The sequence below is a fragment of the Kitasatospora sp. NPDC048722 genome (genome assembly GCF_040650235.1).
In the GTDB taxonomy this organism is placed as follows: domain Bacteria; phylum Actinomycetota; class Actinomycetes; order Streptomycetales; family Streptomycetaceae; genus Kitasatospora.
In genome coordinates this window covers 1-109,950 of the sequence record NZ_JBEZGX010000027.1, presented here as the reverse complement: position 1 = coordinate 109,950, position 109,950 = coordinate 1, and the positions used below count along the sequence as shown (strand labels likewise).

Sequence of the window (109,950 nt, the reverse complement as noted above, 5' to 3'; positions counted from 1 at the left end):
GGTCCGTGCGGACGCGTCCGCACGGACCCCTCTCGTTTCTTCCGGGACCGCCGAGGGGGCGCGCGCCATGACCGACCAGGACTTCCACCCGGGTCTCACGCCCGGCCATCTCGGTGCGCCGGTGCTGGAGCCGGAGGGCCGTCCGCCGGGAGCGCCCCGTCCGCGCCCCGATGCGCCGGATCCCCACCGATGGCGTAACGGACTGGCCTGTGGGCTCACCGCGCTCGCCCTGGTGGCCGTCTTCGGCGGGGCCGGGCTCGCCGGGTGGACCTGGGTGCAGGGCCAGCGCAAGCCGCCGGCCGCCGCCGACTACGCGGGGCAGGGCACCGGGGACGTCCAGGTCTCGGTGCCGGAGGGCGCGGGCCTGTCGCAGATCGCGTCGGCACTGGTGCGCAACGGCGTCGTGGCCAGCTCGCTGGCCTTCACCCGGGCGGCCAAGGGCAGCGCGGCGGCGGCCGGGCGGATCCAGCCCGGCACCTACACGCTGAAGCAGAAGATGTCGGCCGCGGCGGCGCTGGCGATCCTGATCGACCCGGCCAACGCCAACGGTCTCACCATTCCCGAGGGCTGGCGCGGCTACCAGATCTTCACGGCGATCGACAAGAAGCTGAACCTCCCGGCCGGCACCACCCAGCGCACCGCGCAGGAGCAGGGTGCCGAGCTGGGCCTGCCGGACTTCGCCAACGGCAGCCCGGAGGGCTACCTCTTCCCCGCGACGTACAGCGTCACGGACGGAACCACCCCCGTCGACCTGTTGAAGCAGATGGTCGACCGGGCCGGCAAGGAGTACTCCCGGGACGACGCCAACGTCGTCGCCCAGACGCTCGGCCAGAGCCTGTACGGCCTGGTCACGGTGGCGAGCATGGTCCAGGGCGAGGCCGACAACTCCGAGGACATGAGCAAGGTCGCGCGGGTGATCTACAACCGGCTGGCCAAGAACATGCCGCTCCAGCTCGACTCGACGATCAACTACGCGCTCGGCCGGTCCACCCTGAACACCACGGTGACCGACACCCGGCTGGACTCGCCCTACAACACCTACCTGCACGCCGGGCTGCCGCCGTCGCCGATCTCCAACCCCGGGCGCCAGGCCATCATGGCCGCGCTGGACCCGGCGCCGGGCGACTGGCTGTACTTCGTCACCGTGAAGCCTGGCGACACCCGCTTCACCGACAACTTCGACGTCCAGCAGCGCAACGTGGCGGACTTCAACGCCTACCGGGCGGCGCAGTCGAGCGCCTCGGCCGCGGCTTCCGGCACGCCCTCCCCGGCGGCGGCCTCCCAGCCGGGCGGAGCCCCGGCAGGTCAGGGCGGGCACTGACGGAGGTTTCGCCTTTACGGCGGTATGTCTGCGGTACGGTAACGTCTCCTCCCAGGCGTTGCGCTAGCACGCCGGTTCGAGAATCAGCCGGGACGCCGTCCCGCGCGGCCGGTCCGATCCGCCGGTCGTCTCCGTCGGGTAAGGGGATCAATGACCGATCTGGGTCGGGGCTACGGCCCCCAGGGCGCCGAGCCGTGGCACCCCGGTGATCCCGCCTACGGCGGACAGCAGGACGGCCAGTGGCAGCAGACGGCCCAGCAGCACATGGGCCAGCAGGGCTACCCGCAGCAGGAGCAGTACCAGCAGCAGATGGCCCAGCAGCACATGGGTCAGCAGGGCATGGGCCAGCAGGGCTTCCAGGACCCCCAGGGCTTCCAGCAGCAGGGGTACGCCCAGGGCTACCCGGGCGGCCAGGAGCAGTACCAGCAGCAGGGCCAGTACCCCCAGCAGGGCCAGTACCCCCAGCAGAGCCAGTACCCCCAGCAGGGGCAGTACCAGCAGCAGATGGGTCAGCAGGGCTTCCCGCAGCAGGGGCAGTACCCGCAGCAGCAGGGCCAGCACCCCCAGCAGGGGCAGTACCCCCAGCAGGGCCAGCACCCCCAGCAGGGGCAGTACCAGCAGCAGATGCAGCAGGCCCCGATGCAGCAGCAGATGCCCGCGCAGCAGATGCAGCCCCAGGCTCCGCAGCAGGCGGCGCAGCCCGTACCGCGGCAGGCCGAGCCCGTCTCCGGGCCCGGGCCGGACGGGATCGACTGGGAGGCCGAGGCCGCCGCACTGGAGGCCGGCGCCGCTCCGGTGGCGGGGCACGAGCCCGCCGAGGAGGAGTGGGACGACCACTTCGAGGAGGGCCACTCCGACGGCGGTCACCACGGGGACGGCGAGTACCTCGAGGAGGACGGCGAGATCGGGCAGGCCGGCTTCCTCGGCGAGGAGGACGTCTCCCGCGAGGCCCAGAAGAAGCGCAAGGAGAAGGGCAAGAAGTCGGGCCGCCGCAACAGCGGTGCCTGCCTGGTGGTCGCGCTGGTGCTGGTCGGCGCCATGGCCGGGGCCGGCTGGTGGGGTTACGGCTTCTACAAGGACCACTTCGGCCCGCCGCCGGACTTCACGGGCGACGGCACCGGGTCCGTCCAGGTCGAGGTGAAGCCCGGCGCGGTCGGTGCGCAGGTCGGCCTCGCGCTGAAGAACGCCGGTGTGGTCAAGAGCGTCGACGCGTACAGCAAGGCCTGTGACGCCGAGCCGAAGTGCACGACCGTTCAGCCGGGCTTCTACACGCTGAAGAAGGAGATGCCGGCCGCCGCCGCGCTCAAGGAACTCCTCGCGCAGGCGGGCGGCGCGGCGATCGTGTTCCCGGAGGGCAAGAACTCCTCCGAGATCTACACCATGATCGACAGCAAGCTGAAGCTGGCGCCGGGCACCACGGCGAACGTCGCCAAGGCCCAGGTCAACACCCTCGGGCTGCCCGCGTACGCGCAGGGCAACGTCGAGGGCTTCCTCTGGCCGACGCGCTACAACATCGCCGACGGCATGAAGCCCGAGGACCTGCTCAAGCAGATGGTGAAGACCGCCACCGACAAGTACGCCAACCTGGACGGCCAGGCCGCCTCGGTGGGGCTGAAGACCGGGTACGAGGTGATCATCGAGGCGAGCATCCTGCAGCGCGAGGGCAACAACCCGGCGGACTTCGCCAAGATGGCCAAGACCATCCAGAACCGCCTGGCCAACGAGCCCGAGACCCACCACCGCCTCGGCATGGACACCACGCTGCAGTACTCGCTGGGCCGCAAGGACCTCAGCAAGGCGGACATGGACAACGCGTCCAACAAGTACAACACCTACCTCAACGCCGGTCTGCCGCCGACGCCGATCTCCAACCCCGGCGACGACGCGATCAACGCGGTGCTGCACCCGGCGGACGGCAAGTGGCTGTACTTCATCGCGATGTCCTCGACCGAGACCCGCTTCGCCGAGACGGCCAAGGAGCACTACGCCAACGTGAAGGAGTACTGCCAGTCGGCCGGCCAGAACTTCGACGAGGCCCGCGGCCACTGCACCACCAAGTAGTCCGCACCGGTAACCCGCCCACGGAGAAGTTGCGTTGACCACCAAGCACCGGGCCGCCGTCCTCGGCTCGCCGATCGCCCACTCGCTCTCGCCGGACCTGCACCGGGCCGCCTTCGCGGCGCTCGGGCTGGACGGCTGGCGCTACGACCGGTTCGAGCTGGACGAGGCCGCCCTGCCCGGCTTCGTCGCCGGGCTGGACGAGGCGGAGTGGGCCGGCCTGTCGCTGACCATGCCGCTGAAGCGGGCGATCATCCCGCTGCTCGACGAGGTCAGCGCGACGGCGCGCTCGGTGGACGCGGTGAACACGGTGGTTTTCACCGCCGACGGGCGGCGCACCGGCGACAACACCGACGTCCCCGGCCTGGTGAACGCGCTGCGCGAGCGCGGCATCACCGAGGTGCCGGGCGCGGCCGTGCTCGGAGCGGGCGCCACGGCGTCCTCCGCGCTGGCCGCGCTGGCGCAGATCTGCACCGGCGAGGTGACGGTCTACGTGCGCAGCGCCGAGCGGGCCCGGGAGATGGCCGAGCTCGGCGAGCGGCTCGGCGTCGTCGTGCGGGCGGCCGACTGGGAGCGCGGCGCCGAGGCGCTGGCGCAGCCGCTCACCGTCTCCACGACGCCGGTCGGCGCGACGGACGGGTTCGCCGAGGCGCTGCCCGCCGAGCCGGGAGCGCTGTTCGACGTGCTCTACCACCCCTGGCCGACGGCGCTGGCGGCCGCGTGCGCCGGGCGAGGGGCCACCGTCCTGGGCGGGCTCGACCTGCTGGTGCACCAGGCGGTGCTGCAGAGCGAGGCGTTCACGGGGCGGACGCCCGGCCCGCTCGCGGCCATGCGCGAGGCGGGGGAGAAGGCGCTCGCCGGGCGCTGAGACGGCGGGTTCCCGGCCGCCGTCCGGCTCGTCCCGGCTCGTGGCGCCTCGTCCCGGTTGGTCCCGTCCGTCCCGCTGACCGGCCGGTCGCCGTCCGTCACGCGGACTGCGCCGCCGGGTGACCTCGGGACATGAAAGGATTCGGTCACAAGGCACGCCCGGGGCGGCCCGTGGGCCGGCCCGCTGATGAAGGAGCTCCGTTGGGTACGTTGCGCTGGCTGACGGCGGGGGAGTCGCACGGCCCCGCACTGGTCGCGACGCTGGAGGGCCTGCCCGCTGGTGTACCGGTCACCACTGCCGTGGTGGCCGACGCGCTGGCGCGCCGCCGGCTCGGTTACGGTCGCGGCGCGCGGATGAAGTTCGAGCAGGACGAGGTGACGTTCCTCGGCGGTGTCCGGCACGGTCTGACCATGGGCAGTCCGGTGGCGGTCATGGTCGGCAACACGGAGTGGCCGAAGTGGGAGCAGGTCATGTCGGCCGATCCGGTCGATCCCGAGGTGCTGGCTGGTCTGGCCCGCAACGAGGCGCTGACCCGTCCGCGTCCGGGCCACGCCGACCTGGCGGGCATGCAGAAGTACTCGATCGAGGAGGCCCGCCCGATCCTGGAGCGGGCGAGCGCCCGTGAGACGGCGGCCCGGGTCGCGCTGGGTGCCGTCGCCCGCGCGTACCTGAAGGAGACCTGCGGGATCGAGATCGTCAGCCACGTGGTGGAGCTGGCCGCGGCGAAGGCGCCGGCCGGCGTGCTGCCGCTGCCGTCGGACGAGGCGCGGCTGGACGCGGATCCGGTGCGCTGCCTGGATGCGGACGCGTCGAAGGCGATGGTCGCGGAGATCGACCAGGCGCACAAGGACGGTGACACGCTCGGCGGTGTGGTCGAGGTGCTGGCGTACGGGGTGCCGGTGGGCCTGGGTTCGCACGTGCACTGGGACCGGCGTCTGGACGCGCGGCTGGCGGCTGCGCTGATGGGGATCCAGGCGATCAAGGGTGTCGAGGTCGGGGACGGTTTCGAGCTGGCGCGGGTGCCGGGTTCGAAGGCGCACGACGAGATCGTGCCGACCGCCGAGGGCGTGAAGCGCACCTCCGGCCGTTCCGGCGGCACGGAGGGCGGGCTGTCGACGGGTGAGCTGCTGCGGGTGCGTGCGGCGATGAAGCCGATCGCGACGGTGCCGCGGGCGCTGCAGACGCTGGACGTGCGTACCGGTGAGCCGGCCAAGGCGCACCACCAGCGCTCGGACGTCTGCGCGGTGCCCGCCGCGGGGATCGTGGCGGAGGCGATGGTGGCGCTGGTGCTGGCCGACGCGGTCAGCGAGAAGTTCGGCGGCGACCACGTCTCGGAGACGCGTCGCAACGTCCAGGGCTACCTCGACCACCTGATCGTCCGATGAACCGGCCCGTGGTCGTGCTGGTCGGCCCGCCCGGCAGTGGCAAGTCCACGGTCGGACGGGCCCTGGCCGAGCGCCTGGGCGTCGGCTTCCGCGACACCGACGCCGACATCGAGGCGCTGGCCGGCAAGCCGATCCCCGAGATCTTCATCGACGAGGGCGAGCCGCACTTCCGCGAGCTGGAGGGCCGCGCGGTGCGCGCGGCCGCCGAGGGCCACGACGGGGTGCTCGCGCTCGGCGGCGGCGCGGTGATGGCCGAGGCCACCCGCGCGCTGCTGCGCGAGCTGCCCGTGGTGTTCCTGGAGGTCCCGCTGGGCGACGCCGTCAAGCGGGTCGGGCTGGACGCCCCGCGGCCGCTGCTGGCCGTCAATCCGCGGGCCCGCTGGCGCGAGCTGATGGACGCCCGCCGCCCCCTCTACCTGGAGGTGGCCACCGCCGTCGTCGACACCGCGGGCCGCACCCCCGAGCAGGTCGCGGACGCCGTACTGGAAGCACTGGAGCTGAAGACCACCCATGACTGACACCGTCAGGATTCACGTCGGCGGCAGTGCCGGCCACGACCCGTACGACGTGCTGATCGGGCACCAGCTGCTCGGCGAGCTGGCGCCGCTGATCGGGGCCCGGGCCAAGCGGGTCGCGCTCATCCACCCCGAGGCGCTGGCCGCCACCGCCGACGCCATCCGCGAGGACCTGGCCGCCGAGGGCTACGAGGCGATCGCGCTCCAGGTGCCCAACGCCGAGGAGGCGAAGAGCGCCGAGGTCGCCGCGTACTGCTGGTCGGTGCTCGGGCAGACCGGGTTCACCCGCAGCGACGTCGTCGTCGGCCTCGGCGGCGGCGCCACCACCGACCTGGCCGGGTTCGTCGCCGCGACCTGGCTGCGGGGCGTGCGCTGGGTGTCGATGCCGACCACGCTGCTCGGCATGGTCGACGCGGCCGTCGGCGGCAAGACCGGCATCAACATCGCCGAGGGCAAGAACATGGTCGGCGCCTTCCACCCGCCGGTGGGCGTCCTGGCCGACCTCGACACGCTGGAGACCGTGCCCAGGCACGACTACGTCTCCGGCCTCGCCGAGGTCATCAAGTGCGGCTTCATCGCCGACCCGGCGATCCTCGATCTGATCGAGGCCGACCCGGAGGGCGCCAAGACGCCGGCCGGACCGCACACCGTCGAGCTGATCCGGCGCGCCATCCAGGTCAAGGCCGACGTGGTCTCCGGCGACCTCAAGGAGTCCGGCCGGCGGGAGATCCTCAACTACGGCCACACCCTCGGCCACGCCATCGAGCGCAACGAGCGCTACAAGTGGCGGCACGGCGCCGCGATCTCCATCGGCATGGTCTACGCCGCCGAACTCGGCCGCCTGGCCGGGCGGCTGGACGACGAGACGGCCGACCGGCACCGCGCCGTGCTGGCTTCGGTGGGCCTGCCGCTGACCTACCGGGCGGACGCCTGGCCGAAGCTGCTGGACGCCATGAAGATCGACAAGAAGTCGCGCGGCGACCTGATCCGCTTCATCGTCCTGGACGGCCTCGGCAAGACCTCCGTCCTGGAGGGCCCCGACCCGTCCCTGCTCGTCGCCGCCTACGCGGAGGTCTCGGCGTGAGCAGGGTCATGGTGCTCAACGGCCCCAACCTCGGGCGCCTCGGCAGCCGTGAGCCGGACGTCTACGGCGCCACCTCGTACGCCGGGCTGGTCGAGCGGTGCACGGCGCTCGGCGCGGAGCTCGGCTTCGAGGTCGAGGTCCACGAGACCAACTCCGAGCAGCAGATGGTCGAGTGGCTGCACGAGGCGGCCGACGGCAAGGTGCCCGTGGTGATCAACCCGGGCGCGTTCACGCACTACTCGTACGCCATGCGGGACGCGGCCGCGCAGCGCACCGCGCCGCTCGTCGAGGTGCACATCTCCAACCCGTACGCGCGCGAGACCTTCCGGCACACCTCGGTCATCGCAGCCGTCGCCTCCGGCACCATCGCCGGGTTCGGGCTCGGCTCGTACGAACTGGCCCTGCGCGCCCTGGCGGAGCAGCTCACGACGCGCTGACGGACGGTCAGCGGAGCGGTCCGGCGTGGTGCGTTCCGGCCGGTCGGAGGGCTGGGAGGGGCGGTGGCCCGGCGGCGGACTGTGCCCGTCGCCGGGCCGCCGTGTAGTGTCCCCGCTGGGAGAAGTCGGGAGGTGACCGTGACGCAGTACGCCGGGGGTGGACAGGTGCCCCCTCGTCCCGTCGCTCCGCCGGTCCGGCCGGCCGCCGGGGCCGTGACGGCCGTTTCGTCCCCCGGGCCGGTGCCGTTCGGCGGGCGCGTTCCGCCGCCGGTTCCCCCTGCGCCGGTGCCCGCTGCCCCGGCTCCGGTTCCGGCTCCCGCGCCCACCGCGCCGATGCCGGCCGGGGCCACCGGGCACTTCGTCCTGCCCTCCGGCGCGCCCGTCCAGCTCCCGGCCCACCCGCCGCAGCGGCACGCGCCCGCCGGGCCGATCGCCGTCCTTCTGATCGGGCCCGCCGGCGCCGGCAAGACCACCGTCGCCCGGTACTGGGCCGAGCGGCGGCACACCCCGACCGCGCACATCAGCCTGGACGACGTCCGGGAGTGGGTGCAGTCCGGCTTCGCCAACCCGCAGTCCGGCTGGAACAACGCCTCCGAGGCCCAGTACCGGCTCGCCCGCCGCACCTGTGGCTTCGCCTGCCGCAACTACCTCGCCAACGGCATCTCCTGCATCATCGACGACGCGGTCTTCCCCGACCGCCCGGCCATCGGCCTCGGAGGCTGGAAGCGGCACATCGGCCCCGGCATGCTGCCCGTCGTGCTGCTGCCCAGCCTCGACTCGGTGCTCGGCCGCAACGCCCGGCGCAGCGGCAACCGGCGGCTCGGCGACGAGGAGGTCGCCCGCATCCACGGACGGATGGCCGGCTGGTACAACTCCGGGCTGCCGATCATCGACAACTCGCACCTGGACGTGGCCGCGACGGCCGCCGAGCTGGACCGGGTGATCCTGGCCCGGCTCACGGGGATGCCGGTCCGCTGAGCCGGCCGGGCCGCCGACCCGCGGGAGCGTGGGGATGTCGGGCGCGGCTGCGATGATGGACGGGTCGAGTTGATCCGTCCCAGGGGAGCCGAGCCCGTGCCGGAAGGCCACATCATCCACCGCCTCGCGGCCGAGAACACCACGGCCTTCGGCGGCCGTCCCGTCCGGGTGTCCAGCCCGCAGGGCCGCTTCGCCGACGACGCCAAGCTGATCGACGGGCAGGTCCTGGTCGGGGCGGAGGCCATCGGCAAGCACCTCTTCCTCGGCTTCGAGGAGGGCGCGTGGGTCCACGTCCACCTCGGCCTCTACGGCGGTTTCGCCTTCGGGGCCGGGCCCGCCCCGGAGCCCGTCGGCCTGATCCGGCTGCGCCTGGAGAACGACGACGCCCACGCCGACCTGCGCGGCCCCAACACCTGCGCGCTGGTCACCGGCGCCGAGAAGGCGGCCGTCGCCGCGCGCCTGGGCCCGGACCCGCTGCGCGCCGACGCAGACCCGGACGCCGCCTGGCGCCGGATATCGGCCAGCCGGACGACGGTCGCGGCCCTGCTGATGGACCAGAAGGTGCTGGCCGGGGTGGGCAACGTCTACCGCGCCGAGGTGCTCTTCCGGCACGGCATCGCCCCGCACCGGGCCGGGCGGGACCTCACCCGGGCCGAATGGGACGCGATCTGGGCGGACCTCGTCGGGCTGATGCGCGAGGGCGTCGGCGCGGGCCGCATCGACACCGTCCGGCCCGAGCACACCCCGGAGGCGATGGGCCGACCGCCGCGCGTGGACGACCACGGCGGCGAGGTCTACGTCTACCGCCGCGCCGCGATGCCCTGCCTGGTCTGCGGCACGGACGTGCGGACGGAGTCGCACGCGGCGCGCAACCTGTTCTGGTGCCCGACCTGCCAGGCGACCTGAGTCGGATTCAGGTGGCGGGGGCCGGCACGCCGTAGGCTGGGCCCGGGCCGGCGGAGGGAGCGGACGGGTGGACGGCTTCGAGGTGTCCAACAGGGTTTCGGGCACGGTGCACGGGAACGTGATCCAGGGCGGAAACGTCACGGTCCACCTGGAGCCGCAGCGCCCGATCCCGCATCAGGTGCGACCGCCCCGCAGGACCTTCGTCAACCGCGAGCGCGAACTCGCCGCTCTCACGGGTGCGCTGGGCCGGGCCGGCCGGGCCGGGCCGGCGATCGTCGTCCTCACCGGTCTGGCCGGCGTCGGCAAGACCGAGCTGGTGGCGAAGTTCGCCACCGAACAGGCGGCGCACTTCCCGGGCGGTGTCCTGTACGCCGACCTCAAGGCCTACCGGCACGGGTCCGCCGTGGACCTCCCCGGGGTGCTGGAGGGCTTCCTGCGGGCCCTCGGGGTCCGTTCGCCGGACGTGGAGGCGGAGCGGTTCGGGGAGTTCCGGACGGCCACCGCCGGGCAGCGCTGCCTGGTCTTCCTCGACAACGTCGAGCACGCCGCCGAGGTCCGCGCTCTGCTGCCGACGAGCGGGCTGCTGGTGGCGGCGGGCCGGCAGCGCCTGGACGCGCTGCGGATGGACGGTGCCGAGGTGCTGCAGCTGGACCGGCTGAACGAGGTGGCCGCCGCCGCCCTGGTGCGCGGCTGGCTGAGTGCCGGGCGCGGCACCGACGGCGAAGTCGCGGCACTGGTGGAGCGGTGTGCGGGCCTGCCACTCGCCCTCAACGCGGTCGGGAGCCAGCTGCTGGGCCGCAGCCGCCTCTCGGTGGGCCAGGTGGTGGCCGAACTAGCGGACTGGGACAGCAAGTTGGCCATTCTGAACAACGACGAGGGGAACCTCCGCCGGACCTACGACCCGGTCTACGAGCGGCTCTCGACGCCGGCCCAGGCGCTCTACCACCTGATCGGCGTGCATCCCGGCCCCTTCGTGTCGGCCGAACTGGCCGGGGCGACCGGCATCGACGACGCGGAGGAGGCCCTGGACGAGCTGTGCGGCGCGCACCTGCTGGACGTCGTGGTCGACGACGGCCCGGAGGAGCTCTTCCAGGCCCACGACGTCGTCCGGACGCACGCCCACGCCTGTGCGCGCGAACTGCCCGGCCGGGCCGAGCTCCTGGCCCGGGTCGTCGCGTACTTCAGGGGGCGGGCGTCGGTGGCGGACCGCGCGATGGGGGCGCGGCTGCGGGTGCAGGAGCCGAGCGGCGACGACCTGCCGGGCTTCGGCTCGTACGGGGCGGCCCTGGAGTGGTTCCAGGCCGAACGGGCCGACCTGCGCGCGGTGGTGGAAGCGGCGGCCGGGCAGGGGTGGCACGGCGAGGTGTGGCGGCTCTGCGAGTCGCTGTGGCCGCTGTACCACGGCCGCAAGCACTACGAGGACCTGATCGCCACCCACCGGCTCGGCGTCGAGTCGGCGCAGTGGGACAACCAGCCCGACGCCGTCGTGCGGATGCGCAACCAGCTCGCCCGCGCCTACTACGAGCGGCGGGAGTTCCCGCTCGCGGCCGAGCAGTTGGCGCTCGCCGCGGAGCAGGTGCCACTGGTGACCGACCGGAGGCTCGCCGGCGTGCTGCACGAGACGGACGGGCTGCTCTGCCTGGCCGACGGGCGGACGGCACGGGCGGTGGAGCGCTTCTCCCTGGCGCTGGAGGAGAACCGGGGCGACGTGCACGGTGAGATCGTCCAGAGCTACAACGTCGCGCAGGCGCTGATCGCGGACGGCCGGGCGGAGGAGGCGCTGACCGTCCTCGACGAGGCTCGCGCGAGGGCCGTCGAGACCGAGGACACCGACATGCTGATGAAGCTGCCGCTGGTGCGCGCCCGGGCGCACCGCGCGTTGGGGCGGCCGGACCTCGCGGTCGCGGACGCCGCCGACTGCGCGCGGCGGGCGGCCGGGCTGAGCCAGTACGCCAAGGAGGCGCAGGCGCACACGCTGCTCGTCGAGCTCGCGGAGGAACTGGGCGACGAGGCGCTCGCGGAGCGCAGCCGGGAGCGTTTGCAGGAACTGAGGGCGCGCTAGGACGTCCTCCTACGGCCCGGTGGTGAACGAGACCCGGGTGCGGTGTTCGCCGGTGCGGATGGTGAGTCCGTGCGCGGGGAGGCCGGCCGGGTCGCCGCCGGTGGTGAGCCAGTGGGCCACGGCGGAGCCGAGGAGCAGCGGGTCGAGGTGGGGTTCGGCGCTGCCCCAGGTCCGTTCGGCGCGGGCTTCCAGGAGCAGGCCGGTGCGCAGCCGGACGAGGTGGCGGGCCGGGCCCAGGGCGGCCACCGCGACGGCGAGGCCGGGGAGTGCGGCGGCGGTGTCGGCGAGCCAGCGTCCGGCGGGGAGTTCGGCGCGCGTCTCCGTCCGGGCGAGGACCTCGGCGGTGTAGCGCAGGGCGTCGCCCGGGTGTTCGTCGGTGAGGGCGTGGAAGCCGCGCGGGGTGTGGTCGTCGGGGTCGAAGGGGTAGCGCCGCAGGCTGACCTCGGTGCCCTCGCTCGCGCCCTCGACGTCGTAGGCGGTCGGGCCTTCGGGGGTGCCGGGGAGGGGGACCGGCTTGGGGTAGGGCGGCAGGAGGGGTTCGTCGTCCGGTTCGTCCAGCCCGTCCAGGAAGGAGTAGAGCAGTGGGCGCAGCACCTCGGCGGACCGGCCGCGGTGGGCGAGGGAGCGGTCGGTGATCGGGCGCAGGGCGGCCGGGTCCTGCTTCTGCAGGGCCTGTTCGAGCTGGGCGGCGAGGTCGCCGTCGGGGTCGAGCGCGGGGGCGGCCTGGCCGAAGGCGTGGGTGGGGGAGTGCGGGTCGAGTTCGGCGGCGCCGGTGGCGACGAGCAGGGTGGGGCGTTCCAGGGCGGCGCCGTAGACGGACACCGAGCCGTGGTCGCCGATCAGGCAGTCGGCGGCGACGAGGGCGGCCTGCCAGCCCTGGTGGGGCGGGACGAGGCGCAGGCCCATCCGAAGGGCGTCGTCGAGCAGGGCCTCGGGGTCGTGCCGGTTCCAGATGTTGGGGTGGAGGACGACGGCGACCGCGTACTCGTCGGCGGGGAGCCGGCGGACGAGGCGCCGGGGCAGGTCGGGGCGGCGGCCGAATAACGAGTGCCCGCTCCAGGTGGAGTTGACGACGACGAGCCGCCGGCCGTCGACGGCGCCGAGGGCGGCCCGGTAGGCGTCGCGCAGGCGCAGGCTGCGGAGCATGCGGTCGAAGCACGGGTCGCCGACGACCTGGGCGACGTCCAGCGCCTCGGGGCAGAAGCCCCGCAGCCGGTCGAGCTGTTCCGGGTGGGAGAGGCCGAGGACGTCGACGAAGACCCGGCCGCGGTGGGTGAGTTCGTTGCGGGAGAGGCCGGCGGCGCTGACGGTGTCGCCGGTGGACTCGGTCACCAGGCGGTTGTAGCCGGCGCCGTGCGGGAGGACGACGAGCCGGGCGTCGAGGCGGTGCATCGAGGAGTGGACGGCGCAGGCGACGGCCAGGTCGAAGCGGCGCCGGACGGCGTCCTCCCAGTCCAGCAGGGTGATGCCGGGCAGGCCGCGCAGGTAGTCGTCGAGGCCGTCGGCGAAGGCGGAGCCGGGGTTGACGGTGGCGTAGCGCTCGATGCCGTCACGGTTCAGGAGCGTGAGGACGTCGAGGACCCGGGTGGCGGAGGTGAGGGTGCGGGCGACCGCCAGCACGCGCGCCCTGACCGGCCGGGTGTTCCAGCGGTCGGCGGGCCAGGCGTGGGGATGGGTCGGCACGCCATGATCGTACTCACCGGGCCCGCTCCCCGTGGTGATTCCGGGGTGCCGGTCAGCCCGCCGCGGCGGCGGGCTCCTCGTGGTCGGCCGCGGCGCACTCGTCGAGCAGGGGGCGCATGCTCTCGTCGACGAGCCGGTAGCGCACGACGCGTCCGTCCTTGTCCCCGGCGACCACGCCGGCCGTCCGCAGCAGCCGCAGGGCCTGTGAGACGGCCGGGTCGCGCATGCCGGTGGCGACGGCGAGGTCGGTGACGGCGAGCGGTCCGGCGCGGTGCAGGGCGAGCAGGATCGCGAGCCGGCCGGGGTCGGAGAGCAGGGAGAACCGCTCGGACCACGAGCGGACGTGCGCGGCGTCACCGATCGCGGCGATGGCCTCGCAGACCCGGTGTCCGTCGATGGTGCGGTGGCCCGCGCGGTCGGCCGGTACGAGATGCATGCAGACATTCTGGCAGCTCACGACCTGTGATCCTGGACACCTGCGCAGGTACGCAGCCTTGCAAGGGTCAGCCCGGGACCCCTACGGTGTTCCCCGCCGTGGTGCTCGGGAAGACCGGTGACGGACCCTCAGGGGTCCCAGTCCGGAGCGGCCCTCGCCACTGTGATCGGGGGAGTCCGCCCGTACCCAGACGCCACTGGGCGCTTCGCGCGCCTGGGAAGGCGGGTACGGGAGCCCCGTCAGCCAGGAGACCGGCCACGGCATCTCACGAACGTCTTTCCACGAGGTGCTGGAGCGTGATCCGACGATGACCCTGCCCGAAACCGCCGCCCCCGAGGCCGCGCCCGCCGTGCTGCCCACCTTCCGGTGGAAGAGAGAGGACACCGTCCGCACCGCCGGACTGATGGGGGTGATCCTGGCCATGCACGTGGTGGCGTTCGGGACCCTCGTCTTCCTGGTGGCGCCGCACAACTACGCCGTCGGCACCCAGGTCTTCGGGGTGGGCCTCGGCATCACGGCGTACACGCTCGGCATGCGGCACGCGTTCGACGCCGACCACATCGCGGTGATCGACAACACCACCCGCAAGCTGATGGCCGACGGCAAGCGGCCGGTCTCGGTGGGCTTCTGGTTCGCCCTCGGGCACTCGTCGATGGTGGTCGTCATGGCCGCCCTGGTCGCGGGCGGCGCGCAGCTGGCGAACACTCTGATGGACGACGAGTCGACCACCCACCAGTGGCTCGGCATGATCGGCACCACCACCTCCGGTGTGTTCCTCTACCTGATCGGCGCCCTCAACCTGGCGGCGCTGCTCGGCATCCTGAAGGTGTTCCGGGCGATGCGCGCCGGGCAGTACGACGAGGCCGAGCTGGAGCAGCACCTCAACGCGCGCGGGTTCATGGCCCGGGTGCTGAACCGGGCGACCCGCTCGATCACCCGGCCCGGCCAGATGTTCCCGGTGGGCATGGTGCTCGGCCTCGGCTTCGACACCGCGACCGAGGTGACCCTGATGGTGATGGCCGGCTCGGGTGCGGCGGCCGGCCTGCCCTGGTACGCGATCGTCTGCCTGCCGCTGCTGTTCGCGGCGGGGATGAGCCTGTTCGACACGCTGGACGGGACGTTCATGAACTTCGCGTACCAGTGGGCGTTCTCCAACCCGGTGCGCAAGGTGTACTACAACCTGACGATCACCGGGCTGTCGATCGCGGTGGCGTTCATCATCGGCACGATCGAGCTGGTCGGCGTGCTGCACGAGAAGCTGGACCTGACCGATCCGGTCACCGGCTGGATCGCGGACATCTCGCTCGACAACGTCGGTTACGCGATCGCCGGGCTGTTCGTCGTGGTCTGGGCCGCGGCGATCGCCTACTGGAAGCTGGCCGGAGTCGAGAAGCGCTGGGGCGCCGAACGCACCTGAGCACGCCTGCCGCACGCCTGGCGCGACGGCGCCTCCCCAGGGCGGGGAGGCGCCGTCGCGCGCGTTCCGACTCGGTCGTTCCGGGTCAGCTGTGCTGGTGGCCGTAGCGCCGGCGGAAGCGCTCGACGCGGCCCGCGGTGTCGAGCACGCGGGACTGGCCGGTGTAGAAGGGGTGGCTCGCCGAGGAGATCTCGACGTCGATGACCGGGTAGGTGTTGCCGTCCTCCCACTCGACCGTGCGGTCGCTGGTGACCGTCGAGCGCGTGAGGAAGGAGAGGCCGCCGACCTTGTCGCGGAAGACGACGGGTCGGTAGGCGGGGTGGATTCCGGGCTTCACGGGGGTGCCTCCTCGGTGGGGGGTGCGGCGTTCTTCGTGCGGTGGTCTCCGGTCAGCGCTCTTCGCGGAAGTCGACGTGCTCGCGCGCGACCGGGTCGTACTTGCGCAGCACCGTCCGGTCCGGGTCGTTCCGGCGGTTCTTGCGGGTCACGTACGTGTAGCCGGTGCCGGCGGTGGAGCGGAGCTTGATGACGGGGCGCAGTTCGCTGCGGGCCATGTGGTCCTCCCGAGGGTCGGTGGTGCGGCGGTTCGGGGCCGGGTTGGAACCGTACACCGAAATGGATGTCATTTTCATGTGGTTTAACGTGACCTCCGTCCCGCCCATTCCCGGACCGTTCCTGGAGCCCCCCATGTCCGCCCACTGCCAGCTCACCGGCCGCCGGCCCGGCTTCGGCAACGCGATCTCGCACTCGCACCGCCGCACCCCGCGGCGCTTCGACCCCAACGTCCAGCGCAAGCGCTACTGGCTTCCGGGTGAGGGCCGGTACGTCCGGCTCGCGCTCAGCGCCAAGGGGATCCGCACGATCGACGCGATCGGGGTCGAGGCCGCCGTCGCCCGGATCCGGGCCCGGGGGGAGAGGGTCTGATGGCCAAGCGGAGCAAGATCGCCAAGAACGAGCGGCGGCGTGAGACCGTCGCCCGCCACGCCGGGCGCCGTGCCGAGCTCAAGCGGATCGTCGCCCAGCCCGGCACCGCCCCCGCCGAGCGCGCCGCCGCCCGGGCCGAACTCGCCCGCCAGCCGCGCGACGCCAGCGCCACCCGCGTCCGCAACCGCGACACCGTCGACGGCCGCCCGCGCGGTTACGTCGGCGCCTTCGGCCTCTCCCGGATCAACCTGCGCACCCTCGCCCACGCGGGCCACCTGCCCGGCGTCCGCAAGGCCGGCTGGTGAGCGGCGCGGACGGGACCAGGCTGCCCGTCGTGGTCGTCGCCGGCCTGCACGCCGACCACCGCCGGAGTGCCGTCGAGGAGTTGGTGCGCGGCGCGGTCGACGCCGTGGTCCTCCACCACGACCTGCGGGACGCCTCCCGCGGTGTCGTCCACCGCCGACTGCGCGACGCGGGCGGCGAGTTCGACCCGGCCGACGTGCGGCTGCTCAACGACTGCCCGTGCTGCGCCCTGCGGGAGGACCTGCTGCCCCGGCTGCTGCGGATCGCGGACGAAGGGCGGCACGGGCTCGCGGTGGTCGAACTGTGGGGCGGCAGCGATCCGCACCCGGCCGTCGAGGTCATCGCCGGCGGCGAGGTCGGCGGCCGGCCCCTGGAGGAGGCCGTCGAGCTCGCGGGCGTCGTCACCGCCGTCGACCCCGACCGGCTCACGGGCGAACTCTCCGTCCCCGACGACCTCGTGGAGCACGGCGAGCACACCGCACCGGAGGACCCCCGCACCCGCGCGGAGGCCCTCGCCCACCAGATCGAGTACGCGACCACCCTCGCCGTCCCACGCGCGACCGCGCACACGGGCCTGGACGTGGACGGGATCACCCACCTCCTCGACTCCTGCCTGCTCACCGACGCCGAACTCGCCACCGGCGAATCCGGCTGGAAGGCACTGCCCGACGCCTTCCACGACCTGCTCGACCCCGTCGCCCGAGGATCATCACTGTGCGTAAACGACTCAACCCGCCGAGGCCCAAGCCCAACGCGCTGGTCACAGCCGGTATCGAGGACGCCGACTACAAGGACACCGATCTCCTGCGGAAGTTCCTCTCCGACCGCGGCAAGATCCGCATCCGCCGGCTCGGCCGACTGACCGTCCGCCGGCAGCGGGCGATGGCCCGGGCGATCAGGAACGCCCGCGAGATGGCCCTGCCCCCGCACGCCACCCGATAGGAGACCCCGATGGCCGTACCCAAGCGCAAGACGTCCCGCAGCAACACGCGGCACCGCCGGGCCCGGTGGAAGGCGAGCGCGCCGAAGCTCGTCCCGATCACGGTGAACGGGCGGGAGCTGCTCGTCCCGCAGCACCTCGTGCCCGCCTACCGGAGGGGGCTCGTCGATCCGGAAGGGGGGTGACGGCGCCGCCGGGGGCGTGGGTGGGTAAGGGTCGCGCCCCCGTCGGGGGTTCTCGGCGGGCGGATCGGGGGCGGGGTTCGTAGGCTCGACGCATGTCTGATGCGTACGCGGGTCGGCAGGAGCGGCTGCGGGAGCACTGCAGTGCGGCCGGGGCCGATGCGGCGCTGATCACCCGGCCGGCCAACGTGCGGTACCTGACCGGCTGCGCCCCCTGCGGCGCGACCCTGCTGCTCACCAGGGAACGGGCGCTGCTGACGCTGCCGGACGACCTGCCGCCGGACGACACCGGGGAGCACCTGATCGCCGCCGACGTCACGCAGGTCCCCGTGCCGGCCGGGGCGGACACCGCGCTGGCGGCCGCGGCCGAGGCCTCGCGGCTGCGGGTGCAGGCCATGGCGGTGGAGGAGCACGACCTCACCGTCCTGCGCCACCGCGCGGTGGCGAGCCTGGCCGAGGGGGTCCGGCTGGCCGAGCTGGGGCAGGTCGTCGAACGGCTGCGGGTGATCAAGGACGAGCACGAGATCGCCGATCTGCGGATCGCCGCCGAGATCGCCGACCAGGCGCTCGGCGAGCTGCTGGAGTCGATCCTGGTCGGCCGCACCGAGCGGCACCTGGCGATGGAGCTGGAGCGCCGGATGATCGACCACGGTGCCGACCGGGCGGCCTTCCCGGTCTCGGTCGGCACCGGCAGCCACTCCGGCCAGCCCGCCCACCAGCCGACCGACCGCCGGGTCGAGGAGGGCGACTTCCTGACCGTGGTGCTCGGCGCCCAGTACCGCGGGTACGGCGTGTCGACCGCCCGGACCTTCGTGATCGGCGCCGCCCCCGCGCCCTGGCAGGTGGAGCTGCACCGGCTGGTGTTCCGGGCGCAGCGGGCCGGGCGGGAGGCGCTCGGACCCGGCGTCGAGCAGTGCGTACCCGACCGGGCGGCGCGGCAGATCCTGGACGCGGCCGGCTACTCCGAGGCCTCCCCGCACCCGGTGGGCCACGGCATCGGGCTGGAGATGCGGGAGGCGCCGCGCCTGGGCCCGGCGGACATGGGTAAACTGGACAGCCGCGTACCGGTCACCGTCGGTCCGGGGGTACACATCCCGGGCAAGGGCGGGGTCCGGATCGAGGACACGCTCGTCGTGCGCCCCCTCGAAGAGGGCGGGCCCGAGCTGCTCACCATCACCACCAAGGAGCTCCTCGCCCTGTGACGGCGGCCCCGGGCCGCCGGTGGCAGGACGCGACCCTTGGTTCCTTGACAGCTATATCCAGGAGTAAGTGCGCCCGTGGCTTCCACGAACGATCTCAAGAACGGCATGGTCCTCAAGCTGGAGGGCGGCAAGCTCTGGTCCGTCGTCGAGTTCCAGCACGTCAAGCCCGGCAAGGGCCCGGCCTTCGTGCGTACGAAGCTCAAGGAGGTCCTGACGGGCAAGGTCGTCGACAAGACCTTCAACGCCGGCACCAAGGTCGAGACCGCCAACGTCGACAAGCGCGGCATGCAGTTCTCGTACAAGGACGGCGAGAACTTCGTGTTCATGGACATGGACACCTACGACCAGCTCACCATCGAGCCGGCCGTCGTCGGTGACGCCGCCAACTACCTGCTGGAGGGCTTCGAGGCCCTGGTCGCCACCAACGAGGGCTCGGTGCTCTACATCGAGCTCCCGACCTCCGTCGAGCTGGTCATCGCGCACACCGAGCCGGGCGTCCAGGGCGACCGCTCCACCGGTGGCACCAAGCCGGCCACCCTGGAGACCGGTGCCGAGATCCAGGTCCCGCTCTTCGTCGTCACCGGCGAGAAGGTCAAGGTCGACACCCGCGACGGCAGCTACCTCGGCCGGGTGAAGTAAGTCCGTGTCGGCCGCACGCAGCAAGGCCCGCACGCGGGCCTTCCAGATCCTCTTCGAGGCCGACCACCGCGGGGTCGACCCGCAGCAGGTCCTCGCCGACTGGGTGGCCCGCGCCCGCGAGCCCAAGCCCGACGAGGGCACCCCCCAGGTCGCCGAGTACACGATGGAGCTGATCGAGGGTTACGTCCGGCACGCCCGCCGGATCGACGACCTGATCTCCCAGTACGCGGTGGGCTGGACGATCGACCGGATGCCGATCGTGGACCGCAACGTCCTGCGGCTCGGCGCCTACGAGCTGATCTGGGAGGACGGCGTCCCGGACGCCGTCGTCCTGGACGAGGCGGTCGAGATCGCCAAGGAGTTCTCCACGGACGACTCCCCGTCCTTCGTCAACGGCCTGCTCGCCCGCTTCCTGGAGCTGAAGCCGAGCATCCGCCGCTAGGCACGGACGGGCCCCGCCCCGCGAACGGCCGCCGGACCCGCACGAGGGTCCGGCGGCCGTCGCGCGTTTCACCCGGGTGGCGTATGTTGGGATCCTACTGGCCGGTAACTTATCGGTCGGCACCAGGAGAGATCCCCAGGTATCCCCACGCACGTCCGCAGTGAAGGGCAGGCCACCCCCATGACCACGGCGATCCGCAGCGAGTTCGACCAGGGCATCGCGCTGAGCAGACACCCCGAGGAGCCCGGCCGTTACGACGGCGAGCTCGGCGCGGGCTGGCAGATCGGCGGCGGCGTCAACGGCGGGCTGCTGCTCGCCGTCGCCGGGCACGCGCTGTCGCTGGAGCACGGCGACCACCCCGACCCGGTGTCGATCAGCGGTTACTACCTGTCCGCGTCGGTGCCGGGCCCGGCCACCGTCCGCACCGAGGTGCTGCGCTCGGGTCGCGGCCTGTCCACCGGCACCGCCTCGCTCAGTCAGGACGGCGTCGAGCGGCTGCGCGTCGTCGCCAGCCACGGTGACCTCTCGACGGCCGTCGGCGAGGTGCGCACCAGCGCGCGGCCGCCGCAGCTGCCGCCTCCGGACCAGTGTGTCGGCGTCGAACACGCGCCCAGGGAACTCATCGCCCAGGCCGCCCTGTTGGAGCGCTTCGACCTGCGGCTCGACCCGGCCACGATCGGCTGGGCGCTCGGACAGCCGTCCGGCACGGGGCGGATCCAGGGCTGGTTCCGGCTCGCCGACGGCCGCGAGCCCGACCCGCTGCTGCTCCTGCTGGTCGCCGACGCGCTGCCGCCGGTCACCTTCGACCTGGGGATGCCGGGATGGGCGCCGACCGTCGAACTGACCGTCCACCTGCGGGCCAGGCCGGTGCCCGGCTGGCTGCGGGTCACCCACGCGACCCGCAACCTGGCCGGCGGCTACTTCGAGGAGGACGCCGAGGTCTGGGACGAGGCCGGCCGCCTCGTCGCGCAGTCCCGCCAGCTCGCCCGGGTTCCGCGCCCGGCGTGAGGCGCGACGGCGCGAGAACCGGCGCATTACCGGTGGTTACATTCCTGTGACACGCCGTACGTGTGCGGCGCTCGGGACTGGGGAGTAACACGGTCAGCGGCGGCCCCCGCCGCCGACCGTGACCCTACTGAGCCAGGAGCCACACGTGAGCGGGCGTAGCGAGCGAGCCATCAGGAGGCGCGTGTGGGCGAATGCCCCTGCCGAGCGCAGCGAGGTGGGAGCATGAGTCGAAACGGCCGCGCGCGACGCCGCATCTCCGACTGCACCGCCGGCGGCTTCCGCCCGGATGCCCGTGCCGCGCACCAGCGCGGCGACGCGGAGGGTGCCGACCAGGCCTTCGTCATCGGCGTGCTGACCAGCGCCGCGGACTTCGAACGGGCCCGCGCCTGGCGGGTGACCGACGCCCCCGACTACGAGCGCTACCTGGCCGACACGGCCGACCTGCTCGCCGAGGCGCTGCGGCGCTTCGACACCGTCCGGGCGCGGATGTTCCACCCGCAGGACTTCGCCGAGTTCTGCGTCCTGCACGGGCTGGACCCGGCCGAGCCGGCCGCCCGCGACCGCTACCTGGTCAACCCCGCGCTGCAGACCCAGCTGCTCGCCTACCAGGGCGAGGAGCTCGCCGGGGACTTCGTGCCGCGCCTGGTCCGCGCCAGGGAGAACGGACTGACGCTCCGCCACGCCGACCTGATCCTCGACGGCGGGCTCTACGGCGCCACCGGCGAGGTGGACGAGGACCACGGCCGCTGGGTGCGCACCGCCCACCAGCGCGGCTCCGAGGTGCTGCGCCGGATGCTGGTCGGCGCGGGCGCCGGGGTGTACGAGCTGCGGGTGCGGGTGGACGCGCCGGGCGGGAGGCTGAGCGCCGCGGCCCGCGTCCTCCAGTGGGAGGACGGCGTGGTGCGGATCAACGACGAGGACCTGGAGCTGGTCTGCGCGGTGCTGTGCGCCGGGCTGGCCCTGGAGCTGCCGGGCGTGGCCGTGCTGCACGGCTCGCAGGGGTCGGCGGAGGCCTGCGGGGAGTACCGGCCGGCCGCGTGGGCCTGGTCGAGCGGCGGGCCGGACTGGGCGCCGGCGGCCCGGCCGGTGCGCCTGGACGGAGTGGCGGCGCAGCCCGGTTACAGCCTGGGCACGGTCTGCTGAGGCGCTGCCGGGGCGCTGAGGGGACGCTGCTGAGGCACGGCGGAAGGCACGGGAAGGCACGGGAGGGGAACCGCCGGAGGCACTGGCCCCGGCATCTGGAAACACCACGGCGCGGCCCCCGGGGTCCGGAGTGCCGCGCCGTGACGTTTCTGCTTGCCCGAAAGGGCGGTACGAGCCTCGTTTCCGCTGGCGGGAGCCGGTGCGGGGAGCGTCAGCTCGCCTCGTCCTCGCGCACCGCGCGGCGCGCGTCGGGGTTGAGCACGCCCCACGAGATCAGCTGCTCGGTGAGGATCGACGGCGACTGGTCGTAGATGACGGCCAGGGTGCGCAGGTCGTCCTGGCGGATCGACAGCACCTTGCCGTTGTAGTCGCCGCGCTGGCTCTGGATGGTCGCCGCGTAGCGCTGCAGCGGGCCGGCCTTCTCGGACGGGACCTGGGTCAGTCTCTCCAGGTCGAGCACCAGGCGCGGCGGCGGCTCGGCCGCGCCGCCCGGGGTGCCGCCGGGCAGCAGCTCCTGCACCGGGACGCCGTAGAACTCGGCCAGCTCGGCCAGCCGCTGCACGGTGACCGCACGGTCGCCGCGCTCGTACGAGCCGACGACGACTGCCTTCCAGCGCCCCTGGGACTTCTCCTCGACACCGTGCAGGGAGAGACCCTGCTGAGTGCGGATCGCTCGGAGCTTGCCTCCGAGTTGCTTCGCGTAGTCGCTGGACATTGATCTCCCCGGACGAGATTGCTTCGCGTTCAGTGGTGGGTCACGGGCGATTGCCGACGTCGTTACCGGTGGGTTCGACGTCCGTCTCGTAACTCACTGTGAGGTTACGTAGAGTAAGGTGTTGCGTCAAGCCGAATGGGGCAGTCGTGCGAATGGCCTGCGTCCGGGGCGCGTCGGGCGCGTTAACCCGGTGAAGCGGAACGGTGCCGGTCCGTTTGCCCGCTTGCGCGCTGATAGGATTGCCCGAAGCCCGCGCCCGGTCGGCGGGGGCCATCCCAGACATCCTTTAAGGCCCGTCCCGTGAGGCGGGGAAGGAGGTCCGCTTCGGCATGACCACACACCAGGATCCGTCACCCCGAGCTCCGCACCAGGTGCTGGACGGCGCGGACATCGCCCGGGTCGTCACCCGGATAGCGCACGAGATCGTCGAGCGCGCCAAGGGCGCGGAGGACGTCGTGCTGCTCGGCATCCACACCCGCGGCGTCCACCTCGCCCGCCGGCTGCGCGACCGGCTGGCCCAGATCACCGGCCGCGAGATCCCGCTCGGCACCCTGGACATCACGATGTACCGGGACGACCTGCGGCTCAAGCCCGCCCGCGCCCTGGAGCACACCGAGATCCCGGTCGGCGGCATCGACGGCAAGCTCGTGATCCTCGTCGACGACGTGCTGTTCTCCGGCCGCACCATCCGCGCCGCACTCGACGCGCTCGGCGACATCGGCCGCCCGCGCGCCGTCCAACTGGCCGTCCTGGTCGACCGCGGCCACCGCGAGCTTCCGATCCGCGCCGACTACGTGGGCAAGAACCTGCCCACCTCGCTGCGCGAGGCCGTGCAGGTGCGCCTGGCCGACACCGACGGCGTGGACGCCGTCCTGGTCGGCGACCGCGACCACAACCAGCGCTCGTCGCAGGCCCTGACCGAACCGCACCTTCCGGAGTAGCCGCGTGATGCGCCACCTCGTCTCCGCCGCCGATCTCACCCGCGACGACGCGCTGCTGATCCTGGACACCGCCGAGGAGCTGGCCCAGCTCTCCGGCCGGGCCGTGAAGAAGCTGCCCACGCTGCGCGGCCGGACCGTCGTCAACCTCTTCTTCGAGGACTCGACCCGCACCAAGACCTCCTTCGAGGTCGCCGAGAAGCGACTCTCGGCGGACGTCATCAACTTCTCCGCCAAGGGCTCGTCCGTCTCCAAGGGCGAGAGCCTCAAGGACACCGCGCTGACCCTGCAGGCCATGGGCGCCGACGCGGTCGTCATCCGCCACCACGCCTCCGGCGCGCCGGCCCGCCTGGCGCAGTCCGACTGGCTGCACGGCAGCGTCATCAACGCCGGTGACGGCACCCACGAGCACCCCACCCAGGCGCTGCTCGACGCCTTCACCATGCGCCGCCACCTCAACCCGGGCACCGGCAAGGACCTGGCGGGGCGGCGGGTGACGATCGTCGGCGACGTCCTGCACAGCCGGGTCGCCCGCTCCAACGTCCACCTGCTGACCACCCTCGGCGCCCAGGTCACCTTCGTCGCCCCGCCGACGCTGCTGCCCATCGGCATCGAGAACTGGCCCTGCGAGATCAGCTACGACCTGGAGAGCGTGCTCCCCAAGACGGACGCGCTGATGATGCTCCGGGTGCAGCGCGAGCGCATGAACGCCGCGTTCTTCCCGACCGAGCGGGAGTACAGCCGCCGCTACGGCATGAACGGCCTGCGGATGACCCAGCTGCCCGAGCACGCGATCGTCATGCACCCCGGCCCGATGGTCCGCGGCATGGAGATCACCGCCGAGGTCGCCGACTCGCCGCGCTGCACCGTGGTCGAGCAGGTCGCCAACGGCGTGTCGGTCCGCATGGCCGTGCTGTACCTGCTCCTCGGCGGGGCCGTCTTCGCCGACGGCCCGAACGACGCCGCCCGCACCGAATCCGTGGAGACCGCCAAGTGACCACCTACCTGATCCGCAACGCCCAGATCGCCGGCGGCGCCCCGCAGGACCTCCACCTCGCCGACGGCGTGATCAAGGAGATCGGCACCGGCCTGGCCGTCGAGGCCGACATCGAGATCGACGCGACCGGCCTGATCGTGCTGCCCGGCCTGGTCGACCTGCACACCCACCTGCGCGAGCCCGGCCGCGAGGACGCCGAGACCGTCCTCACCGGTACCCAGGCCGCCGCGATGGGCGGTTTCACCGCCGTGCACGCGATGGCCAACACCACCCCGGTGGCCGACACCGCAGGCGTCGTCGAGCAGGTCTGGCGGCTCGGCCAGGAGGCCGGCTACTGCGACGTGCAGCCGGTCGGCGCCGTCACCGTCGGCCTGGAGGGCAAGAAGCTCGCCGAGCTCGGCGCCATGCACGAGTCCGCCGCCGGCGTCCGGGTCTTCTCCGACGACGGCAAGTGCGTCGACGACGCCGTGCTGATGCGCCGCGCGCTGGAGTACGTCAAGGCCTTCGACGGCGTCGTCGCCCAGCACGCCCAGGAGCCGCGGCTCACCGAGGGCGCCCAGATGAACGAGGGCCAGGTTTCCGGCGAGCTCGGGCTCGGCGGCTGGCCGGCCGTCGCCGAGGAGTCGATCATCGCCCGCGACGTGCTGCTCGCCGCGCACGTCGGCTCCCGGCTGCACGTCTGCCACGTCTCCACGGCCGGCTCGGTCGAGATCATCCGCTGGGCCAAGGCCAAGGGCTGGGACGTCACCGCCGAGGTCACCCCGCACCACCTGCTGCTCACCGACGAGCTGGTCCGCTCCTACGACCCGGTCTACAAGGTGAACCCGCCGCTGCGCACCGCCGCGGACGTCCAGGCGCTGCGCAAGGCGCTCGCCGACGGCACCATCGACGCCGTCGCCACCGACCACGCGCCGCACCCGGCCGAGGACAAGGACTGCGAGTGGGCCGTCGCCGCGATGGGCATGGTCGGCCTGGAGACCGCACTGTCGGTGGTGCAGCAGACCATGGTCGACACCGGCCTGCTGAACTGGGAGGGCGTCGCCGACCGCATGTCCCACCGCCCGGCCCGGATCGGCCGTCTCGCCGGGCACGGCCGGCCCGTCTCGGTCGGTGAGCCGGCCAACCTGGTGCTGTTCGATCCCGCGTACCGTGGTGCCGTGAACCCGGACAGCTTCGCCACCCGCAGCCGCAACACCCCCTACAAGGGCCTCGACCTGCCCGGACGGGTGCACGCCACCTTCCTGCGCGGCCGGGCCACCGTCCTGGCCGGGGAGCTCGTCGAGCAGGGCGTCGACGCGTGAGTTTCCACCGCACGCTCGCCCCACTCACCCCGCTGGCCCAGGAACAGGCCAAGGTCCACGACTGGCCCGGGTACATCGGCTGGGCCGTCGGCCTGCTGATCGTGATCGGGCTCGTCTACTGGCTGATGCGTCAGGGCTGGAACTGGCGGCGCACCCTGCAGTCCGGCATCCCGCCGCTGCCCGCCGTGCCGGCCGGCGCCGGCCGGACCATCCTGGAGACCAGCGGCCGGTACCACGGCACCACCACCGCCGGGAACTGGCTCGACCGGGTCGTCGCGCACGGCCTGGGCACCCGCAGCCGCGCCGACCTCACCCTCGGCGAGGACGGCCTGCTGGTGCGCCGCCCCGGCGACGTCGACCTCTGGATCCCGGCCGGGCACCTGACCGGTGCCCGCACGGACTCCGGAATCGCCGGCAAGGTCGTCCCGGCCGGGATCCTCGTCGTCACCTGGACGCACGAGGGCACCGAGCTGGACTCCGGCTTCCGGGCCGACCACCCCGACGAGCACGCCGCCTGGGTCGAGGCGGTCGCTCACCTCGCAACACGTACGAAGACGAAGACGGAAGAGGCCGCGCAATGACCGCACCTGCCCCCACCACGCAGCGCCAACGGCGGGAACGCGTCCCGGCCGTGCTCGTCCTGGAGGACGGCCGGACCTTCCGCGGCCAGGCCTACGGCGCCGTCGGCGAGACCTTCGGCGAGGCGGTCTTCAACACCGGCATGTCCGGCTACCAGGAGACCCTCACCGACCCGTCGTACCACCGCCAGGTGGTCGTGATGACGGCCCCCCAGATCGGCAACACCGGCTGGAACGACGAGGACGACGAGTCCAAGCGGATCTGGGTCGCCGGGTACGTCGTGCGCGACCCCGCCCGGGTCGCCTCCAACTGGCGCTCGCGCCGCTCGCTGGACGACGAGCTCGTCCGCCAGGGCGTCGTCGGCATCAGCGGCATCGACACCCGCGCGCTCACCCGGCACCTGCGCGACCGCGGCGCGATGCGCTGCGGCATCTTCTCCGGCCCGGCGCTCGCCGACCCGGCCGCCCTGCTCGCCCGGGTGCAGCAGTCGCCCGAGATGAAGGGCGCCGACCTGTGCGCCGAGGTCGCCACCACCGAGCCGTACATCGTCCCGGCCATCGGTGAGAAGAAGTTCACCGTCGCCGCGCTGGACCTCGGCATCAAGGCGATGACCCCGCAGCGGATGGCCGAGCGCGGCATCGAGGTCCACGTGCTGCCGGCCAACGCCACCCTGGAGGACGTCTACGCCGTCAGCCCGGACGGCGTCTTCTTCTCCAACGGCCCGGGCGACCCGGCGACCGCCGACCACCAGGTCGCCGTCGCGCAGGGCGTGCTGGAGCGGAGGACCCCGTTCTTCGGGATCTGCTTCGGCAACCAGATCCTGGGCCGCGCCCTCGGCTTCGGCACCTACAAGCTCAAGTACGGCCACCGCGGCATCAACCAGCCGGTGCAGGACCGCACCACCGGCAAGGTCGAGGTGACCGCCCACAACCACGGCTTCGCCGTGAACGCGCCGCTGGACAAGGTGAGCGACACCCCCTACGGGCGGGTCGAGGTCTCCCACGTCTGCCTCAACGACGACGTGGTCGAGGGCCTGCAGGCGCTCGACGTGCCCGCCTTCAGCGTGCAGTACCACCCCGAAGCGGCCGCCGGCCCGCACGACGCCGCCTACCTGTTCGACCGCTTCGTGAAGCTCATGGAGGGCCAGCGTGCCTAAGCGCACTGACATCAAGTCCGTCCTGGTGATCGGGTCCGGCCCGATCGTGATCGGCCAGGCCGCCGAGTTCGACTACTCGGGCACGCAGGCCTGCCGCGTCCTCAAGGCCGAGGGCCTGCGGGTCGTGCTGGTCAACTCCAACCCGGCCACCATCATGACCGACCCGGAGATCGCCGACGCCACCTACGTCGAGCCGATCACCCCGGAGTTCGTCGAGAAGATCATCGCCAAGGAGCGCCCCGACGCGCTGCTGCCGACCCTCGGCGGGCAGACCGCGCTCAACACCGCGATCTCGCTGCACGCGGCCGGCACGCTGGAGAAGTACGGCGTCGAGCTGATCGGCGCCGACGTCGAGGCGATCAACAAGGGTGAGGACCGCGACCTCTTCAAGGGCGTCGTCGAGGCCGTCAACGCCAAGATCGGCCACGGCGAGTCCGCCCGCTCGGTCATCTGCCACACCATGGACGAGGTGCTGGCCGGCGTCGACACCCTCGGCGGCTACCCCGTCGTCGTGCGCCCCTCCTTCACCATGGGCGGCGCCGGCTCCGGCTTCGCCCACAACGAGGAGGACCTGCGCCGCATCGCCGGTCAGGGCCTGACCCTCTCGCCGACCACCGAGGTGCTCCTGGAGGAGTCCATCCTCGGCTGGAAGGAGTACGAGCTGGAGCTGATGCGCGACAAGCACGACAACGTCGTGGTCGTCTGCTCCATCGAGAACTTCGACCCGATGGGCGTGCACACCGGTGACTCGATCACCGTCGCCCCGGCGATGACGCTCACCGACCGCGAGTACCAGATCCTGCGCGACGTCGGCATCGCCGTCATCCGTGAGGTCGGCGTCGACACCGGCGGCTGCAACATCCAGTTCGCGGTCAACCCCGAGGACGGCCGGGTCATCGTCATCGAGATGAACCCGCGCGTGTCGCGCTCCTCGGCGCTCGCCTCCAAGGCCACCGGCTTCCCGATCGCCAAGATCGCCGCCAAGCTGGCCGTCGGCTACACGCTCGACGAGATCCCCAACGACATCACGGAGGAGACCCCGGCCTCCTTCGAGCCGACCCTCGACTACGTCGTCGTCAAGGTGCCGCGCTTCGCGTTCGAGAAGTTCCCGAGCGCCGACGCCACCCTCACCACGACCATGAAGTCCGTCGGCGAGGCCATGGCCCTCGGCCGCAACTTCCCCGAGGCGCTGCAGAAGGCGCTGCGCTCGCTGGAGAAGAAGGGCTCCCAGTTCACCTGGACCGGCCCCGTGGGCGACAAGGCCGAGCTGCTGGCCAAGGCCGTCGTGCCGACCGACGGCCGGATCAACACCGTGATGGACGCCATCCGGGCCGGCGCCACCCCGGAGGAGGTGTTCGAGGCCACCAGGATCGACCCGTGGTTCGTCGACCAGCTCTTCCTGCTCGACGAGATCGCCGGCGAGCTCGCCGACGCCGCCGAGCTCACCCCGGACCTGCTGCGCCACGCCAAGCGGCACGGCTTCTCCGACCAGCAGATCGGCGAGATCCGCGGCCTGAAGCCGGACGTCGTCCGCGAGGTGCGCCACGCGCTCGGCATCCGCCCGGTGTTCAAGACCGTCGACACCTGCGCCGCCGAGTTCGCCGCCAAGACCCCGTACTTCTACTCGTCCTACGACGAGGAGAGCGAGGTCGCCCCGCGCACCAAGCCCGCGGTGATCATCCTCGGCTCCGGCCCGAACCGCATCGGCCAGGGCATCGAGTTCGACTACTCCTGCGTCCACGCCTCCTTCGCGCTGGCCGAGGCCGGGTACGAGACCGTCATGGTCAACTGCAACCCGGAGACCGTCTCCACCGACTACGACACCTCCGACCGGCTCTACTTCGAGCCGCTCACCCTGGAGGACGTCCTGGAGATCGTCCACGCCGAGCAGCAGGCCGGGCCGCTCGCGGGTGTCATCGTCCAGCTCGGCGGCCAGACCCCGCTCGGCCTCGCCCAGGGGCTCAAGGACAACGGCGTGCCGATCGTCGGCACCCAGCCCGAGGCGATCGACCTCGCCGAGGAGCGCGGCGCCTTCGGCCGCGTCCTGCGCGACGCCGGCCTGCCGGCGCCCAAGCACGGCACCGCCTTCTCCTTCGAGGAGGCCAAGGCGATCGCCGACGAGATCGGCTACCCGGTCCTCGCCCGCCCGTCCTACGTGCTCGGCGGCCGCGGCATGGAGATCGTCTACGACGAGGCCTCCCTCGCCTCCTACCTGGAGCGGCACGCCGGCCTGATCTCCGAGCACCCGGTGCTGATCGACCGCTTCCTCGACGACGCGGTGGAGATCGACGTCGACGCGATCTACGACGGCACCGAGCTCTACCTCGGCGGCGTCATGGAGCACATCGAGGAGGCCGGCATCCACTCCGGCGACTCCGCCTGCGCGCTGCCCCCGATCACCCTCGGCGGCTACGACATCAAGCGCCTGCGCACCTCCACCGAGGCCATCGCGCGCGGCGTCGGCGTCCGCGGCCTGATCAACATCCAGTTCGCGATGGCCGGCGACATCCTCTACGTCCTGGAGGCCAACCCGCGCGCCTCCCGGACCGTCCCGTTCACCTCCAAGGCCACCGCGGTGCCGCTGGCCAAGGCGGCCGCCCGGGTCTCGCTCGGCACCACCATCGCCGAGCTGCGCGCCGAGGGCATGCTCCCGGCCGAGGGCGACGGCGGCACGCTGCCCGCCGACGCGCCGATCGCGGTCAAGGAGGCCGTGATGCCGTGGAGCCGCTTCCGCGACGTGCACGGCCGCGGGGTGGACACCGTCCTCGGCCCGGAGATGCGCTCGACCGGTGAGGTCATGGGCATCGACAAGGTCTTCGGCACGGCCTACGCCAAGGCCCAGGCCGGCGCCTACGGCGCGCTGCCGACCAAGGGCAAGGTCTTCGTCTCCGTCGCCAACCGCGACAAGCGCAACCTCGTCTTCCCGGCGCGCGCCCTGGTCAGCCTCGGCTTCGAGGTGCTCGCCACGGCCGGCACCGCCGAGGTGCTCCAGCGCGGCGGCATCCCGTCCACGCTGGTGCGCAAGCACAGCGAGGGCGAGGGCCCGAACGGCGAGAAGACCATCGTCCAGCTGATCCACGACGGCGAGGTCGACCTCATCATCAACACGCCGTACGGCACCGGCGGGCGCCTCGACGGCTACGAGATCCGCACGGCGGCCGTCGCCCGCGCCGTGCCCTGCCTGACCACCGTCCAGGCGATGGGCGCGGCCGTCCAGGGCATCGACCGGCTGCTGCGCGACGAGGTCGGGGTGATGTCGCTCCAGGAGCACGCCGAGCTGATCAACGCCGGCCGCAAGTAGCACCACCGCAGTGGGGGGCACCGGAGCTGGTCGGGTGCCCCCCACTTCCATGCCCAAGTTCGCCGCGGGACCCGGGAGTTGACCCCCTTGTACAAGCTTCTGTTCGACCTCGTCTTCAAGAAGATGGACCCGGAGAAGGCCCACCACCTCGCCTTCTTCTGGATCCGCCTCGCCTCCTCCGTGCCGGGCCTGCGCACCCTCGTCCGGCTGGTGCTCGCCCCGCAGGACCGGGCGCTGCGCACCCGCGCCCTCGGCCTCGACCTGCCCGGCCCGTTCGGGCTCGCGGCCGGCTTCGACAAGAACGGCGTCGGCATCGACGGCCTCGCGATGCTCGGCTTCGACTACGTCGAGATCGGCACCATCACCGGCGAGGCCCAGCCCGGCAACCCGGCGCCGCGGCTGTTCCGCCTGGTCGAGGACCGGGCGCTGATCAACCGGATGGGCTTCAACAACCAGGGCTCGGCCCGGGTCGCCGCCCGCCTCGCGGCCCGCCCGCACACCAGCTCCACCCCGGTGATCGGCGTCAACATCGGCAAGACCAAGGTGGTCGAGGAGGCCGACGCCGTCGCCGACTACGTCAAGTCGACCGAGCGGCTGGCCCGTTACGCCGACTACCTGGTCGTCAACGTCAGCTCGCCGAACACCCCCGGGCTGCGCGACCTGCAGGCCGTCGACCACCTGCGCCCGCTGCTCTCCGCCGTCCGCGAGGCCGCCGACCGCACCACCGCGCACCACGTGCCGCTGCTGGTGAAGATCGCCCCGGACCTCGCCGACGAGGACGTCGACGCCGTCGCCGACCTCGCCCTGGAGCTGGGTCTGGACGGCATCATCGCCACCAACACCACGATCGGCCGCGAGGGCCTGCGGGCCGACGCCGCGCGGGTCGAGGAGATCGGGATGGGCGGCCTGTCCGGCGCCCCGCTCAAGGCCCGCGCGCTGGAGGTCCTCCAGCGGCTGCGCACCCGCACCGGCGGCCGGCTGACGCTCGTGTCGGTCGGCGGCGTGGAGAGCGCCGAGGACGCCTGGCAGCGGATCATCCACGGCGCCGACCTCGTCCAGGGCTACAGCGCCTTCATCTACGAGGGCCCGTTCTGGTGCCGCCGCATCCACAAGGGCCTCTCCGCCCGGGTCCGGGACGCGGGCTTCCGCAACCTGGCCGCGGCGGTCGGCAGCGCCGTCCGCCCCTCGTGACCACCCGTACCGCCACTGGAAACCCCGGAGACGACATGACCCTCGCCCCGTTCGGCGCCCGGCTGCGCCAGGCCATGGACACCCGCGGCCAGCTCTGCGTCGGCATCGACCCGCACGCCTCCCTGCTCGCCGCCTGGGGACTCGGCGACGACGTCGCCGGCCTGGAGACCTTCAGCCGAACCGTGGTCGAGGCGCTGGCCGACCGGGTCGCCGTGCTCAAGCCGCAGGCCGCCTTCTTCGAGCGCTTCGGCAGCAAGGGCGTCGCCGTGCTGGAGAAGACCGTCGAGGAGGCCCGCGCGGCCGGTGCGCTGGTCCTGATGGACGCCAAGCGCGGCGACATCGGCTCCACCATGGCCGCCTACGCCGAGGCCTTCCTCGCGCCCGGCAGCCCGCTGTTCTCCGACGCCCTCACCGTCAGCCCCTACCTCGGTTTCGGCTCGCTGCGCCCGGCGCTCGACCTCGCGCGCGAGCACGGCTGCGGGGCGTTCGCGCTGGCGCTCACCTCCAACCCGGAGGGCGGCGAGGTGCAGCGCGCCGTCGGCGCCGGCGGCGAGCCGGTCGCGGCCTCGGTGCTGCGCCAGCTGGCGGCCGAGAACGCCGGGGCCGAGCCGCTCGGCTCGTTCGGCGCGGTGGTCGGCGCGACGCTCGCCGACGCGGGCGTGGACCTCGCGATCAACGGCCCGCTGCTGGCCCCCGGCATCGGCGCCCAGGGGGCGACGATGGCGGACCTGCCGCGGGTGTTCGGCGCCTCGGTGCGCAACGTCGTGCCGAGCGTCAGCCGGGACGTCCTCAAGCACGGCCCGTCGGTGCCGGCGCTGCGCGAGGCGGCCGAGCGGTTCGTGGGGGAGTACGCGGACGCGGTGAAGTAGCGCGGCGCGAAGTGCCGCCCGGGGCCGGGCGGTAGCCGGCCGGTGACCCTGCGCAGTGTGCGCAGGACCGGGCGGTGTCGCTCCGCCGGGCCTCCGGTTGACGTGAGCGCCGTCACATCGGCGGTGCCAAAGTCTCGCAATCGCGGTCATTTTGCCCCGGAAAGTCCTGGTCGGCCTTGGCTGACCAGGACTTTTCGTGTTCTTTTCCTGACGCGGCGCCGCAATCCGGGTAGTGTCCGGCGATAGGTCATCGAAGAGCCGCGATTCTCGTAGCTCCCGCAGGTCAGGGCCCTGGGGTTCCACTTGCGGAGGTGTCCTGGAGAACCAAACCAGTCATAGCTCAATCCCTTCCTTCCACACCCTGAGGTGAACGGCGTGGCTCTTCCGCCCCTTACCCCTGAACAGCGCACCGCCGCGCTCGCCAAGGCCGCCGAGGCTCGCCGGGAGCGCGCCGAGGTCAAGAACCGGCTCAAGCACTCCGGCGCCTCCCTGCACGAGGTGATCAAGGCCGGCAAGGCCGACAACGACGTCATCGGCAAGATGAAGGTCTCGGCCCTGCTGGAGTCGCTCCCGGGCGTCGGCAAGGTCCGGGCCAAGCAGATCATGGAGCGCCTCGGCATCAGCGAGAGCCGTCGTGTCCGCGGTCTCGGCACGAACCAGATCGCCTCCCTGGAGCGGGAGTTCGGCGGCGGTGCCGCCTGACCGTGCCCCCGTGGTCCCGGGATCGTCCGCGATCCGGGATAATCGGTGCATGAGTGAGCGTCCGCGGCTGACCGTGCTCTCCGGCCCTTCGGGGGTCGGCAAGAGCACGGTCGTCGCTCATATGAGGAAGCAGCACCCCGAGGTCTGGCTCTCGGTGTCGGCGACGACCCGCCACCCGAGGCCCGGCGAGCAGAACGGGGTCCAGTATCACTTCGTCGACAACGACGAGTTCGACAAGCTGATCGCCAACGGCGAGCTCCTGGAGTGGGCCGTCTTCGCCGGCAACCGCTACGGCACCCCGCGTGCCGCGGTGCAGGAGAAGCTGGAGCGCGGCGAGCCCGTCCTGCTGGAGATCGACCTCCAGGGCGCCCGCCAGGTGCGCGAGTCGATGCCCGAGGCGCAGCTGGTGTTCCTGGCTCCGCCGAGCTGGGACGAGCTGGTGCGTCGGCTGACCGGCCGGGGCACCGAGCCGCAGGACGTCATCGAGAAGCGGCTGGCTGCCGCCAAGGTCGAGCTCGCGGCGGAGCCGGAGTTCGACACGACTCTTGTCAACACCTCCGTCGAGCAGGTAGCGGCCGAACTGCTAGCCTTGCTCGGTGTAGGCTGACCTGTCTGTCTTTTCCATCCTTTCGGAAGGTTTTCGCGTGTCCTCTTCCATGACCGCGCCCGAGGGCATCATCAACCCGCCGATCGACGAGCTGCTCGAGGCCACCGACTCCAAGTACAGCCTGGTGATCTACGCCGCCAAGCGTGCGCGCCAGATCAACGCGTACTACTCCCAGCTCGGCGAGGGCCTGCTGGAGTACGTCGGCCCGCTGGTCGACACCCACGTCCACGAGAAGCCGCTGTCGATCGCGCTGCGCGAGATCAACGCCGGCATGCTGACCGCCGAGGCGGTCGAGGGCGCCTGAGCCGGTCGACCTCGTAACTCTCCGGAAGGGCCTGGCGGAATCGTTTCCGCCGGGCCCTTCGGCGTTGGGGCCCGGACGGGGCCACGGTGCGGGTGATCGTCGCGGGGCCGTAGGGTGTGCACGTCCCTGGAGTGGAGGAGAGCGGGATCATGAGCGCGACTTCGGACCGGACCGGCGCGGACGCCCCGCGCGTCGTCCTCGGCGTCAGCGGCGGCATCGCGGCGTACAAGGCCTGCGAGCTGCTCCGCCGGTTCACCGAGTCCGGCCACCAGGTCACCGTGGTGCCCACCGCCGCCGCGCTGCACTTCGTCGGCGAGGCCACCTGGGCCGCCCTGTCCGGCCGCCCGGCGGCCACCGAGACCTGGGAGAACGTCCACGAGGTGCCGCACGTGCGGATCGGCCAGCAGGCCGACCTCGTCGTCGTCGCCCCCGCCACCGCGGACCTGATCGCCAAGGCCGCCCACGGCCTGGCCGACGACCTGCTCACCAACACCCTGCTCACCGCGCGCTGTCCGGTCGTGATCGCGCCCGCGATGCACACCGAGATGTGGGAGCACCCGGCCACCCGGGAGAACGTCGCCACGCTGCGCCGCCGCGGCGTCATCGTGCTGGAGCCGGCCGTCGGGCGGCTCACCGGCAAGGACACCGGCAAGGGGCGGCTGCCCGAGCCGAGCGCGGTCTTCGAGGCCTGCCGGGCCGTGCTGCGCCGCGGCGGTGCCGTGCCGACCGACCTGGCCGGGCGCCACGTGGTGGTCTCGGCCGGTGGCACCCGGGAGCCGCTGGACCCGGTGCGCTACCTCGGGAACCGCTCCTCCGGCAAGCAGGGCTACGCGCTCGCCGTGACGGCGGCGGCCCGTGGGGCGCGGGTGACACTGGTCTCGGCCAACGCGGAACTGCCCGATCCGGCGGGGGTGGACGTGGTGCACGTCTCGACCGCGCTGGAGCTGCGCGAGGCCGCGCTGAAGGCGGCGGAGGACGCGGACGCCGTGGTCATGGCCGCGGCGGTGGCCGACTTCCGGCCCGCCGAGTACGTCACCGGCAAGATCAAGAAGGTCGAGGGGGTCGAGCCGGCGCCGGTCGCGCTGGTCCGCAACCCGGACGTCCTGGCCGAGCTGTCGGCCCACCGGCCCCGTTCGGGCCAACTGGTCGTGGGTTTCGCGGCGGAGACCGACGACGTGCTCGCGTACGGCCGCGCCAAGCTCGCCCGCAAGGGTTGCGACCTGCTCGTCGTCAACGAGGTCGGCAACGGCAAGGCCTTCGGGACGGACGTCAACGAGGCCGTGGTGCTGGGCTCCGACGGCAGTGAGACGGCCGTTCCGGTGGGCCCCAAGGAGGTGCTCGCGGACGTGGTCTGGGACCTGGTCGTGGAGCGGCTGGAAACGGTCGGCAACCGGACAGAAGGCGCTTGAGTCCGGTCGGAGAGCCACTTGATAACGGTCTCGTTTTCCGGAAGCGGGTGACGTTCGACGGAACCTGACCGTTAGACTCCAGGAATCAAGTCTTTCCGGATGTCCCCGGTTCGCCGGGGGCCTTCAGTCAGCAGCCGCTGCAACCCCAGGGAGCGCTGTGTCTCGCCGCCTGTTCACCTCGGAGTCCGTGACCGAGGGACACCCCGACAAGATCGCTGACCAGATCAGCGACACCATCCTCGACGCGCTCCTGCGGGAGGACCCGACCTCCCGGGTCGCCGTGGAGACGCTCATCACCACCGGCCAGGTGCACGTGGCCGGCGAGGTGACGACGAAGGCGTACGCGCCGATCGCCCAGCTCGTCCGGGACAAGATCCTGGAGATCGGTTACGACAGCTCCAAGAAGGGCTTCGACGGCGCTTCCTGCGGCGTGTCGGTGTCCATCGGTGCTCAGTCGCCCGACATCGCGCAGGGTGTCGACACCGCGTACGAGGCTCGGGTCGAGGGCGACGAGGATGACCTCGACAAGCAGGGTGCCGGCGACCAGGGCCTGATGTTCGGCTACGCCTCGGACGAGACCCCCGAGCTCATGCCGCTGCCGATCACCCTGGCGCACCGCCTGTCGCGCCGCCTGACCGAGGTGCGCAAGAACGGGACCATCCCGTACCTGCGCCCGGACGGCAAGACCCAGGTCACCATCGAGTACGACGGCGACAAGGCCGTCCGCCTCGACACCGTGGTCGTCTCGACGCAGCACGCCTCGGACATCGACCTGGAGTCGCTGCTCACCCCGGACATCCGCGAGTTCGTCGTGGAGCCGGAGCTCAAGGCGCTCGCCGAGCAGGGCATCAAGCTCGTGACCGACGGCTACCGGCTGCTGGTCAACCCGACCGGGCGCTTCGAGATCGGCGGCCCGATGGGCGACGCCGGCCTGACCGGCCGCAAGATCATCATCGACACGTACGGCGGCATGGCCCGCCACGGCGGCGGCGCCTTCTCGGGCAAGGACCCGTCCAAGGTGGACCGCTCGGCCGCGTACGCGATGCGCTGGGTCGCCAAGAACATCGTCGCCGCCGGCCTCGCCCGCCGCGCCGAGGTCCAGGTCGCCTACGCGATCGGCAAGGCCGAGCCCGTCGGCCTGTTCGTCGAGACCTTCGGCACCGAGACCGTCGCGGTCCTCGACATCCAGAAGGCCGTCAGCGAGGTCTTCGACCTGCGCCCCGCCGCGATCATCCGCGACCTCGACCTGCTGCGCCCGATCTACTCCCAGACCGCCGCCTACGGCCACTTCGGCCGTGAGCTGCCGGACTTCACCTGGGAGCGCACCGACCGCGTGGACCAGCTGAAGGCCGCCATCGCCGGCTGATCCCTCCGGGTTCCCGGAAGCGGCGCCCACTCCCCGACGGGGGTGGGCGCCGCTTCTGTGCGTCCTGTCGGTGTGACCTGGTAGTACTTGGGAGCGATGAGCAGCACAACAGGGGAGAACGGGGGCGCCGAGCCGGAGCAGCTGGCCTTCATCCGGGAGACGGTCCGGAAGGCCAAGCCGCGGACGTGGCGCGGCGCGAAGCGGGCCGAGCACCTGCCGGTGGCCCGGGTCGTGGTCGACAAGGGCGTGCTGACCATCGACAAGTTCTTCGACTACGAGGTCCCGGCCGCGATGGCCGAGGAGGCCCGGCCCGGCGTCCGGGTGCGGGTCCGGTTCGGCGCGCGCGTCGTCAAGGGGCAGCGCGAGGGCGGGGAGCTGCACGACGGGTTCATCGTGGCCCGGCTGGAGAAGAGCGACTTCCCCGGCCCGCTCGCGCCGCTCGCCCAGGTGCTCTCGCCCGAGCCCGTCCTCACCCCGCAGCTCCTGCGCCTGTGCCGGACCGTCGCCGACCGGTACGCGGGCACGCTGGCGGACGTCCTCCAGCTGGCGATCCCGCCCCGGCACGCCAAGGCCGAGGCGGAGGCCTCCCCGCCGCCGCGCCCGCGCCCGGCGGCGCCCGCCCCCGGCGGCTGGCAGCGCTACCCGGCCGGGCCCGACTTCCTCGCCGCGCTGGCCGGCGGCGGCGCGCCGCGGGCCGTCTGGTCGGCGCTGCCCGGGCCCGGCTGGCCGTACGAGATCGCCCGGGCCGTCGCGGCGACGCTGGCGGGCGGGCGCGGCGCGCTGGTCGTCCTGCCGGACGGCCGTTCGGTGGCGCGGGTGGACCGGGCGCTCACCGAGCTGCTCGGCGAGGGCATGCACGTCGCCCTGGAGGCGGAGGCCGGGCCGCGCGAGCGCTACCGGCGCTGGCTCGCGGTGAGCCGCGGCTCGGTGCACGCCGTCATCGGCACCCGCGCCACGATGTTCGCGCCGGTGCGCGACCTGGGGCTGGTCGTGGTCTGGTCGGACGGCGACAGCAGCCACAGCGATCCGCGCGCCCCGCACCCGCATGTCCGCGAGGTCGCGCTGCTGCGCGCCGCCGAGGAGGGCGCGGCCGTGCTGCTCGGCGGGCACGCCGTGACCGTCGAGGGTGCGCAGCTGGTCAGCACCGGCTGGGCGCGGCCGCTCGTCGCCGACCGGGAGACCGTCCGGCAGGTCGCGCCGCGCGTGCGGACCGTCACCGACCAGGACCAGCACCGGGACGCCGCCGCGCAGGCCGCCCGGCTGCCGTCGGTGGCCTGGGAGGCCGCGCGCGAGGCGCTCGCCGCCGGGCACCCGGTGCTCATCCAGGTGCCCCGGCGCGGCTACGTGCCCCGGCTCGCCTGCGGGCGCTGCCGGACGCCCGCTCGCTGCCGGCGGTGCGAGGGGCCGCTGGAGGCGCCCTCGGCGGACGCCGCGCTGTGCTGCACGTGGTGCGGCGAGCCGGAGAACGACTGGCACTGCACCGAGTGCGGCTCCTTCCGGCTGCGGGCCCAGGTGGTCGGCGCGCGGCGGACGGCCGAGGAGCTCGGGAAGGCCTTCCCGCGCATTCCGGTGCGGACCTCCGGGCGGGACGCGGTGCTCGCCACCGTGCCCGACGAGGCCTCGCTGGTGATCTCCACGCCCGGCGCCGAACCGGTGGTCGAGGACGGCCCCGGCTACGGCGCCGCGCTCCTGCTGGACGGCTGGGCGCTGCTGAGCCGCCCCGACCTGCGGGCCGGTGAGGAGACGCTGCGGCTGTGGCTGGCGGCCGCCGCGCTCGTCCGGCCGTCGACGGAGGGCGGGACGGTCGTCGTCGTCGCCGAGCCGTCCGCGCGGCCGGTGCAGGCCCTGGTGCGGTGGGACCCGCTCGGGCACGCCGGGCTGGAGCGGGACGAGCGGGCCCAGCTGCACTTCCCGCCGGTCTCGCGGATGGCCTCCGTCGCGGGGAGCCCGGCTGCGGTCGCCGACCTGCTCGGGCTGATCCGGCTGCCGGAGGGCGCGGACGTCCTCGGGCCGGTGCCCGTGCCGGCGCTGCGCGGCGAGGAGCAGGAGCGCGCGCTGCTGCGCGTGCCGCCCGGGCAGGGGGCGGCGTTGGCGGCGGCACTGAAGGCGGCGCAGATCGCGCGGATCGCGCTGCGGACGCCGGAAGCGGTCCGGGTGCGGGTGGATCCGACGGACATCGGCTGACGGGCGGGTGGCGGCGGTCCTCGCTCGGGCGCCGGGGGCTCGTCCCGGCTCCGTCTCGTGCGGGGGCGGGGTGAGTGGGCCACCCCGCCCCGGAGCCCCTCGGGAGGGGAGGGGTCAGCCGCGCAGGGGGATGCCGGTGCGGTCGATCGGGGAGCGCTCGGCGGGGGAACGGTCGGGGACGCCGCGGTCGATGGGCGTCCGGTCGATGGCGGTGCGGTCCACGCCGGGGCGGTCCGTGCCGGCATGCTCCAGTGCACTGCGGTCCAGGCCGCCCTGGCGGGCCGCCGGGACGGTCGCGGCCAGGCCGCTGCGCTCGGCCGGGGCGGGCAGCTCCTCGGAGCGGTCCGGGCGGCTCGGTCCGGGGACGGCGCCGCTCGCGGCCAGCAGTTCGCTGGTCGGCCGGCGCATACCGTACCGCCGGTGCACCGCCTGCTTGGTGACGCCGAGGGCCGATCCGACCGAGTCCCAGGAGAAGCCCAGTGCCCGGTCGAACTCGACCGCCGCCGCCACCAGCGTCTCCACGCTCTCCCGCAGCTCCTGCGCCAGGCGCACGGTCGGCGCGGGCGCCCGGCCGTACACCACGAACCCGGCCGAGGTGCTGGGGCGGCGCGGGCGGTAGACGTTGCCCAGCTGGGCGGTGAGGGTCCGCAGCGCGTCGACCTGGCGCCTCACCCGCTCGATGTCCCGCACCAGCAGGTGCAGGCTCGCCCGCGCCCGGGCGTCGTGGTTGATCTGCTCGGCCATGGCCTACGTGCCACCTTCCGTACGGTCAGCTCGGCCGGAGCGCCGTGTCCCGCGCGCCCCGGCCCCGGTCAATCTCACTTGACCAACGCCGAAGCGGGGGCCGGGGTAACGCCGCTGAGCGGACTCGGGATATGCCAGTAACGGGTGTGGGTGGCACGGGACGGGGCCGGTGGGCGGTGCGGGAGCGTCCGGTGCGGGGTGTGAGGCCTGCGGGGTGCGTCGGACGGGGTGGCGGAGGGCGGTCGGCCGGGCCGCACGGAGGGGTTGCATAGACTTGCCGGTGAACCAGTCGTTGCCCCCAGCCCCGCGCCCCTACGGACAGGAGCCCGCGCCCCGTGGCGATCCAGCCGATCCGTCTCTTCGGAGATCCCGTCCTGCGCGCCACCGCCCAGCCGGTGACCACCTTCGACAAGGAGCTGCGCAAGCTCGTCGGGGACCTCACCGACACCATGCTCGACGCCCCCGGCGCCGGCCTCGCCGCGCCCCAACTCGGCGTCTCCCTGCGGGTGTTCACCTATCACGTGGACGGCATCACCGGACACCTGATCAACCCGGACCTGTCGCTGAGCGAGGACGAGCAGGACGGCCCCGAGGGCTGCCTCTCCCTGCCGGGCCTGCGTTACGACACCAAGCGCGCCCACGGCGTCGTCGCCAAGGGCTTCAACATGTACGGCGATCCGGTCACCCTGGAGGGCACCCAGCTGCTCGCCCGCTGCATCCAGCACGAGACCGACCACCTCGACGGGATCATCTTCATCGACCGGCTCGACACCGAGCAGCGCAAGGCCGCACTCAGGGCGATCCGGGAGGCGGAGTGGGGCACCGGGCCGGCACCGGTCGTCAAGGTCTCCCCGCACAGCACCTTCGGCGCGGCGCGCTGAGCTCCCCACTGGCCTGAACTCCTTTTTCAGAAAGGCACTTGATGCGTCTCGTCTTCGCCGGCACCCCCGAGGTCGCCGTTCCCGCCCTGGACGCCCTGCTCGCCTCCGACCGGCACGAGGTCGTCGCGGTGGTCACCCGCCCCGACGCCCCCGCCGGGCGCGGCCGCAAGCTGGTCGCCAGCCCCGTCGCCCAGCGCGCCGAGGAGGCCGGGATCGAGGTCCTCAAGCCGGCGAAGCCCAGCGACCCGGACTTCGTCGCCCGGCTCACCGAACTCGCGCCCGACTGCTGCCCGGTGGTCGCCTACGGCGCCCTGCTGCGCCCCGGCACCCTGGAGATCCCCGAGCACGGGTGGGTCAACCTGCACTTCTCGCTGCTGCCCGCGTGGCGCGGCGCCGCCCCGGTCCAGCACGCGGTGCTCGCCGGAGACGAGGTGACCGGCGCGTCCACCTTCCTGATCGAGCAGGGCCTCGACTCCGGCCCGGTCTTCGGCGTGATCACCGAGGAGGTCCGCCCGACCGACACCAGCGGCGAGCTCCTGACCCGGCTGTCGCTGTCCGGGGCGCGCCTGCTCGTCGCCACCATGGACGGCATCGCGGACGGCTCCCTGCACGCCGTGCCGCAGCCGGCCGAGGGCGTCACGCTCGCCCCGAAGATCTCCGTCGAGGACGCCCGCATCGACTGGACCCACCCCGCCCTGCGCATCGACCGCGTCGTGCGCGGCTGCGCCCCGGCGCCCGGCGCGTGGACGGAGTTCCGCGGCGAGCGGCTCAAGGTGACCGGGCCGGTCAAGCTCCTGCCCGCCGAGACCGGGCTCGCTCCGGGCGAGGTCGCGATGGTGGGCAAGAACAGCGTCCGGGTCGGCACCGGCAGCCACGACATCGAGCTCGGCGAGGTCCGTCCGCAGGGAAAGAAGGAGATGCGGGCCGCGGACTGGGCGCGCGGGGCGCGCCTGGAGGCCGGGGAGCGCTTCGGCGGCTGAGAGGCCGGGGTACCCGGTTTGGCGTTACTGTTCGACTGTTCGTCCGACAACCACCGCAGCTGATAACCACCGCAGCACTTTGAGGCACCAGTGACCACACCCAGCGCCCAGCGCGCGCCCCGTCCGCACCGCCGGCCCAAGAAGGACCCGGCCCGGATCGTCGCCTTCCGCGCCCTGCGCGCCGTCGACGAGCGCGACGCCTACGCCAACCTGATCCTGCCGTCGCTGCTCCGCGAGGCCGAGCAGAAGGGCATGGAGCGGCGCGACGCCGCCCTCGCCACCGAGCTCGTCTACGGCACCCTGCGCCTCCAGGGCACCTACGACGCGATCATCGCCGCCTGCATCGACCGGCCGCTGAGCAAGGTCGACCCGCCGGTGCTCGACGTGATCTCGCTCGGCGCCCACCAGCTGCTCGCCACCCGCATCCCGAGCCACGCGGCCGTCTCGGCCACCGTCGAGCTCGCGCGCGTCGTGCTCGGCGACGGCAAGGCGAAGTTCGTCAACGCCGTCCTGCGCCGGATCAGCGCCCGCGACCTCGACGCCTGGATCGAGCAGGTCGCCCCGCCGTACGACCAGGACGCCGAGGACCACCTCGCCGTCGTCCACTCGCACCCGCGCTGGGTCGTCTCCGCGCTCTGGGACTCCCTCGGCCGCTGGCAGCCGGACGCCTCCGGGCGCGCGGCGATGGAGGACCTGCTGCGTGCCGACAACGAGCGGCCGGAGGTCACGCTCGTCGCCCGGCCCGGACGGGTCGCCGTCGGCGAACTCGCCGACGCCCTGCCGGAGGCCGAGCCCGGCCGCTGGTCCCCGTTCGCGCTGCGGCTCGCCGAGGGCGGCGACCCGGGCTCGCTGGACGCCGTCCGGGAGAACCGGGCCGGCGTGCAGGACGAGGGCAGCCAGCTGGTCGCCCTCGCCCTCGCCGCCGCTCCGCTGGAGGGCCCCGACCGGCTGTGGCTCGACGGCTGCGCCGGCCCCGGCGGCAAGGCCGCGCTGCTCGGCGCCCTCGCCGCCGAGCGCGGCGCGGCCCTCGTCGCCAGCGAGAAGCAACCGCACCGGGCCCGGCTGGTGGCGCGGGCGCTGGAGGGCAATCCCGGCCCGTACACGGTGATCGCGGCGGACGGGACGCGGCCGGCCTGGCGCTCCGGCGCCTTCGACCGCGTCCTCGTGGACGTGCCCTGCTCCGGGCTCGGCGCGCTGCGCCGCCGGCCGGAGGCGCGCTGGCGGCGGCGACCCGCGGACGTCGCCGCGTTCGGTCCGCTCCAGCGGGACCTGCTGCGCTCCGCCATCGAGGCCACCCGGGTGGGCGGCGTCGTCGGGTACGCGACGTGCTCGCCGCACCTCGCCGAGACGCGGGCCGTCGTCGACGACGTGCTGCGCGCGGAGGGCGGCCGCGTCGAGTGGATCGACGCCCGGCCGCTGCTGCCCGGTGTGCCCGCGCTCGGGGAGGGGCCGGACGTGCAGCTCTGGCCGCACCTGCACGGGACGGACGCGATGTACCTGGCGCTGCTGCGGCGGACGGCCTGACTCCGTCTCTTCCGCGGGGAGCCTCCGGCGCCGCACGACCGCTTCGGCGGGCGTGCGGCGCTCGCGTTTCCTCGGCCGGTGGGTCCTGTTCGTGGCCGTCTGCTCAGGGGGTCCGGCGGGTGTGGAGCGGCGGGAGCGGCTGCGGCTGCGGGAGGCTCGTGAGGAGGGCGTGCGCCTGGGCCCGGAGGCGGTCGATCGGCGGGTCCTCGCAGATCACCTCCAGCCCGAGGGCGGTCGAGTGGCCCCGGTGGTAGTACGACTGGTAGGCGAGGTAGGGGCGGTGGCCGTCCGCCGGGTCGAGTCCGACCGTGAAGGTCGCGAACAGGGTGTGCCCGTCGCCGGGCCGGGTGTCCCCGTTGCGCGAGAGGTGCCACTCCAACTCGTACGGCTCGGGCTCGGCCGGCAGGTCCAGCAGTGCCTGGGCGAGGCGGCGGACGTCGTCGGGGCCGTCGAAGGGGATCGTTTCCGAGTGGACGGGCGCGGCGGCGAACAGCTCCCACGCCGACCCGTTGCGGATGACGCTCAGGTGCCAGTCGCCCCGAGGGTCGTGCCACTGGCAGTCGAGGATCGGGCTCGGATTCGCGTCCAAGGTGGTCAACCTCCCTATGGCGCTTGGTCGTTCGAGTTCTCCATGGTGGCACACCGGCGGGGTCCGCGGCATGGCGGGCGGGTCGCGACCGTCGGTCGTCAGCCAGTTGTGCCGCTGTCGGCGGGCGCGGGGTGCCAGGGGCGGTCGGGGCGCGTGGGGAGGGCGGCGGCGGTGAGGCGGATGGCGTACACCTCGCGGTCGGTGGCCGGGTGGGGGACCGGGCCGAGGTACTCGTGGCCGGTCAGGTGGCACCAGGCCGGGAGGTCGAGCGGGGCCGCCGGGTCCGTGGTGTGGATGTGGACCACCGTGCCGGCCGGGTGGCCCGAGATCCGGCCGCGCAGGCGCAGCAGCAGCTGTACGCAGAGCAGGCCGGTGCCGTCGATGCTCAGGTCGGGGGCGGGGTGCCGGGCGGTGGTCATCGGGCGGTCTCCGGAGGGCTGGGGGCGGCTGGCGGGCCGGGCTGGTCGGCGGGGTGTGCGCCGGCAGATCGGCATGTGGGCGAACGCGGCGCCGACGGAGGTGTCTCGCGCTGGTCCGGGCCGGTGGTGCGTGTCCAGCCTAGGTCGTCGCGCGGGGACGGCCGGGGGTGGGGGTGTGCGGCGAGGAGCGCAGGAACGGCGATGCCGGGGCGCTGTGGTGGGCGCCCCGGCATCGGTGGGTCAAGAGCGAGGAAAGCGAACGGGCTAGGGTCAGGGAAGTGAGAAGGAAGCCCGTTCATGGCCTCGCCGGGGATCACCGTAGCAGTCAGGCGGGGATCAGGTCGCGCAGGTTTTCCGGGGTGATGACGACCGAGTCCGGGTGCAGGCCCTCGGGGCGTTCCAGTCCGACGTAGGTGACCGGGCCGGGTGGGGGCGTTGCGCCGGCAGCGGTGTTCCACAGGGTCGTGGTGGCGGCGCCCATGAGGTCGGCGAGGTAGCGGACGGTGAGGTGGTCGCGCTCGACGATGCCCCGCAGCAGGGTGGCGACGGAGACCCGGTTGCCCTCGACCCGGTTGGCCTCCGGGTCGCCCTGGAGGTACAGGTGCAGCCACTTGGCGTGCCAGCGGCCGTCCGGGGTGCGGACGAAGGCGAGGGGGAGGGCGACCTTGCCGGGGCCGCGCAGGTCGGACTTCATGCGGACGGTGCGCGGTTCGAAGGGGAGGCCCTGCTGCTCGGCCTCGCGCAGCATGTAGCCGAAGAACGACTCCTCGACCTGCTCGAAGCCCTCGCCGGAGAAGACGTTCACCTGCGGCACGATGTAGCTGCCGCGGACCGCGCCCAGGCGCAGGTTGATGAACTCGCAGGCGCCGTCGGGGGCGTCCGTGATGTCGCCGGAGTGCTCGCCCTCGACCTGGCTGAGCTGGGTGTAGGAGAGCCAGGTGACCGTCTCGTAGGTGTCGTCCAGGAGGAGCGCGGAGAGGTCGAAGTCGGTGGTGCGGCCGGTCTGCTTCCAGTAGACGAAGAAGCGCAGCAGCTCGCCGTCGACCGGGGAGAGGGAGCCGCGCGGGAGCACGCCGATGCCGGCGGCGGTCGCCTTGCCGCTGAGCGGGAGGGCGACGTCGAGGACGGCCGGGTCGATCAGCAGGTGCTCGGGGGTGGGCAGGCGGCGGCGCAGCTCGGCGTCGAGGAGGTCGATCAGGTGCTTGCGCTCGGCGGCGGGCAGGGGCGGGCGGGTGTCGCCGGTGACCCACGCGCGGCCGAGGCGGTTGGCGAAGACGCGGCGGGCGGGGGGCGCGGGGTCGGTGCTCCCGCGGGCGGGGTCGTCGTCGGTGCGGTTGTGGAGGTGCTCACGGACGGAGAGCAGGACGCGGCCGGCGGTGTTCGGGGCGCCCCGTTCGGCGGCGGACACGACGGTGTCGAGCTCGTCCTGGGTGCGGCACGCGCACAGCAGCCGGTCCAGGGCGCGGAACAGCTTGCCGGGGGCGGACGCGAGCACCCGCACGGCCCCGGTCACGTCGTCCGCGCGGAGGAGCTCCTCGACGCGGCTCTCGAAGGAGCGGGCCTCCTGCTCGCCGCGGGCGACGGCGAACGCGTCGGCGGCGTGCGGGAGTCGCGGGTACTCGTGGGGGTGGAGGCGTTCGCCGAGGCGCTTGAACTGCTCGCGGTGGGCGGTGATGTCGGCGAGCTTGGCCGGGCTCGCGGCGATGACCGCGTCGAGGCCCGTGAGCAGGGTGCGGCGGACGCGCCGGGAGAACGAGCGGAAGCGGGTGGGCTCGGCGAGCGTCACGTCGCCGTCGGAGAGTGCGCAGGCCAGGCGCAGCACGTCGGTGGCCGTGTCGAGGAGGAGGTCCGCGCCGGCGTCGAGGCGGGCGAGGTTGACGACGGCGAGGTTCTCGCGGACCGGGATCGCCTCGGGCTGGGGGCCGTTGACGCAGTGCGCGGCGAGCGCGCGCAGGTCGGCCAGGGCCTCCTCGCCGAGCGGGGTGGTGCTGCCGGCCAGGGCCAGGTAGAGCGCGGTGACCTCGTCGTCCAGGGGCCCGCCCGGGTGCAGGACGGTCATGCGGTCGCCCGCGGCGGCGATCAGCTCGTCGTGGGCGGCGAGCAACTCGGCGTACGTGTGCCGGTAGTTGCCGTAGGTGGGGAGGGTCAGCAGGTCGACCACGCCGGAGTCCAGCCGGGCGATCGTGTTCTCGCGCGTGGCGTCGTCGGCGAGCGCCTCGGCTATGCACTGCGTCCAGAACGCGAAGGTGTCCGGGACGTTGGCGGGGAAGTCGATGAAGTAGGCGTTGTGCGCGACGTGGTCGCCGACCATCGCGCGGACCGTGTCCAGCGTGCGGGTGGCCGTGTCGACGACGGTGGCCGCGGGCAGTTCGGACAGGTGCTGCAACAGGCCCGCGGACAGCTTGAAGCCCACGGACATCAGCGCGGCGTCGAACTGCCGCGCCGCATCGGCCCCTTGGCCGTCGGTGGGGACGGGGGTGCCGGTGGGGACGGGGATCCGGTGCGTGTGCCGGACCACGAGGGGTTCGAGGTGCTGCGCCATTCGGGCATGATCCCAGAGCCGCGTCGGGCGGCGCATTCGGGTTTCCGCGGTGGACGTGCTCCCCGGGCGGATGTCCTTCATCGGGGGCGTCCGGGCGCCGCTACCGCAGGGAGCCCGTGAGGGGGCCGAGGAGGGTGGCGAGGGTGGTGAGGTCGCCGGCGGGCCACTGGGCGAAGACGTCGGCGGCGACCTGGCGGGCGGTGGTCCGCATCTCGGCGAGGCGTTCGCGGCCGGTCGGGGTGAGGGCGGCGTAGGCGACGCGGGCGTCGCGCGGGGCGGGCTCGCGGGTGACCAGGCCGATGCGTTCGAGCGGGGCGAGGCCGCGGGTGACGCCGGAGGCGGTCAGGCCGAGGGCCTCGGCGAGGTCGACGCGGCGCATGCGGCCGCCGGGGGCGTCGCCGAGGCGTAGGAGCATCGTGAAGTCGGAGAGGCTCACGCCGTGCAGGCCGCTGAGGCTCGCGTCGAAGCGCTTGACCAGCGTGGCCTGCGCGCGGACCAGGCGCAGGGCCGTGTCCAGGGGATCGGTGGTCGGTGCGTCGGGCTGTGGGGATGTCATTGCCACCTCCTTGAGCGCTCAAGTATATACCGGTGCTGAGCGGTCAAGGAGGTGGCGGAGGGGAGGGGGCTAGCTGGTGGCGGCGGCGCGGCGCCGGCGCTTGCCGAGGGGAGCCTGGGAGAGGTCCTCAGCCTGGGCGCGGAGGTTCTTGAAGCCGTAGCCGTGCTCGCTGAGCCAGGCCTCGGCGGCCTGTTCGGCGCGCTCGGTCGCGGCGAGGATGTCCTCTTCCTCCTCGCCGGAGTCCAGGAAGCGGAAGGTGAAGGCCGCCCGTGCGGTGAGGTCGTAGGCGAGGTGGCCCTCGCGGGTGAAGGCCGCCTGCAGGATGTCGTGCTCGGCGGCGTCGGCGAGGAGCTCGGCGCGCTGTTCGGGGCTCAGGCCGTCGAAGACGCCGCGCACCATGATGCGGAAGGTTCGAGTGGTCATCCTCCGACGATAGGCAGGACGGGCGGTCGGTGGCCACGGGATTCCGGTGGCCGCCGACCGCGGCGCACCGGGCCCGTCACGGTATCGGCAGCTCGCTGTGGTGGACGTGGTAGCCGCCCTCGACGACGGGGTTGAACGGGGCCGGGGCCATGCACGTGCCGGTTGTGCCGGGCCGGGGGCGGCCCTCGGAATCCAGGTCCGTGTTGACCACGCCCCACGAGAAGCCGCGCCGGTGGACTGCCTGGGACGGCCCGGGCGTCGACGGTGAACCGGATCTCGTCGTCGGGCGCGTAGTCGAACACGATGCGGCCGGATCCGCTGACGCTCGCCGGACGGGCGTGCGAGGCCGCGTCGACGCCCTGGGCGGGGACCGCGGCGGTCACGGTGGTGACGGCGAGCGCCGCGGCGGCTGCGGCGGTCGCGGTGCGGACGCGGGGGCGGAGGCGGGTGCGGGACATGGCGGGCTCCTCTCCTGCGGCGGCCCCTGCGGCCGCCGTTTCGATGCCCCAAGCCTGGCCGCCGCACCCCCTTCGAGGCATGTGCCGATCGGCAGGGATTCGGTCAGAGACTCCGTCACCAACCCTGCCGTTCGGCAGGGTTGGAGCCACGCGGCCGGCCCCTCAGGTCCGCGGGGGCAGCGGGGTGCAGACCCAGCCGGTGGCGATCGCGGCCGGCTCGGCACCGAGCGCCGCCAGCGTGAAGTCAGTGGTCAGCGCGCCGACGTCGGCGGCCTGCCGGACGAGGTAGTGGCTGCCGCCCGGGACCTCGTAGCGGGCGAGGTCCGGCACCACCTCGCGGGCCCGCAGGGCGTACTCCAGGGACCCGACCGCACTCGCCTCGCTGTGGTCGCGGGTGCCGTGGACGATCAGCACGCGCCGACCGGCGAGCTGGGCGATCCCGTCCCCGCTGGGCAGCCAGGGTGCGATGCCGGCCACGCCGGTGACGTTCGGGTGCCCGGCGCACCACAACGCGGCGCGCCCGCCCAGCGAGTTGCCGATCAGGACCACCGGGACCGGCCCGTACCGGCGTTCGAGCTCGTCGAGCGCCCAGCGGGTGTCCACGGCGGTGTCGGCGTCCGCGCCGTTCCAGCCGCTGTGGCGGTAGCGCAGCAGGTGCACGGCGACGCCGTGGGCGCGTCCGCGCTCGGCGAGTCCGGCGGCCAGGTCGCGCAGGCCGAGTTCGGCGATCCGCAGCGGACCGCCGTGCCCGCGGACGAACCCGCCCGGCAGCAGCAGCGCGACCCCGCGCACCGGGCCTCCGGGCGCGTCCCCGGCACCGCCCGCGGAACCCGCGGACCCGATCGCGGACCCGGTGGAGTCCTCGCCCCGCCATGACGTCAACCGTGCGGCACGAAGCCCCCGCTGCTTACGGAAAACGCGCATCCCTCCTGGTGCCTGTCGGCGGATTCTACGGTTCCGCGACCGGGTCGTGGTGGGTGAGCAGCGACCACAGCACCCAGCCGGTGACCCGGGTGCGGACGACCATGACCTGGGCCCAGCGGGCGCCGAGCGGCGACGTCCAGGTGTCCACGACCTCGACGCGGTCCCCGTGGCGGGCGAGGCCGAGCACGGTGTCGCCGCCGGAGTGGTCGAGCCGGACGTTCGCGGCGTTCGCGGAGACCTCCCACCACCCGCTCCCGACCTCGGGCGGGTGCGGGCCGTCGGCGACGGCGGCGGGGACGAGCAGGATCGTCAGGGAGAGGACGGCCGCCGTGGCCCGGCCGATCAGGGCCACGGGAGCCCCGGCGCGGCGTTGTGCGCGGGCGGAGGGGAACATGTGAAGAAGGAGGGGGGCATGTACAGCAGAACGAGCCGACCCTTCGCGTGCACACTGATTCGGCGCGACGCTCACCCGGTTGGCGGAACGGTCGGGGTGTGGCATCGAGCCCGTGCGGCGGACAAGCCGCCTGCTTCGTCACGCAGTCGGTCAGTCGGTCAGTCGGTCAGTCGCCCAGTCGGTCAGTCCGGTCAGTCGGTCGCGAGGACGCGACGGAGGGCGGCGCGCCCGGCCGGGCCCCACGTCGCCTTGCCGCCGGGGAGGCCGCGTTCGCCGGCGCGGCCGATGTCGACGAGGGAGAGGCCTCGCAGGAGCGCCCAGCCGCGGGCCCGACGGAGCGTCGCCGGGTCGGCGTCGGGGTAGCCGCGGAGGAAGTCGGCGAGCGCGCCGTCGGGCAGGAGGAGCCAGGCGGCGGAGAGGTCGGTGGCCGGGTCGCCCGCGCACAGGTCGCCGAAGTCGATCACCCCGGCGAGCGTGCCGTCGGCGGTGACCGCGTTCGCCGGGTGGAGGTCGCCGTGCAGCCACACCGCGGGGCCGTGCCAGACCGGGGCCGCGAGGGCGTCCTCCCAGGCGGCCCGGACCTCGGTGGTGGCCAGGCCGGTCGGGGCGACGGCGCGGAAGCGCTCCTCGAACTGCCCCTCCACCACGGCGAGGTCGACTCCCCGCAGGAGATTGGCCGGGGCGTCGGCGGGCGCGGGCCGGTGCAGCGCCCGGAGGAAGGCGGCCAGCCGCGCGGCGGCGTCGGCCGGGCGCTCGATCGGGGCGCGGTCGAGCGGTTCGCCGGGAACCCACTCGACGACTGTCCACGGGTGCGGGAAGCGTCCGGAGGGCTCTCCGGCCCGCACCGGGCGGGGCACGGGCAGCGGCAGCCGGTCGGTCAGTGCGGGCAGCCACCGCCACTCCTTGCGCAGCAGCGCGGGAGCGTCCGGGGTGCGTGGCATCCGCACGGCCAACTTGTCCCCGAGGCGCCACACTTGGTTGCTCCAGCCGCCCGGGACGCGCCGCAGCGGCAACTCGGCGAGGTCCGGGTGCTGGGCGCGGAGGAGGGCGCGCAGCAGCGGCTCGTCGATGGGGTGGCCGTCCATGGGCGGTCCTCGCTTCGCTGTCGGCCGGGGTGCGGCGATCGTCCAGTATGGCGCCGGGCGCCCGGGGCGTGGCGCCGAGGTGGCCGCGGGGGAGAGGGGGCGGGCCGCCCCGGGGCGTCAGCGGTCCGTCGGTTCCCGGAGGTCGAGTCGGAACAGGTGGGCGCTGTGCGTCGGCGCGTAGCCGAGTGCGTCGTTGACGCGACGCATGGACGGGTTGGCGTCGGCGGTGTCGGCGAGCAGGCCGGTGAGGCCGGGGTGGCGCTCGCGGACCTGCCGGACGGCCGCGGCCTTCATCCACAACGCCAGCCCGCGGCCCCGGTGTTCGGGCAGGATGCCGGTGCCGTAGTGCTGCGCGTCGCCGGTGCCGTCGGTGGGGACGACGAGTTCGGTGAACCCGGCGACCGAGCCGTCCGCCGTGTCGACCGCGACGACGGTGTGGAGGTGCTCTCCCCGCTCCGCTACGGCCGCGGCGACCTCGCGCACCCGTGTCACGTCCCACTCGACCGTGCCGAAGTCGACGCCGTTCATCGGCATGTCGTCCATGGCGCGGCGGGAGCGGGCGAACGTGGCGGCGAGGCCGTCAGGGACCGTGCCGTCCCAGGACGTCAGCCGGTACCCGGGGTGCGGGCGGTCGACGATCGCGGCGAGGGCGGCGTCGTCGGTGTCGGCGAGGGCCAGGCGCGCGTAGGTGAGGGTCAGGGCGCGCCGGAAACCGCGGGCGCGCAGGAACGCCTCACCCGGGGAGTCGGCGTCGGCCTGGGCGATGACGCTGCGCCGGCTGTCGGCGCGCGCCGCGGTGACGGCCGCGTCGAGGAGCGCGGAGCCGGTGCCCCGGCGGCGCTCCACGGGGTGGACGTGCAGTTGGAGCTCGGCGAGGTGGCGCTGACCGTCCCGGGCCGGGAGGCGCAGGAAGGCCGAGCCCACGGGTGTGTCCCCGGCGTCCGATGCCAGCCAGGCGAGGCGGCGGGCGGACGGGCCGGTGGCGGGATCGATCAGGGCGGTGATGCGGACGGGCACGGTGGATCGGCTCCTGGGAGGGGCGGCGGCCGGGTGACGGTAGCCGGGCCGGGGGCGGGCGGCAACGGGATTTCGTCCGTCGAGAGGGGGAGGCTCCGCGGTGGGGCCGTGCCCGAATCGGTCGGGAACGTGCGGAATCGACGGGGCGGCGATCCGGCGGAGATCCGTTCCCGGTCCGAAAACCCCTGCGCCGAGGTCGTTCGTCGGGATACGGTCCGCCGGTGAACGATGGCAGGGGTGTGGCAGGTCAGGTGGGGGCGGCGCTCGTGTTGGCGCTGGCCGTCGTGGCGGTGGTGGTGTTCGTGCAGGGGCGGGAGGAGACCGCGGTGCCGACCGCCAAGCCCGCCGCGTGCGCGCCGCCGAAGGACACGGACGCACCCGGGTATCCGGCGCTGTGCGCCGCGCTCAACCGCCCGGACCTGCCCGTACTGGTCGGGGCGCCCGGCGAGCACGCCCTGGGTGCGAACTCGGCGGGCTTCGTGAGTTCGTCCGCCGAGGACGGGAAGGGACACGACCCGGCGGCCGAGGTGCAGTTGGACTCCTACGTCGTGCGCGTCACCGACAACGGCGACCTCTCGCTGCGCACCTTCACCGACCTCCTGGCCCCGACGGCGTCGCCCGGCGTGGTCCTCGGCCATCCGGCGGTGGCGTTCGCGGACCACACGACGTCGATCGTCTTCAACGGCAGGACCACCACCACGGGCACCGGCGGCATCGCGCGGCACCTCGTCGTCGCCAAGGGCCCTCAGGCGGAGGCCGGTTCGTACGAGGTCGCGGTCTGGCGGCAGGGCGACGGGGCCGTGGACGACGCGGCGGTGCTGCGGGTGGCCGAGGCGGTGCTGCCCGCGCTCCAGGGGTGGGTACCGGCGCAGCCGTAGCGGCGTTCAGCTCAGGAGCCACGCGCGGGTCAGGGCGAGAACCTCCTCGCGACTGCGCGGGCCGTCGTCGGCGGCGACGAAGTGGTTGCCGATGCGGGTGGAGAGGCTGATCAGGCAGCGCATCTCGACCTCGCCCTCGTCGGGGCAGAACTCCCGGTACAGCGTGCGCATGTAGGCCATGCGCCGGTTGTCGACGCGCCGGAGGCGCTCGGCGACGGACGGGTCGCGACGGGCCCAGTCGCGGACAGCGAGTTCGGTGGAGATGTCGGTCAGCGCGTCGCCGGGGGCGGAGGCGATCGCGTGGAGGCGGGTGAGCTTGGCCCGGGCGTCACCGCCGCCGCGCTCGATCTCGTCGATCACGTTGCCGGCGACGGCGTGCTCCCAGGTGTCGAGCATCTCGGCGAGGAGGGCGTCCCGGTTGCGGAAGTAGCCGTAGAAGCCGCCCTTGGTGACGCCCAGTGACTGTGCGAGGACCTCGACGCGCACGGCGTCGGGCCCGCCCGCGGCGAGCGCCCGGAGGCCTTCGACGATCCACGCCTCGCGCGGTGTGCGGGGGTTGGCCACGGGGGTGTCTCCGTTCGCGCGACGTCCTGCGACCCCGGTCTATACGTTGCCGTATAAACGGGTCTAGCCTGCTTGTATACGGCATCGTATAGACAGGGCGTCCGGACCGGGCGCCCGGACAAGGGGCCGGCACGTGAGACTCCCCAGTACCGCGCACACCTCGCGCCCGTGGCGGATCCACGAGATCGCCCGGGACTTCCGGGTCGAGGACGTGTGGGCGCTGCCCACGCCGGGCGGACCCGACGACCTCCCGTACCTGGTGGGACAGTTCACCGACGGGGAGGGGCCCGGGAAGGCCGGCTCCTCGCTCGTGTACCGCGCGCTCTTCGCGATCCGGTCGCAGCTCGGGCGCCTGCTGCGCCTGGACGACGCGGATGGTGGCGTGGGCGCACGGGTGCCGTCGCTGCGCGACCGGCTGCCGGCGGACCTGCTCGCGGCGCCGCGCGGGCCGGATTCGGACTCGCTGCCGTTCCGGTCCGTCTACCTGCTGCCCGACGAGTGGGCGGCCGAACTGGCGAACCGGACGGTGCACGCCGTGCTGCACCTCGGCTGGGTCCCGGACGGCACGGGCGGGTACCGAGGGCAGATGGCCGTGCTGGTGAAGCCCAACGGCCTGCTCGGCGCCGCGTACATGCTGGGCATCAAGCCGTTCCGGTACGTCGCGGTGTACCCGGCGCTCCTGCGGTCGATCGGGCGCAGGTGGGAGGAGACGGCGGGGCAGCGGCGGTAGCGGGCGTGCTGCGCAGGGAGTCAGGCCGGGCGACCTCCCGCGCAGCACGCGGTCCGCGCGCTACTTGGCGGCGGCCTGCACCTTGTCGAGCTGCTTCTTGACCAGCGCCTGCTCCGGCAGGCCGGGGTCGGCGAGCGCGGAGTCGGAGACCAGGGTCAGCACGTCCCCGGTGTGCGTGACGACGTAGCCGCGCGCCTCGCAGAGCACCTTGGCGCAGTCGTCGGCGGTGAACGTGGCGTTGAGGGCGAGCGTCGCCTCGCCGACCGCCGGGGCGGTGGCCTTGGCGAAGGTGACCTTCACCGGGGCCCCGCCCGCGCCGGTCGCGGTGAACGACGCGCACCCGGCGACCGCGCTGTCGGCGGCGGTCAGCGCCTTCGCGGCCTGGCCGGCGCCGAGCTGGGTGAGCTGGACGAAGGTGAACTCGCGGCCGTTGGGCCCGTAGTACACGCCGGTGGCGGACGGCGCCGGGGTGGCCGCGCTGCCGTTGTCGACGAGGTCGAGCAGCGGCTGGCAGGCGGGCTTCCCGGCGGTGAGCCGGTGGTCGGGCCGGGTCGGGCCGAGGGACGAGCGCTGAGCGTCGGCCTTGAGGTCGGCGGTGGTGAGCAGGGACTTGACGAGCTGGTCCTGCGTCAGGGCCTTGGCAGCGGTCGGTGCCTTGGTGCCGGTGGCGGCGGTGGTCGACGCCGCGGAGGCGGACGTGGCCGCCGTGGTGGCGGTGGTGCCGCCGGACTTGTCGTCGTTGGGCCCGCAGGCTGCGGCGAGCAGGGCGAGCGGGACGAGGACGCCGGCGGCGACGGACGTGCGCAGAGAACGCATGGCAGGTATTCCCCCGAATACGCGTGTGCAGGGCGTGGCCAGTCGGCCGACTGACAGTCGATCAAGCTAGCGCATGCCGCCGACGGTGCCGACGGCGGCGGCGGGAGTTCCGCGGAGCGCCCGTCGTCACGCAGAGCGACGGCCGCGGCCACCACGTCCGTCGTCACGCCGGGTGACGACAGCGGCCCCGGAGCGCTGATCTGACCCCGCAGACCGGTTGTGTCAGGCTGGTGGGGGAGCACCGCCGAAACCGGGAGGCTCGTGATGGCCGAGATCAGGGTCAACGGGATCTCGCTGCACTACGAGGCCCGTGGCGAGGGGCCGGGCGTCGTCCTGGTGCACGGCTCCTGGAGCGACGGCGACACGTGGGCGCACGTCGTCCCCGGCCTGGTCGGGTCGACCACCGTCGTCACCTACGACCGCCGGGGCCACAGCCGCAGCGAGGACCTGCTCACCCAGGGCTCGGTGCACGAGGACGCGGCCGACCTGGCCGGCCTGATCCAGGGCCTCGGCCTCGCCCCGGCGTTCGTCGCCGGGGACTCCTACGGTGCGCTGGTCACCCTGCGGCTGGCCGCCGCCCGCCCCGACCTCCTGCGCGGCATCGCCGTCCACGAGCCGCCCGGCACCGGCATCCTGCTCGCCGACCCGGACCTGCGCCCGATCGGGACGGCCTTCGCGGACCGGATCGCCGCCGTCCGCGAGCTGCTGGAGCAGGCCGAGTCGGCCGCGGCGGCCGAGCTGTACGTCGACACCCTCGCCTTCGGCCCCGGCGCCTGGTCGCAGCTGCCGGCGCCCGTGCGGCACACCTACGTCCGCAACGCGCCCACCTACCTGGACGAGCTGCGCGACCCGGACGCCCTGGACCTCGACCTCACCGGCCTCGCCCGCTACGGCGACCCGGCGCTGCTCACGCAGAGCGACGACAGTGCGCCGATGTTCGGAGAGGTACTGGACCTGATCGACCTCACCCTGTCGAAGGCGGAGCGCCACCTGTACAAGGGCGCCGGTCACGCTCCGCACCTGTCGCAGCCGGAGGAGTGGGTGCGGGTGGTGCTTCCGCGGGCGCTGCTGTGACACACCTGTTGCGGGACGGGTGAGGTCCTACGGGCGTGCCCCCGCCAGCTCCTCGCCGCGCGGCGTCCGCCGGTACAGCACCTCCCGGCCGCTGCGCACCCGGCTCACCAGTCCCGACCGGTGCAGCACGCCCAGGTGGTAGGAGACCGTGCCCGCGCTCAGGTGGTGCCGGTCCGCCAGCATCGCCGTCGTGGCCGGGCCGACCAGGGCCGTGAGCAGGTCCGCCCGGGTCGGGCCGAGCAGTTGGGCCAGGGCCCGGCTGGGCTCCAGGCGGGCCACCCGGCGGTCCGCGACCGGGTACATCAGCGTCGGCGCGCGGTGGACGCCGTCGATCGGATCCAGGATGACGTGGATCTCGCGGGTCACCAGCGTCGGCATCAGCAGTACCATCCGGGCCGGCAGCGCCACCGTGAACCGGCTCTCCAGCTCGATCCGCCCCTGCGCCCAGGAGAGCTGCGGCGCGAGGGAGTTGATCAGGGCTCCGGTGCCGTACCGGGCGAGGAAGCGGCCCCGCCGGTCGATCTCGGCGTCGATGACCGCGCGGGCGTCCGGCCAGTACGGCGCGATCGCGAGCTCCCAGTAGCGGCCCAGTTCGTCCGCCGCCCGGTGCGCGAAGTACTTCGCGCCGCGGTCGATCGCCCGCTCGACGACCTCCGGCAGCGGACGGCCCATCAGGCCGGCCTCCGGGCGGCCGTACCGGACGGTCAGCAGCTCGCCGAGGACCCGCTCCGGTGGCGTGGCGCGGACGGCCGCCAGCTGCTCCGCGACCTCGGGTGCCGGGCCGCTCGGGTGCGGCGACAGGAAGTCGGGCAGGTAGCCGCCGTCCGTGTCCAGGGCCAGCCCGGCGAGCAGGTCCAGCCGCTCCCGGCGCAGCACCCGCCGGGTGCGGCTCACCCAGGAGTACGGGCCGGTGCGGGACGTCAGCCCGGACGACATCAGCGTGTTGACCGCCTCGTGCAGCGGCGAGACGACGAACCGCGAGCGGGCCAGGCCGGTCGAGTCGATGGTGAGCGTGATCATCGGTGTCCTTCCCCCGTCGGACGGTTCCGCCGGCTCCGGGCGGTCCCGGACGGCGACGGCGCGGACCCTGCCGGCTGGATCGGATCGGAGCGGACCGGATCGGAGCAAACCGGAGCAGGCCGGAGCAGACCGGATCGGACCGCTCAGCGCCCCGTCCCGGGTGCCGACGTTTCGAACCTGCTCGAATCCTTGCAGGAATAGTCGCGCCGCGGTGCCCCCGCGGCACAAGCTCTTCCTCGACCGCGTCGGCGCGGACCGCCCGGACCACTGGCGGCGCGAGCCGGCACGCGGGCCATCCGGCACGGGGAAGGACGAACGAACATGACGAGAACGCGCGGCCGCGTCGCCGCCCTGCTGGGCGCCGTCGCGGTGGTCGCCGGGACGACGCTGGGCTCCCCGGCGGTCGCCGCCGCGGGTGGAGCGGGCGGCGGGCTCACCGGGCAGGCGCCCTGCGCGGGCATCCCCGGCTTCACCTGCGGCACGCTCACCGTCCCGCTCGACCACGGCGGCGACACCCCGGGCACCCTCGACCTCCAGGTCGCCGTCGGCGGCAACACCGACGCGCCCAAGGGCGATCTGCTGTTCCTCACCGGCGGTCCCGGCCAGCCCGGCGTCCCGCTGGTCAACCGCATCGCGGGCCGGCTGGCGCCGGTGCTCAAGGACTACCGCCTGGTGATGTTCGACCAGCGCGGCACCGGCGGCAACGCCCTCCAGTGCCCGGAGCTCCAGGAGCAGATGGGCGCCTCCGACCTCGCCCCGCCCACCCCGAAGGCCGTCACCGACTGCGCGGCCGCGCTCGGCCCGAACCGGCGGTTCTACGGCACCGCCGACACCGTCGCCGACATCGACCAGCTGCGCCGCGCCCTCGGCGACAGGCGCCTCACGCTGGACGGTGTCTCGTACGGCACGTTCACCGCCGAGCGGTACGCGATGGCGCACCCCGCGCACGTCGCCCGGCTGGTGCTGGACTCCGTGGTGCCGCAGCAGGGCTACGACCCGCTCGACCCCGTTCCGCTGAAGGCCACCGCCCGGGTGCTCACCGCCGCCTGCGCGGCCACCGGGTGCACCACCGACCCGGCCGCCGACCTCGCGGAGACGGTCCGCCGCTACCACGACGGGCCCGACGTGCTCGACGCGATCACCAGCTTCGAGTTCGTCGACCCGGACTACCACGGGGTCCCGGAGGCGCTGCACGAGGCCGCGGCCGGGCGGCCCGCAAGGCTCCAGCGTTACATCGACGGCGCGCACCAGGGCAACGCGGCGCCCGCCGAGTTCCTCAGCCAGGGCCTGCACGCGAGCACCCTGTGCGCCGACGGGCACTTCCCGTGGGGCACCTCCGACACCCCGGTCGAGGGGCGGGCGGCCGCACTGGCCGAGGCGGGGGACGAACTCACCCCCGAGGAGACCTGGCCGTTCGACCCGGCCACCGCGACCGGGACGGGCACCCTGCTCACCTGCCTGGACTGGCCGCAGGAGGAGGTGCCGGCGACGCCGTCGGAGCACCACCGGCTGCCGAACGTGCCGGTGCTGCTGCTCGGCGGTGACCGTGACCTGTCCACGCCGCTCGCCTGGACGTACCAGGAGGCGGCGATGGCGCACGACCCGCGCGTCGTCGTCGTCCCCGGGGCGGCGCACGGGGTCCAGACCCGGGCGACCAGCGAGATCGGGCGGCAGGCGGTGTACGACTTCCTGCTCGGCGGCTGAGCCGCGGGGCAGGGGATCCCGGACCGTTCCGCGCGGGGGGCGGAACGGTCCGGGCCGGCCGTCGTGGCCTTACGCGCCCCAGCCGTCGTCGGGCGTGGCGCGGTCGGGCTCGGGGCAGTCGGGGTGGTCGTAGCCCCACAGGCCGACCTTGTTCAACAGCCAGTCGTCGGAGGGCGGTTCGCCGGAGCGGTCGGAGCCTTCGCCTTCCGCGAGGACGAACGCGACCCTGATGTCCTCGGCCGGCGCCACCTCCAGGGTGCGCTGGCCCGGGATGTTCTCGTACGTCACCGTCTCCCACCTGCAGCCGGCCGCGGTGAGCGCGGCGACCAGCGCGGATTCCGTGACGTACGTGTCGACGGTGCGCAACCCGCCCTTGGGCAGCGGGAGTTCGAGCTCGCCGTGCCAGGCCGGGAGCGAGAGCGAGCGCAGCCGGCGGCAGCTGCAGAACACCGTCCACGCGTCGCCCCAGCCGAAGGCGTGCGGCCAGCGCGTGTCCTTGTGGATCCGCCCGCAGTCGTACGGATCGCCGTAGCGGGCGGCGAGTTCGGGCAGTGGGGCGTCGTAGCGCAGCGGGCCGAGGCCGCCGGTGGCGGCCAGCTCGGTGAGGCCGGTGAGGAACTCCGTCACGCCAGGCACCCGCGGACCGCCTGGATCAGCCGGGTGGCGCGGGCGTCGCCGTGGCCGATCATCCGGTTCGCCACGTACGCGAAGCCGATGCCGAACTCGTCGTCGCCGAAGGCGAACTGGCCGCCGGCGCCGTCGTTGCCGAAGCTCCGCGGGCCGTACAGCGGGCGGAACGCCGGGGAGTCCAGGAGGACGCCCGAGCCCCAGCGGGCGCCCATGTCGAAGCCCAGGAAGCCCGCGCCGGAGGAGACTTCGCGTACCGCGTCGGTCACGGTGTCGCGCGACAGCAGGCGCTCGCCGCCCTCGAGGCCGGTGACGGCCGCCGCGTACAGGGCCGCGAGGCCGGTCGCGGAGGCGACCGCGCCCGCGCCCGGGAGCTCGATCGCGTGCAGGGCCGGGTCGTTCCAGCCGTGCGGCGCGTCGAGGCCGGGGAAGACGAGGGCGCCGTTCATCGTCACGATCCGGGTGAGCAGGTGCTCCGGACCGGGCATCGGCCGTCGGCCGTCGGCCTCCACCAGACGCGCCAGGTGCGGGAGTTGCTCCTCCGGAAGGCCGATCCAGACCGGCAGGCCGCCGAGCGGCCCGGCGATCTCCTCGCGCAGGAAGGCGCCCGGGGTGAGGCCGGTGATCCGGCGGATCACCTCGCCGACCGCGAAGCCGAGCACGTGGCCGTGGTACTCGTACGCGGTACCCGGCTCCCACAGCGGCGGCTGCTCCTCGATCGCCCGGACGACCGGCTCCCACGCGGCGATCTCCTCGAACGGGAGCACGGCGTCGAGCGCGGGCAGGCCGGCCCGGTGGCCGAGGACCATGCGGGTGGTGATGTCCTGCTTGCCCTTCCGCGCGAACTCCGGCCAGTAGCGGGCGATCGGGGCGTCGAGGTCGAGCCGGCCGCGCTGCGCGAGGAGGTGCGCGGCGATGCTCACGGCACCCTTGGCGACGGAGAAGACCGGGACGACCGTGTCCCGCGTCCAGGCCCGGCCGGTGCGCTCGTCGGCGGTGCCGCCCCACAGCTCGACGACCTTGCGCCCGCCCGAGTAGACCGTGACGGCGGCGCCGAGCTCGGGGAACTCGGCGAAGTTGCGGGCGAACTCGTCCGCGACGGGGCCGAAGCGCTCGTCGGCCCAACCCTCGTACTGCTGCATGGTGCCCCTCGTCGTACGGCCAAGATCGTCTACGGATCCACCGTACGGGAGGCGGCGTGCGGGTGCGACGGGTTTGTCGGGAGTGGGGCGGACGGGGCTCGGTGGGTGGTGCGGGCGCCGCTGGGCGTGCGGCGCTGGGCGTGCGGCGCTAGGCGTGCGGCGCTGGGCGTGCGGCGCTAGGCGGTGCGGCCGGTGACGTAGAACGGTTTCATGTCGACGACCGTCGAGGTCGCTACGTGCCCCAGCCCCTCGTGGGCGGCGTTGGTGAGCAGGCCGGGGTCGGCCTCGGCGTGCTCGGCGAACAGGCCGCCGAGGTTGCGCGCGCGGGCGTACTCGGCCTTCGCGTGGACCGAGCGCGGGGTGTCGAGGGAGACGTAGACGCCGCTGGTGGGGCTGTGGAGGAAGTCGGCGTCGGCGGTGGTGTCCGTGTACAGCTCGAAGCCGTTGCGCCCCCGGCCGCGTTCGAGGTCCAGGAAGTTGCGCAGCACGTCGGCGAAGTGGCTCACTCCGGGCCGGAAGGACCCGACGACCTCGCCCGGGCCGGCGTCGTACGGGCCCTTCAGGGGCGAGACGCGGTCGATCCGGGCCCGGCGGGCGTTGCGCGTGGTGGTGGCGTAGCCGAGGTGGATGCGGGTGGACTGCACGCGGGCCTCGTCGACGAGGTACGTGACGGCTCCGTCGATGCTGTCCGCCAGGGGGCCCGCCGGGTCGTGGTGCAGCGCCGTGTGGTGTCCGAGGCCGGGGGACCAGGGGCTGCCGAAGGCGTCGAAGGACATCACGTCGAAGCGCTCGGCGCCCTCCTCGACCAGGACGGGGACGTTCACCGCCTTGAGCTGGGCGACGGCGGCGGGCACCGCGACGGCGATCGTCGCGGGCAGGCCGGCCGCGGACAGGGCCGACCTGGTCTCGCCGACGAGCGCGGCGTAGTCGGTGGCTTCCTTGCCGAGGCCGGGCCAGCGCCAGTCGAGGTGGAGCGTGGAGAACATGGGGAACTGTTCCAGGAGTTCGACCACGGACCGGGCGAACCGCTTCCGCGCGGCGGGGTCGGGCACGAGGTGACGGAACGCCTGGCTCAGCTCCCAGCCGCCGACGTGCAGGCCGACGGTGAGGGCCGGGTCGCGGTCCTTGAGGCGCCGTGCGGCACCCAGCAGTCCCTGCGCCTTCCGTTCGTCGAAGAGGTCCCGGTAGTCGTTGGAGACCCAGCCCCCGAAGCCGTACCCGTGATAGGCGGCGACCGCGCTCCACGGGTCGACGAAGACCACCGCGCCGCGCTCGGCGTCGGGGATCCCGAAGTCCAGCGCTGCCTGGGCGGTGGCGGCGGCCAGCCCGCCCTGGTCGCCGACGAGGCCGACGAGGCCGAGGACGATCTCGTCGAACGCGCCGGGTGCGGCGTCGAGCCGCGTGAGGTCGGCGCCCGGACCGCCGTCCTGGACTCCACGGCCGTCCGGGTCGTCGGGGGCTTCGTTCAGGCGGGCGTCGTAGGCCCACGAGGTGTCCAGGAACCCGGACACGGTCTGGGCGCCGTTGCGGCGGTAGGAGTTGAACACCGGCCTGGCCACCCGGCAGGGGGTGTGGGACAGCCGGCTGTCCGCCGTCGCCGGGTCGAAGCCGTTCCGCGCGTAGGTCCGCTCGGCCGCGCCGACGGCCCGTCCGTCGAGACCGGGGTCGAACGGGTGCACCAGCTCGCTCATGACGTGTTCTCCCTCCGGGGGGCGGCCGTCGCGGACGATGCCCGCACCGGCGCCGGGCGTGACCGTACCCGTGCAGACTATGGGGGAACCGGGCGGAGCGAGGGACTTCCGCCGAACCGGTTGACGGGCCGCCGACACCATGGACCCGGACGTACCCGGTCGTGCGGGCGGCTCCGGGGCCGGTGTCGCCGTGGCGGCTACGGCGGCGGCGCCAGGATGGCGGTGATCACCCGGTCCAGTGAACGCTCGAAGGCGGTGGACGGGTCCGGGGGCGGGCCGGGAGCGGTGAAGGCCTGGGCCAGGTGCGGGTACTCGCCGCTCATCGCCGCCTGGGCGAGGTAACCGGCCAGCTCCGCCTGCCACTTGGCCCCGGCCGCAGCCGTCCGCTCGTACTGGGCGAACTGGCAGACGAACCCGTTGAACAGTGCCATCGCCTCCATCCGCGCACCGCCGCCGAGGCCCGTCGGGGCGGTGACGGCGAGGAAGTGGTCGGTGTAGCGCAGTGCGTTCGGGCCGATGCCGGGGCGGGCGAGGACGAGGCCGGGCAGCCACGGGTGGCGGCGGAAGATCGCGAGCTGCTGCCGGGCGAGGGCGATCAGGTCCGTCCGGCAGTCACCGCCGGGCGCGGGCGGGAGCTCGTACTCGCCGGCGGTGGCGTCGAGCATCAGGTCGAGGAGGTGCTCCTTCTTCGGCACGTAGTTGTAGAGGGACATCGTGCCCGCGCCGAGGGCGGCGGCGACGCGGCGCATCGAGACGGCGTCCAGGCCTTCGGCGTCCGCGATGGCGATCGCGGCGGCGGCGATGGACGCGCGGCTGTGGGCGGGCCGGGGGCCCCGGCCGGTGCGCTCGGGGCGCAGCCAGATCAGCTCGGGCGCGTCGGGGGGCGTCGGCGTCGCGGATTCGGGCGCGGGTCCGCCCGCGTTCCGGGGCGCGTTCTCGGTCCCGGTCGGCTGCTGCCCGGGTTCGTCTGGGCTGGTGGGGCGCTTGCTGGACGGCACTGGAAGATCACCTCGCCCATCCATCTTAGATACGTACGGCGTACGTAGTACGATGGGCCCGCACGTGCTTCTACGTACGCTGTACCTAGAGAAGGATGGAGACAGCCGTGTCCGACCGCTCCGACCGCCGCGGGCTCGCCATCGAGATGGCGGGCGTCGTGAAACGCTTCGGCGCCACCGAGGCCCTGCGCGGCCTCGACCTCACCGTCCCCGCGGCCACCGTCTGCGGCCTCCTCGGCCCCAACGGCGCCGGCAAGACCACCGCCGTCCGCGTCCTCGCCACCCTCGTCGCCCCCGACCGCGGCACCGCCCGGGTCGCCGGGTTCGACGTCGCCCGCGAGTCCGAGGCCGTCCGGCGCGCGATCGGCCTGGCCGGGCAGCACGCCGCCGTCGACGAGGGCATCACCGGGCGCGACAACCTGCACCTGTTCGGCCGGCTGCACCACCTCGGCGGCCGCCGGGCGCGCGCCCGGGCCGACGAACTGCTCGACCGTTTCGGCCTCGCCGAAGCCGGCGACCGGCTCGTCCGCACCTACTCCGGCGGCATGCGCCGGCGCCTCGACCTGATCGCCAGCCTCGTCACCAGTCCGCCGGTGCTCTTCCTCGACGAGCCCACCACGGGGCTCGACCCGCGCAGCCGCCAGGAGATCTGGGACACCGTCAAGGAGCTGGCCGACGACGGCACCACCGTGCTGCTCACCACCCAGTACCTGGAGGAGGCCGACCGGCTCGCCGACGAGATCGTCGTCGTCGACCACGGCGCCGCGATCGCCACCGGCCCGCCGGCCCGGCTCAAGGCGAAGATCGGCAGCCGGGTGTCCGTCACCATCGCGGATGCGTCCCAACTGGGCTCCGCCGCCGTCCTGCTGTCCCGGCTGTCCGGCGGGGACGCGCAGGTGGACGTCGCCGAGCGCCTGGTCACGGTGGTGACACCGCCGGGCGTCGACGTCCTGCTCCCGTCGTTGGTGCGGGAGTTGGACGGGCAGGGCGTCGTCGCGCAGGACGTCGCGGTCCGGGCGCCCTCGCTGGACGACGTGTTCCTCGCGCTCACCGAAACCCGCACCACCGACCTGAGGAGGGTCGGCTGATGGCCGCCACGTACGCGGGTCCGGTGGCCGCCGGACCGTCCCGGCTGGTCGCCGACACCGGGACGTCGATGCTCCGCATCCTGCTCAACTACCGGCACTCGCCGGGCTTGTTGGCCGCCTCGCTGGGCGTGCCGGTGATCATGGTGGTGGTCTTCGGCTACGTCTTCGGCAGTGCCGTGCAGGTGCCGGGCGGGGGCGACTACCGGGAGTTCCTGATGCCCGGCCTGTTCGCCATGGTCGCCACCAACGGCATCATGCCCACCATGGTCGGCGCCGCCCGTGACGTCGGGCGCGGGGTCACCGACCGGCTGCGCTCGATGCCCGTCTCGCGCACCGGGCTCCTGCTCGGCCAGACCCTCGCCGACCTGCTGGTCAGTACCGTCGTGCTCGCGCTGCTGGCGGCCGTCGGGCTGGCCGCGGGCTGGCGCGTCCGGCACGGATTCGCCGACGCGGCGGGGGCGTTCGGACTGCTGCTGCTCTTCCGCTTCGTCATGACGTGGGTGGGGACGTGCCTCGGGCTCGCTGTCGGCAAGGAGGAGGCAGCCGGTCAACTCTCGGTCGCCGTCTTCCCGTTGGCGATGATCACCAACGCGTACGTGCCGACCGGCGGCATGCCGGGATGGCTGCGGGCCGTCGCCGACTGGAACCCGATCAGCGCGGTGGTCGAGGCGAGCCGGAGCCTGTTCGGCAACCCCTCCGCGCCCGGCGACGCCTGGCCGATGCAGCACGCCGTGCTCGCCACGCTGGTGTGGAGCGCGGCCCTGCTCGTGCTCTGCATGCCGCTCGCCGTACGGAAGTTCGCCACCCACGGGCGCTGAGGCGACGCGGGCTCCGAGGGCGTGAACACGGGTAGGTGCTGACCCGCCGGTCCGGTGAAGGTGCTGGACACCCGTGCCGGTGCGGCCGAAGGTGGACGCCATGGAGTACACCCACCTCGGCCGCACCGGCCTGACCGTCTCCCGCCTCTGCCTGGGCACCATGAACTTCGGCCCGCACACCGAGGAGTCCGACGCCCACCGCATCATGGACGCCGCCCACGACCGGGGCATCAACTTCTTCGACACCGCCAACGCCTACGGCCGCGACGCCGAGGGCAACCTCAAGGGCCGCACCGAGGAGATCATCGGTCGCTGGTTCGCCCGGGGCGGCGGGCGCCGGGAGCGGACCGTCCTCGCCACCAAGGCCTACGCCGCGATGGGGGACTGGCCCAACGAGGGCAAGCTCTCCGCGCTCGCCGTCCGGCGGGCCGTCGAGGCGAGCCTGCGGCGCCTGAACACCGACCACATCGACCTCTACCAGATGCACCACATCGACCGGGACACGCCCTGGGAGGAGATCTGGCAGGCGATGGAGGTCCTGGTCGCCCAGGGCAAGATCATCTATGTCGGCTCCAGCAACTTCGCCGGCTGGCACGTCGCCCAGGCCCAGGAAGCCGCCCGCAGCCGCCACTTCCTCGGCCTGGTCAGCGAGCAGTCCCTCTACAACCTGCTCGACCGCACCGTCGAACTGGAGGTCGTGCCGGCCCTCCAGCACTACGGCCTCGGCCTCCTGCCGTGGTCCCCGCTGCGCAGCGGGCTGCTCGGCGGGGCGCTGCGCAAGGAACGCGAGGGCACCCGCGTACGGGCCGCGCTCGCGCACGCCGACGACCTCCTGGCCACCCACCGCGACCGCATCCAGGCCTACGAGGACCTCGCCGACGAACTCGGCGTCGACCCCGCGGAGCTCGCCCTCGCCTGGCTCCTCGGCCGCCCCGCCGTCACCGCCCCGATCATCGGCCCGCGCACCCCGGAGCACCTCGACTCGGCGATCCGGGCCCTGGACGTCGAGCTCGACCGCAAGACCCTCGACCGCCTCGACGACCTCTTCCCGGGCCACCGCCCGGCCCCGGAGGACTACGCCTGGTAGGACGGCCACCCCCGGGCCTCGTTCCGGCCGGGCCTCGTTCCGGCCGGTTCTTGTTCCGGCTGGGGCGGGGCCCGGGGGCGGGGCCCGGGGGCGGGCTGCTCGGTCGCGTGGGGCGGCGGGGCGTGAGAGCGTCGGGGGATGGGTGACGAGGCGGTCGTGCACGATGTGCCGTACTACGCGCAGTGGGAGTCGGCGGAGCTCGTGCGGGAGATCGTCGGCGGGGCGCTGGACGCCGCCGACGATCCGCGGTGGGGGCAGTCCGGGGCGGCCACGCCGGAGGAGTACGAGTGGTGGTCGTGGCGCCTGTGCGGGGTGGCCTGCCTGCGGATGGCACTCGACTTCTGGTGGGGCCTCGCGCCGCCGGCGCTCGTGCTCGCCCGGGAGTGCGAGGCGGCGGGCGCGTACGTCCGGGAGGACGACGGCCTGCGTGGGCTGATCCACGTACCGTTCGCCACCCACGTCCGGGAACGGTGGGGACTGGCCGCCGAGGCGCGGGAATTGGCGCCCGGGGAGATCGCGGCCGAGGTGGCCGGCGGGAGGCTGCCGATGCTGTCGGTGCACCCGTCGATCCGCGAGCCGGAGGGACCGGACCCGGTCCGCCGGGGCGGGCACCTGGTGCTCGCGGTGGGCGCCACGAGCACGGCGCTGGTGATCCACAACCCGTCCGGGTTCCCGGGCGGGTCGCAGTCCTTCGCGCACGTGCCGTGGCGGGACTTCGGACGCTTCTTCGCCGGGCGGGGGATCGTGCTCGGCCCGCCGGGCGTGTCCGGCCCGCGCGGTGAGTCCGGCCCGCGCGGTGAGTCCGGCTCGTCCGGTGAGTCCGGCCCGCGCGGTGAGTCCGGGAGCGTCAGGGTCTGATGCTCGGCAGGCCGAGCAGGTCGACCGGCAGTTCGCCGCGACACAGCGCCGAGATCGGCTTCAACGCGGCTGCCAGCCGATCGAGTTCGCTGCGCGGGTAGTCCTCCCAGACCCGGGCGGCGGCCAGGTCGGTCGCGGCCTCCAGGGACTGGTGCCGGATCCGGCCGAGCTCGGTGACCGCGCCCTCCGCCGTCAGCCAGCCCCGCTCGACCAGCCGCTCCGCGGCGGCCTCCCACTCCTCGTCCGTCCACCCGCGCCGCGGCTGGAGGTCCTCGCGCCGCACGTCCAGCGCGCAGCGGATGACGAGCGCCTCGCAGCCGTCCAGCCCGGCCGTGACCAGCGCGGCGACGTGGCCGTCCCCGCGGTGCTCGCGCATGACGGTCGCGGCCTGCCACAGTCGCCCGTAGAGGTCGGACGGCCGGGGCAGCGCGGCGTTCGCGGCGGCCAGGACGCGTCCGGCGCAGTCCAGCCGTGCCGCCGCCCGCTCCAAGGCGTCGGCGGCCAGCTCGACCTGGGCCGGGTCGACGTGCTCCAGCACCCGGGCCAGCGCCGCGGACGACCCCTCGGCCCGGGCGGCCAGGGCCTTCTCCGGGCTGGCGTGCGTCCACACCTCGGGCACCGCGCGCTCGACGACCGCCGGCGCGAAGCTGAAGAACGCGGCGATCACGGGCGGCGCGTCCACCGCGCCCAGCGGTGCCGACCGGCTGGCGAAGTAGCCGCGCCACCCGCCCCGCAGTCCGGCCGCCTCGAAGGCCGCCCGGCCCTCCGGCGAGAAGTACGTGAGGGAGTGCACCGGTTCGAAGAGCCACCAGAGAGAACGGGCGGGGTGGACGAGATCGGCCATGGAGAGACCCTCCTTGAACGGGGGTGGGGCGGGTCGGGGCGTCGCCCCAGTGCTGATGACCACGGCGGCGGCCGCGGTAACCCCGCCCCGGGTGTGATGACGGTCACGCGGGCGGCCACGAGCTGCGCGGGCCGGTGCCGGCGCGGGAGATGATGGGGTGGGGCGCCCGCTCACGGTGGCGCCCGAGCCCTCGTGTGAAGGTATTGGTAATGGCGCAGATCAACCCCAGCATCCTGTCCGCGGACTTCGCCCGTCTCGGCGAGGAGGCCGAGGCCGTCCGGGGCTCGGACTGGCTGCACGTCGACGTCATGGACAACCACTTCGTGCCCAACCTCACCCTGGGCGTCCCCGTCGTCGAGTCGCTCGCGCGCGCAACCGACATCCCGCTCGACTGCCACCTCATGATCGAGGACCCGGACCGCTGGGCCCCGCAGTACGTCGAGGCCGGCGCCGGCTCGGTCACCTTCCACGCCGAGGCCGCCGCCGCGCCCGTCCGCCTCGCCCGCGAGATCCGCGCCAAGGGCGCCCGCGCCTCGATGGCCCTCAAGCCCGCCACCCCGATCGAGCCCTACGAGGACCTGCTGCCCGAGCTCGACATGCTGCTGATCATGACCGTCGAGCCCGGCTTCGGCGGCCAGGCCTTCCTGGACATCATGCTGCCGAAGATCCGCCGCACCCGGGAGCTGATCGCCAAGCACGGCCTGGAACTGTGGCTCCAGGTCGACGGCGGCGTCTCCGCGAGCACCATCGAGCGCTGCGCCGAGGCCGGCGCGGACGTCTTCGTGGCCGGCTCGGCCGTCTACGGCGCGCAGGACCCGGCCGAGGCCGTCCGCAAGTTGCGCGACCTGGCGTCCGCCGCCACCACCGACGCCTGGTGGGCGTGCGCGCACTGAGTCCGCGTCGCGGGCGCGGGTCCCCGGCGCGCTGAGGGACGATCACTGACGAACGTCTCTCATCGGCCCGACCCCACGGTGGTGGACCCGCACATGAGCAACCTCGACCTCAAGCCCGACCCGACCACCTGCGGCCGGGAGGCCAGCGGCGGCCCGGTGAAGGAACTCCTCACCGGGCGCCGGGTCCCCCTCGGCGAAAGCACCGTGGTGCGGCGCCTGCTCCCCAACCTGGGCCGCCGGATGGTCGGCGCCTGGTGCTTCGTCGACCACTACGGCCCCGACGACATCGCCGACGAGCCCGGCATGCAGGTGCCGCCCCACCCGCACATGGGTCTGCAGACGGTCAGCTGGCTCCACCAGGGCGAGGTGCTGCACCGCGACAGCCTCGGCAGCCTGCAGACCGTCCGCCCGTACGAGCTGGGCCTGATGACCTCCGGCCGGGCCATCTCCCACTCCGAGGAGTCCCCCCGCCCGCACGCCCGCTACCTGCACGGCGCGCAGCTGTGGGTGGCCCTCCCCGACGCCCACCGGCACACCGCCCCGGCCTTCGAGCACCACCCCGACCTGCCGGTCGTCAGGGCCCCGGGCCTGGACGCCACCGTCATCCTCGGCACCCTGGACACCGCCACCTCGCCCGGTACCACCTACACCCCGCTCGTCGGCGCCGACCTCGCCCTCACCGCCGGCGCGGACCTCGGGCTGCCGTTGGTCCCGGACTTCGAGTACGCCGTCCTCGCCGTGTCCGGCAGCGTCGACGTCGACGGCGTCCGCGTCGAACCCGGCTCGATGCTCTACCTCGGCTGCGGCCGCGCCGAACTCCCGCTGCTCGCCCGCACCGACGCCGCCGTCCTGCTGCTGGGCGGCGAGCCGTTCGACGAGAAGATCGTCATGTGGTGGAACTTCATCGGGCGCTCCACCGAGGACATCGCCCGGGCCCGCGCCGACTGGATGACCACCACCCGCTTCGGCGCCGTCCAGGGCTACGCCGGCGACCGCCTGCCGGCCCCGGAACTGCCTGCCACCCCGCTGAAGCCCCGTGGGCGGGAATGCTGAGGAGAACGTCAACCGCGTAGCAGCAGGTTCGGACTCACAGGTGCGAGTACCGGCGGCTCGACGTTCCCTTCGTAGCCGAAGTGCAGTTCCTGCCGGGCTCGGGTTGCCAACACGTAGTAGGTCATGCGCAGTGCTGCGGAGCTGGGGTCGGTGGCGTTGTCGGTGTGGGTGTCGGGGACGACGACGATATCGAAACCGAGGCCCTTGGCGCTGGCGCGGTTGACGATGACGATGCCTGGGCGGGTGAGGTCGACCGTGCGGTAACGACCCTTGGAGGCCTGGGAGGTGTAGAGCTGGGGGTGAAGTCGGGGGGCTTTGCGTTCCAGTCGGGTCAGCAGGTCGGACTGGGCCCGGGTGGAGCCGAGGATGACGCCGATGCTGTGCCTCGGGTGGCGTGTGGCGAGGGCGATGAGCAGATCGGCTACGGCATCGGGACGGCTGAGGCGGTGCAGGCGGGAACTCGGGCCGGGGCGGTCGGGAAGTGGCGGTGCGGTGGTGCCGGTGTGGAAGTGGGCGGCGAGCTCGGCGATCTGGCGGGTGTTGCGGTGGTTTCCTGCGAGTTCGTGGCGAGCGCAGCCGCCGAGGCTGCTGGAGATCTCGGAGATCGTGGAGTTGGCGGCGTTGAGGCGCTGGCACTCGTCGGCGTACACCGTTGTACGGCTGCCGAGAACGCGGCAGAGCCGGTAGAACCCGATCGGGAGGTCCTGCCCCTCGTCGATGACGAGGGCGGGAGCGGGCCTGTGGTCGGTGACGGCGGCACGCTCATAGAAGCTGGCCCAGTCGAACCAGCCGTCGTCGGTCCGTGGTGCGTTGCCGCCGAACCAGTGGGTGAGCCAGGCGTGGACCGTGGCAACGCGGACACCGTGCTCCTCGGCGCCGAGAGCGGAAACGACCGGGGCGAGTGTTTGGCGCAGCAAGTTGGAACGGGTGAGGAGCACGGTCGGTGTGCCGGTGAGTGCGAGTATGAGGGCGCGCTGGGCTGCGAGCAGGCTCTTTCCGCTGCCGGGCGGGCCGCTTACCAGATGGTTGCCCTCGAACGGCAGGGTGTCCAGCGAGGCCCGCTGGGCAGGGCTGAGATCGAGATAGGTGAGTGTCATGGCAGGGCGCTTACTCCAGTGCGGCGGCCGCGGTGGTGCGTGCGGCGGAGACGACGGATTCGAAGTAGCCGGGAACCTGTTCGCCCCCGACGAGGAGCGCTCGGTCGAGGAGGGTGTTGCCGCTCTCGCAGCTGGTCTCCGGGAGCAGGGAACAGGCGTGGCAGGCAGCTCGGTTGAGGTTGCCGAAGCCCTGGCCGGTGTGTTCGGCGCACAACGGGTCCGCGGAGCACCAGGCGGCGGCCTCGATCATACGTAGCAGGGTCTCGGCGAGGTGCGGTGCCTCCCCTTGCTGGACGAGCCCGCCGAGGGTGCCCTCGGCGTCGCCTGCTCCGGTGTAGATGAGGATCCCGTGCTGGTCGTGCTCGGGCCGTGCGTACACGCGTTCACGCAGGCTTGCCGTCGTGTACCCGGACTCGAAGGCTAGCTGGCGGACGAGCAGGTGGGCGAGCGTGTGCAGGAGCACGAAGCGGGGTGACAAGTCGGTTCCGGTCAGTCCGGCCAGCTGGTCCTTGCGGAAGGATCTGTCCAGGTCCGCACTCATCCCGGCGACTCGTCGGCGGACCTCTTCGGTCTGCTCCCACTCCGTGAGGCAGGTCTTGTCGAGGGTGAGGAAGACGCCTTCACCGAAGACCTCGACGGCAGGCAGCCATTTGAGCCGTCGCGCGGTGTCGGCGGGTACGAAGGCCGCATCCGGTGACACCCGGCTGAATCCGGAGAGGGCGCGGACCTCGCGCAACCGGTCCGCGAGCACGACTCGCCCGATCCGCTGGTGGAGTTCGGCCCAGGGCGCGCCCGTCTCGTGGGCGAGGCCGAGGGTGGTGTCGCGGATCGTGAAGTCGCGGCTGGCAGGGCGCGCCGAAGAAGTGAACGCGGCCCATTCCTCCCGGCTGAGGTCTGGGCGCGCAGAGGTGCCGGAACCTGCACCGGACAGAGGTGGGGCGGTGCCCATCTCCTCTGCCAGGAGGGCGTCCAGGAATGCGTCGTCGGCGCCGGTGTCATCCTTGATCATCTCGCGGAATACTCCGGCCTTCGACCCCTCGGAAGCCCGGCACAGCGGGATCCACAGATCGTTCGCCAGCACCTTGGCGGTGAGGTCCTGGTCGGTCACAGCCGAGGTGTCGCCCTCCGGAATGTCGAGGGCTGAGTGCGTGACGGGGTAGTAGAGGTTGCCTGCCGTGCGCTGCACGATCTGCACGGGCTTCACGCAGGAGGTGGCCTCGCCGATCCGCTGCCACGGGTTGCGCCCCGAACAGCGCAGGCCGTGGGTGCCGAGGACGTCCAGGAGGTCCCGGGAAGCGCCACAATCCTTCGCCCGGCACTCGACCGAGAGCGCCTCCAGACCGGCCGCCCGCTCGGAGACCCGGAACCGCAGCTGCTCGCGGGAGGCGCAGGCCTGACGCCTGGCGGCGTCGAGCCGTGAGTGGGCCCAGAACCACCAGTCGACGTCTCCCAGATGACCCGCGGCGCAGATCTGCACGAAACGCATCGGTGTGAGCTGCCGCACCGGCGAACACGAGGGACAGCGTGGTGGGACGCCATGCTTCTCGTTGGCGATGCGCCAGCGCACCATGCGTCGGCACGACCCGCAGAACAGCCAGGTCGGGAAGCGAATGTAGGGCGCGCCCGCCGCGTCCTGCCGGTCGTAGCGGTCGTCCGCCGCGGCCGGGGCGGCGAAGAAGCCGGTCACGCCGAGCTTGGCGGCGAGCCGCGGAGACTCGACGGGTTGCCGGTGCCGAGGCCAGTCCCCGATGCCGGTGGCGACGAACGACTCGCCCTGGATGTCCAGGATGGCGCCGACCCCGAACGGAAGTACGGTCTGTGCCTGACGGACCCTCAGTCGTCGGCTCACTGCTCGCTTCCCTTCACTGTCACCTGGCACTCACGGTCGACGTTGCGCATCGAGTTCGGGGTCTCCCAGAGGCCGCCGTGCTGCTCGAAGCCCTTCAACAGGTTCAACTGGCCCTTGCCCTGGCTGCGGTAGTGGAGTTCCTTGCCGGCCGCGCGCGCCTCAAGAGCTGCGTTCTCCCAGTCGGTGAGCAACTGGGCGAGTTCGGCCCGGATGCCGTCGGCGGCATGCGGATCGCTGGCGGCTGCCCGCGTCAGCAACTCCTCGGTGAGTGCCTCGGCGGCCGGCAGCACGTCCGTGAGGTGGCCGGCCTGGTTCTCCTCGGACAGACCGAGTCGGTGCCGTACCAGGATGACCAGCGCGGCGTGCAGCGCACGGCGCCGCGAGGGCACCGACCACGGAGTCACGCTGGTCGGTTCGACGTGCCGGTACAGCGAGCGGTGGTAGGTGCCGAAGGTCTCGTAGTGCGAGCGGTCGCGGGGCCGCGTCGCGTTGAAGAACGCGACGACGAGGCCGGGCACGGTGTGGCGGCCCACCCGGCTGGTGGCCTGGATGTATTCGGCGGTCGTCTTGGGCTGCCCCTGCATGAGCATCAGCGCGAGCCGCTTCACGTCCACACCCACCGACAGCATGTTCGTGCACGGCATGAAGGACACTGCCTGCGGGTCGTCCCACGGCCGCTCCAGCCGGTCGAGCAGGACGGGCTGCTCGGCCCGTGGCAAGTTGCTGGTCAGCTCCTGCACTTGGCGGTCGGTCAACTCGCGGATGCCGCGGCCGCCGTCGAGCCCGGCGAGTTGAGCCGGGATGTCGTCCGCCGCCGCGGTGACCGTCCGGCCCAGTTCGCGGAGGCTGTGGTGGTAGGCGACGAGGGTCCAGTAGTCGTCCCGGTGTTCCTCCGGAAGCTCCCAGGCGCCCTGGAGTATGGCGGCGGCGGTGGTCACGGCCGCACGACCGGCGGTGTGGCCCTGGGCCATCACGCCGACGTAACGACGGCCGGGTCGTGACGTGTCGGGCTCGGCGAAGTACGAGTGGCGGGCGTCCAGGCCGGCCGGCGGGAAGAGCTGTACGTCGCCCCCGTACAGGGCGCGAACCTGTGGGCCGGAGCGGCGGATGGTGGCGGTGGAGGCCACCACCTTGGGGCCCGTCCCGTCGGCGGCGGTGCACAGGCCGAGCACTGCCGCCTCGTAGAGGCCGACCGTGGTACCGAGCGGCCCGGTGAGCAGGTGCAACTCGTCCTGGATGACGAGCGACGGCGGGAGGTTGCCGGTGCCGGCCCCGAAGAGCCGGCCGGCGCGCGGTTCCCAGGCGAGCCGGGCGAACTTGTCGACGGTACCGAGAACGAAGGTCGGCGGGCGGTCGTACAGCTGCTGGTCCACCACGGCGACCGGCAGTTCGTCGTGGAAGGCGCATTCCTCGCGGGGGCAGAAGAAGGCGAAGGAGTCCGCCGCGGTGCGTACCCCGTAGTCGCCCGCGTCGGGTGACTTGTGGGCCGGGAGGATGCGGGTGCCGCACCACGGGCACCGGTCCAGGATGAACACGTCCTCCGGGCGGGCCGCGGCGCGGACCTCGTCGAAGAGGTCACGCGCCGCCTGGTAGGAATTGGGCGACGTCGCCTCGCCCACCCAGAGTCCGATCGAGAACGGCTCGCCGCCGAGCGTGCCCGGGTCCGCACGGCGCAGGATTTCCAGAGCGCACAGCGTGGTGGCGGCGCGCTGGAACTGCTGCGTGGTGAGGAGGCTGAGGGTGTAGCGGCTCAGGACGGCGGTTCCGCCGCCATCCGATGTGCCGCGGCGCAGCAGCATGGCGAAGGAGGCGAGGAGGAGGTACGCCTCAGTCTTGCCCCCACCCGTGGGGAACCAGATCAGGTCGGTCACTGCGCGGTCGGGATGGCCGGGATCGACGGTTCCGTCGAGCGCGAGCAGGAAGAAGGCGAGCTGGAACGGGCGCCAGCGCGATTCGGCGTCCGGTTCGGGGTCGACCAGCACGGGATCGTGCCGGCCACGGCGCTCCCCGGCCTGGTCGGCGCGGATGTGGCGCATCTGGAGGGCCATGGCGCGGTTGGCGGTGCGGAACGCCTGGAGCAGCTCGGGGCGGGACGGATCACAGAGCGTCCGGACGCCGGCCTCCATCCGGCGGACTGCCGAGCTGATGCGTTCCAGGATGCGGTCGGCGGCTGCGCGGCCCCAGGCGGGGATGTCCGTCCGGCGTTGCACCTCGTACCACGAGCGGTAGTCGGCGGTGAACTGGTCCAGCCCGGAGCGGAGTTCGGTCAGGGGAAGGTCGGGATCCGCGAGGTGCAGGAGGCTCAGCACCGGTGCTTCGGTCGGTCCGGCCGCGCGCGTGGCCGGCACCTCGGCCTCCGGCATGACGGCTGCCCGCAGTACCGTGATCCGTCCGCTCCCGTCCGACTCCTCCTCGACCGCGCAGCCGTGGCCGACGGCGTGGGTGCGGACGTGCCGGTACTGGAGCCGTAGCTCCTGTTCCTCCGGGTCCCGGCTGGCCAGCCGCACGCTTGGGTACTGGAGGACCGAGCCGTCCACCGGTCGCGCGGCGAGCCCCACCTGGAACAGCATGCGGTCCCACTGCGCGGTGCGGCCAAGGGCCTGCTCGGTGCGCGCCGTGTTGACCAGGGCGATGGTGATCAGGTGTCCGAGGCCGAAACCACGTCGCCGGACACGGATCTCGGCCCGGCCGTCGAGAACGGTGACTTGCTCCTGGTCCGGTTCGATGACGTGTGATTCGTCCTCCAACGGCATCCGCCTCCACTGCCGGCTGTGTTCTCCCTGCAGCGTGGCGTACCTGGCCCCGGAACAGTGCACCTCGACGGTCGCGGCGTCGGTGTAGAAGCTGAACCCGAGGGAGGACGGCAGCCACGAGTTGGATTCGGGGACGGGATCGGATGAGGGGTTCGTGTCGTTCGCGACCGACTCTGTTCCGGGGCCGTCCAGTTCCTCGGCCGAGACGGTCAGCCGCTGCTGGAGGTCGGCATCCTGGGCGTAGAGCGTCCCCATCAGGTACTGACGGTCGGGCGGCGTGTCGATCATCTCCTCCGCCCCGTGGGCGGGGCCGACGAGCTGGCGCCGGAGGTAGTCGACGAGTTCGTCTCTGGGTTCCACTGTCGTCCGTTCTCGGGTTCGGCTGTACTGCCCCTGGTGGGGTGGGGTCACGGTGTCGCGGCTGGCCGGGCAGGGCGGGGCACCAGCCGCTTCCGGGCGGGTAGCGACGGTCGCTGCCAAGTCACGCCCAGAGATTCCAGGATGATCCGGCGATGGGTGGGAAGCCCGGTCCCGTTGACGCCGGCGATCTCACGCTGTTCGTCGAGCCACTTCCCCAGGGGGAACTCCTGTTCCTTGTGGTCCGGCCCGGGAAGTCGGCACCGTTCACGCGAGCGGAAGCTTTGCAGAGCGCTTACGCCGGCGGACCAGTCCCGGCTGGCGAGGTCCTTCGAGATCGCGTGTACAGCGTTGGAGGACCCGGCGTCGAGACGCGCGTCGGTGAGCATCCGGCGCAGTGTGATGTACGGAGCGCCGGTGGGGTCCACGAAGGCGAGTTTCAAGACGATCTTGACCTTCACCTCCAGCTGGCGTACCCGCTCCCGGGTGACATCGAGGTCGTTCCCGATCTCGTCCAGGGTGGCTGGGGCGTGTCCGTCCAGCCCGTACCGCCGGGTGACGATGTGGGCGAATCGCTCGGGAAGCGCGGCGACGGCCGCGTGCAGCTCTGCTTCGGTCAGAGTGCCGATGACCGCGGTCTCCACACCCGGGATTGCGTTACGGGCTTCGATGAGGTCGCCGAGATGGACACCGTCGCCGATGATCCGGTCCAGCGAGTCGGTGCGGCGGCTGAGCCGCCGGGCCTCGTCCACCTTCGTCACCGGGAGGTCGCAGGCCACCGCCACGTCGGCGGCCCGGATCGAGAGGCCGCGGGAGAGCAGGGTCCGTTCGGCGCGGGCCACCTTCTGGACGACCTCGTGCATGTGCACGGGGATGCGGATGACGCTGCCCTCGTCGGCGATGGCCCGGCTGATCATCTGGCGGATCCACTGGGTGCCGTAGGTGGAGAACTTGCAGCCCATGTGGGGGTCGAACTTCCGGGCGGCTCGTATCAGACCGAGCATGCCGTTCTGTACAAGGTCCTCGTACTCCAGCCCCTGGTTGAGGAACTGCCGCGCGACGGAGTGGGCGAGCCTGATGTTGTGCATGACCAGGCAATCCCGTGCCTGCCGTCGTTCGTTCGTCGCCGGGAGCCCGGCCAGTTCCTCGTCGGTCGGTTCGATGCCCACCCGCCGCACCCCGCCGCGCAGAAGTACGGCCAGGCCCACCTCCTCCTCCGCGGTGAGGAGCCGCTTGTCCGGACGGAGGGTGAAGCGGTCGCCGGTCAGCACGTTGCGGGCTGCGGCCAGGGCTTGCTCCAGGTGGCCCGGCGCGATCGGTGCAACCTGCGCCGGGATCGACAGGCCGACTCCCGGGAGAGCGCTGTGCGGGGGTGGTGCCGGCGTGGTGCCGCCAGGTAGCGACGCGACACGCGTACCGGATCTGAGCTGCTCGACCTCGGCCGCCGAAAGGCCGGCCAGCCGGGCGACCCCGGCTAACGCCCGAGCGTCGACCACGCCCGCGTCGTCGGCGAAGCGGTTCAGTAGTCGGCGCGCCGTGCCAACGCGAGGGGAGTCGTCCAGCCACTGCGTGGGTGCGCGCCCGGCCTCCCGGCGGGGCGGTTCGCCGATCCGGAGGTTCATCGCGGTAAGGGCATCGGCTAGCCGACCGCGTGCTTCCTCGCTCAGCCCGAGCGCCTCCGTCTCGGTACGGAAGACCTGGTAGGGCACGACCCCGCGCACCTTCTTCGTCTGAAGCTCGGCGTACAGCCTGCCGAGGGCGGCCTTCAGGCTCGGAACCTGGTGGTCCAACTTCCCACCCCTTCACACGGAGGCAAGGCGCAGGGGCCTCGAGAGCGCGTACGTTGCGGGCTGCGACCCGATGCACACGGTTACGATAGCGATGGTTTGTTAGCGACGTCAACGCACTATGTACATGGTGTACGTGATCCCCGGAATCGTGTACGGTTCTTCCTGTTGCCCCCGCTCGCCGCTCTGCGGCACGTCATGGGTGGGGGAGCGGCAGACGGCGTGGTGCGTCCTTAATCCGGGGTGTGGAGGAGTGGCAGTGAGCCTGGAGCTGATCGGCGGCCGGTTCCGCGTGTTGGGGGCGATCGGCGCCGGCAACATGGGGGAAGTTCACAAGGCCGAGGACCTGACGTCGCCCGCGGACGGGCCGGACCGCGTTGTCGCCGTCAAGACGATCCTCCGCCGCCGCTCCGGCGTCGCTGTGGACACCTATGGGGATGCCAAGGCGGTCGAGCGTTTTGCGCGCGAGGTGCGCATCATGCGCCGCCTGGATCACCCTCATCTCAGCCGCCTCATCGACGGCGGCGTGGATGAGGACCACGGTGGCTTGCCCTACCTCGCGATGGAGTACCTCGATGGTGAGGTCCTGCGTGACCTGATCGCGGAAGAAGGGCAGCTCCCCGTTGCCTGGGTCGCCGCGATCGGTGCCCAGATCGCCGACGGACTCTCCGCCGCGCACGCGGCCGGCATCGTGCACCGCGATCTCAAGCCCGCCAATGTGATGCTCACCAGGGGCGGTGTGGTCAAGGTCCTCGACTTCGGCATGGGGCGAATCGTCGACGACCCCGAGGATGCCAAGCTCACCAGCACCGGCGTCGCGGTCGGCACCGCCCGGTACATGGCACCCGAGCAGTTCAAGGCCGAGCAGGTGACGCAGGCCGCCGACCTGTACGCCCTGGGCTGTCTGCTCTTCGAGATGCTCACCGGTGTCGCCCCTTTCGTCGGGGAGGCTGCGTACGAGCTGATGCGCAAGCACATCGAGGACAGCCCGACTCCGGTGCGCCTGATCCGGCAGGATGTGCCCGCGGAGCTGGCCCGCCTGGTCGACCGTCTTCTCGCAAAGCAGCCCGTTGACCGACCTGCCGACGCCGTAGCCGTCCGCGACGCCCTCCTCCCCCTCGTCGACCGGGACGGCGGCGCCCGGCAGCTCCCTACCTGGGGCGCATTCGACCCTGTCCCGGTCCTGCATGCCACCCGGTCCGCGGCCACCGCACGGCCCGTGGTGCAGGCAGCAGAGGCACCCACAACTCCCGTGGCCACCACGGGTATGGACGTCTTCGGTGTCCACCGCCAGCTGATCGATGATTATCGCTCCTTCACCGAGGGTGGGACGGTGATTCGCGATGATCGGATCGCCGCGTTCGTCGAGGACGACCTGGACGCCAAGTCTCAGTGGCCGGACCCCTGGCTGTCGTTGAACCCGTTCTTCGCCGGTGGCGGTACCGTCCTGGAGCTGGCGGGCCAAAAGGTGCTGCACGAGGAGTGCGCGCGAATCTTCCAGGCGAAGAAGACGGAGGGTGGTACCGTCTGCGACGGCCGCCCGTTGACCTTGCATCAGCACCAGCGCGAAGCGCTCGAAGCGGCGCAATCGGGCGCCTCGTACGTACTGACCACGGGAACCGGCTCCGGCAAGTCGCTCGGGTACATCGTGCCGATCGTCGACAAGGTCCTGAAGGACCGTCAGGCCGAGGGGCAGGCCGCCGTCAAGCGGGTCCGCGCGATCATCGTCTACCCGATGAACGCCCTGGCCAACAGCCAGCTCAAGGAGCTGGAGAAGTACCTCCGCGACGGCTACGGCAAGGGCCGCGAGCCCGTCACCTTCGCCCGCTACACCGGTCAGGAGGACGACGCGGCCCGTAAGGAGATCCGCGACAACCCGCCGGACATCCTGCTCACCAACTACGTGATGCTGGAGCTGATGCTCACGCGGCCCGATGACCGCAAGAGCCTCGTCAAGATGGCCCGCGGGCTGGAGTTCCTGGTCTTCGACGAACTGCACACCTACCGCGGGCGCCAGGGTGCCGATGTTGCCCTGCTGATCCGCCGGGTCCGTGAGGCGTGCGAGGCCGGCCGGCTTCAGTGTGTCGGTACGTCCGCGACGATGTCGACAGAGGGCACGGCCGGGGACCAGCGGAAGGTCGTCGCGCACGTCGCCTCGACGCTCTTCGGCGTCAAGGTCGATCCCCGGCACGTCATCGGGGAGACCCTGGTACGGGCCACCGATGACGTGCCGGCAACCGTTTCCTCCGAGCGCCTCAGGGCCCCGGCTGCACCGAGGGCCTACGGCGATCTCGTCCGCGACCCGCTCGCATGCTGGATCGAGACCCGCTTCGGACTCGCCACCGACCCGGCCGACGGCCGTCTCGTCCGTCAGAAGCCCGCGAAGATCGAGGAAGCCGCGGCGGAGCTCGCGGCGCAGAGCGGTGTGCCCGTGGAGCAGTGCGCCGCCGCGATTCGGACCACCCTGGAAGCCGGTTCACAGGCCCGCCACCCCGTCACCGAGCGGCCGCTGTTCGCCTTCCGGTTGCACCAGTTCCTCTCCAAGGGTGACACCGTCTACACCACGCTGGAGGACAAGCTTTCCCGGCACCTCACCCGCGGCTACCAGCTCGAACAGCCCGAGTCGGGTGGGAAGTTGCTGATGCCACTCGCCTTCTGCCGCGAGTGCGGCCAGGAGTACCTGACGGTGTGGCGCACCGAGAAGGACGGCGAGGTCCGGTACGAGGCGCGCCGCGACACCTCGGCGACCGGCGGCCGTCACGGCGACGGCTACCTCTACGTCGACCATGACCGCCCGTGGCCCCACGACACCGAGGCCGCCATCGCGGACCGCCGGCTCCCCGAGTCCTGGCTGGAGATCGACGACCGCGGCCAGGAGGTCGTCCGCAGGACGCACCGTGAACGCGTGCCGCGAGCCGTCACCGTGGATCCCTTCGGCACCGAAGGGTACGGAGACCTGAAGGCCGCCTTCATCCCCTCCCCGTTCCTCTTCTGCGTGCACTGCGGCGTCTCGTACGAGCAGACCCGCGGCCGGGACTTCGCCAAGCTCGCCACCCTCGGCCAGGAGGGACGCTCCTCGGCGACCTCGCTGATCTCCGCCTCCGTGGTCCGCTCGTTGAAGTCGGTGCCGGAGGAGGCCCTGGACAAGGAGGCGCGCAAGCTCCTCACCTTCGTGGACAACCGGCAGGACGCCTCCCTGCAGGCCGGACACTTCAACGACTTCGTGCAGGTCACCCAGGTGCGCGGTGCCCTCTACCGAGCCGCCGTCGAGGCCGGCGAAGAGGGCATCCAGCACGAGGACCTGGCTTCGGCGGTCGCCAACGCCCTCGCGCTGGACCCGGTCGACTACGCCGGCGACGCCGCCGACCTGCCGCCCTCCCTCGCCCGCAGTGCGGCGAAGACCCTGCGCGACGTGATCGCCTTCCGGCTCTACCTGGATCTCGAACGCGGTTGGCGCATCACCATGCCCAACCTGGAGCAGACCGGACTGCTGGAGATCGGCTACCAGGACCTGCAGTGGGTCGCGGACCACCAGGAGCGCTGGGAGGGCACCCACCAGGCGCTGCGCGACGCCGACCCGGCCCTGCGAGCCGAGATCACGAAGGCGCTCCTCGACGAGATGCGTCGCGCCCTCGCCATCGACGTGCAGTACTTCCGGGACGACTTCGACTCCCTTCAGCGCGCGAGCGAGGAACGCCTCATCGACCCGTGGGTGCTGACCAAGTCCGACAGCCCCAAGGTCGGCACCGCCTACCCCCAGCCCTCCCGCCCCGGTCTGGACCGTTCCGGCCTGTTCCTGTCCGCCGCGGGCAAGTTCGGCAAGTACCTGCGCCGGACGGACAAGGCCTTCCGCGAGCTGGACAAGGGCGACCTCCAGCTCGTCATCGAGCAGCTGCTGAAGGTGCTGACTAAGGCTGGTCTGGTCCGCGAGGTCTCGCAGGCCCCCCAGCGGTCCGGCCGTTTCCGCCACTCCGCCGGGCCGGCCGTCACCGGCTACCGGGTCGCGGCGCAGACCCTCGTCTGGCGCGCCGGCAAGGGCGAGCGGGGCGCCCATGACCCGCTCACCCGCACCTACGCCAGCGGTGACGGCCCCCGGGTCAACACCTTCTTCCGCGACCTCTACCGCAACGCGGCCACCGAGCTGGCCGGGCTCTTCGCCCGCGAGCATACCGCCCAGGTCGATCCGACCGAGCGTGAGAGCCGCGAAGAGGCCTTCCGCAAGGCCGAGTTGAAGCTGCTCTACTGCTCGCCGACGATGGAACTGGGCGTCGACATCTCCTCGCTCAACGCCGTCATGATGCGCAACGTCCCGCCGACGCCCGCCAACTACGCGCAGCGCTCCGGGCGCGCGGGCCGCAGTGGGCAGCCCGCCCTGGTCACCACGTACTGCTCCACGGGGAACAGTCATGACCAGTACTACTTCCGCCACTCCGACCGCATGGTGGCGGGCGCCGTGGCGCCGCCCCGCCTCGACCTCGCCAACGAGGACCTCGTCCTCTCCCACGTCCAGGGCATCTGGCTGGCCGAGGCCGGTCTGAAGCTCGGCCGGGCCATCACCGAGGTCCTCGACATCTCCCACCCCGACACCGGCGACCGCCCCGAACCGGCCCTCGACCTGCACCCCGACCTCCACGCCGCCTCGCGGGACGCCGACGCCCAGACCCGTACCGTCGCCGCCGCCTACCAGGTGCTCGGCCCTCTGCTGCCCGAGTTCGCCCGGACCACGTGGTGGGACGAGCGGTGGATCGAGGACCGGGTCCGTACCGTCGCCGAGCGGTTCGACCGCGCCTTCGACCGCTGGCGCGAGCTCTACCGGGCCGCGCTGGACGACCAGTACGTCCAGAACAAGCGGGTCCTCGACCACAGCCTCACCGAGGGCGACCGCAGGCGCGCGGTCGGCCGGCGTAGGGAGGCCGAGACCCAGCTCAACCTGCTGAAGAACGAGAGCGCGGAGAGCAAGTCCGTCCTCTCCGACTTCAACCCCTACCGGTACCTGGCGTCCGAGGGCTTCCTGCCGGGGTACTCCTTCCCCCGCCTGCCGCTCGCCGCGTACATCCCCACCACCGGGCGCCGCCGCGGCGAGGGCGACTACCTGCAGCGCCCCCGCTTCCTCGCCATCCGCGAGTTCGGCCCCGGTGCGCTGATCTACCACGAGGGCGCCCGCTACCAGGTCACCCGCATCCAGCTCCCGCCGGACGCCTCCGGGGACATCACCACCAGCGAGGCCCGCCGCTGCGACCACTGCGGCTACCACCACGACCCGCGCGAGCGCGCCGACCGCTGCCAGATGTGCGACGAGCCGCTCGGCGCGGCCACCTACGGCCTGCTCCAGCTGCACACCGTCTACACCCAGCGCCGCGAACGCATCTCCTCGGACGAGGAGGAGCGCCGGCGGGCCGGCTACAAGCTGGAGACCTCCTACGCCTTCCAGGACCACGGCACCCGCAAGGGCCGCCAGGACGCCAGGGTCACCGACGGCTCCGGTCCGCTCGCGGCCGTGGCCTACGGCGACTCCGCGACCGTCCGGATCACCAACGTGGGCCGGCTGCGCGCCAAGAAGGACGACCCGGCGGGCTACTGGCTGGACGTCGCGGACGGCCGCTGGATGAACGACCGCGACGCGGCCGACGCCTCCGGTGACTCCAGCGAACTGCCGGTCGTCGACGCCGACGGCAACGAGAAGCGCCGCAAGAAGCGCGTCATCCCGTACGTCGAGGACCGCCGCAACATCCTCGTCCTCACCCTCGACGAGCCGCTGCCCGAGCCGATCGCGCTCACCCTGATGTATGCGCTGGAGCGCGGCATCGAAGCCGCCTTCGAACTGGAGGACTCCGAGCTCAACAGCGAACTCCTGCCGCCGAACGACGGCCCGCGCAACCGCTTCCTCTTCACGGAGGCCGCCGAGGGCGGGGCGGGCGTGCTCCGTCGCCTGCAGTCGGAGCCGGACGCGCTCGCCAAGGCTGCCCGCCAGGCGCTGGAGATCTGCCACTTCGACGAGGACGGGGTCGACCAGGGCGGCCCCCACCCGGACCGCAAGTGTGCGCGCGGCTGCTACGAGTGTCTGCTGACCTACGGCAACCAACTCAGCCACGCGCTGATCGACCGCCGTACGATCGCCGCCCTGCTGCTGCGTTTCGCCTCCGCCGTCGCGAAGCGCGACGAGCGCGGCGAGTCCCGCAGCGAGCAGTTCCGGCGGCTGGTCGCGGAGCAGAGCCCGGAGCCGACGGGCCGGCCGGGCGAGGCGGCGGAGCCAGTGGACGTACTGACCCCGTTCGAGCGCGACTTCGTGACATGGCTGAAGGACCGCGGCCTGCGTCTTCCTGACGAGACTCAGACCCTGATCACTGAGGCGAACGCGATGGCGGACTTCGTCTACCGGATCCCCGGCGTCAACCTCGCGGTCTTCGTCGACGCCCACGACACCGAGACCACGGCCCTGCGCGACGAAGACGCCGAAGAACGCCTCTACGACGCCACCTGGGACGTGATCCGCTTCCCCGCCGACGGCGACTGGGACGCGATCGTCGCCCGGCACTCCCGATACTTTGGCACCGCCCACCCGACCAGCTGACCCACGGAACCGACGAACCACTCGACGAGGATCCACCTGATGACACCCACCTACTCCGCCGGTTCCCTGGTCACCGCCCGCGGCCGCGAATGGGTCGTGCTGCCCGAGAGCGCGGCCGACATGCTCGTGCTGCGCCCCCTCGGCGGCTCCGACGACGACATCGCCGCCGTCTTCCCGGCCTTCGAGGACGTCAAGGGCGCCGAGTTCGCTCCCCCCTCGCCGGCTGACCTCGGCGACCAGCGCGCCGCCGGCTTGCTCCGCTCCGCCCTGCGGATCGGCTTCCGTTCCGGCGCCGGGCCGTTCCGCTCCCTCGCCGGGATCGCCGTCGAGCCGCGCGCGTACCAGCTCGTTCCGCTGCTGATGGCCCTGCGGCAGAAGACCGTCCGGCTGCTGATCTCCGACGACGTCGGCATCGGCAAGACCGTCGAGGCCGGCCTGATCGCGAGCGAACTGCTCGCCCAGGGGGAGGCGAAGGGGCTGGCCGTGCTCTGCTCGCCGGCGCTGGCCGAGCAGTGGCAGGCCGAGCTGCGCACCAAGTTCGGCATCGACGCCGAACTCGTGCTCTCCTCCACGGTTTCGCGCCTTGAGCGGGGCCTCGACCTCGGGCAGTCCCTGTTCGACCGGTACCCGAACGTCGTGGTGTCCACTGACTTCATCAAGTCCCCGCGCCACCGCGACGACTTCGTCCGTCACTGCCCTGAGCTGGTCATCGTCGACGAAGCCCACACGTGCGTCGCCGCCGACGACACCGGGGGAGCCGGCGGCCGGGCGTCGCAGAACCAGCTGCGGTACGAGTTGTTGCGCCGAGTCGCCGAGGACGCCGACCGGCACCTGCTGCTGGTGACCGCCACGCCACACAGCGGCAAGGAGTCCGCCTTCCGCAACCTCCTGGGCCTGGTGAAGCCCGAGCTGGCCACCGTCGACCTGGACAGCAAGCGCGGGCGCGAACTGCTCGCCCGGCACTTCGTCCAGCGCAAGCGCGCCGACATCCGGCAGTACCTGACCAAGGAGGACGGCCTCAGCGACGACAGCCTCGCCGAGAAGACCGCCTTCCCCGCCGACCGCTACTTCAAGGACGAGACCTACAAGCTCTCCCCGGCCTACCGCGCTCTCCTCGACGACGCCATCGCCTACGCCAGCGACCGCGTCGAAGCGGCCGGGGCGCAGGGCAAGCGCGAGGCCCGCATCGCCTGGTGGTCCGCGATCGCCCTGCTGCGCTCGCTGGTCTCCTCTCCGCGTGCCGCCTCCCAGACCCTGACCACCCGTTCCGCCACCGCCGTCGCCGCGAGTGCGGAAGAGGCGGACCGGCTCGGCGCGCCGCTCACCAGCGACTCCGCCGACAGCGACACCCTGGAGGGGCTGGACGTCGCGCCCGGCGCCGAGACGGACGACGCGGGTGCCCGGCTGGCGGCGCTCGCGGAGCGGGCCGCGGGGCTGGAGGGCACGGAGCACGATCTCAAGCTCAAGGCGCTGATCAAGCATCTCAAGGCGCTGCTGGCCGACGGCTACAACCCGATCGTCTTCTGCCGATACATCCCGACGGCGGAGTACGTGGCCGAGGCGCTCCAGGGGAAGGGCGGGGTCAAGGCCACGGTGGCCGCCGTGACGGGTACCCTCTCGCCGCAGCAGCGCATCGAGCGCATCGAGAAGCTCGCCGAGGAGGCGGGGGACAGCCTGGCGGCGCGCCGGGTGCTGGTCGCCACCGACTGCCTGTCGGAGGGCGTCAACCTCCAGCACCACTTCGACGCGGTCGTCCACTATGACCTCGCCTGGAACCCGACGCGCCACGACCAGCGCGAGGGGCGTGTCGACCGGTACGGGCAGAAGCGTGACGAGGTCCGCGTCATAACGCTCTACGGTGCCGACAACGGCATCGACGGCAAGGTGCTCGAAGTCCTCATCAAGAAGTACCGGCAGATCAGGAAGGACCTGGGCATCTCGGTCTCCGTGCCGGACGAGACCTCGGCAGGTGTGACGGACGCGATCGTCGAGTGGCTGCTGATGCGGGGGAGGGAAGGGCAGCAGGAGGGGCTGTTCGCGGTCGACGACCTGGTCGACGCGAAGGCCGCGGAGCTGGAGAAGGACTGGAACTCGGCCGCCGAGCGGGAGAAGACCTCGCGGTCCCGTTTCGCCCAGCGCTCCATCCACCCGCAGGACGTGGCGCGGGAGGTCGCGGCGATCCGTGACGCCCTGGGCAGCGCGGGGGAGATCCGCACCTTCGTGCGGGACTCCCTCAACGCGCTCGGTGCCGTCCTCCGGGACACCGGGGGCGGGGACTTCATGGCGGAGGTCTCCGGAGCTCCGGCCGGGCTGCGCGACGCCCTGGCCCCGGTCGTGGGCGGGGGCGCGGTCGAGACCGGGCGGCCGATCCCGTTTCGCACCGACCCGGCGGTCGGTCGCGGTGAGGCCGCGCTCGTCCGCACCGACCCGGTCGTGGGCGCCCTGGCCGGCCACGTCCTCAACGCCGCCCTTGACACGCTGGCCGAGGGCAGCCGGCCGGCGCGCCGCTGCGGCGTCGTGACGACGGACGCGGTGTCGGTTCGGACGACGCTGCTGCTGGTGCGCTACCGGTTCCACCTGACGCTGCCCTCGCGGAGCGGGGACAAGCAGATCGTCGCCGAGGACGCCCGGCTGCTTGCCTTCCAGGGCGCGCCGAAGAACGCCGTCTGGCTGCCGGACAAGGACGCTCTCGCCCTGCTCGGGGCCCAGGCCACCCTCAACACCGACGTGCACTTCGGCGAGCGGACGATGACCCGCATCCTGGGGCAACTCCCGGACGTCCAGGGCTACCTGGAGTCGCACGGCGAGCAGCTCGCCGCCGACCTCGACGCCTCCCACCGCCGGGTCCGCGAGGCGACCGGTGAGATCGTCCGAGGCCTGCGCGTGCGTGCGCAGCAGCCCGCCGACGTACTCGGCGCCTACGTCTATCTGCCCGCGAACACCTCGACCGGAGAGGGCGCCTGATGTCCGCCACCACCCGCAACCAGGTCTTCTCCGCCGTCCACACGGTGGGCGGGCTGCTGCCCGCCGACATACTGGTCCGCATCGCCGAGGGCAAGGACGTCTCCGGCGCCAAGCCCGCCGACTACGGTGTCATCGGCTCGCGGTCGGTGCGCGACGACGCCGAACGCCACTGGGACTACCTCAAGGGTGTCTGGCGTGAGCTTCGGAAGCGCCTCCCCGAGGACGCCGAGACGGGCGCTCCGGCTGCGGACCCGACGGGCCTCGCGGTCGCGCAGTGGCTGGAGCCGCTGTTCGCGGAGCTGGGCTTCGGGCGGCTGACGGTTGTTGGGGCTGCCGGTATCACCGCAGACAGTGACGCGGCGAAGACCTTCGACGTCAGCCACCGCTGGCAGCACGCCCTGATCCACCTCACGCCCTGGAACACCGACCTCGACAAGCGCCCCGGTGGGGCCGGCACCGTCCCGCCGCAGTCGATGCTCCAGGAGTGCCTCAACCGCACCGAGGCGCACCTGTGGGGCGTGCTCTCCAACGGCCGTCGGCTGCGGCTCCTTCGTGACTCCAGCGCCCTGGCGACGGCCTCGTATGTCGAGTTCGACCTTGAGTCGATCTTCGACGGCGAGCTGTTCAGCGAGTTCGTGCTGCTCTACCGGCTGCTGCACGTCTCCCGTTTCGAGGTGGCGGAAGGCGCGGCGGCCTCGGCATGCCGACTGGAGAAGTGGCGTACGGAGGCCATCGCCTCCGGGACCAGGGCCCTGGACCAGCTCCGCAAGGGCGTTCAGGACGCCATCACAACCCTGGGTACGGGCTTCCTCCGCCACCCCGACAACGCTGCTCTGCGCGAGAACCTCAAGGCCCAGGATCTGCACAATGCGCTGCTGCGCCTGGCCTATCGGCTGCTCTTCCTGTTCGTCGCCGAGGACCGCGATGTTCTGCACGCGCCCGAGGTGGGGGAGCAGGAACGAGAGCGGTACGCCACGTACTTCTCCTCGGCCCGGCTCCGCGAACACGCGCGGCGCAGGCGCGGTACCGCGCATGGCGACCGGTGGCAGGCTCTGCGGGTCGTGCTCGACGCGCTGGGCGACGAGAACGGTCGCCCGGAACTCGGCCTGCCGGGCCTCGGTGGCCTGTTCACGCACAGTGACGCAGACGTCCCGCTGGACGGCCTTTCCCTGTCGAACGAGTACCTGCTGACGGCGGTTCGCCACCTGTCGCAGGTGCGGGATGCGGGCTCCAAGCGCTGGCGCGCGGTCGACTACCGGCACCTTGACGCCGAGGAACTGGGCTCCATCTACGAGTCCCTGCTCGAACTCGTTCCGCAGCACAGTGCGGCCGACCGGACCTTCGAGCTGGTGGAGCTGGCCGGCAACACTCGGAAGACGACGGGTTCCTACTACACCCCGTCCTCACTGATCGACTGCCTGCTCGACTCGGCACTCGACCCGGTCATCGATGACGCCGTCAAGCGCGGCGAGCAGAAGGCCACTGCTGCCAGTCGACCCGATGCGGCGAAGGACATCGTCGACGAGTTGCTGGCTCTGACGGTCTGCGACCCCGCTTGCGGCTCCGGCCACTTCCTTGTGGCCGCCGCCCGCCGCATCGCCAAGCGGGTCGCGGCCGTTCGCGAGCGGAACCCGGAGCCGACGGTCGCCGCTGTCCGCACCGCCCTCCACGACGTTGTCGCCCGCTGCATCTACGGTGTGGACCTCAACCCGATGGCCGTGGAACTGGCCAAGGTGTCGCTGTGGCTGGAGGCCCTGGAGCCGGGCAAGGCGCTGAGCTTCCTCGACGCGCACGTGAAGCACGGGAACGGCCTCATCGGCGCGACTCCCGCACTGTTGTTGGACGGCATCCCGAACGACGCGTTCAAGCCGATCGAAGGCGATGACAAGAAGATCGCCAAGTCGCTGGAGAAGCAGAACGACAAGGAGCGGTCGGGCCAGAGCATGCTGCTCAACCTCGGCGACGGCCCGAAGATCGCCAACACCGTCTTCGCATCGGGGCTGCGCAGCATCACCACGGCCAAGTCGGACAGTCTCTCCGACGTTCGCCGACAGGAGTCCGCCTTCACGGAGTGGTCGGAGTCCGCCGTTTACGTGCGGGCGCTGCACGCCGCCGATGCGTGGTGTGCCGCCTTCGTCTGGCCGAAGGTGCCGGGTGCCCCGCAGGCCGTTACGCACGATGTCTTCCGGGCCCTGCAGAATCCCGACGCCGACGCAGCCTCCCAGGCGACCCATGATGAGATCCTGCGTCTGCGCGAGCAGTACCGCTTCTTCCACTGGCACCTTGAGTTCCCCGAGGTGTTCACCGTCCCTGACGGTTCCGGCGCAGTCGAAACCGATCAGCGCACAGGCTGGGCCGGTGGGTTCAGCTGCATGCTCGGAAACCCGCCGTGGGAACGGGTCAAGCTCCAGGAGCAGGAGTTCTTCGCCACCCGTGACGAGAAGATCGCGAAGGCGTCGAACAAGGCCGCGCGTGAGCGGATGATCGAGGCGCTCGCGGACAGCGAGGAGGACACGGAACGCCAGCTGCACGACGACTTCGTTGCGGCCCGCCGTCGGTCCGAAGGCGTCAGCCACCTGCTCCGCAACTCCGGGCGCTATCCGCTCGCCGGCCGGGGCGACGTCAACACTTATGCGGTCTTCGCCGAGACCGCGTCCCTCATGATCGCCCCGCGCGGTCGATTTGGACTGGTCCTGCCTACCGGCATCGCAACCGACGCGACCACCGCGCCGTTCTTTTCGGATCTGGTGCGCACGGCGCGACTTGCTTCATTCCTGGAGTTCGAGAACGAGGCGTTCATCCTCAGCCGGGACGTGCATCACTCCGTCAGGTTCGCCCTGCTGACCGTGACCGGCATCGGCGAGCGCGTGCGGGAGGCCTCTTTCGCCTTCGGTACCCGATACATCGAGGACCTGGACGACCGCCGCTTCGCGATGCCGCCTGAGGAGATCCTGCTGGTAAACCCGAACACGGGTACGCTCCCGCTCTTCCGAACCCGCCGTGACGCGGAGATCACCCTCGGTATCTATCGCCGGGTCCCCGTGCTCATCCGGGAGCCCGACGAGAACGGGCAGGGCGGAAGCAACCCGTGGGGTCTGTCGTTCATGACGATGTTCCATATGTCGAACGACTCCCGTCTCTTCCGCACCAAGGACCAGCTTGAGGCGGGAGGCTGGGAGCTCACCGGCAACATCTTCGTCAAGGACAGCCGTCGCTACCTGCCGCTCTGCGAAGCCAAAATGCTCCATCACTACGACCACCGCCTCGGCACTTACGAAGGTCAGACGGAGGCTCAGGCCAACATGGGCACCCTGCCCCGGGTGACGCCGGAGCAGCATGACGATCCGTCATTCGCTCCACTACCGCGTTATTGGGTCCCAGAATTCGATGTGCCGACGGGCAAGTTGGATAGCAGGGGCAATGAGGTTCTTGACTCAGGGGTTAGGTCTCGTCTCGCTCAGCGAGAGTGGGGTCGAGGTTGGTTCATCGGGTGGCGCGATATCTGCCGTGCTACAGATGCTCGAACGCTAATTGCAACCGCTACGCGAGTTGATGCCGCTTTCGAAGGGGGAACCCTTCTTGCGCTGCCCGCCAGCGGGGCTTCTGCGGCGGTAATTCTGCTTTCCTGCATGGCTTCCTTCGTAGTTGATTACGTTGCGCGACAGAAGGTTGGAGGTACTCACCTCAAGTATTTCATTATGCGACAGATCCCTGTTCTCGGACCGGATGTTGCTGCGAAGGTCGAACCTTGGACGGGTGATCGCTCGGTCGGTCAGTGGATAAGTGATCGAGTCCTGGAGCTTAGTGTTACTGCGTTCGATGTCACCTCTCTGGCCGAGGATCTTAATATGGGTGGCGATCCCTACCGCTGGGATACGAGGAGGCGTGAGGTTCTTCGCGCTGAGCTGGATGCCGCCATGTTCCATCTTTATGGCGTCCATCGCAGCGAAGCTTCCTATGTGATGGATACATTCTCCGTTGTCAAGCGTGAGGACGAGGCTGCCCATGGTTCCTATCGCACGAAGGAATTGATCCTCGACATCTATGACCGCATCGCTGAGGCGCAGCGCACCGGCAGCACGTTCGAATCGGCCCTCATCCCGCCCCCCGGCCAGGGTCCCCGCCACCCCGCCTCCGTAGCGGAGAGGCCGCGTTGACCGACGGCATGACCGCTGCCCCCGCCGGCACGAACCCCGCCGAGGTCCGTGCCGAGCGGCGGAGACTCGTCCAGGCGGTGGCTGCCCATCGTCGGTTGCTCGCCGGGCGGCCGGCGTTCGAGCGGGCGGATCTGCGGCGGCGCAACCGGGCAGTGCGGGACCGTACCCGTGTGCAGCAGAAGCACGACGCTGCGGTTCGGCGAGCTGATGGCGCGCACCGGCGGGCGCAGGAGTCCGGTGCACGCCGGCTGGCCGCGCTTGACGGGAGCCGTGGAAGCCGCGAGAGGGAGACGCTCGCGGCGTTGCGCCGGCAGTTCATCGATCGGGCGGTCGCCAAATCCCTGTTGGGTCCGCAGGAGGTCAACGGCATCGGTGACGGGCTTGTCCGCGATCTGGCTGGGCAAGGCATCCGCACGGCCGCCGACTTCACCCGCATCAGCTACGAGAAGGCGCCCAACGGCCGTGGTGGGACGGTGGTGTGGATCCACCGGACCCGTGGAGGCAAGGTCCACGTCAACGGCATCGGCGAGCACCGGGCTCGGACCTTGATGGAGTAGCGGGACGCGACCATGGCCCGGGCCGAGGCCCGGGCGCCGCAGCAGCTTCCTGCGGACGAGCGCATGCGCGTGGATCAGATCATGGCTGAGGAGCGGCTGCACCTCCGGCGCGAGAAGGAGGAAACCGAACGGGCGGCGAACGCGGCACGGGCCGAGGCTGGGTTGCTCGCCGCAGCTACATCCCGCTTTGCTGCGGCCGAGGCGGAGGCGGCTGCGGTTCTCCGGCGTTCCGAGTTCGACGAGATGGCGGAGCGTCTTCTCGTCCTCCAGGCGGAACTCCGTCTCCACATGGACCAGCACGACAGCGTCCGGCCGGATTTCCGGCTGCGCCGCGCCCGTTCGTCCCGCCTCAGCGTGCGCCGATGTCCTCGGCGCCGCAGGACCTCGGATCGGCTGCCGCTGTGGGAGGCGTGTCTCCTGAGCCGCGGGCCCGTTTGGTCTGGCTGCTGCCGATCGGCTGGTTCGCGCTGACGGTGTTCCTGGGGTTCGGCCGGAGGATCGCGGGCCCGCCGTGGGCGGAGGTCACGGTTCGGCTCGTGGCCGTGGGGATGGTGGTGTGGCTGTTGCGCCTCTGGGTTTCCCGGCGGCGGATGGGTACGGCGCAGTCCATGCCGCCCGGCTCTGCCCTGACGACCTGGGGAGTGTTCGTGGGACTTGTCGCGTTTCGAGTGTTCCTCGACCAGGCCGGCGTCGGTTCTGGCATCGGCTGGTTCGGGGCTGTCCTCTCGGCGCTCTTGCTGCTCATGAGCCTCGGCTGGTGGGAGGACTGACCGGGCGAGTCACTTGATGAGGTGGTCGAACTCCCCTGCCCTCACGCCGCAGAGGAACGCCTTGAGCTTGTCGGGGGTGGTGGTGATGATCGTGTCAGGGTCGTCGCTCTCACGGATCTTTATGCTGCCGTCGTGGGCGGCGGCGAGATAGATGCAGTTCGCTGACTCGGAGCTGTAGCTGGACTTCTGCCAGTTGAGAGCTGACATGGCACTTCCTCTCAGGTGTCCTTTTCGATACGGGCAATGAGATCACGTGACTTGGCGCGGCTGAGGGCGCAGGCTTCCATGAGGTCCAGAACCTTCTGGTACTTCACCAGTTGCGCTTGGGCGTCAAGGAACTCGGAGCCGTGATACGTGTCGAGCTGCACGGTGTCGAGTTGGGGCACGATCGCGGAGCAGTAGACGATGGACTGCCCGGAGCCGGGGAACGTGCCGGCGCCGAACGGAATCACACGAACCGAGACATTCTCGCTGGTGCTCGCCTCGATGAGGTGCCTGTGCTGTGCACGGGCCACTGCGGGCCCGCCGAATCCCATCCGCAAGGCTGCCTCATGGACAATCGCCGTGAGCGGGATCGCCTTCGGGCCGTAGAGGACGGCCTGCCGTTTGATCCGGTACGACACCCTGTGTTCCACCTCATGCGGCGCCAGGGGCGGTACGGTGCAGCTGGCGAGCGCACGTGCCTGGTCAGCGGTCTGGAGCAGGCCGGGGATGTGAATCACCGAGGCGATACGCATCGCCGTGGTGTGGTGTTCCGTTTCGGCAAGATCGAGCATGGTCGGCGGCAGGAGGTCGCGGTACTCCTCCCACCATCCCCGAGCTCGCCTGCCAGTCATGCCGGCGAGGGCCTCGATCAGATCCTGGTCTGTGCAGGTGTACGCGCGAGCGAATGCGCGGACTCGCTCCGCGCTCACCGGGTAGCGGCCTGCTTCGATTCGGCTCATGTGGGCTTGGCTCACTCCGACACGAGTGGCGGCGGCAGTTGAGCTGAGGCCAGCGTTCTCGCGAAGTTTGCGCAGTTCAAGCCCAAGGCGCTGCTGCCGCAAGGTCGGGGCACCGCTCGATGTCATGGTGATCCTCTCGTTCATCCCCACGGCAATCTGGCAAGTCTTCAACGAGCTATATGGAAATTATGCCATGGATGACGCTACGGTATGGAGTGGGTTGGTCGCTGAAGGTGGCGACCTGTTGGTTCAACCATGCCTTGAGGCTGGAGACTTCCATGACTGCTGCGCCCTCGCAAAACCCCCGGCCGGCCAAGCCCGGGTCGGCTGCCGCCATCTCCTTCGACCAGGAGCTGTGCGGGCTCGTGCTCGACACGGCGCCCAGGCTGTTCGCCGTGGTCCAGGTGTGTGGCGATGGCGGCGCGGACTCCGACGGGTGGGTCGTGGCCTGGGGGCTCGTCGACAGCGACGGGCCGACGCACGTCGTCGGCATCGACGGGCGAACGCGGATGGCCCTCGCGTCGCCCGAGCATGCCGTGCGTCATTTCGCCTGGCGGCCGGGGATCACCGCCAGGCTGGTTTGGCTCGCGCAGCCGGGTGCCGCCGCGATCGACCGGGCTGACGCCGCCTGAGCTTGCCTGCGCCCGGCGTAGCCGTCCCGTCAGGTCCTCCGGCTGCGGCCGTCGTTCGTCGGTGGGCGGCGATAGCATCCGGTTCGGCAGGAGCAATACTGGCGATACATCAGGAAAGTGGGGCCGCTGTGGGCTTCTCTTCGAGTGACATGCTTGCAGCGATGGGGAATCTCCTCATGTTCGAGGCACTCGGCGAGAGGTTCCGTACACGGCATCCCGATCTGGCTGGGCGTCTTGAGGTGCCGCAATCACCGGCGTTGCACCTGTCGGTGCCGCTGAGCGGGGGCCGTTTCGTGGGCCTTGCCCTGGTGCGCTTCGCCAAGCCGTACGACTACACCCCGGTCTGGGCGGTCGTGGGGTCGAAGCCCTCCGAGCCGCCTCGCATCTGGTCCGGCATCACGGACATGGACGTCCTTGTGGACGCTCTCCATGCCAGGGCTGTGGCCGAGCTCGAATACGCGCAAGAGCAGACGCCCTGGCGGTGGGACGAGCCCGCGACCGGCGAGATCGTGGAGCTCGCGGACGATCTGGCGGCCCGCGGAGTGGACGTGCTGATGGCCGTGGCGCAGAACAGGTGTCGCGCGGTGGAGGCCGAGCGAGGTGCGAAGGCCAAGTACTTTGGGCACGACGAGGGGGACTTCGTCCTCGTCCAGGGCCTGGGATGCTTGATCAGGGTGTCCCGCAAGCTGTTGTCGGGGTGGAGCGCCAGCGTCCGGGCCGAAGGGGGAGGGATCTGGCAGCGGCTCGACTTGGGCGGACTCCTGTTCGGTGAGCCGTCCGTCGTCCCGGGTGTGGAGCCCGGTCGCGTCGACCGGGCGAAGCTGGCGGGACTCATCGCGGATCTGGCTCGCCTTCCCCATGTCCCCACCATGGCCGAGCGGTCCGTCGGCCGGGACAGCCTGCCCGCGCAGCGGTCGCAGGCGGCCGACCGGCCAGCGCGTTCGGTTCTGGTCGAAGGCGCGGCAAGGGAGTTGGCCCGGAGGGGATTCGCGGACGTCGTGCCGGACGACACGTGCAGCCGACTTGAGTCGGAGACCTTCCACATCGAGTGGTGGAACCGTTCGAAGAGCATGGGCCTCGGGGACGTGCAGCGGTTGTACGGGGCGGCCGCCGTCAAGGGGCGACGCCTGATGGTGCTGTCGGAGAGCTCTGCCACGAAGCCCGCATGTGCCTTCGCGGACCAGGCGAAGGCCTTCATCTTCGCGGTCGATCCCGAGGGGCGCGGTCTCCACTCCTGCAACGGCCTCGCCAGGGAGGTCATCCTCGACCAGTCGAGCTGGCGCCCGGCGCGAGGCCAGCTAGATCGCTGGCTGGAGTGAGGGAGGGGCAGGCCTTCGCACGGTTGGACGTCGTCGCCGCGACGCGACCGGGCGGAAGTCGTCCAACCTCCTGGTCCGCCAGCCTGTCCGTCAGCGGCAGGGCCTATTGTGCGTACCAGGATCTCCGAGAACGAGGGGTGGGAGCGGTCCGTGCAGGACGAGTCTCAGGAGTTTCGGCTGCGTTTGCCCAACGGCGGGCCTGTAGCGCGTGGGCGGCTGCTGTCGGAGAAGGGCAGTAACGGGAGTCAGAAGTTCCTGGTGTACGCGGGGGCGCCGGCGCGGGGAAGCGTGGTTCCGTCCTTCTCGGTACGGAACGTGTCCTCGAATCGCCTTCGGACACAGCTGATCAATGACGGGACGCTGCGGCCCTCCGAACGCTGGCCCGGTCATCTCGAACTGTCCGCGGACGTGGAGTGCGGCTCGCCGTCCGCCGCTGCCGAGATCCTGATGGGCCGCGCGGCCAACGGGTGGTCGCGGTGGCGGACGGAGGACGACAGGCCGTTGTCGGAGTTCATGCCGGGCGTCTGGGTCGGCCCGAATCGCGCCTGGCTGGTCCGCGGCTCCAACGTCTCCGGCCTCGACCTGGTCCAGCGGCTCTGGCTGCCGGAGGGCCTGGTCACCCTTGCCGCGTCCCGGCTGAGGCAAGGCGTCGGGCAGGGCACCAGCAAGGAGCAGCTGCGCGCGTTCGTGCAGGAGGACTACGAGTCCACGGCCACGTACAGCCAGAAGCAGGATCTCGTCGAGGAGCTGCACGCCTTCCTCTCCCGGATCAAGCCCGGCGACACCGTGTGCACCATCTCCGGCGGACAGCTCTACGTCGGAGAGGTGACCGGGCCGGCCGAGCAGACGGCCTCGGACGACGACCGGTCCAACTTGCGCCGGCCGGTGGAGTGGCAGAGCGAGGGGTACCCGTACTCCGACCTGCCCGAAGAGCTCCAGCAGAGGCTTTCGGTCCAACACGACGTCGTCGACCTCACGTCCGTGCAGGCCTTGATCAAGGGCCTCGGAGTGAGCGACCAGGAGCTGGAGGAGGAGGCCGAGGCCATAGAGCGTGACCCGAGCGTGGAGATCCTCATCGCCCGGCGCGAGCTGGCACTGCCCGAGCCGACCCCCGAGCTCGCCGAGGACCTGCTCGTCCACGACGTGGAATGGCTCCAGGAGGTCCGCGACCTCCTCTGGGACGAGCGCCAGCTGGTCCTCTACGGCCCTCCGGGGACCGGCAAGACGTACCTCGCGCAGAAGCTCGCGGAGTTCCTGGGCGGCGGGCCCGAGCAGGTCAAGCTGGTCCAGTTCCACCCCTCCTACGCCTACGAGGACTTCTTCGAGGGCTTCCGCCCGAAGGAAGACCCGGAGACCCGCGAGGTCGCCTTCCGCCTCACCGCCGGCCCGCTGCGCGAACTCGCCGACCTCGCCTCCCGCGAGGGCAACCGGCACGTGCCGCACTTCCTGATCATCGACGAGATCAACCGGGCCAACCTGGCGAAGGTCTTCGGTGAGCTGTACTTCCTCCTGGAGTACCGCAACAAGGCCGTCCGGCTCACCTACTCCGGCGACGACTTCGCCCTCCCGCCGAACCTGTTCATCATCGGCACGATGAACACGGCCGACCGTTCCATCGCCCTGGTCGACGCGGCCATGCGGCGCCGGTTCGCGTTCGTCGAGCTGTCGCCGCGGATAGAGCCGACCAGCGGCCTGCTGCGGCGCTGGCTCGCGGCGCAGGAGCGCGACGACGAACCGGCCGACCTGCTGGACGCGCTCAACGCCCGGATCGACGATGCGGACTTCCGGATCGGCCCCTCGTACCTGATGAAGCCGGGCGTCTACCGCGATGGCGGCCTGGACCGCACCTGGCGGACCAAGATTCTCCCCTTGCTGGAGGAGCACCACTACGGCGAGGGCGTCGACATCGAGAAGCGCTACGGCCTCGCAGCGCTGCGGGCCGAAGTGGCCGCGAAGCGCTCCAGGTTCGTCGTGCAGCCGGGCGACATCGTGTGGGACGACCAGCCCCAGGCCGAGTCGTGACCGTCGTCCACCTGACCGAGCACGCTCCGGCGGTGTCCGTTCCCCTCCCGGACGCCGCCGGCCGGGCCATCGCGGCCTCCCGCATCCTCGACACCGCCGCCCCCGATCCGTACCGGACGGGCCACTGGACACTGCGGGCCGGCAGCAAGGTCGGCGCGGTGAGCCTGGCGGTGCCGGGCGGCAGTCCTGTCGCCCTGCGAATCACTCCCAAGGTGCCGATCGCCCGCCTCTTCTTCCTGATCGGGTACAGCCTCGACCCGCGTGGCTGGCGGGACGGGGACGTCGAGGTCGGCGACCACGACGAACTCCTGCCGGCCCTCGCCCACGCCGTGGAGCGTCAGGTGGACCGGGCGCTGCGCCAAGGCCTCCTCCAGGGCTACCGCACGGTCGAGGAGTCCGCACTCGTGGTCCGAGGTCGGATCCGCGAAGCCGAGCAGATACGTCGCCGGTTCGGCGCCGCCCTGCCGGTGGAGATCGCGTACGACGAGTTCACCACCGACGTCGCGGAGAACCGCATCCTGCGCGCCGCCGTCGAACACCTGCTCCGCCTGCCCGGCGTACCCCAGGACGTGCGCCGCCGCCTGCTGCACCAGCGGGTACGCCTCGCGGAGGTCTCCCCGCTCATACGGGGTCAGGTGCTCCCCACCTGGCACCCCACCCGCCTCAACGCCCGCTACCACCACGCGCTCCATCTCGCCCGCGTGGTCCTCGACGGATCGTCACCCGAGCACGCCGCCGGTGAACTGCGCATCGACGGCTTCCTGTTCACCATGAACAAGCTCTTCGAGGACTTCGTGACGGTCGCCCTGCGCGAGGCGTTCCGCGGGACGGACCGGACCTGTCGTCTCCAGGACCCGCACCACCTGGACGAGGCGGGCGAGATCCGCATGAAGCCCGACTTCGTCGTGTACGGCTCGGAGGGTGCACCACAGGCCGTAGCCGACGCCAAGTACAAGGCCGAGAAGTCCGGCGGCTTCCCGGACGGCGACCTCTACCAGATGCTGGCCTACTGCACCGCCCTCGGCCTGCCGGACGGGCACCTCATCTACGCCAAGGGCAACGCCCCGCACGCCGCCCACCGAGTGCGGCATGCGGGCATCGTCATCCATCAACACGCGCTGGACCTCGATCGGGGGTCGGCCGATTTGCTCGGTGAAATCCGTTCCCTGGCCTGGCAGATGGCCCCGGGCGTGACGGTATGATCACGATCGGAACAGCCACCAGGGGGTAGGGAGTCCGTCGGTGCCGCAGCTCGCGTTCGCGAACAGCTTCTGGGAGAGCTACGACGTCCTGGAGAAGCCCGTCAAGGCCGGTGTCCGGAAGGCGATGCAGAAGTTCCAGCAGCTCACCGTACCCGAGCTGCACGCGGACAAGGGCCTGCACCTGGAGTCCGTCGACAAGGCGCGCGATCCGCGGATGCGCACGATCAGGATCAACGACTTCTGGCGCGGCGTCGTCCTCGCCCCCGACGACGGCAGTGACGTCTTCCTGCTCATCAACGTCGTGCCGCACGACGACGCGTACACCTGGGCGGCCAAGCGGCTCTACACCGTCAACACGGCCACCCGCGCCCTGGAGGTCCGCAACGTCGTCGCCATCGAGCAGCTGACCCCGGCTCTTGAGAAGGCGGCGACGACCGCGCCGACGCTGCTGTTCGCGCAGCACTCCGACACGGTTTTGCGCGACCTCGGCATTGACGACCAGGTGCTGCGAGCGGTGCGGACCGTGGTCGACAGGCCGCAGCTGGAGGCGTTCGGGACGCTGCTACCCGAGGACCAGTTCGAGGTCCTGCAGTTCCTGGCGGAGGGTTTCACGCCGGAGGAGGTGTACCGGGACGTCGTGGTCGAACGGCGCGCGGCGGCCCCCGTCCCGGAGTCCGAGCAGAGTCTGGCCGCGGCCATCGCCAACACCGCCAGCCGGATCACCCTGGTCTCCGGCCCCGGCGAGCTGGCCGACATCCTGGAGAAGCCGTTCGCCGCGTGGCGGGTCTTCCTGCACCCCTCGCAGCGACGGGTCGCCTACCGGGCTTCCTACCGCGGCCCCGTCCAGGTCACCGGGGGCCCCGGCACGGGCAAGACGGTCGTGGCCCTGCACCGAGTCAAGCACCTGCTGTCCCGGTCGCCCGACACGCGCGTGCTGCTCACCACCTACACCAATGCGCTGGCCGCGACCCTGCGGGAGAACCTGGCGCTGCTCCTCGACGGCGACGACGAGCAGCTCGCCCGGGTGGACGTGACGACCGTGAACGCCCTTGCGCACCGGACGCTCACCGAACACGCGGGACGCGTGCCCGCGATCATCGGCGACCGCGAGGAACAGCTGGTCTGGCAGCGGATCCGCAAGCGGCTGGACCTCCCGTGGACCGAGCAGTTCCTTGCCCAGGAGTACCGGCACGTGGTCCTCGCCCACGACCTTCGTACGCTCGACGACTACCTCGCGTCCGACCGTCCGGGGCGTGGCAGGTCGCTCGTGACGGGGCGGCGCAAGCTGCTGTGGCCGGCCGTCGAGCTCTTCGAGGCCACGCTGAAGGCGCGGGGGGCGGTCACGCACCTCCAGGTCTGCGCGCAGGCGGCCCGGGCGCTCGACGGCGCGGCGGCGCGGTACGACCACGTCGTCGTCGACGAGGCGCAGGACCTCCACCCCGCACAGTGGCGGGTGCTGCGGGCGGCCGTCGCATCCGGCCCGGACGACCTGTTCATCACCGGGGACCCGCACCAGCGGATCTACGACTCGCGGGTGTCGCTCGGCTCGCTGGGGATCCAGGTGAAGGGCCGCACCAGCCGGCTGCGCATCAACTACCGCAGCACGGAGGAGATCCTCGCCTGGTCGACCGGGATCATCGGCTCCGCCGGGGTCGAGGACCTGGGCGGCGAAGGCACCGACAGTCTCGCCGGGTACCGCTCGCTGCTCCGCGGTCGCAGGCCCCACGTGGAGGGCCACGGTTCCGAGCAGGCGGAGATCGCCGCACTCGTACAACGGATCGAGGGGTGGATCGCCCAGGGAATCCGTCCCGCCGACATCGGCGTCTCCAGCCGCTTCAACGTGTTGCTCGACAAGGCCTACGACAGGCTGGCCAATGCCGGTGTGCCCGTGGTGCGCGTCAAGGACGGCCCGGCGCCGGACGCGGATGGTGTGCGGCTGGCCACCATGCACGCCATGAAGGGACTTGAGTTCCGCGCGGTGGCCGTCCTCGGGGTGAGCGCGGGTGCCGTGCCGTTCGCGCGGGAGATCACCCCGGCCGAGGTGGACGAGTCCCAGCACGAGACGGACATGCTGCGCGAACGGTGCTTGCTCTTCGTGGCCTGCACCCGCGCGAGGGAGGCATTGGCCGTTTCGTGGAGTGGGGCTGCGAGCGGCTTCCTGCCCCCGCGCGGGTGAGGGGCGGTTCAGTCTTACTCGGCGGGAGGGTTCAGCGCACCGTTCGTGAGGCCTTCCCGGGCCAGCTCAGTCACCTGCCGGCTGAGCTGTGCGAGCCGGCGCGTACCTGCATCGACCTCCTGGAGCGCACGGAAGGCCGTGCCGTACAGGCGTTGGGACTCGATGCCCATCTGGGGAATGCGGGAGCCCCGCATGTCGGCGCGGAACGTGCCGGTGCTGCTGGTGGAACGGCGCCTGTTGGCGGGGCTGACCAGAAAACCGTGCAGGTAGTCGGTGTCGAGGTGTTCGCTGACGGACACCGGCTCGCCCCCGGTGTATTCGACCAGTCCGGCGCGCGCGAGATCGGCGACGCTGACGGATGCGGTGTCGAGCGTTCCCGGCCCGCCTCCAGGGGTGAGCCGGGGCAGCAGGGCGTCCAAGGCGCGGAGTTGGTCCCGCAGCTGGTCGCGGAGGGCGGTGTACTCGACGAGGTAGTCCCGGTGGGCGCTGCCGATGTGGCTGCCCGGCGTGAGGTCGACGACGTCGTCCAGGAGATCGATGAGCGGGATGTCGACGACCTGGTCGGGTTGAGGGGAGAGCGGTCCGTCCGGCGCGTTGGCGGTGAGATCCACCATGCGGACGGTCTGCGCAGCCTGCCCGTCGGGGCGCACCAGGACCCACAGGTGGACGGGGAGGGAGTGTGCCGTCGCGGTTCCCGCCGGCAAGGCGACGACCTGGGCGAGGATGCCCCGCCGGACGAGCTCGGCACGAATACGTCGGCCCGCCTTCCGGTAAGCGACGGAGGCCGGCATCACGATGACGGTCCTGCCTCCGGGAGCCGTGTGTGAGTACGCGTGCTGGAGCCAGGCGAGCTCGCTCTCGGCGCGCGAGGGCGTGCCGAGTTCCCAGCGTGAGTCCAGGAGGAGGTCCTCGCGCCCCCAGTCGGGCCATGCCACCGGTGGGTCGCAGACGACGAGGTCGGCCCTGAGCCCCGGCCACTGGTCGTCGCGCAGGGAGTCACCCGCCCGGATCTCGGTACGGGTGCGGCCGCTCAGCGCCGCGCGGAGCTGGGCGAAGTCGGCCATCGAGGCATCGACTTCCTGGCCGTACCGGGCCGGGCCGTCCGCCGGACCGAGGGAGAGGAGCAGGGTGCCGATTCCGCAGGCCGGATCCAGGATGGTCGCCGTGTCCGGGACCGGGCCCGTGAAGTGCTGCACCGCCCGGACGATTCGAGGGGAGGAGACCTGGTCCGAACCCGCACGGCGGGTGGCATCGAGGAACCGCTCCGTGAGAGCGTCCATCAGCTCGGCCGCAGAGGTGCTCCGTGCGATCTCCAGCGCCTGCCGGGTGATCTCCGGCCCGAGACGAGGTGGGGCTGCACCGTCCGTGAGCAGCCGGGCGACCGCTGCCAACCCCTGGATGGCGTCGTCACCGAATTCGCCGCGCAGTGACTGCCACAGCCGGACTTCGTCGGACACATGGTGTCCCTTGCTCTGCTTGGCGAGCCAGGCCTGCACGTCGGCCAGGTTGAAGAGGGGGCTGGTCGGCCCACCCCCGGCCGGCGCCGGAAAATCGTCGTAGCGCCGCCGCCAGTTGGAAACCGCGGCCCGGGTCACTCCGGCCAGCCGGGCGATCTCGGCACCGGTGATCAGCGGATCAGGCGCGTGGCGAGTGTCGTCCTTCATTCGGCCACCGTACACGGCGAGCACGTCATCCAGGAAGACGACCCATGTTGGCGGCGTTCACATCTCTTTGTGTAGCACATCGTTTACGAAGGCGGCCTGAGCACTTCAACGGAGTGCTTGATGGAATCCGGCCCCGGCGGCGGTCGCACTCCGTACGGTGAACGAAGCACTGCGCACACGTCAGGGGGAGTGCAAACGTATGACGCGGGCCGAGCAGCCCCACCCGGTATCGAGCTTCTGGCCGCAGTGCAGGCGGAGATCCGGGCGGAACGTCGCGACGACGCCAAGGGCACGGAGAAGGCGGCACCACCTGGAGGCCGCTGCCCAGGCGATCTCGGCCGACCAGCTGATCCCGACGCGCGACGCGGCTCAGCTCTCGGCCCTGTCCGAGGAGGAGCTGGCGCGGTCGGCATCCGGGCGATCCCGTCCTGCCCGGCCGATCCTTGTCGCGCTCCGCAGAAACCTGACAGGATTTCAGATCACGTCACTCCTCGGGCGATGCGAACGGGTCATCATCGGGGTGACGCGGACAAGGAGGCGGGATGGCACGGGTGAACCTGCGGGCTGCGTTCATGAGCGGGCTGTCGTCCACCGTTACTGCACAACAGGTCTTCACCAACCGGGTCGACGAAGTGGCCGCGTTCGAGCGGTCGGTGGACGGCCTGCGCCGCACGCTGGACGAGGCCGAGGTGTCGCCGGTCGTGGACCGGGCGCAGGGACGCCGCAACGTCCTGACGCTCTACGGGGTGGGGGGCATAGGGAAGACGACGCTCTCCCACGAGCTGGAGCGTCGGCTGCTCGCAGATGCCGCAGCCCAGGGGCAGGGCGACGTCGTGGCCGTCCGGGTCGACGTCTCCGAGGACGGGGCCGCCGACCTGGAAGGCCTGCTGCTGCGTCTGAGGGCCGGGTTGGGGCAGTTGGGCAGTCGCTGGCCCGCTTTCGACCTGGCGCTCGCCTCGTACTGGGCCCGTGCTCACCCCGGTGAGGCGCTCCAGGACTTCCTCGACGCCTCACCGGCCCTGCGTCGGGCTTCCCGCAGCATCGGTCTCGGCGAGCAGATCGCGGACTCCGTGCGGGACGTCGACCCCGCGGGGCTCGGCGGGCTGACCGGGCTGGCGCACCGCGCTGCCCTGGCCACCTATCGCGCGGTCCGGGACCGGGTGCGCGAAGGTCGGCTGCTGGCGGACTGCGAGCTGTTCGCGGAGCTGATCGAGGCCGACGCCGACTACGAGACGCTCTCGTACTTCCCGTACCTGCTCGCCTGGGACCTGGATCGCCTTCCCCGTCGTGGCCGGCCGGCCCGGCGGCCCACGGTGTGCGTGTTCCTCGACACGTTCGAAGTGGTCAACGGCGGCGCCGACCGCACCGTGGAGCGGATGATCCAGTGCTGCGTCTACCTGATGCCCAACGTGCTGTTCGTGATCACCGGCCGCAACCGCATCGACTGGGCCGATACGGGCGCGGGCGGCGAACTGGACTTCACCGGCCCCGGATCCTGGCCGAACCTGCACTTCAGCAACGACACGGTCGAGCCCCGCCAGCACCTCGTCGGCTACCTCTCGGACTCCGACGCCGACAGCTACCTCAGCGAAGCGCTCACCCGGGACGGCGAGCCTGCGATGCCTGCCGAGGTCCGCCGGCGCATCATCGCGGGCGGGCAGGGCCTGCCCCTGTACCTGGACCTGTCGGTGTCCCACTTCGCCGCGCTGCTCGCCCGCGGAGGGCAGCCGTCGGCGGCCGACTTCGGCGGCTCGTTCACGGCCGTGGCCACCCGGTCGATCCGGGACCTGCCCCGGGAGGAGCGCGACCTCGTCCGTACCGCGGCCCTCACCGACCGCGTCGGCGCCGATCTCCTGCGGGCCGGACAGCCCCACGTCTCCGACGGCAGCGTGGCCAGGTTTCTGCGCCGGCCGTTCCTGACGCACGACGACGCCTACGCCCTGCCCTACGCGCTGCACGCGGCGCTGCGCCACGCCATCCGCGAGGCGGATCGCACCCTCCCGGACGGCTGGTCCGACCGCGACCGCAGCGAGGCCGCGGCCAGGTTGCTCGCCTGGTTGGGGGATCGGCTGGGGCCGTCCGCCGAGCGGGTGACCGTCGCCCAGGTCCTGGAGTCAGGTCTCAAGCTCTCGGCGGAGCACGGAGTCTTCGCGGACTGGATGGCCCGGGCCACGCAGCGCCTCGTCGAGGCCGGACAGTGGTCGGAGCTTGGCGCCGGACTCCCCGTCGAACGGACCGCGACGCCGGAGTACCGGGCGATCCTCGCTGCCATACGGGGTGTCCAACTGCGCCGGACCGGCCGTGCGGCAGAGGCCGTCGGGCTGCTCGACGCGGTGGGGAAGAACCTGCCGCAGGGCGGTCCGACGGCGCAGCTGGTGCGGATCCACCTTGCCCACGCGCTGCGCAACCACGGGGACTACGCCACCGCGGCGGAGATCTACCGGGGCCTGGTGGGTGGCGAGTTCGACGGGGTGGCCAGGTACTGGCTCTGCGACTACGACTACCTCAACGGACGGTTCGGCAGGGCACTGGATTCGCTCCGGGAGCAGCACAGCCGCGGACCGGAGGACGAGGGCGAGCGGCTGCGGCTGATCGGACACATCTGGCGGGTGAACGCCCGTTTCGACGAGGCGCGCTCCACGTACGAGGAGGCGGTCGACTTGGCCCGACGCGAGGGCCTCGCCGCCGCGGAGGCAAAGGCGCTGGCCAACCTGGCGCAGACCGTCTGCTGGTTCGGAGACGTCGCCGCGGTGGCGGATGCGGCGACTCGCGCGAGGGACCTGCTCGACCTGGTGCCCAATCCGGTCGAGCTCGTCAAGATCCGTTCCGCCGAGGCGGTCGCGCACGCGGTGACCGGCGATGCCGGGGCCGCTGCGGAGGCGGTCGGGGCCACCCGTCGGCTGGCGGACGGGATCGGCTACCGCGGTGGCCACAACCTGGCCGACGTGGCCCAGATCCTGCTCGGGGTCCTCGGTGGCGACCATGAGGGCGTCCGTCGCATGCGGGCGGAGCTCGACGCGCGGACCCGCAGGTCGGGCGGCAACACCTACTGGGTTCCGATCGTGACCAGCTGGATCGATGGCGTACCACAGGCCGTGGAGCGCGATCCGCGGGTCGAGTGGGTCGACGGCGCCGCCGTGTCGTTGGGCCGGTGGGCGGAGGTGGCCGCGCGACCATGAGGCACCAGAGCACGGGCAAGAGGCCGGATCCGGCCGAAGGGAAGTGAACTCATGACCGATCCGGTGCGCGTCGGACTGGCCGGGGTCGGCATCATCGCCGAGACCCATCTCGCCGTCCTCGCCGAGCGGGACGACGTGTCCCTGGAGTTCACGGCCGACCCGCGTCCGGCAGGGCTGGTGGACTTCCGGGGAGCCGAACCACCCCACTACGGCAGCCTCGGCGAGGCTCTCGACGCGCACTGGCCGGAGCTCGTGGTCATCGCGACCCCGACGGAGACGCACGCCGATCTGGCAGTGCTGGCTCTGCTCCGTTCCTCGGCCAGGGTGTTGGTGGAGAAGCCTCTCGTCCACGACCTCGCTTCCCTCGCGAGACTGCGTGAGCTGGACCAGAAGACCGACGTGGCGGGCCGGTTGTTCACCGCCCACCACTTCGCATTCTCCCCCGAGGTCGACTGGGCGGTGGAACTGGTCGCCGGGAATCCGGACTGGGGGCCGATCACGACGATCACCTCCGCCTTCTACGACCCGTACGTCCTCCGTGGGGCGGAGGCCTTCGCCTCGTACGTCTCCAGCTGGATGGACTCCGGGGTGAACCAGCTCAGCATGCTCACCCGCTTCGTCGACCTCACGGGACTCGCGTCCTCCCGGCAGATGGACGGCGGCGCGAGCGCGTGGTGCACCGTGGAGTTCCGGTCTCGGGGCGTGGCCGGCATGGCCCGGCTTCGCAGCAGCTGGCTGACCGGTTCCAGTAGCAAGGAGAGCAGCCTGGTGTTCGATCGTTCCGGCGTGGAAGTCTGGATCGATCACACCGCCATGACCGGATTCGCCGCACGGCAGGGGGAGTTGCTGGCCGCCTTCGGCAACGACGGCCGCACTGCGCGGAAGGTCGCCCACTACCGTCCGCTCTACGCCAGCCTGCTCTCCGGGCGGCCCGATCCGGTGCTCGGGTTCGACGCGGCGGCGACGATCACTGCGATCCACCATGCGGTGCCGGGAGCGTGAGGGCGGTGCGCACTGGCGGGCACCGGGGCTTCGGGGGAGCCCCGGTGGGGTCGCCGTCAGTTGTCGTTGTTGACCTCGGTGCAGGCGGCGGCGTGGCCGGTGGGGCGGGAGAGGGTGGCGGAGCCGTTGCCCATGTGCCAGGAGCCGGACATGTGGACGTGTCTGTGTACGTGGCCGCCGCTGCTGGCCGGAGCCGGTCGGTCCGTCGGTGGAGGGGGTCGGTCAGAGGGCGAACTGGCCTAGGTGCTGGCGGAGTTGTCCGGCGGCGAGGGTGCCCGCCGTCAGGGCGACGTAGCCGTCCGGGCGGACGAGGACGGCGGCGTCGCCGGTGAGGCCGTAGGCGCGGCGCGCGTGTCCGTCCGGGTCCTGGACGGCGGCCTCGCGGAGGCCGGGGAGCGGCGGGAGGAGGGGTGGGCCGGGGCGGTCGGTGAACCTCAGCAGGGTGAAGTGCGGTCCGCGGAACAGGTCGAACAGGCGGGTGGGGCCGTCGGTGGTGCGGCAGGGGGCGTCGGGGGCGCGGTCGCCGGCGCGGACGCCGGTGGCGTCGTCGAGGTCGCGGCCGAGCGGGCCGCCGCGGTAGCCGACGGAGAGGCCGGTGAAGTCGCCGCCCGCGGTGGCCGTCAGGTCGGCGAACTGGTCGGCCAGGGCCCGGGCTCCGCCGTCCGCGAAGAGCGTGCGGTGCTGGGCGGAGGTGGCGGCGAGGACGGCGCGGGCGACGGGCAGGCGCTCGGCCTCGTAGCTGTCGAGGAGGGCGTCGGGGGCGCCGCGCAGCGTGGCGGCGAGTTTCCAGGCCAGGTTGTGGGCGTCCTGGATGCCGGTGTTCATGCCCTGTCCGCCGGCCGCGGAGTGGCAGTGCGCGGCGTCTCCGGCGAGCAGGATCCGGCCGCTGCGGTAGCGCTCGACCATGCGGACGGTGGGGCGCCAGGTGCTCGCCCAGGTGAGGTCGTGGAGGGTGACACCGGGCAGGCCGGCGCGCTCGGCGAGGACGCGGCGGAAGGTGTCGAGGGTGGGCGCGGGCAGCGCGCCGTTCTCGTCGGGGGTGACGGCGGCGTGGACGGCCCACGTGTCGTCCTGGCGCAGCGGCACGATCGCGAGGGCGCCGGCGCCAAACCTGGCGTCGTTCCAGATGTGCATCCGGTCGGGGGCGAGGCCGTCGATGCGCATCGACGCCATGATGAAGCGTTCCTCCTCCCAGGTCTCGCCGAGGAACGGGATGCCGGTGAGCTTGCGGACGGTGCTGCGCCCGCCGTCGCAGCCGACCGCGTACCGTGCGCGGATCACCGAGGTGCCGGCGGCGGAACGGCGGAGGGTCGCGAGCACCCCTTCGTCGTCCTGGACGCAGTCCACGAGCTCCGTCCCGAGCTCGACCTTCCCGCCGTGCTCCGCGAGCCGGTCGCGCAGCACCGCTTCGGTGTGGTGCTGTGCGAGCAGGACCATGCCGGCGTACGGGCGGTCGGGCGTCGGGGTGTTGGCGGCGGCCGGGTCGACCTCGTGGACGACCCGACTGCCCTCGTACGTGCGGACCTTGGGGTTGAGCAGGCCGCGGGCGAGGATGCCCTCGGCGGCGCCGAGGTCGTCGAGCACCTCCAGCGTCCTGGGGTTGACCCCCTTGCCGCGGACGCCGCGGTCGCGGACGTCCGGGTCGCGTTCGACGATCCGGCAGTCGACGCCCGCGCGGGCCAGTCCGACGGCGAGCGCGAGGCCCACCGGGCCGGCGCCGACGACGAGGACGTCCGTGGTTTCGATCGGTGATGCGGAGCCTGGCATGGCGGTCCCCCTCTGGGTACGGGCTCATAATACGGGCTCATAAGATACGGCGCGTTTCTTACTCTCGACTGTAGACTGGCCCCGATAAGAAACGCAACGTATCTACGGGATCCGGTGATGGGCAGAGCAGCGGTGGGCGGGTCCGGCCGGGTGTCGCGCCGGCGGGGCGACGAGCTGGAGCGCGCGATCCTCGACGCGGTGTGGGCCGAACTGGCCGAGCACGGCTACGACCGGCTCACCATGGACGGCGTCGCCGCGCGCGCCCGGACCAGCAAGCCGGTCCTCTACCGCCGGTGGCCCAACCGGCCCGCCCTCGTCATCGCCGCCCTCGGCCGCAACGCCCCCGACTACCAGGAACCGCCGGACACCGGCGAGTTGAGGGCCGACCTGGCCGCCTTCCTGCTCAGCCTGCTGCACCGCTTCGACGACCTGCCGATGGACGCCGTCCACGGCTTCCTCGTCGACCTGCTGCGTGACCCCGAGCTGCGCGTGCGGTTCCGCACCGGGCTGACGGCGCTCGGGCCGGTGGACGCGCTGGAGGCGATGATGCGCCGCGCCGCCGACCGCGGGCAGATCAACGCCGCGCGCATCAACCCGCGCACGGTCTCCCTCCCGCTCGACCTCCTGCGCGACGCGTTCCTCGTGGGCGGCGTCGTGCCGTCGGACCAGGTGGTCGGCGAGATCCTCGACGACGTCGTCCTGCCCCTGCTCAAGGCGCCGTAGCGCGCGAAGGGCTCGACGGGGGGCGGCGGGAGTGGGGCTCGATTCGGTGAGGGCTCAACTCGCCCGCAGGGCGGCGAGTTCGACGGCGTGGTCCTGCCAGGCGTGCAGCCGGCCGCCGACCGGGGCCGCGTCGTAGGTGCCGCAGCGGGCCGTCGCCTGTGGCGCGTGTCGCCGGGGAACCAGGCCGTCGTCAGGTCGGCGACGCCGCGTGGTTCGCCCGGCGTGCAGCCCTCGGGCAACCGGCCGTCGGGGACGGTGGCGGCCGGCAAGCGGTCATGACCCGTGGCGGACATGCGGTAGTTGACGGTCGTCACGCCGCCAGGGAGCCAGGTCGGCATCGACGCGTGGTCGGCCTTCGCCTCGGCGCCGGTGGCGTGGGCGGACTCCTAGGGTGCGTATTCGGTCGCGATCAAGGGGTGGTCTTGGTGAGGTTTTTGATCCAGATCACCGAGGCGCGCAGGCGGAGGCCGGCGAGGTGGCTCGCA

92 protein-coding genes, 1 pseudogene and 1 riboswitch are annotated in these 109,950 nt (G+C 72.3%); of the genes and pseudogenes, 61 read left to right on the top strand and 32 right to left on the bottom strand.

The genetic code is table 11. From position 1 onward, the window contains the following. The first annotated feature begins 67 nt into the window (after window positions 1-67). The 10 genes from mltG (AB0C76_RS21155) to AB0C76_RS21110 all read left to right on the top strand — a co-directional run bounded on the left by mltG (AB0C76_RS21155) (window position 68) and on the right by AB0C76_RS21110 (window position 11,614). The gene (mltG, locus tag AB0C76_RS21155) at window positions 68-1,321 is read left to right on the top strand and encodes an endolytic transglycosylase MltG (RefSeq protein WP_359967443.1); all 1,254 of its coding nucleotides are present in this window, start codon (window positions 68-70) and stop codon (window positions 1,319-1,321) included. Window positions 1,322-1,471: 150 nt separating this feature from the next. Continuing rightward, window positions 1,472-3,382, top strand: coding sequence for an endolytic transglycosylase MltG (mltG, locus tag AB0C76_RS21150; protein ID WP_359967440.1), 1,911 nt, complete (start codon window positions 1,472-1,474; stop codon window positions 3,380-3,382). A 34-nt stretch (window positions 3,383-3,416) separates the two neighbouring features. Further along, entirely contained in the window at window positions 3,417-4,247 is an 831-nt protein-coding gene (locus AB0C76_RS21145; protein WP_359967437.1) for a shikimate dehydrogenase, read from the top strand. 200 nt (window positions 4,248-4,447) lie between these two features. Further along, window positions 4,448-5,632, top strand: coding sequence for a chorismate synthase (aroC, locus tag AB0C76_RS21140; protein WP_359967434.1), 1,185 nt, complete (start codon window positions 4,448-4,450; stop codon window positions 5,630-5,632). Beyond that, a complete protein-coding gene (locus tag AB0C76_RS21135) occupies window positions 5,629-6,150 on the top strand; it encodes a shikimate kinase (protein ID WP_359967431.1) in 522 nt (173 codons plus the stop codon). Before aroC ends, AB0C76_RS21135 begins: the two co-directional genes overlap by 4 nt. After that, window positions 6,143-7,231, top strand: coding sequence for a 3-dehydroquinate synthase (gene aroB / locus AB0C76_RS21130; RefSeq protein ID WP_359967427.1), 1,089 nt, complete (start codon window positions 6,143-6,145; stop codon window positions 7,229-7,231). The genes AB0C76_RS21135 and aroB overlap by 8 nt, the downstream gene beginning before the upstream one ends. 8 nt (window positions 7,232-7,239) lie before the next feature. Further along, complete coding sequence (gene aroQ, locus AB0C76_RS21125) at window positions 7,240-7,668, top strand: type II 3-dehydroquinate dehydratase (protein ID WP_359967460.1); 429 nt, start codon at window positions 7,240-7,242, stop codon at window positions 7,666-7,668. A 138-nt stretch (window positions 7,669-7,806) separates the two neighbouring features. Beyond that, window positions 7,807-8,646 (top strand): AAA family ATPase, encoded by an 840-nt coding sequence (locus tag AB0C76_RS21120; protein WP_359967457.1) that lies wholly within the window; start codon window positions 7,807-7,809, stop codon window positions 8,644-8,646. Window positions 8,647-8,742: 96 nt separating this feature from the next. Beyond that, a complete protein-coding gene (locus tag AB0C76_RS21115) occupies window positions 8,743-9,552 on the top strand; it encodes a DNA-formamidopyrimidine glycosylase family protein (protein ID WP_359967424.1) in 810 nt (269 codons plus the stop codon). Between the two features lie 67 nt (window positions 9,553-9,619). Further along, complete coding sequence (locus AB0C76_RS21110) at window positions 9,620-11,614, top strand: AAA family ATPase (RefSeq protein WP_359967421.1); 1,995 nt, start codon at window positions 9,620-9,622, stop codon at window positions 11,612-11,614. Between the two features lie 9 nt (window positions 11,615-11,623). Here the strand turns inward: AB0C76_RS21110 and AB0C76_RS21105 are convergent, their stop codons facing one another. Next, entirely contained in the window at window positions 11,624-13,297 is a 1,674-nt protein-coding gene (locus AB0C76_RS21105) for a hypothetical protein (protein ID WP_359967418.1), read from the bottom strand. 52 nt (window positions 13,298-13,349) lie between these two features. Then, window positions 13,350-13,733 (bottom strand): metalloregulator ArsR/SmtB family transcription factor, encoded by a 384-nt coding sequence (locus AB0C76_RS21100; RefSeq protein ID WP_359967416.1) that lies wholly within the window; start codon window positions 13,731-13,733, stop codon window positions 13,350-13,352. A gap of 82 nt (window positions 13,734-13,815) precedes the next feature. Further along, window positions 13,816-14,008: riboswitch (cobalamin riboswitch) on the top strand. A gap of 32 nt (window positions 14,009-14,040) precedes the next feature. Here AB0C76_RS21100 and AB0C76_RS21095 point away from each other — a divergent pair. Next, complete coding sequence (locus tag AB0C76_RS21095; RefSeq protein WP_359967413.1) at window positions 14,041-15,150, top strand: HoxN/HupN/NixA family nickel/cobalt transporter; 1,110 nt, start codon at window positions 14,041-14,043, stop codon at window positions 15,148-15,150. Between the two features lie 85 nt (window positions 15,151-15,235). Here the strand turns inward: AB0C76_RS21095 and AB0C76_RS21090 are convergent, their stop codons facing one another. Next, entirely contained in the window at window positions 15,236-15,487 is a 252-nt protein-coding gene (locus tag AB0C76_RS21090; RefSeq protein ID WP_359967411.1) for a type B 50S ribosomal protein L31, read from the bottom strand. Between the two features lie 52 nt (window positions 15,488-15,539). Continuing rightward, entirely contained in the window at window positions 15,540-15,704 is a 165-nt protein-coding gene (gene rpmG / locus AB0C76_RS21085; protein ID WP_359967455.1) for a 50S ribosomal protein L33, read from the bottom strand. A 133-nt stretch (window positions 15,705-15,837) separates the two neighbouring features. Between rpmG and rpmB the strand changes: the two genes are divergently transcribed. The 10 genes and pseudogenes from rpmB to AB0C76_RS21035 all read left to right on the top strand — a co-directional run bounded on the left by rpmB (window position 15,838) and on the right by AB0C76_RS21035 (window position 21,933). After that, on the top strand, window positions 15,838-16,074 hold the full coding sequence (gene rpmB, locus AB0C76_RS21080; protein ID WP_359967408.1) for a 50S ribosomal protein L28: 237 nt from the start codon (window positions 15,838-15,840) through the stop codon (window positions 16,072-16,074). Continuing rightward, window positions 16,074-16,379: a 30S ribosomal protein S14 gene (gene rpsN / locus AB0C76_RS21075; RefSeq protein ID WP_359967405.1), complete on the top strand. Its 306-nt coding sequence runs from the start codon at window positions 16,074-16,076 to the stop codon at window positions 16,377-16,379. Before rpmB ends, rpsN begins: the two co-directional genes overlap by 1 nt. Beyond that, window positions 16,376-16,909 (top strand): annotated as a pseudogene (locus AB0C76_RS21070) (GTP-binding protein); the annotation flags it as partial. The gene rpsN and the pseudogene AB0C76_RS21070, both read left to right, overlap by 4 nt. 224 nt (window positions 16,910-17,133) lie before the next feature. Next, complete coding sequence (gene rpsR, locus AB0C76_RS21065) at window positions 17,134-17,319, top strand: 30S ribosomal protein S18 (RefSeq protein WP_359967452.1); 186 nt, start codon at window positions 17,134-17,136, stop codon at window positions 17,317-17,319. 9 nt (window positions 17,320-17,328) lie between these two features. Further along, window positions 17,329-17,502 (top strand): 50S ribosomal protein L32, encoded by a 174-nt coding sequence (gene rpmF, locus AB0C76_RS21060; protein ID WP_359967402.1) that lies wholly within the window; start codon window positions 17,329-17,331, stop codon window positions 17,500-17,502. A 92-nt stretch (window positions 17,503-17,594) separates the two neighbouring features. Next, on the top strand, window positions 17,595-18,701 hold the full coding sequence (locus AB0C76_RS21055; RefSeq protein ID WP_359967399.1) for an aminopeptidase P family protein: 1,107 nt from the start codon (window positions 17,595-17,597) through the stop codon (window positions 18,699-18,701). Window positions 18,702-18,776: 75 nt separating this feature from the next. Then, window positions 18,777-19,340: an elongation factor P gene (efp, locus tag AB0C76_RS21050; protein WP_359967396.1), complete on the top strand. Its 564-nt coding sequence runs from the start codon at window positions 18,777-18,779 to the stop codon at window positions 19,338-19,340. A gap of 4 nt (window positions 19,341-19,344) precedes the next feature. Beyond that, window positions 19,345-19,782 carry a transcription antitermination factor NusB gene (gene nusB, locus AB0C76_RS21045; protein WP_359967393.1) on the top strand — a complete coding sequence of 146 codons (438 nt, stop codon included), beginning with the start codon at window positions 19,345-19,347 and terminating at the stop codon, window positions 19,780-19,782. A gap of 180 nt (window positions 19,783-19,962) precedes the next feature. Next, complete coding sequence (locus tag AB0C76_RS21040; protein ID WP_359967391.1) at window positions 19,963-20,790, top strand: thioesterase family protein; 828 nt, start codon at window positions 19,963-19,965, stop codon at window positions 20,788-20,790. Window positions 20,791-21,012: 222 nt separating this feature from the next. Continuing rightward, window positions 21,013-21,933 carry a hypothetical protein gene (locus tag AB0C76_RS21035; RefSeq protein ID WP_359967388.1) on the top strand — a complete coding sequence of 307 codons (921 nt, stop codon included), beginning with the start codon at window positions 21,013-21,015 and terminating at the stop codon, window positions 21,931-21,933. 211 nt (window positions 21,934-22,144) lie between these two features. Here AB0C76_RS21035 and AB0C76_RS21030 read toward each other — a convergent pair whose 3' ends face one another. After that, complete coding sequence (locus AB0C76_RS21030) at window positions 22,145-22,648, bottom strand: transcriptional regulator (protein ID WP_359967385.1); 504 nt, start codon at window positions 22,646-22,648, stop codon at window positions 22,145-22,147. A gap of 329 nt (window positions 22,649-22,977) precedes the next feature. On the opposite strand from AB0C76_RS21030, the gene pyrR reads away from it, so the two are divergent. From pyrR to AB0C76_RS20960, 14 genes are all read left to right on the top strand, one after another. After that, window positions 22,978-23,589, top strand: coding sequence for a bifunctional pyr operon transcriptional regulator/uracil phosphoribosyltransferase PyrR (gene pyrR, locus AB0C76_RS21025; RefSeq protein WP_359967383.1), 612 nt, complete (start codon window positions 22,978-22,980; stop codon window positions 23,587-23,589). A 4-nt stretch (window positions 23,590-23,593) separates the two neighbouring features. Beyond that, window positions 23,594-24,583: an aspartate carbamoyltransferase catalytic subunit gene (locus AB0C76_RS21020; protein ID WP_359967380.1), complete on the top strand. Its 990-nt coding sequence runs from the start codon at window positions 23,594-23,596 to the stop codon at window positions 24,581-24,583. Next, the gene (locus tag AB0C76_RS21015; protein WP_359967377.1) at window positions 24,580-25,884 is read left to right on the top strand and encodes a dihydroorotase; all 1,305 of its coding nucleotides are present in this window, start codon (window positions 24,580-24,582) and stop codon (window positions 25,882-25,884) included. Before AB0C76_RS21020 ends, AB0C76_RS21015 begins: the two co-directional genes overlap by 4 nt. Next, window positions 25,881-26,465: a hypothetical protein gene (locus tag AB0C76_RS21010; protein ID WP_359967375.1), complete on the top strand. Its 585-nt coding sequence runs from the start codon at window positions 25,881-25,883 to the stop codon at window positions 26,463-26,465. Before AB0C76_RS21015 ends, AB0C76_RS21010 begins: the two co-directional genes overlap by 4 nt. Next, a complete protein-coding gene (gene carA, locus AB0C76_RS21005; RefSeq protein ID WP_359967372.1) occupies window positions 26,462-27,619 on the top strand; it encodes a glutamine-hydrolyzing carbamoyl-phosphate synthase small subunit in 1,158 nt (385 codons plus the stop codon). The genes AB0C76_RS21010 and carA overlap by 4 nt, the downstream gene beginning before the upstream one ends. Continuing rightward, the gene (carB, locus tag AB0C76_RS21000; protein WP_359967369.1) at window positions 27,612-30,920 is read left to right on the top strand and encodes a carbamoyl-phosphate synthase large subunit; all 3,309 of its coding nucleotides are present in this window, start codon (window positions 27,612-27,614) and stop codon (window positions 30,918-30,920) included. The genes carA and carB overlap by 8 nt, the downstream gene beginning before the upstream one ends. An 87-nt stretch (window positions 30,921-31,007) precedes the next feature. Beyond that, entirely contained in the window at window positions 31,008-32,111 is a 1,104-nt protein-coding gene (locus AB0C76_RS20995; protein ID WP_359967366.1) for a quinone-dependent dihydroorotate dehydrogenase, read from the top strand. Between the two features lie 35 nt (window positions 32,112-32,146). Beyond that, entirely contained in the window at window positions 32,147-32,980 is an 834-nt protein-coding gene (pyrF, locus tag AB0C76_RS20990) for an orotidine-5'-phosphate decarboxylase (protein ID WP_359967363.1), read from the top strand. A 375-nt stretch (window positions 32,981-33,355) separates the two neighbouring features. Then, complete coding sequence (mihF, locus tag AB0C76_RS20985; RefSeq protein WP_030056187.1) at window positions 33,356-33,682, top strand: integration host factor, actinobacterial type; 327 nt, start codon at window positions 33,356-33,358, stop codon at window positions 33,680-33,682. A 49-nt stretch (window positions 33,683-33,731) separates the two neighbouring features. Next, the gene (gene gmk, locus AB0C76_RS20980; RefSeq protein WP_359967360.1) at window positions 33,732-34,289 is read left to right on the top strand and encodes a guanylate kinase; all 558 of its coding nucleotides are present in this window, start codon (window positions 33,732-33,734) and stop codon (window positions 34,287-34,289) included. A gap of 37 nt (window positions 34,290-34,326) precedes the next feature. Beyond that, entirely contained in the window at window positions 34,327-34,593 is a 267-nt protein-coding gene (gene rpoZ, locus AB0C76_RS20975; protein WP_359967357.1) for a DNA-directed RNA polymerase subunit omega, read from the top strand. Window positions 34,594-34,742: 149 nt separating this feature from the next. Beyond that, the gene (gene coaBC, locus AB0C76_RS20970; protein ID WP_359967354.1) at window positions 34,743-36,002 is read left to right on the top strand and encodes a bifunctional phosphopantothenoylcysteine decarboxylase/phosphopantothenate--cysteine ligase CoaBC; all 1,260 of its coding nucleotides are present in this window, start codon (window positions 34,743-34,745) and stop codon (window positions 36,000-36,002) included. Between the two features lie 157 nt (window positions 36,003-36,159). Continuing rightward, window positions 36,160-37,368, top strand: coding sequence for a methionine adenosyltransferase (gene metK, locus AB0C76_RS20965; protein WP_359967351.1), 1,209 nt, complete (start codon window positions 36,160-36,162; stop codon window positions 37,366-37,368). 96 nt (window positions 37,369-37,464) lie between these two features. Further along, the gene (locus tag AB0C76_RS20960; RefSeq protein WP_359967348.1) at window positions 37,465-39,552 is read left to right on the top strand and encodes a primosomal protein N'; all 2,088 of its coding nucleotides are present in this window, start codon (window positions 37,465-37,467) and stop codon (window positions 39,550-39,552) included. A gap of 114 nt (window positions 39,553-39,666) precedes the next feature. On the opposite strand, the gene AB0C76_RS20955 is transcribed toward AB0C76_RS20960, so the two are convergent. Beyond that, a complete protein-coding gene (locus AB0C76_RS20955) occupies window positions 39,667-40,296 on the bottom strand; it encodes a hypothetical protein (RefSeq protein WP_359967345.1) in 630 nt (209 codons plus the stop codon). A gap of 335 nt (window positions 40,297-40,631) precedes the next feature. Here AB0C76_RS20955 and def point away from each other — a divergent pair, with 335 nt between their 5' ends. The 3 genes from def to AB0C76_RS20940 all read left to right on the top strand — a co-directional run bounded on the left by def (window position 40,632) and on the right by AB0C76_RS20940 (window position 43,681). Further along, entirely contained in the window at window positions 40,632-41,177 is a 546-nt protein-coding gene (gene def / locus AB0C76_RS20950) for a peptide deformylase (RefSeq protein WP_359967343.1), read from the top strand. A gap of 41 nt (window positions 41,178-41,218) precedes the next feature. Beyond that, a complete protein-coding gene (gene fmt, locus AB0C76_RS20945) occupies window positions 41,219-42,157 on the top strand; it encodes a methionyl-tRNA formyltransferase (RefSeq protein ID WP_359967340.1) in 939 nt (312 codons plus the stop codon). A gap of 90 nt (window positions 42,158-42,247) precedes the next feature. Next, window positions 42,248-43,681 (top strand): transcription antitermination factor NusB, encoded by a 1,434-nt coding sequence (locus AB0C76_RS20940; RefSeq protein ID WP_359967337.1) that lies wholly within the window; start codon window positions 42,248-42,250, stop codon window positions 43,679-43,681. Between the two features lie 103 nt (window positions 43,682-43,784). On the opposite strand, the gene AB0C76_RS20935 is transcribed toward AB0C76_RS20940, so the two are convergent. The 10 genes from AB0C76_RS20935 to AB0C76_RS20890 all read right to left on the bottom strand — a co-directional run bounded on the left by AB0C76_RS20935 (window position 43,785) and on the right by AB0C76_RS20890 (window position 52,088). Then, window positions 43,785-44,270, bottom strand: coding sequence for a hypothetical protein (locus tag AB0C76_RS20935; protein ID WP_359967335.1), 486 nt, complete (start codon window positions 44,268-44,270; stop codon window positions 43,785-43,787). 98 nt (window positions 44,271-44,368) lie between these two features. Beyond that, on the bottom strand, window positions 44,369-44,689 hold the full coding sequence (locus tag AB0C76_RS20930; RefSeq protein ID WP_359967332.1) for a sulfurtransferase TusA family protein: 321 nt from the start codon (window positions 44,687-44,689) through the stop codon (window positions 44,369-44,371). A gap of 325 nt (window positions 44,690-45,014) precedes the next feature. Further along, entirely contained in the window at window positions 45,015-47,231 is a 2,217-nt protein-coding gene (locus AB0C76_RS20925; RefSeq protein WP_359967329.1) for a hypothetical protein, read from the bottom strand. A gap of 100 nt (window positions 47,232-47,331) precedes the next feature. Beyond that, complete coding sequence (locus AB0C76_RS20920) at window positions 47,332-47,787, bottom strand: MarR family winged helix-turn-helix transcriptional regulator (RefSeq protein WP_359967327.1); 456 nt, start codon at window positions 47,785-47,787, stop codon at window positions 47,332-47,334. 69 nt (window positions 47,788-47,856) lie between these two features. After that, entirely contained in the window at window positions 47,857-48,210 is a 354-nt protein-coding gene (locus tag AB0C76_RS20915) for a DUF6204 family protein (RefSeq protein WP_359967324.1), read from the bottom strand. Between the two features lie 76 nt (window positions 48,211-48,286). Continuing rightward, a complete protein-coding gene (locus AB0C76_RS20910) occupies window positions 48,287-48,421 on the bottom strand; it encodes a hypothetical protein (RefSeq protein ID WP_359967321.1) in 135 nt (44 codons plus the stop codon). 409 nt (window positions 48,422-48,830) lie between these two features. After that, window positions 48,831-49,460: an alpha/beta hydrolase gene (locus tag AB0C76_RS20905; protein WP_359967318.1), complete on the bottom strand. Its 630-nt coding sequence runs from the start codon at window positions 49,458-49,460 to the stop codon at window positions 48,831-48,833. 157 nt (window positions 49,461-49,617) lie between these two features. Next, entirely contained in the window at window positions 49,618-49,986 is a 369-nt protein-coding gene (locus tag AB0C76_RS20900; protein WP_359967315.1) for a hypothetical protein, read from the bottom strand. A 191-nt stretch (window positions 49,987-50,177) separates the two neighbouring features. Continuing rightward, a complete protein-coding gene (locus AB0C76_RS20895) occupies window positions 50,178-51,071 on the bottom strand; it encodes an aminoglycoside phosphotransferase family protein (RefSeq protein ID WP_359967313.1) in 894 nt (297 codons plus the stop codon). A gap of 117 nt (window positions 51,072-51,188) precedes the next feature. Continuing rightward, entirely contained in the window at window positions 51,189-52,088 is a 900-nt protein-coding gene (locus AB0C76_RS20890) for a GNAT family N-acetyltransferase (protein WP_359967310.1), read from the bottom strand. Window positions 52,089-52,309: 221 nt separating this feature from the next. On the opposite strand from AB0C76_RS20890, the gene AB0C76_RS20885 reads away from it, so the two are divergent. Next, window positions 52,310-52,966 carry a DUF6215 domain-containing protein gene (locus tag AB0C76_RS20885; RefSeq protein WP_359967307.1) on the top strand — a complete coding sequence of 219 codons (657 nt, stop codon included), beginning with the start codon at window positions 52,310-52,312 and terminating at the stop codon, window positions 52,964-52,966. A gap of 6 nt (window positions 52,967-52,972) precedes the next feature. On the opposite strand, the gene AB0C76_RS20880 is transcribed toward AB0C76_RS20885, so the two are convergent. Beyond that, window positions 52,973-53,530 (bottom strand): TetR/AcrR family transcriptional regulator, encoded by a 558-nt coding sequence (locus AB0C76_RS20880; RefSeq protein WP_359967304.1) that lies wholly within the window; start codon window positions 53,528-53,530, stop codon window positions 52,973-52,975. A gap of 133 nt (window positions 53,531-53,663) precedes the next feature. Here AB0C76_RS20880 and AB0C76_RS20875 point away from each other — a divergent pair, with 133 nt between their 5' ends. Then, the gene (locus tag AB0C76_RS20875; protein ID WP_359967301.1) at window positions 53,664-54,260 is read left to right on the top strand and encodes a DUF2867 domain-containing protein; all 597 of its coding nucleotides are present in this window, start codon (window positions 53,664-53,666) and stop codon (window positions 54,258-54,260) included. Window positions 54,261-54,320: 60 nt separating this feature from the next. Here the strand turns inward: AB0C76_RS20875 and AB0C76_RS20870 are convergent, their stop codons facing one another. After that, window positions 54,321-55,076, bottom strand: a complete 756-nt coding sequence (locus AB0C76_RS20870; RefSeq protein WP_359967298.1) for a hypothetical protein — start codon at window positions 55,074-55,076, stop codon at window positions 54,321-54,323. A gap of 264 nt (window positions 55,077-55,340) precedes the next feature. Here AB0C76_RS20870 and AB0C76_RS20865 point away from each other — a divergent pair, with 264 nt between their 5' ends. Continuing rightward, a complete protein-coding gene (locus AB0C76_RS20865) occupies window positions 55,341-56,150 on the top strand; it encodes an alpha/beta hydrolase (RefSeq protein WP_359967295.1) in 810 nt (269 codons plus the stop codon). Window positions 56,151-56,177: 27 nt separating this feature from the next. On the opposite strand, the gene AB0C76_RS20860 is transcribed toward AB0C76_RS20865, so the two are convergent. Continuing rightward, window positions 56,178-57,170, bottom strand: a complete 993-nt coding sequence (locus AB0C76_RS20860) for a winged helix-turn-helix domain-containing protein (protein ID WP_359967292.1) — start codon at window positions 57,168-57,170, stop codon at window positions 56,178-56,180. A 321-nt stretch (window positions 57,171-57,491) separates the two neighbouring features. Here AB0C76_RS20860 and AB0C76_RS20855 point away from each other — a divergent pair, with 321 nt between their 5' ends. Beyond that, window positions 57,492-58,874, top strand: a complete 1,383-nt coding sequence (locus tag AB0C76_RS20855) for an alpha/beta fold hydrolase (protein WP_359967289.1) — start codon at window positions 57,492-57,494, stop codon at window positions 58,872-58,874. 69 nt (window positions 58,875-58,943) lie between these two features. Here the strand turns inward: AB0C76_RS20855 and AB0C76_RS20850 are convergent, their stop codons facing one another. From AB0C76_RS20850 to AB0C76_RS20835, 4 genes are all read right to left on the bottom strand, one after another. Next, a complete protein-coding gene (locus AB0C76_RS20850; RefSeq protein WP_359967286.1) occupies window positions 58,944-59,501 on the bottom strand; it encodes a hypothetical protein in 558 nt (185 codons plus the stop codon). Beyond that, complete coding sequence (locus AB0C76_RS20845; protein ID WP_359967283.1) at window positions 59,498-60,643, bottom strand: serine hydrolase domain-containing protein; 1,146 nt, start codon at window positions 60,641-60,643, stop codon at window positions 59,498-59,500. The genes AB0C76_RS20850 and AB0C76_RS20845 overlap by 4 nt, the downstream gene beginning before the upstream one ends. A 176-nt stretch (window positions 60,644-60,819) precedes the next feature. Next, on the bottom strand, window positions 60,820-62,334 hold the full coding sequence (locus tag AB0C76_RS20840) for a glycosyl hydrolase family 18 protein (protein ID WP_359967280.1): 1,515 nt from the start codon (window positions 62,332-62,334) through the stop codon (window positions 60,820-60,822). 197 nt (window positions 62,335-62,531) lie between these two features. After that, the gene (locus tag AB0C76_RS20835; RefSeq protein WP_359967449.1) at window positions 62,532-63,200 is read right to left on the bottom strand and encodes a TetR/AcrR family transcriptional regulator C-terminal domain-containing protein; all 669 of its coding nucleotides are present in this window, start codon (window positions 63,198-63,200) and stop codon (window positions 62,532-62,534) included. A gap of 278 nt (window positions 63,201-63,478) precedes the next feature. Between AB0C76_RS20835 and AB0C76_RS20830 the strand changes: the two genes are divergently transcribed. The 4 genes from AB0C76_RS20830 to AB0C76_RS20815 all read left to right on the top strand — a co-directional run bounded on the left by AB0C76_RS20830 (window position 63,479) and on the right by AB0C76_RS20815 (window position 67,183). Continuing rightward, window positions 63,479-64,420, top strand: a complete 942-nt coding sequence (locus tag AB0C76_RS20830; RefSeq protein WP_359967446.1) for an ATP-binding cassette domain-containing protein — start codon at window positions 63,479-63,481, stop codon at window positions 64,418-64,420. Beyond that, complete coding sequence (locus tag AB0C76_RS20825; protein ID WP_359967277.1) at window positions 64,420-65,238, top strand: ABC transporter permease; 819 nt, start codon at window positions 64,420-64,422, stop codon at window positions 65,236-65,238. Before AB0C76_RS20830 ends, AB0C76_RS20825 begins: the two co-directional genes overlap by 1 nt. A gap of 100 nt (window positions 65,239-65,338) precedes the next feature. Then, window positions 65,339-66,325 carry an aldo/keto reductase gene (locus AB0C76_RS20820; RefSeq protein ID WP_359967274.1) on the top strand — a complete coding sequence of 329 codons (987 nt, stop codon included), beginning with the start codon at window positions 65,339-65,341 and terminating at the stop codon, window positions 66,323-66,325. Window positions 66,326-66,463: 138 nt separating this feature from the next. Continuing rightward, window positions 66,464-67,183 (top strand): C39 family peptidase, encoded by a 720-nt coding sequence (locus AB0C76_RS20815; RefSeq protein WP_359967271.1) that lies wholly within the window; start codon window positions 66,464-66,466, stop codon window positions 67,181-67,183. Here AB0C76_RS20815 and AB0C76_RS20810 read toward each other — a convergent pair. Beyond that, a complete protein-coding gene (locus AB0C76_RS20810; RefSeq protein ID WP_359967268.1) occupies window positions 67,173-68,027 on the bottom strand; it encodes a hypothetical protein in 855 nt (284 codons plus the stop codon). The genes AB0C76_RS20815 and AB0C76_RS20810 overlap by 11 nt on opposite strands. A gap of 209 nt (window positions 68,028-68,236) precedes the next feature. Here AB0C76_RS20810 and rpe point away from each other — a divergent pair, with 209 nt between their 5' ends. Further along, window positions 68,237-68,920, top strand: a complete 684-nt coding sequence (rpe, locus tag AB0C76_RS20805; RefSeq protein WP_359967265.1) for a ribulose-phosphate 3-epimerase — start codon at window positions 68,237-68,239, stop codon at window positions 68,918-68,920. 93 nt (window positions 68,921-69,013) lie between these two features. Next, window positions 69,014-69,973: a pirin family protein gene (locus AB0C76_RS20800; RefSeq protein WP_359967262.1), complete on the top strand. Its 960-nt coding sequence runs from the start codon at window positions 69,014-69,016 to the stop codon at window positions 69,971-69,973. An 8-nt stretch (window positions 69,974-69,981) separates the two neighbouring features. On the opposite strand, the gene AB0C76_RS20795 is transcribed toward AB0C76_RS20800, so the two are convergent. From AB0C76_RS20795 to AB0C76_RS20780, 4 genes are read right to left on the bottom strand one after another with little or no spacing between them, the layout of a single operon-like run. Further along, window positions 69,982-71,070, bottom strand: coding sequence for a DNA helicase (locus AB0C76_RS20795; RefSeq protein ID WP_359967259.1), 1,089 nt, complete (start codon window positions 71,068-71,070; stop codon window positions 69,982-69,984). Between the two features lie 10 nt (window positions 71,071-71,080). Further along, on the bottom strand, window positions 71,081-72,919 hold the full coding sequence (locus tag AB0C76_RS20790; protein WP_359967256.1) for a DUF1998 domain-containing protein: 1,839 nt from the start codon (window positions 72,917-72,919) through the stop codon (window positions 71,081-71,083). Further along, window positions 72,916-76,032: a helicase-related protein gene (locus AB0C76_RS20785; RefSeq protein WP_359967254.1), complete on the bottom strand. Its 3,117-nt coding sequence runs from the start codon at window positions 76,030-76,032 to the stop codon at window positions 72,916-72,918. The genes AB0C76_RS20790 and AB0C76_RS20785 overlap by 4 nt, the downstream gene beginning before the upstream one ends. Window positions 76,033-76,079: 47 nt before the next feature. Next, the gene (locus AB0C76_RS20780) at window positions 76,080-77,819 is read right to left on the bottom strand and encodes a sigma-70 family RNA polymerase sigma factor (RefSeq protein ID WP_359967251.1); all 1,740 of its coding nucleotides are present in this window, start codon (window positions 77,817-77,819) and stop codon (window positions 76,080-76,082) included. A gap of 256 nt (window positions 77,820-78,075) precedes the next feature. Between AB0C76_RS20780 and AB0C76_RS20775 the strand changes: the two genes are divergently transcribed. From AB0C76_RS20775 to AB0C76_RS20755, 5 genes are all read left to right on the top strand, one after another. Then, window positions 78,076-84,387: a protein kinase gene (locus tag AB0C76_RS20775; RefSeq protein ID WP_359967248.1), complete on the top strand. Its 6,312-nt coding sequence runs from the start codon at window positions 78,076-78,078 to the stop codon at window positions 84,385-84,387. A gap of 39 nt (window positions 84,388-84,426) precedes the next feature. Further along, window positions 84,427-87,351 carry a DEAD/DEAH box helicase gene (locus AB0C76_RS20770; RefSeq protein ID WP_359967245.1) on the top strand — a complete coding sequence of 975 codons (2,925 nt, stop codon included), beginning with the start codon at window positions 84,427-84,429 and terminating at the stop codon, window positions 87,349-87,351. Further along, window positions 87,351-91,508 (top strand): DNA methyltransferase, encoded by a 4,158-nt coding sequence (locus AB0C76_RS20765; protein ID WP_359967242.1) that lies wholly within the window; start codon window positions 87,351-87,353, stop codon window positions 91,506-91,508. Before AB0C76_RS20770 ends, AB0C76_RS20765 begins: the two co-directional genes overlap by 1 nt. Then, window positions 91,505-92,065 (top strand): hypothetical protein, encoded by a 561-nt coding sequence (locus tag AB0C76_RS20760; protein ID WP_359967239.1) that lies wholly within the window; start codon window positions 91,505-91,507, stop codon window positions 92,063-92,065. The genes AB0C76_RS20765 and AB0C76_RS20760 overlap by 4 nt, the downstream gene beginning before the upstream one ends. 362 nt (window positions 92,066-92,427) lie before the next feature. Further along, on the top strand, window positions 92,428-92,835 hold the full coding sequence (locus AB0C76_RS20755) for a hypothetical protein (RefSeq protein WP_359967237.1): 408 nt from the start codon (window positions 92,428-92,430) through the stop codon (window positions 92,833-92,835). A gap of 9 nt (window positions 92,836-92,844) precedes the next feature. Here the strand turns inward: AB0C76_RS20755 and AB0C76_RS20750 are convergent, their stop codons facing one another. Both AB0C76_RS20750 and AB0C76_RS20745 read right to left on the bottom strand, forming a co-directional pair. Continuing rightward, on the bottom strand, window positions 92,845-93,042 hold the full coding sequence (locus tag AB0C76_RS20750) for a DUF397 domain-containing protein (protein WP_359967234.1): 198 nt from the start codon (window positions 93,040-93,042) through the stop codon (window positions 92,845-92,847). 11 nt (window positions 93,043-93,053) lie between these two features. After that, entirely contained in the window at window positions 93,054-93,923 is an 870-nt protein-coding gene (locus AB0C76_RS20745; protein ID WP_359967231.1) for a helix-turn-helix transcriptional regulator, read from the bottom strand. Between the two features lie 134 nt (window positions 93,924-94,057). On the opposite strand from AB0C76_RS20745, the gene AB0C76_RS20740 reads away from it, so the two are divergent. The 5 genes from AB0C76_RS20740 (at window position 94,058) to AB0C76_RS20720 (ending at window position 101,130) form a co-directional block, all read left to right on the top strand. Further along, window positions 94,058-94,411: a hypothetical protein gene (locus tag AB0C76_RS20740; protein WP_359967228.1), complete on the top strand. Its 354-nt coding sequence runs from the start codon at window positions 94,058-94,060 to the stop codon at window positions 94,409-94,411. A gap of 176 nt (window positions 94,412-94,587) precedes the next feature. After that, window positions 94,588-95,730: a hypothetical protein gene (locus tag AB0C76_RS20735; RefSeq protein ID WP_359967226.1), complete on the top strand. Its 1,143-nt coding sequence runs from the start codon at window positions 94,588-94,590 to the stop codon at window positions 95,728-95,730. A gap of 150 nt (window positions 95,731-95,880) precedes the next feature. Further along, complete coding sequence (locus tag AB0C76_RS20730) at window positions 95,881-97,752, top strand: DUF4357 domain-containing protein (RefSeq protein ID WP_359967223.1); 1,872 nt, start codon at window positions 95,881-95,883, stop codon at window positions 97,750-97,752. After that, the gene (locus AB0C76_RS20725; RefSeq protein WP_359967221.1) at window positions 97,749-98,954 is read left to right on the top strand and encodes a restriction endonuclease; all 1,206 of its coding nucleotides are present in this window, start codon (window positions 97,749-97,751) and stop codon (window positions 98,952-98,954) included. Before AB0C76_RS20730 ends, AB0C76_RS20725 begins: the two co-directional genes overlap by 4 nt. 40 nt (window positions 98,955-98,994) lie before the next feature. Next, entirely contained in the window at window positions 98,995-101,130 is a 2,136-nt protein-coding gene (locus tag AB0C76_RS20720) for a UvrD-helicase domain-containing protein (protein WP_359967219.1), read from the top strand. A gap of 14 nt (window positions 101,131-101,144) precedes the next feature. Here the strand turns inward: AB0C76_RS20720 and AB0C76_RS20715 are convergent, their stop codons facing one another. Beyond that, a complete protein-coding gene (locus AB0C76_RS20715; protein WP_359967216.1) occupies window positions 101,145-102,794 on the bottom strand; it encodes an N-6 DNA methylase in 1,650 nt (549 codons plus the stop codon). 542 nt (window positions 102,795-103,336) lie between these two features. Here AB0C76_RS20715 and AB0C76_RS20710 point away from each other — a divergent pair. Both AB0C76_RS20710 and AB0C76_RS20705 read left to right on the top strand, forming a co-directional pair. Next, window positions 103,337-105,973, top strand: coding sequence for a tetratricopeptide repeat protein (locus AB0C76_RS20710; RefSeq protein WP_359967213.1), 2,637 nt, complete (start codon window positions 103,337-103,339; stop codon window positions 105,971-105,973). Window positions 105,974-106,024: 51 nt separating this feature from the next. After that, window positions 106,025-106,975: a Gfo/Idh/MocA family oxidoreductase gene (locus AB0C76_RS20705; RefSeq protein ID WP_359967210.1), complete on the top strand. Its 951-nt coding sequence runs from the start codon at window positions 106,025-106,027 to the stop codon at window positions 106,973-106,975. A gap of 222 nt (window positions 106,976-107,197) precedes the next feature. On the opposite strand, the gene AB0C76_RS20700 is transcribed toward AB0C76_RS20705, so the two are convergent. Beyond that, window positions 107,198-108,742 (bottom strand): FAD-dependent monooxygenase, encoded by a 1,545-nt coding sequence (locus tag AB0C76_RS20700; RefSeq protein WP_359967207.1) that lies wholly within the window; start codon window positions 108,740-108,742, stop codon window positions 107,198-107,200. A gap of 117 nt (window positions 108,743-108,859) precedes the next feature. On the opposite strand from AB0C76_RS20700, the gene AB0C76_RS20695 reads away from it, so the two are divergent. After that, window positions 108,860-109,465 (top strand): TetR/AcrR family transcriptional regulator, encoded by a 606-nt coding sequence (locus AB0C76_RS20695; RefSeq protein WP_359967204.1) that lies wholly within the window; start codon window positions 108,860-108,862, stop codon window positions 109,463-109,465. Window positions 109,466-109,950 lie beyond the last annotated feature (485 nt).

Coding starts and splice junctions, on each gene's coding strand:
- carA (WP_359967372.1), top strand. CDS start 26,462: ATGACCGCACCTGCCCCCACCACGCAGCGCCAACGGCGGGAACGCGTC.
- AB0C76_RS21055 (WP_359967399.1), top strand. CDS start 17,595: ATGTCTGATGCGTACGCGGGTCGGCAGGAGCGGCTGCGGGAGCACTGC.
- AB0C76_RS20855 (WP_359967289.1), top strand. CDS start 57,492: ATGACGAGAACGCGCGGCCGCGTCGCCGCCCTGCTGGGCGCCGTCGCG.
- AB0C76_RS20825 (WP_359967277.1), top strand. CDS start 64,420: ATGGCCGCCACGTACGCGGGTCCGGTGGCCGCCGGACCGTCCCGGCTG.
- AB0C76_RS20695 (WP_359967204.1), top strand. CDS start 108,860: ATGGGCAGAGCAGCGGTGGGCGGGTCCGGCCGGGTGTCGCGCCGGCGG.
- AB0C76_RS20955 (WP_359967345.1), bottom strand. CDS start 40,296: ATGGCCGAGCAGATCAACCACGACGCCCGGGCGCGGGCGAGCCTGCAC.
- rpsN (WP_359967405.1), top strand. CDS start 16,074: ATGGCCAAGCGGAGCAAGATCGCCAAGAACGAGCGGCGGCGTGAGACC.
- AB0C76_RS20710 (WP_359967213.1), top strand. CDS start 103,337: ATGGCACGGGTGAACCTGCGGGCTGCGTTCATGAGCGGGCTGTCGTCC.
- rpmF (WP_359967402.1), top strand. CDS start 17,329: ATGGCCGTACCCAAGCGCAAGACGTCCCGCAGCAACACGCGGCACCGC.
- AB0C76_RS20700 (WP_359967207.1), bottom strand. CDS start 108,742: ATGCCAGGCTCCGCATCACCGATCGAAACCACGGACGTCCTCGTCGTC.
- AB0C76_RS20920 (WP_359967327.1), bottom strand. CDS start 47,787: ATGACATCCCCACAGCCCGACGCACCGACCACCGATCCCCTGGACACG.
- AB0C76_RS20745 (WP_359967231.1), bottom strand. CDS start 93,923: ATGAACGAGAGGATCACCATGACATCGAGCGGTGCCCCGACCTTGCGG.
- AB0C76_RS20770 (WP_359967245.1), top strand. CDS start 84,427: ATGACACCCACCTACTCCGCCGGTTCCCTGGTCACCGCCCGCGGCCGC.
- AB0C76_RS21135 (WP_359967431.1), top strand. CDS start 5,629: ATGAACCGGCCCGTGGTCGTGCTGGTCGGCCCGCCCGGCAGTGGCAAG.
- AB0C76_RS21100 (WP_359967416.1), bottom strand. CDS start 13,733: ATGCATCTCGTACCGGCCGACCGCGCGGGCCACCGCACCATCGACGGA.
- AB0C76_RS20755 (WP_359967237.1), top strand. CDS start 92,428: ATGTCCTCGGCGCCGCAGGACCTCGGATCGGCTGCCGCTGTGGGAGGC.
- rpmB (WP_359967408.1), top strand. CDS start 15,838: ATGTCCGCCCACTGCCAGCTCACCGGCCGCCGGCCCGGCTTCGGCAAC.
- AB0C76_RS20845 (WP_359967283.1), bottom strand. CDS start 60,643: ATGCAGCAGTACGAGGGTTGGGCCGACGAGCGCTTCGGCCCCGTCGCG.
- AB0C76_RS20860 (WP_359967292.1), bottom strand. CDS start 57,170: ATGATCACGCTCACCATCGACTCGACCGGCCTGGCCCGCTCGCGGTTC.
- AB0C76_RS20800 (WP_359967262.1), top strand. CDS start 69,014: ATGAGCAACCTCGACCTCAAGCCCGACCCGACCACCTGCGGCCGGGAG.
- AB0C76_RS20750 (WP_359967234.1), bottom strand. CDS start 93,042: ATGTCAGCTCTCAACTGGCAGAAGTCCAGCTACAGCTCCGAGTCAGCG.
- coaBC (WP_359967354.1), top strand. CDS start 34,743: ATGAGCGCGACTTCGGACCGGACCGGCGCGGACGCCCCGCGCGTCGTC.
- AB0C76_RS20810 (WP_359967268.1), bottom strand. CDS start 68,027: ATGGCCGATCTCGTCCACCCCGCCCGTTCTCTCTGGTGGCTCTTCGAA.
- AB0C76_RS20915 (WP_359967324.1), bottom strand. CDS start 48,210: ATGACCACTCGAACCTTCCGCATCATGGTGCGCGGCGTCTTCGACGGC.
- AB0C76_RS20930 (WP_359967332.1), bottom strand. CDS start 44,689: ATGACCACCGCCCGGCACCCCGCCCCCGACCTGAGCATCGACGGCACC.
- AB0C76_RS20960 (WP_359967348.1), top strand. CDS start 37,465: ATGAGCAGCACAACAGGGGAGAACGGGGGCGCCGAGCCGGAGCAGCTG.
- AB0C76_RS20830 (WP_359967446.1), top strand. CDS start 63,479: ATGGCGGGCGTCGTGAAACGCTTCGGCGCCACCGAGGCCCTGCGCGGC.
- fmt (WP_359967340.1), top strand. CDS start 41,219: ATGCGTCTCGTCTTCGCCGGCACCCCCGAGGTCGCCGTTCCCGCCCTG.
- pyrR (WP_359967383.1), top strand. CDS start 22,978: ATGACCACACACCAGGATCCGTCACCCCGAGCTCCGCACCAGGTGCTG.
- gmk (WP_359967360.1), top strand. CDS start 33,732: ATGAGTGAGCGTCCGCGGCTGACCGTGCTCTCCGGCCCTTCGGGGGTC.
- AB0C76_RS20870 (WP_359967298.1), bottom strand. CDS start 55,076: ATGCGTTCTCTGCGCACGTCCGTCGCCGCCGGCGTCCTCGTCCCGCTC.
- AB0C76_RS20765 (WP_359967242.1), top strand. CDS start 87,351: ATGTCCGCCACCACCCGCAACCAGGTCTTCTCCGCCGTCCACACGGTG.
- pyrF (WP_359967363.1), top strand. CDS start 32,147: ATGACCCTCGCCCCGTTCGGCGCCCGGCTGCGCCAGGCCATGGACACC.
- AB0C76_RS20735 (WP_359967226.1), top strand. CDS start 94,588: ATGTTCGAGGCACTCGGCGAGAGGTTCCGTACACGGCATCCCGATCTG.
- rpmG (WP_359967455.1), bottom strand. CDS start 15,704: ATGGCCCGCAGCGAACTGCGCCCCGTCATCAAGCTCCGCTCCACCGCC.
- AB0C76_RS21030 (WP_359967385.1), bottom strand. CDS start 22,648: ATGTCCAGCGACTACGCGAAGCAACTCGGAGGCAAGCTCCGAGCGATC.
- AB0C76_RS20840 (WP_359967280.1), bottom strand. CDS start 62,334: ATGAGCGAGCTGGTGCACCCGTTCGACCCCGGTCTCGACGGACGGGCC.
- AB0C76_RS21035 (WP_359967388.1), top strand. CDS start 21,013: ATGAGTCGAAACGGCCGCGCGCGACGCCGCATCTCCGACTGCACCGCC.
- AB0C76_RS21040 (WP_359967391.1), top strand. CDS start 19,963: ATGACCACGGCGATCCGCAGCGAGTTCGACCAGGGCATCGCGCTGAGC.
- AB0C76_RS20705 (WP_359967210.1), top strand. CDS start 106,025: ATGACCGATCCGGTGCGCGTCGGACTGGCCGGGGTCGGCATCATCGCC.
- mltG (WP_359967443.1), top strand. CDS start 68: ATGACCGACCAGGACTTCCACCCGGGTCTCACGCCCGGCCATCTCGGT.
- AB0C76_RS20715 (WP_359967216.1), bottom strand. CDS start 102,794: ATGAAGGACGACACTCGCCACGCGCCTGATCCGCTGATCACCGGTGCC.
- mltG (WP_359967440.1), top strand. CDS start 1,472: ATGACCGATCTGGGTCGGGGCTACGGCCCCCAGGGCGCCGAGCCGTGG.
- rpe (WP_359967265.1), top strand. CDS start 68,237: ATGGCGCAGATCAACCCCAGCATCCTGTCCGCGGACTTCGCCCGTCTC.
- AB0C76_RS20925 (WP_359967329.1), bottom strand. CDS start 47,231: ATGGCGCAGCACCTCGAACCCCTCGTGGTCCGGCACACGCACCGGATC.
- AB0C76_RS20740 (WP_359967228.1), top strand. CDS start 94,058: ATGACTGCTGCGCCCTCGCAAAACCCCCGGCCGGCCAAGCCCGGGTCG.
- AB0C76_RS20900 (WP_359967315.1), bottom strand. CDS start 49,986: ATGTTCCCCTCCGCCCGCGCACAACGCCGCGCCGGGGCTCCCGTGGCC.
- AB0C76_RS20815 (WP_359967271.1), top strand. CDS start 66,464: ATGGGTGACGAGGCGGTCGTGCACGATGTGCCGTACTACGCGCAGTGG.
- AB0C76_RS20820 (WP_359967274.1), top strand. CDS start 65,339: ATGGAGTACACCCACCTCGGCCGCACCGGCCTGACCGTCTCCCGCCTC.
- aroQ (WP_359967460.1), top strand. CDS start 7,240: ATGGTGCTCAACGGCCCCAACCTCGGGCGCCTCGGCAGCCGTGAGCCG.
- aroB (WP_359967427.1), top strand. CDS start 6,143: ATGACTGACACCGTCAGGATTCACGTCGGCGGCAGTGCCGGCCACGAC.
- AB0C76_RS21095 (WP_359967413.1), top strand. CDS start 14,041: ATGACCCTGCCCGAAACCGCCGCCCCCGAGGCCGCGCCCGCCGTGCTG.
- AB0C76_RS20795 (WP_359967259.1), bottom strand. CDS start 71,070: ATGACACTCACCTATCTCGATCTCAGCCCTGCCCAGCGGGCCTCGCTG.
- AB0C76_RS20865 (WP_359967295.1), top strand. CDS start 55,341: ATGGCCGAGATCAGGGTCAACGGGATCTCGCTGCACTACGAGGCCCGT.
- AB0C76_RS20895 (WP_359967313.1), bottom strand. CDS start 51,071: ATGGACGGCCACCCCATCGACGAGCCGCTGCTGCGCGCCCTCCTCCGC.